This is a genomic window from Anaerosinus sp. (assembly GCF_965318445.1).
In genome coordinates this window covers 173015-288357 of record NZ_CBDNNH010000002.1, presented here as the reverse complement: position 1 = coordinate 288357, position 115343 = coordinate 173015, and the positions used below count along the sequence as shown (strand labels likewise).

112 protein-coding genes, 3 tRNA genes, 1 other RNA gene, 1 CRISPR repeat array and 3 riboswitches (1 of these 120 cut by a window edge) are annotated in these 115343 nt (G+C 35.7%); of the genes, 8 read left to right on the top strand and 108 right to left on the bottom strand.

The features are described 5' to 3' along the window. Positions 1–11: 11 nt before the first annotated feature. The 11 genes from flgB to folP form a co-directional block, all read right to left on the bottom strand. The gene (gene flgB / locus ACWZFG_RS01705; RefSeq protein WP_147668004.1) at positions 12–425 is read right to left on the bottom strand and encodes a flagellar basal body rod protein FlgB; all 414 of its coding nucleotides are present in this window, start codon (positions 423–425) and stop codon (positions 12–14) included. 242 nt (positions 426–667) lie between these two features. Beyond that, positions 668–1444, bottom strand: a complete 777-nt coding sequence (gene codY / locus ACWZFG_RS01700; protein ID WP_147668002.1) for a GTP-sensing pleiotropic transcriptional regulator CodY — start codon at positions 1442–1444, stop codon at positions 668–670. A gap of 117 nt (positions 1445–1561) precedes the next feature. Then, a complete protein-coding gene (gene hslU, locus ACWZFG_RS01695) occupies positions 1562–2947 on the bottom strand; it encodes an ATP-dependent protease ATPase subunit HslU (RefSeq protein ID WP_147668000.1) in 1386 nt (461 codons plus the stop codon). A gap of 11 nt (positions 2948–2958) precedes the next feature. Further along, positions 2959–3492, bottom strand: a complete 534-nt coding sequence (hslV, locus tag ACWZFG_RS01690) for an ATP-dependent protease subunit HslV (RefSeq protein WP_177505368.1) — start codon at positions 3490–3492, stop codon at positions 2959–2961. 20 nt (positions 3493–3512) lie between these two features. Further along, positions 3513–4823, bottom strand: coding sequence for a methylenetetrahydrofolate--tRNA-(uracil(54)-C(5))-methyltransferase (FADH(2)-oxidizing) TrmFO (gene trmFO / locus ACWZFG_RS01685; RefSeq protein WP_177505367.1), 1311 nt, complete (start codon positions 4821–4823; stop codon positions 3513–3515). Beyond that, positions 4823–7057: a type I DNA topoisomerase gene (gene topA / locus ACWZFG_RS01680; RefSeq protein ID WP_177505366.1), complete on the bottom strand. Its 2235-nt coding sequence runs from the start codon at positions 7055–7057 to the stop codon at positions 4823–4825. The genes trmFO and topA overlap by 1 nt, the downstream gene beginning before the upstream one ends. Beyond that, complete coding sequence (gene dprA, locus ACWZFG_RS01675) at positions 7054–8148, bottom strand: DNA-processing protein DprA (RefSeq protein ID WP_455576945.1); 1095 nt, start codon at positions 8146–8148, stop codon at positions 7054–7056. Before dprA ends, topA begins: the two co-directional genes overlap by 4 nt. Positions 8149–8247: 99 nt before the next feature. Next, entirely contained in the window at positions 8248–9360 is a 1113-nt protein-coding gene (locus tag ACWZFG_RS01670; RefSeq protein WP_177505364.1) for an MGDG synthase family glycosyltransferase, read from the bottom strand. Between the two features lie 38 nt (positions 9361–9398). Beyond that, a complete protein-coding gene (gene folK, locus ACWZFG_RS01665) occupies positions 9399–9878 on the bottom strand; it encodes a 2-amino-4-hydroxy-6-hydroxymethyldihydropteridine diphosphokinase (protein WP_177505363.1) in 480 nt (159 codons plus the stop codon). Next, entirely contained in the window at positions 9875–10243 is a 369-nt protein-coding gene (folB, locus tag ACWZFG_RS01660) for a dihydroneopterin aldolase (RefSeq protein WP_147667986.1), read from the bottom strand. Before folB ends, folK begins: the two co-directional genes overlap by 4 nt. Then, on the bottom strand, positions 10236–11444 hold the full coding sequence (gene folP, locus ACWZFG_RS01655; protein ID WP_147667984.1) for a dihydropteroate synthase: 1209 nt from the start codon (positions 11442–11444) through the stop codon (positions 10236–10238). Before folP ends, folB begins: the two co-directional genes overlap by 8 nt. A gap of 138 nt (positions 11445–11582) precedes the next feature. Between folP and ACWZFG_RS01650 the strand changes: the two genes are divergently transcribed. Continuing rightward, entirely contained in the window at positions 11583–12635 is a 1053-nt protein-coding gene (locus ACWZFG_RS01650) for a nicotinate phosphoribosyltransferase (RefSeq protein WP_147667982.1), read from the top strand. A 46-nt stretch (positions 12636–12681) separates the two neighbouring features. On the opposite strand, the gene ligA is transcribed toward ACWZFG_RS01650, so the two are convergent. The 3 genes from ligA to ACWZFG_RS01635 form a co-directional block, all read right to left on the bottom strand. Continuing rightward, positions 12682–14700: an NAD-dependent DNA ligase LigA gene (gene ligA / locus ACWZFG_RS01645; protein WP_455576944.1), complete on the bottom strand. Its 2019-nt coding sequence runs from the start codon at positions 14698–14700 to the stop codon at positions 12682–12684. 22 nt (positions 14701–14722) lie between these two features. Next, positions 14723–16945 (bottom strand): DNA helicase PcrA, encoded by a 2223-nt coding sequence (gene pcrA, locus ACWZFG_RS01640; protein WP_147667978.1) that lies wholly within the window; start codon positions 16943–16945, stop codon positions 14723–14725. A 136-nt stretch (positions 16946–17081) separates the two neighbouring features. Continuing rightward, positions 17082–18722 carry a putative manganese-dependent inorganic diphosphatase gene (locus ACWZFG_RS01635; RefSeq protein WP_455576943.1) on the bottom strand — a complete coding sequence of 547 codons (1641 nt, stop codon included), beginning with the start codon at positions 18720–18722 and terminating at the stop codon, positions 17082–17084. A gap of 288 nt (positions 18723–19010) precedes the next feature. Between ACWZFG_RS01635 and ACWZFG_RS01630 the strand changes: the two genes are divergently transcribed. Next, complete coding sequence (locus tag ACWZFG_RS01630; RefSeq protein WP_177505360.1) at positions 19011–19802, top strand: tRNA 2-thiocytidine biosynthesis protein TtcA; 792 nt, start codon at positions 19011–19013, stop codon at positions 19800–19802. A 25-nt stretch (positions 19803–19827) separates the two neighbouring features. On the opposite strand, the gene ACWZFG_RS01625 is transcribed toward ACWZFG_RS01630, so the two are convergent. The 12 genes from ACWZFG_RS01625 to hisG all read right to left on the bottom strand — a co-directional run bounded on the left by ACWZFG_RS01625 (position 19828) and on the right by hisG (position 30647). Next, positions 19828–21120, bottom strand: a complete 1293-nt coding sequence (locus ACWZFG_RS01625) for a divergent polysaccharide deacetylase family protein (protein ID WP_455576942.1) — start codon at positions 21118–21120, stop codon at positions 19828–19830. A gap of 191 nt (positions 21121–21311) precedes the next feature. Beyond that, positions 21312–21488 (bottom strand): hypothetical protein, encoded by a 177-nt coding sequence (locus ACWZFG_RS01620; RefSeq protein WP_177505358.1) that lies wholly within the window; start codon positions 21486–21488, stop codon positions 21312–21314. A 6-nt stretch (positions 21489–21494) separates the two neighbouring features. Next, a complete protein-coding gene (locus ACWZFG_RS01615; RefSeq protein WP_418627283.1) occupies positions 21495–23225 on the bottom strand; it encodes a phosphoethanolamine transferase in 1731 nt (576 codons plus the stop codon). Between the two features lie 210 nt (positions 23226–23435). Next, positions 23436–24170, bottom strand: coding sequence for a SagB/ThcOx family dehydrogenase (locus ACWZFG_RS01610; protein ID WP_455576941.1), 735 nt, complete (start codon positions 24168–24170; stop codon positions 23436–23438). Position 24171: 1 nt separating this feature from the next. Then, positions 24172–24861, bottom strand: a complete 690-nt coding sequence (hisIE, locus tag ACWZFG_RS01605) for a bifunctional phosphoribosyl-AMP cyclohydrolase/phosphoribosyl-ATP diphosphatase HisIE (protein WP_177505434.1) — start codon at positions 24859–24861, stop codon at positions 24172–24174. After that, positions 24855–25613 carry an imidazole glycerol phosphate synthase subunit HisF gene (gene hisF, locus ACWZFG_RS01600; protein ID WP_455576940.1) on the bottom strand — a complete coding sequence of 253 codons (759 nt, stop codon included), beginning with the start codon at positions 25611–25613 and terminating at the stop codon, positions 24855–24857. The genes hisIE and hisF overlap by 7 nt, the downstream gene beginning before the upstream one ends. A gap of 4 nt (positions 25614–25617) precedes the next feature. Then, complete coding sequence (hisA, locus tag ACWZFG_RS01595; RefSeq protein ID WP_177505355.1) at positions 25618–26346, bottom strand: 1-(5-phosphoribosyl)-5-[(5-phosphoribosylamino)methylideneamino]imidazole-4-carboxamide isomerase; 729 nt, start codon at positions 26344–26346, stop codon at positions 25618–25620. 19 nt (positions 26347–26365) lie between these two features. Beyond that, positions 26366–26977: an imidazole glycerol phosphate synthase subunit HisH gene (hisH, locus tag ACWZFG_RS01590; protein ID WP_455576939.1), complete on the bottom strand. Its 612-nt coding sequence runs from the start codon at positions 26975–26977 to the stop codon at positions 26366–26368. Between the two features lie 20 nt (positions 26978–26997). Continuing rightward, positions 26998–27585, bottom strand: coding sequence for an imidazoleglycerol-phosphate dehydratase HisB (hisB, locus tag ACWZFG_RS01585; RefSeq protein ID WP_177505353.1), 588 nt, complete (start codon positions 27583–27585; stop codon positions 26998–27000). Positions 27586–27589: 4 nt separating this feature from the next. Continuing rightward, positions 27590–28642: a histidinol-phosphate transaminase gene (gene hisC, locus ACWZFG_RS01580; RefSeq protein ID WP_177505352.1), complete on the bottom strand. Its 1053-nt coding sequence runs from the start codon at positions 28640–28642 to the stop codon at positions 27590–27592. Positions 28643–28647: 5 nt separating this feature from the next. Then, positions 28648–29985: a histidinol dehydrogenase gene (gene hisD / locus ACWZFG_RS01575; RefSeq protein WP_147667955.1), complete on the bottom strand. Its 1338-nt coding sequence runs from the start codon at positions 29983–29985 to the stop codon at positions 28648–28650. Further along, positions 29982–30647 (bottom strand): ATP phosphoribosyltransferase, encoded by a 666-nt coding sequence (gene hisG / locus ACWZFG_RS01570; protein ID WP_455576938.1) that lies wholly within the window; start codon positions 30645–30647, stop codon positions 29982–29984. The genes hisD and hisG overlap by 4 nt, the downstream gene beginning before the upstream one ends. Before the next feature lie 182 nt (positions 30648–30829). Between hisG and ACWZFG_RS01565 the strand changes: the two genes are divergently transcribed. Further along, on the top strand, positions 30830–31783 hold the full coding sequence (locus tag ACWZFG_RS01565; RefSeq protein ID WP_418627276.1) for a D-2-hydroxyacid dehydrogenase: 954 nt from the start codon (positions 30830–30832) through the stop codon (positions 31781–31783). Here the strand turns inward: ACWZFG_RS01565 and ACWZFG_RS01560 are convergent. The 29 genes from ACWZFG_RS01560 to ACWZFG_RS01420 form a co-directional block, all read right to left on the bottom strand. Continuing rightward, the gene (locus ACWZFG_RS01560; RefSeq protein WP_177505349.1) at positions 31780–32304 is read right to left on the bottom strand and encodes an HD domain-containing protein; all 525 of its coding nucleotides are present in this window, start codon (positions 32302–32304) and stop codon (positions 31780–31782) included. The two genes, ACWZFG_RS01565 and ACWZFG_RS01560, sit on opposite strands and share 4 nt — an antisense overlap. A 1-nt stretch (position 32305) precedes the next feature. Then, positions 32306–33490, bottom strand: coding sequence for an ATP phosphoribosyltransferase regulatory subunit (gene hisZ / locus ACWZFG_RS01555; protein ID WP_177505348.1), 1185 nt, complete (start codon positions 33488–33490; stop codon positions 32306–32308). Positions 33491–33508: 18 nt separating this feature from the next. Further along, positions 33509–33814, bottom strand: coding sequence for a YerC/YecD family TrpR-related protein (locus tag ACWZFG_RS01550; RefSeq protein ID WP_177505347.1), 306 nt, complete (start codon positions 33812–33814; stop codon positions 33509–33511). Positions 33815–34067: 253 nt separating this feature from the next. Continuing rightward, positions 34068–35582: a CRISPR direct-repeat array (repeat unit 30 nt; unit sequence GTTTCAATTCCTTATAGGTAATCTAATAAC). A 253-nt stretch (positions 35583–35835) separates the two neighbouring features. Then, on the bottom strand, positions 35836–36855 hold the full coding sequence (locus ACWZFG_RS01545; RefSeq protein WP_177504264.1) for an efflux RND transporter periplasmic adaptor subunit: 1020 nt from the start codon (positions 36853–36855) through the stop codon (positions 35836–35838). A 45-nt stretch (positions 36856–36900) separates the two neighbouring features. Beyond that, a complete protein-coding gene (locus ACWZFG_RS01540) occupies positions 36901–37524 on the bottom strand; it encodes a TetR family transcriptional regulator (protein WP_177504262.1) in 624 nt (207 codons plus the stop codon). A gap of 24 nt (positions 37525–37548) precedes the next feature. After that, positions 37549–38484: a dipeptidase gene (locus ACWZFG_RS01535; protein ID WP_455576937.1), complete on the bottom strand. Its 936-nt coding sequence runs from the start codon at positions 38482–38484 to the stop codon at positions 37549–37551. Between the two features lie 138 nt (positions 38485–38622). Continuing rightward, positions 38623–41547 (bottom strand): insulinase family protein, encoded by a 2925-nt coding sequence (locus ACWZFG_RS01530; protein WP_455576936.1) that lies wholly within the window; start codon positions 41545–41547, stop codon positions 38623–38625. 297 nt (positions 41548–41844) lie between these two features. Beyond that, positions 41845–42357 (bottom strand): DUF456 domain-containing protein, encoded by a 513-nt coding sequence (locus tag ACWZFG_RS01525; protein ID WP_177504256.1) that lies wholly within the window; start codon positions 42355–42357, stop codon positions 41845–41847. Between the two features lie 117 nt (positions 42358–42474). Next, a complete protein-coding gene (gene purD / locus ACWZFG_RS01520) occupies positions 42475–43752 on the bottom strand; it encodes a phosphoribosylamine--glycine ligase (protein ID WP_455576935.1) in 1278 nt (425 codons plus the stop codon). Positions 43753–43844: 92 nt separating this feature from the next. Beyond that, on the bottom strand, positions 43845–45383 hold the full coding sequence (purH, locus tag ACWZFG_RS01515) for a bifunctional phosphoribosylaminoimidazolecarboxamide formyltransferase/IMP cyclohydrolase (protein WP_177504252.1): 1539 nt from the start codon (positions 45381–45383) through the stop codon (positions 43845–43847). Positions 45384–45401: 18 nt separating this feature from the next. Further along, the gene (gene purN, locus ACWZFG_RS01510; protein ID WP_147667931.1) at positions 45402–46016 is read right to left on the bottom strand and encodes a phosphoribosylglycinamide formyltransferase; all 615 of its coding nucleotides are present in this window, start codon (positions 46014–46016) and stop codon (positions 45402–45404) included. Further along, on the bottom strand, positions 46009–47076 hold the full coding sequence (gene purM, locus ACWZFG_RS01505) for a phosphoribosylformylglycinamidine cyclo-ligase (protein WP_147667929.1): 1068 nt from the start codon (positions 47074–47076) through the stop codon (positions 46009–46011). The genes purN and purM overlap by 8 nt, the downstream gene beginning before the upstream one ends. A gap of 31 nt (positions 47077–47107) precedes the next feature. After that, positions 47108–48535, bottom strand: coding sequence for an amidophosphoribosyltransferase (gene purF / locus ACWZFG_RS01500; protein WP_177504248.1), 1428 nt, complete (start codon positions 48533–48535; stop codon positions 47108–47110). Next, positions 48532–49242 (bottom strand): phosphoribosylaminoimidazolesuccinocarboxamide synthase, encoded by a 711-nt coding sequence (gene purC, locus ACWZFG_RS01495; RefSeq protein ID WP_177504246.1) that lies wholly within the window; start codon positions 49240–49242, stop codon positions 48532–48534. The genes purF and purC overlap by 4 nt, the downstream gene beginning before the upstream one ends. A gap of 232 nt (positions 49243–49474) precedes the next feature. Next, the gene (gene purE / locus ACWZFG_RS01490; RefSeq protein WP_418627008.1) at positions 49475–49963 is read right to left on the bottom strand and encodes a 5-(carboxyamino)imidazole ribonucleotide mutase; all 489 of its coding nucleotides are present in this window, start codon (positions 49961–49963) and stop codon (positions 49475–49477) included. A 595-nt stretch (positions 49964–50558) separates the two neighbouring features. Continuing rightward, complete coding sequence (locus ACWZFG_RS01485; RefSeq protein WP_177504242.1) at positions 50559–50885, bottom strand: hypothetical protein; 327 nt, start codon at positions 50883–50885, stop codon at positions 50559–50561. A gap of 173 nt (positions 50886–51058) precedes the next feature. Beyond that, positions 51059–51580, bottom strand: a complete 522-nt coding sequence (locus ACWZFG_RS01480; protein WP_177504275.1) for a GNAT family N-acetyltransferase — start codon at positions 51578–51580, stop codon at positions 51059–51061. A 1007-nt stretch (positions 51581–52587) separates the two neighbouring features. Further along, on the bottom strand, positions 52588–52716 hold the full coding sequence (locus ACWZFG_RS01475) for a dihydropteroate synthase (protein ID WP_455576960.1): 129 nt from the start codon (positions 52714–52716) through the stop codon (positions 52588–52590). Between the two features lie 112 nt (positions 52717–52828). Further along, complete coding sequence (locus ACWZFG_RS01470) at positions 52829–53413, bottom strand: nitroreductase (RefSeq protein WP_177504238.1); 585 nt, start codon at positions 53411–53413, stop codon at positions 52829–52831. Positions 53414–53494: 81 nt separating this feature from the next. Continuing rightward, complete coding sequence (locus ACWZFG_RS01465) at positions 53495–53635, bottom strand: hypothetical protein (protein ID WP_177504236.1); 141 nt, start codon at positions 53633–53635, stop codon at positions 53495–53497. 337 nt (positions 53636–53972) lie between these two features. After that, the gene (locus ACWZFG_RS01460) at positions 53973–54173 is read right to left on the bottom strand and encodes a hypothetical protein (RefSeq protein WP_455576934.1); all 201 of its coding nucleotides are present in this window, start codon (positions 54171–54173) and stop codon (positions 53973–53975) included. Between the two features lie 486 nt (positions 54174–54659). Then, positions 54660–56201, bottom strand: a complete 1542-nt coding sequence (guaA, locus tag ACWZFG_RS01455) for a glutamine-hydrolyzing GMP synthase (protein WP_455576933.1) — start codon at positions 56199–56201, stop codon at positions 54660–54662. Positions 56202–56251: 50 nt separating this feature from the next. Beyond that, the gene (locus ACWZFG_RS01450) at positions 56252–57076 is read right to left on the bottom strand and encodes an MTAP family purine nucleoside phosphorylase (protein ID WP_177504234.1); all 825 of its coding nucleotides are present in this window, start codon (positions 57074–57076) and stop codon (positions 56252–56254) included. A gap of 10 nt (positions 57077–57086) precedes the next feature. Beyond that, positions 57087–58115, bottom strand: coding sequence for a cyclic dehypoxanthinyl futalosine synthase (gene mqnC / locus ACWZFG_RS01445; RefSeq protein ID WP_147667799.1), 1029 nt, complete (start codon positions 58113–58115; stop codon positions 57087–57089). After that, positions 58112–58951 carry a menaquinone biosynthetic enzyme MqnA/MqnD family protein gene (locus ACWZFG_RS01440; RefSeq protein ID WP_177504232.1) on the bottom strand — a complete coding sequence of 280 codons (840 nt, stop codon included), beginning with the start codon at positions 58949–58951 and terminating at the stop codon, positions 58112–58114. The genes mqnC and ACWZFG_RS01440 overlap by 4 nt, the downstream gene beginning before the upstream one ends. Before the next feature lie 13 nt (positions 58952–58964). Next, the gene (gene mqnE, locus ACWZFG_RS01435; protein WP_418627018.1) at positions 58965–60038 is read right to left on the bottom strand and encodes an aminofutalosine synthase MqnE; all 1074 of its coding nucleotides are present in this window, start codon (positions 60036–60038) and stop codon (positions 58965–58967) included. 129 nt (positions 60039–60167) lie between these two features. Beyond that, a complete protein-coding gene (gene pdaB, locus ACWZFG_RS01430; protein ID WP_147667797.1) occupies positions 60168–60911 on the bottom strand; it encodes a polysaccharide deacetylase family sporulation protein PdaB in 744 nt (247 codons plus the stop codon). 67 nt (positions 60912–60978) lie between these two features. Then, positions 60979–62751: a hypothetical protein gene (locus ACWZFG_RS01425; protein ID WP_455576932.1), complete on the bottom strand. Its 1773-nt coding sequence runs from the start codon at positions 62749–62751 to the stop codon at positions 60979–60981. A gap of 76 nt (positions 62752–62827) precedes the next feature. Then, positions 62828–63715, bottom strand: coding sequence for a LysR family transcriptional regulator (locus ACWZFG_RS01420; protein WP_455576931.1), 888 nt, complete (start codon positions 63713–63715; stop codon positions 62828–62830). Between the two features lie 102 nt (positions 63716–63817). Between ACWZFG_RS01420 and ACWZFG_RS01415 the strand changes: the two genes are divergently transcribed. Continuing rightward, a complete protein-coding gene (locus ACWZFG_RS01415; protein ID WP_455576930.1) occupies positions 63818–64798 on the top strand; it encodes a YeiH family protein in 981 nt (326 codons plus the stop codon). 63 nt (positions 64799–64861) lie between these two features. On the opposite strand, the gene ACWZFG_RS01410 is transcribed toward ACWZFG_RS01415, so the two are convergent. From ACWZFG_RS01410 to motA, 24 genes are all read right to left on the bottom strand, one after another. Continuing rightward, entirely contained in the window at positions 64862–65404 is a 543-nt protein-coding gene (locus tag ACWZFG_RS01410) for a PilW family protein (RefSeq protein ID WP_455576929.1), read from the bottom strand. A 17-nt stretch (positions 65405–65421) separates the two neighbouring features. Continuing rightward, positions 65422–65838 carry a type IV pilus modification PilV family protein gene (locus tag ACWZFG_RS01405; protein WP_418627014.1) on the bottom strand — a complete coding sequence of 139 codons (417 nt, stop codon included), beginning with the start codon at positions 65836–65838 and terminating at the stop codon, positions 65422–65424. A gap of 439 nt (positions 65839–66277) precedes the next feature. Then, positions 66278–67921: a chaperonin GroEL gene (groL, locus tag ACWZFG_RS01400; RefSeq protein WP_177504220.1), complete on the bottom strand. Its 1644-nt coding sequence runs from the start codon at positions 67919–67921 to the stop codon at positions 66278–66280. Positions 67922–67967: 46 nt separating this feature from the next. After that, positions 67968–68252, bottom strand: coding sequence for a co-chaperone GroES (gene groES / locus ACWZFG_RS01395; RefSeq protein ID WP_147667790.1), 285 nt, complete (start codon positions 68250–68252; stop codon positions 67968–67970). A gap of 365 nt (positions 68253–68617) precedes the next feature. Further along, positions 68618–69202 (bottom strand): ANTAR domain-containing response regulator, encoded by a 585-nt coding sequence (locus ACWZFG_RS01390; protein WP_147667789.1) that lies wholly within the window; start codon positions 69200–69202, stop codon positions 68618–68620. Then, positions 69203–70627, bottom strand: coding sequence for a histidine kinase N-terminal domain-containing protein (locus tag ACWZFG_RS01385; RefSeq protein WP_455576928.1), 1425 nt, complete (start codon positions 70625–70627; stop codon positions 69203–69205). A 145-nt stretch (positions 70628–70772) separates the two neighbouring features. Beyond that, the gene (gene tsaD, locus ACWZFG_RS01380; RefSeq protein WP_147668217.1) at positions 70773–71807 is read right to left on the bottom strand and encodes a tRNA (adenosine(37)-N6)-threonylcarbamoyltransferase complex transferase subunit TsaD; all 1035 of its coding nucleotides are present in this window, start codon (positions 71805–71807) and stop codon (positions 70773–70775) included. Between the two features lie 113 nt (positions 71808–71920). Beyond that, a complete protein-coding gene (gene rimI / locus ACWZFG_RS01375; protein ID WP_147667788.1) occupies positions 71921–72370 on the bottom strand; it encodes a ribosomal protein S18-alanine N-acetyltransferase in 450 nt (149 codons plus the stop codon). Then, positions 72367–73074 carry a tRNA (adenosine(37)-N6)-threonylcarbamoyltransferase complex dimerization subunit type 1 TsaB gene (gene tsaB / locus ACWZFG_RS01370; protein ID WP_177504218.1) on the bottom strand — a complete coding sequence of 236 codons (708 nt, stop codon included), beginning with the start codon at positions 73072–73074 and terminating at the stop codon, positions 72367–72369. The genes rimI and tsaB overlap by 4 nt, the downstream gene beginning before the upstream one ends. Continuing rightward, entirely contained in the window at positions 73062–73535 is a 474-nt protein-coding gene (tsaE, locus tag ACWZFG_RS01365) for a tRNA (adenosine(37)-N6)-threonylcarbamoyltransferase complex ATPase subunit type 1 TsaE (RefSeq protein WP_177504216.1), read from the bottom strand. The genes tsaB and tsaE overlap by 13 nt, the downstream gene beginning before the upstream one ends. Before the next feature lie 16 nt (positions 73536–73551). After that, on the bottom strand, positions 73552–74541 hold the full coding sequence (thiL, locus tag ACWZFG_RS01360; protein ID WP_177504214.1) for a thiamine-phosphate kinase: 990 nt from the start codon (positions 74539–74541) through the stop codon (positions 73552–73554). Positions 74542–74679: 138 nt separating this feature from the next. Continuing rightward, positions 74680–75984: a phosphomethylpyrimidine synthase ThiC gene (gene thiC / locus ACWZFG_RS01355; protein ID WP_177504212.1), complete on the bottom strand. Its 1305-nt coding sequence runs from the start codon at positions 75982–75984 to the stop codon at positions 74680–74682. A gap of 68 nt (positions 75985–76052) precedes the next feature. Continuing rightward, positions 76053–76153: riboswitch (TPP riboswitch) on the bottom strand. Positions 76154–76208: 55 nt separating this feature from the next. Next, on the bottom strand, positions 76209–76778 hold the full coding sequence (locus tag ACWZFG_RS01350; protein WP_177504211.1) for a GerMN domain-containing protein: 570 nt from the start codon (positions 76776–76778) through the stop codon (positions 76209–76211). After that, positions 76775–77824 carry an N-acetylmuramoyl-L-alanine amidase family protein gene (locus tag ACWZFG_RS01345; RefSeq protein WP_455576927.1) on the bottom strand — a complete coding sequence of 350 codons (1050 nt, stop codon included), beginning with the start codon at positions 77822–77824 and terminating at the stop codon, positions 76775–76777. The genes ACWZFG_RS01350 and ACWZFG_RS01345 overlap by 4 nt, the downstream gene beginning before the upstream one ends. Positions 77825–77909: 85 nt before the next feature. Then, positions 77910–78089 (bottom strand): hypothetical protein, encoded by a 180-nt coding sequence (locus ACWZFG_RS01340; RefSeq protein WP_177504207.1) that lies wholly within the window; start codon positions 78087–78089, stop codon positions 77910–77912. A gap of 48 nt (positions 78090–78137) precedes the next feature. Beyond that, positions 78138–78377, bottom strand: a complete 240-nt coding sequence (locus ACWZFG_RS01335; protein WP_177504205.1) for a hypothetical protein — start codon at positions 78375–78377, stop codon at positions 78138–78140. Between the two features lie 139 nt (positions 78378–78516). Beyond that, positions 78517–78735, bottom strand: coding sequence for a DUF3006 domain-containing protein (locus tag ACWZFG_RS01330; RefSeq protein ID WP_177504203.1), 219 nt, complete (start codon positions 78733–78735; stop codon positions 78517–78519). Then, entirely contained in the window at positions 78732–79610 is an 879-nt protein-coding gene (locus tag ACWZFG_RS01325; protein ID WP_418626759.1) for a ComEC/Rec2 family competence protein, read from the bottom strand. The genes ACWZFG_RS01330 and ACWZFG_RS01325 overlap by 4 nt, the downstream gene beginning before the upstream one ends. 45 nt (positions 79611–79655) lie before the next feature. Continuing rightward, entirely contained in the window at positions 79656–80006 is a 351-nt protein-coding gene (locus tag ACWZFG_RS01320; protein WP_147667777.1) for a type II toxin-antitoxin system PemK/MazF family toxin, read from the bottom strand. A 2-nt stretch (positions 80007–80008) separates the two neighbouring features. Further along, entirely contained in the window at positions 80009–80281 is a 273-nt protein-coding gene (locus ACWZFG_RS01315; RefSeq protein ID WP_177504199.1) for a CopG family ribbon-helix-helix protein, read from the bottom strand. Positions 80282–80380: 99 nt separating this feature from the next. Further along, positions 80381–81931 (bottom strand): NAD(P)H-hydrate dehydratase, encoded by a 1551-nt coding sequence (locus tag ACWZFG_RS01310; RefSeq protein ID WP_455576926.1) that lies wholly within the window; start codon positions 81929–81931, stop codon positions 80381–80383. Position 81932: 1 nt separating this feature from the next. Beyond that, complete coding sequence (gene acpS, locus ACWZFG_RS01305) at positions 81933–82307, bottom strand: holo-ACP synthase (RefSeq protein ID WP_177504195.1); 375 nt, start codon at positions 82305–82307, stop codon at positions 81933–81935. A gap of 61 nt (positions 82308–82368) precedes the next feature. After that, positions 82369–83133, bottom strand: coding sequence for a flagellar motor protein MotB (locus ACWZFG_RS01300; RefSeq protein ID WP_177504193.1), 765 nt, complete (start codon positions 83131–83133; stop codon positions 82369–82371). A 31-nt stretch (positions 83134–83164) separates the two neighbouring features. Continuing rightward, positions 83165–83947, bottom strand: a complete 783-nt coding sequence (gene motA, locus ACWZFG_RS01295; protein ID WP_177504191.1) for a flagellar motor stator protein MotA — start codon at positions 83945–83947, stop codon at positions 83165–83167. 538 nt (positions 83948–84485) lie between these two features. On the opposite strand from motA, the gene ACWZFG_RS01290 reads away from it, so the two are divergent. After that, positions 84486–85355: a LysR family transcriptional regulator gene (locus tag ACWZFG_RS01290; protein ID WP_147667772.1), complete on the top strand. Its 870-nt coding sequence runs from the start codon at positions 84486–84488 to the stop codon at positions 85353–85355. 111 nt (positions 85356–85466) lie between these two features. Here the strand turns inward: ACWZFG_RS01290 and ACWZFG_RS01285 are convergent, their stop codons facing one another. Continuing rightward, a complete protein-coding gene (locus ACWZFG_RS01285) occupies positions 85467–86903 on the bottom strand; it encodes a glycosyl hydrolase family 18 protein (RefSeq protein ID WP_418626761.1) in 1437 nt (478 codons plus the stop codon). 295 nt (positions 86904–87198) lie between these two features. On the opposite strand from ACWZFG_RS01285, the gene ACWZFG_RS01280 reads away from it, so the two are divergent. Next, positions 87199–88428 carry an LL-diaminopimelate aminotransferase gene (locus ACWZFG_RS01280; protein WP_177504189.1) on the top strand — a complete coding sequence of 410 codons (1230 nt, stop codon included), beginning with the start codon at positions 87199–87201 and terminating at the stop codon, positions 88426–88428. Positions 88429–88512: 84 nt separating this feature from the next. Beyond that, positions 88513–89748, top strand: a complete 1236-nt coding sequence (locus ACWZFG_RS01275; RefSeq protein WP_455576925.1) for an ATP-binding protein — start codon at positions 88513–88515, stop codon at positions 89746–89748. Positions 89749–89855: 107 nt separating this feature from the next. Here ACWZFG_RS01275 and ACWZFG_RS01270 read toward each other — a convergent pair whose 3' ends face one another. The 13 genes from ACWZFG_RS01270 to ACWZFG_RS01210 all read right to left on the bottom strand — a co-directional run bounded on the left by ACWZFG_RS01270 (position 89856) and on the right by ACWZFG_RS01210 (position 104249). After that, positions 89856–90740: a DMT family transporter gene (locus tag ACWZFG_RS01270; protein WP_455576924.1), complete on the bottom strand. Its 885-nt coding sequence runs from the start codon at positions 90738–90740 to the stop codon at positions 89856–89858. A 167-nt stretch (positions 90741–90907) separates the two neighbouring features. After that, positions 90908–92350: an Asp-tRNA(Asn)/Glu-tRNA(Gln) amidotransferase subunit GatB gene (gatB, locus tag ACWZFG_RS01265; RefSeq protein WP_177504185.1), complete on the bottom strand. Its 1443-nt coding sequence runs from the start codon at positions 92348–92350 to the stop codon at positions 90908–90910. Then, positions 92350–93780 (bottom strand): Asp-tRNA(Asn)/Glu-tRNA(Gln) amidotransferase subunit GatA, encoded by a 1431-nt coding sequence (gene gatA, locus ACWZFG_RS01260; protein WP_418626769.1) that lies wholly within the window; start codon positions 93778–93780, stop codon positions 92350–92352. The genes gatB and gatA overlap by 1 nt, the downstream gene beginning before the upstream one ends. A gap of 51 nt (positions 93781–93831) precedes the next feature. After that, positions 93832–94122, bottom strand: a complete 291-nt coding sequence (gatC, locus tag ACWZFG_RS01255; protein ID WP_147667768.1) for an Asp-tRNA(Asn)/Glu-tRNA(Gln) amidotransferase subunit GatC — start codon at positions 94120–94122, stop codon at positions 93832–93834. A gap of 360 nt (positions 94123–94482) precedes the next feature. Then, positions 94483–95367 (bottom strand): 4-hydroxy-tetrahydrodipicolinate synthase, encoded by an 885-nt coding sequence (dapA, locus tag ACWZFG_RS01250; RefSeq protein ID WP_177504181.1) that lies wholly within the window; start codon positions 95365–95367, stop codon positions 94483–94485. Positions 95368–95562: 195 nt separating this feature from the next. Then, complete coding sequence (locus tag ACWZFG_RS01245; RefSeq protein ID WP_147667766.1) at positions 95563–95826, bottom strand: metal-sensing transcriptional repressor; 264 nt, start codon at positions 95824–95826, stop codon at positions 95563–95565. A gap of 25 nt (positions 95827–95851) precedes the next feature. Further along, positions 95852–98389: a heavy metal translocating P-type ATPase gene (locus ACWZFG_RS01240; protein ID WP_455576923.1), complete on the bottom strand. Its 2538-nt coding sequence runs from the start codon at positions 98387–98389 to the stop codon at positions 95852–95854. A 312-nt stretch (positions 98390–98701) separates the two neighbouring features. Next, on the bottom strand, positions 98702–99403 hold the full coding sequence (gene sigK / locus ACWZFG_RS01235) for an RNA polymerase sporulation sigma factor SigK (RefSeq protein WP_177504176.1): 702 nt from the start codon (positions 99401–99403) through the stop codon (positions 98702–98704). A 270-nt stretch (positions 99404–99673) separates the two neighbouring features. Further along, positions 99674–100294 carry a C40 family peptidase gene (locus tag ACWZFG_RS01230; protein ID WP_418626980.1) on the bottom strand — a complete coding sequence of 207 codons (621 nt, stop codon included), beginning with the start codon at positions 100292–100294 and terminating at the stop codon, positions 99674–99676. A gap of 46 nt (positions 100295–100340) precedes the next feature. Further along, positions 100341–100489: riboswitch (cyclic di-AMP (ydaO/yuaA leader) on the bottom strand. A 49-nt stretch (positions 100490–100538) separates the two neighbouring features. After that, positions 100539–101501: a glycosyltransferase family 2 protein gene (locus ACWZFG_RS01225; RefSeq protein ID WP_177504172.1), complete on the bottom strand. Its 963-nt coding sequence runs from the start codon at positions 101499–101501 to the stop codon at positions 100539–100541. A 269-nt stretch (positions 101502–101770) separates the two neighbouring features. After that, positions 101771–102529, bottom strand: coding sequence for an amino acid ABC transporter ATP-binding protein (locus tag ACWZFG_RS01220; protein ID WP_455576922.1), 759 nt, complete (start codon positions 102527–102529; stop codon positions 101771–101773). Between the two features lies 1 nt (position 102530). After that, entirely contained in the window at positions 102531–103334 is an 804-nt protein-coding gene (locus ACWZFG_RS01215; protein WP_147667760.1) for an amino acid ABC transporter permease, read from the bottom strand. 72 nt (positions 103335–103406) lie between these two features. Beyond that, positions 103407–104249, bottom strand: coding sequence for a transporter substrate-binding domain-containing protein (locus ACWZFG_RS01210; protein WP_147667759.1), 843 nt, complete (start codon positions 104247–104249; stop codon positions 103407–103409). 339 nt (positions 104250–104588) lie between these two features. On the opposite strand from ACWZFG_RS01210, the gene ACWZFG_RS01205 reads away from it, so the two are divergent. Then, on the top strand, positions 104589–105155 hold the full coding sequence (locus ACWZFG_RS01205) for a nitroreductase family protein (RefSeq protein WP_177504170.1): 567 nt from the start codon (positions 104589–104591) through the stop codon (positions 105153–105155). 92 nt (positions 105156–105247) lie between these two features. On the opposite strand, the gene ACWZFG_RS01200 is transcribed toward ACWZFG_RS01205, so the two are convergent. The 15 genes from ACWZFG_RS01200 to rpoD form a co-directional block, all read right to left on the bottom strand. Further along, positions 105248–106042: an ABC transporter ATP-binding protein gene (locus ACWZFG_RS01200; protein WP_455576921.1), complete on the bottom strand. Its 795-nt coding sequence runs from the start codon at positions 106040–106042 to the stop codon at positions 105248–105250. Positions 106043–106049: 7 nt separating this feature from the next. Next, positions 106050–106925 carry an ABC transporter permease gene (locus tag ACWZFG_RS01195; RefSeq protein ID WP_455576959.1) on the bottom strand — a complete coding sequence of 292 codons (876 nt, stop codon included), beginning with the start codon at positions 106923–106925 and terminating at the stop codon, positions 106050–106052. Positions 106926–107007: 82 nt separating this feature from the next. Next, on the bottom strand, positions 107008–108009 hold the full coding sequence (locus ACWZFG_RS01190; RefSeq protein ID WP_177504166.1) for an ABC transporter substrate-binding protein: 1002 nt from the start codon (positions 108007–108009) through the stop codon (positions 107008–107010). 158 nt (positions 108010–108167) lie between these two features. After that, positions 108168–108522, bottom strand: an RNA gene (gene rnpB / locus ACWZFG_RS01185) — RNase P RNA component class A. 73 nt (positions 108523–108595) lie between these two features. Further along, on the bottom strand, positions 108596–109252 hold the full coding sequence (gene thiE, locus ACWZFG_RS01180) for a thiamine phosphate synthase (protein ID WP_177504163.1): 657 nt from the start codon (positions 109250–109252) through the stop codon (positions 108596–108598). Positions 109253–109363: 111 nt separating this feature from the next. Further along, complete coding sequence (gene thiF, locus ACWZFG_RS01175; protein WP_177504160.1) at positions 109364–109966, bottom strand: sulfur carrier protein ThiS adenylyltransferase ThiF; 603 nt, start codon at positions 109964–109966, stop codon at positions 109364–109366. Further along, the gene (gene thiH, locus ACWZFG_RS01170) at positions 109966–111066 is read right to left on the bottom strand and encodes a 2-iminoacetate synthase ThiH (protein WP_177504158.1); all 1101 of its coding nucleotides are present in this window, start codon (positions 111064–111066) and stop codon (positions 109966–109968) included. Before thiH ends, thiF begins: the two co-directional genes overlap by 1 nt. An 8-nt stretch (positions 111067–111074) precedes the next feature. Then, a complete protein-coding gene (locus ACWZFG_RS01165; protein WP_177504156.1) occupies positions 111075–111848 on the bottom strand; it encodes a thiazole synthase in 774 nt (257 codons plus the stop codon). Position 111849: 1 nt separating this feature from the next. After that, complete coding sequence (gene thiS / locus ACWZFG_RS01160; RefSeq protein WP_177504154.1) at positions 111850–112050, bottom strand: sulfur carrier protein ThiS; 201 nt, start codon at positions 112048–112050, stop codon at positions 111850–111852. A 181-nt stretch (positions 112051–112231) separates the two neighbouring features. After that, positions 112232–112339, bottom strand: a riboswitch (TPP riboswitch). Between the two features lie 57 nt (positions 112340–112396). Next, complete coding sequence (locus ACWZFG_RS01155; protein ID WP_177504152.1) at positions 112397–113515, bottom strand: Nif3-like dinuclear metal center hexameric protein; 1119 nt, start codon at positions 113513–113515, stop codon at positions 112397–112399. Beyond that, positions 113506–114195, bottom strand: a complete 690-nt coding sequence (locus tag ACWZFG_RS01150) for a tRNA (adenine(22)-N(1))-methyltransferase (protein WP_177504150.1) — start codon at positions 114193–114195, stop codon at positions 113506–113508. Before ACWZFG_RS01150 ends, ACWZFG_RS01155 begins: the two co-directional genes overlap by 10 nt. Positions 114196–114265: 70 nt before the next feature. After that, positions 114266–114341 (bottom strand) — tRNA-Val (locus ACWZFG_RS01145). A 36-nt stretch (positions 114342–114377) separates the two neighbouring features. Then, positions 114378–114452: transfer RNA gene (locus ACWZFG_RS01140), tRNA-Ile, on the bottom strand. A 7-nt stretch (positions 114453–114459) separates the two neighbouring features. Then, a tRNA-Asn gene (locus tag ACWZFG_RS01135) sits at positions 114460–114535 on the bottom strand. Between the two features lie 87 nt (positions 114536–114622). After that, positions 114623–115343: the 3' portion of an RNA polymerase sigma factor RpoD gene (rpoD, locus tag ACWZFG_RS01130; protein ID WP_147667748.1), read on the bottom strand. 407 nt of this gene lie beyond the right edge of the window; only the last 721 of its 1128 coding nucleotides appear in the window; the start codon falls outside the window, past its right edge — the gene reads right to left on this strand; the stop codon is at positions 114623–114625.

Below are 115343 nucleotides of genomic sequence, written 5' to 3'. Positions count from 1 at the left end.
TTGTCTTTATCTTATTTTTGACCTGAGGCAATTGACTTCATTGTATTGAAGTAACTTCCGATTTGTCTAGCCACAGCATTATAATAAATATTATTTTTTGCAAGTCCAGCCATTTCTTCATCAATGTCAACATTATTTCCATCAGTCCGCATTGTCGTATTATTTATTGTTCTAATTTCAGGAGATACTCCGCCGCTTTTCGATAGAGGCAGATGTTTAGCATTTGTTTTTGTTAACGCTAATTTATTTGTATCTGGTTGCAATTCTTTCGCTAACAACTCTTCGAAATCGACAACACTTTTTTTAAAATGAGGCGTATTTACATTTGCAATATTATTACTTATCACTTTATGTCTTAACTCCGCCGCGCCTAAGGCTCCACTTAAAGAGTTTACCATCGACGACCCAACAATTTGTTCTAACATTTTATCCCTCCATATCATAAAATGAAGCAATCCATTGCAATTCACATATCATATATTTCTACATTATTTTTCATTTCTACGACTATGTTTCTACACTTTTCTATAAAATTCCTTCGAAAAACAATTAAAATATTTATCCAAAAGTAGAAGATAGTCGAATTGTCCTAAGATTGTCCTAAAACTACCAAAATCCCGTGCTGTAAACAGTACGAGATTTTATATTTGGGAATTGCATTTACCTTTCAATTTTTCAATTTTTCAATTTCTTCTAACAAGTACTCATTTAGCACTTTTATATAAGTACCTTTCATTCCCAATGACTTTGATTCAATAACACCGGCACTTTCAAATTTTCGTAAAGCATTGACAATAACTGAACGGGTAATTCCTACTCTATCCGCTATCTTGCTAGCAACTAGAAGTCCTTCATCTCCATCAAGTTCACCTAGAATGTTGATTGCAGCTTCAACTTCCGAATAAGAAAGCGTTGCCAAAGCAATCTGTACTGTGGCCTTTTTTCTTGCTTCACTTTCAATCTTTTGTGTACGGTCTCTAAGCATTTCCATTCCAACAACAGTTGCCCCATACTCAGCTAAAACTAAATCTTCATCTGTAAACTCTTCGTCAAATTTAGCAATGATCAATGTTCCTATTCGTTCACCAACGCCATAAATCGGTACAATTGTAGTGTTCTTTCCATGGAAAATGCATTCAGTGTCTTGACTAAATGCACAAATTCCACTTTTTAATTTCAAATTAGATGAAGTTTCTTCTATATTTAAAAGCCAATTTACATAATGTTTTGGGAACGCACCTTGCATAACAACTTTATCAATCATTAACTCACATTCAAAATCATCAATAAAAGCATGTCCAAAGATTTCTCCAATTTTACTTACAATATATATATTAGCACCGATTACACTACTAAGAACTTTAGATATTTCGCTATATTCCACATTTTCCGATTTTTGTAATAATTTATTAATTTTGCGCGTACGTTCCAATAATGAAGTCACAAAACAGCCTTCCTTTCCAAAAAAAAAATATATAATATGGCGCAATCCTACACCATATTATATATTTTAACACGATAATTAAAATAATTGTACTAAAATAATAAAATTTCTTTATTATTATAAAATAAAGTGACTTAAGTCTTGATTTACAACAATATGTGATAATTTTGATTGTACATAAGCACGATTTATTTCTATATCTTTTATTTCTAAATCAGGTGCTTCAAAAGCTAAATCTTCTAACAATTTTTCCAAAATCGTATGAAGACGTCTCGCTCCAATATTTTCTGTCTGCTCATTTACATCACATGCAATCTGCGCCAATTCATCAATAGCATCTTCAGTAAATTCAATTTTTACGCCCTCAGTTGCCAATAACGAACGATATTGCTTTAACAATGCATTTGCAGGTTCAGTAAGAATTTGTTTAAAGTTCTCTTTTGACAAGTTCGTTAACTCTACACGAATTGGAAAACGCCCTTGTAATTCGGGGATTAAATCCGAAGGTTTAGATACATGAAACGCACCCGCAGCAATAAAAAGTATATGATCGGTTTTTATTGGTCCATATTTTGTAACCACCGTAGATCCTTCTACGATTGGAAGAATGTCTCTTTGAACTCCTTCACGAGAAACATCCGGGCCTGAAGAATTACTTCTTCCTGCAACTTTATCGATTTCATCTAAAAATATAATACCGCTATCTTCTGCTAATTTTGTCCCCGCAGAAATCACTTCATCCATGTCAATAAGCTTCTGTGCTTCTTCTTGAGTAAAAATCTTTCTCGCATTCGCGACTGTGACCTTACGTTTTTTTGGTTTCTTTGGCAGTATATTGCTAATCATATCTTGAATGTTATTTCCCATTTCCTCAATACCAGATCCAGCAAACATCCCAACCATAGGACCACCATTATCTTCTACCGTAATTTCAATCAATTCTTCTTCCATTTCACCAGAGGCTAATCTTTTTCTAAACCAATCTTTTCCCGCTTGATATTGTGGTTTTTCCTCCGCTTCTGCCTCTGGCTGTTCAACCGTTTTTGCACTAAATAAAGCCTCTAATGGATTTCGCATTTCTTTCTTCTGTGTTGGAATAAAATAATCAACAATTCTTTCTTCCGCTAAAGATTTCGCACGATCATTTACTTCTAACATCCTTTCTTGCTTCACCATTCGAATTGCGGTTTCCGCCAAATCGCGAATCATTGATTCAACATCTCGTCCTACATACCCAACTTCTGTGAACTTAGTTGCTTCAACTTTTACAAAAGGAGCATGTACAAGCTTAGCAAGTCTTCTGGCGATTTCTGTTTTACCAACACCAGTTGATCCGATCATTAATATATTTTTAGGAATAATTTCATCTTTCAAATCTTCCGATAATTGTTTGCTACGCCAACGATTTCTAAGTGCAATAGCTACGGATTTCTTCGCCTGTGCTTGACCAATAATATATTTATCTAATTCTTGAACTATTTGTTTAGGTGTTTGCTCGTTCAAAATACTCCCTCCTATTCTAACTCTTCCACAGTAATATGGTGATTTGTAAACACACAAATATCAGCCGCTATTTCTAAAGCCTCACGTGCTATTTCAGACGCTGTTAGCTCAGAATGTTTTACCATCCCCCGTGCGGCCGCAAGCGCATAAGCCCCACCTGAACCAATTGCTGTTACACCATCATCTGGTTCTATTACTTCACCATTTCCTGATAAGATAAACATTTTTTCACTATCTAATACGATAAGCAAAGCTTCTAATTTTCTGAGTACACGATCTGTACGCCAGTCTTTAGCAAGCTCCACAGCTGCGCGCATCAAATTCCCATTAAATTCTTCTAATTTAGTCTCAAACTTAGAAAACAAAGTAAAAGCATCTGCTACTGAACCAGCAAACCCAGCTAAAACTTTACCATGATACAATCTTCTTACTTTTTTTGCATTATGCTTCATTACTGTATTGCCGCCAAATGTTACTTGACCATCTCCAGCAATTGCAGTTTTTCCTTTATGTTTAACCGCTACAATCGTTGTTGCATGAAACATATTTTCGCCCCCAGTACGATTTATTCTAAACTATCTTTAAATTTCTGCAAACTTGCTAATGCCCGCATTGCAATTGTACGATTTTTTTCCTTTTTATCACGAATTCTTTCACCCAGCGGTGGTAACAATCCAAAATTCACATTCATCGGTTGAAATTTTTTACTTTCCGCCTGTGTAATATAATGGCATAATGCGCCATGTGCTGTATCCTCTGGGAAAACAACTGGTTCCTTTTCTTCCACCAAACGCGCCGCATTAATTCCTGCTATCAAACCACCTGATGCTGACTCAATATATCCTTCGACCCCTGTCATCTGTCCAGCAAAGAAAATTTTTGCGTTAGATTTTAATTGTAAGGTAGGACTTAACACCATTGGAGAATTAATAAACGTATTACGATGCATTACACCATACCGCACAAACTCCGCTGTATCCAAACCCGGAATCAACCCAAATACTCTTTTTTGCTCTGGCCATTTTAAATGAGTTTGAAATCCAACGATATTATATAAACTTGCTGCATAATTATCCTGCCTTAGCTGCACTACGGCATAAGGTTTTTCGCCTGTTACTGGATGCTCTAACCCAACTGGTTTCAACGGGCCATAACGAAGCGTATCTATGCCGCGACTTGCCATCTCTTCAACAGGCATACATCCTTCAAAAAAAATCGCTTTTTCAAAATCTTTCGTCGCTGTTCTTTCAGCATTGACAAGCTCATTCCAAAAAAGCTCATATTCTTCTTTATTCATTGGACAATTGATATAGTCCGCATCACCTTTTCCATATCTAGAGGCTTTATAAGCTCTATCCATATTCAAAGATTCATAAACAACAATCGGTGCAGCTGCATCATAAAAATACAAGTATTCTTGCCCTGTTAATTTAGCAATTTCTTTTGACAGCAAATCGGAAGTAAGCGGACCACTAGCAATAATCATTGGAGAATCCGTTTCAATTATCTGTTTTACTTCCTCATTTATTATATTGATACGCGGATGGTTTATGATCTTTTCTGTAATATATTTACTAAAACCTTCACGATCAACAGCCAAAGCACCACCAGCAGGCACTCTGTTGGCATCAGCAGCTTCCATGATTAAAGAATCCATTTGACGCATTTCTTCTTTTAGCAAACCCACTGCATTTTCGAGACCTGCCCCACGTAAAGAATTGCTACAAACCAATTCAGCAAAATTCTCCGTATGATGTGCTGGAGTAGAAACCTTAGGTCTCATTTCATATAAATCTACATCTATGCCTCTTTGTGCAATCTGCCAAGCAGCCTCACTGCCAGCTAGACCCGCACCAATTATAATTACCTTCGCCACTACTTTTCCTCCGCTTTCTTACGCGATGTCTTTTTCGTTGACTTTTTCTGCGTCGTCTTTGTTTTTCCTGATTTTTTTGAATTATCTAAGGCTACATCTGCATTTTCTTTTTTCTCAGCTTGTTCTTGCGTTTTCTTTTTATTTTTTTCTAGCTCTTTATTAATCGGATGATCTATTCTTGATGTACACTCTTCATTACTACAATAAGTAATAAATCGACCATTTTTATAATTGTGCTTTAACATAAAAGCACCACAAACTTCACAGTTTTCTTTTAACGGCATATCCCAGCTAACAAAGTCGCATTCCGGATAGTTTTTACACCCATAAAAATGCTTTCCGCGTTTACTACGCCGTTCAACAATTGCCCCTCCACATTTTGTACAAATAACCCCTGTATCTTTTAATAAAGGTTTTGTATTTCTACACTCAGGAAAACCAGGACATGCTAAAAATTTTCCATACCGTCCTTGCTTTACAACCATCATTCTGCCACAATGCTCACATGGAATGTCTGAAATTTCCTCTGGAAGTTCGACATGCCCAATTGCTTCTTCAGCATGCTCAAGCGTTTTCGCAAATGGCTCATAAAATTCTTCTAACAATTGATTTTTATCAATTTTTCCTTCTGCAATCTCATCTAACTGATTTTCTAACCCTGCAGTAAATTCCGCATCAACAATTGTTTCAAAATACTCTTTCAGCATATCTACAACGACAAAACCAAGTTCTGTCGGTTCAAACTTCTTATCTACGCGGACAACATAGCCTCTTCCTAAAATTGTTTCAATAATAGGTGAATAAGTACTAGGTCTACCAATTCCTTTTTCCTCAAGCGTTTTTACTAAAGATGCCTCATTATAGCGCGGAGGTGGCTCAGTAAAGTGCTGTTTAGGTAAAACCTTTTGCAATTTTATTACTTGATCTATCGCTAACTCTGGCAAAGTAACATCTTTATCTTGCTCTTTCGATTCTATATATACCGCTCTAAAACCCGGAAATTTTAGCTGTGATCCTGTTGCTTTTAGACCATATTTTCCTGCTGAAATTTGAATTGTTAATGTATCGTAAATCGCTGGTGCCATTTGACTGGCAACAAAACGCTCCCAAATTAAGCGATACAATTTGTATTGATCTTTTGATAGGTATTTTTCAATGCTATCCGGCGTATAGATTATACTTGTCGGACGAATTGCTTCATGCGCATCCTGTGATTTCTTTGTAGAATATACAGGGGGTTTTTCTGGCAAGTATTCTGCACTAAATTCTGCATTCACATAATCTCGTACCTCTTGCTGTGCGAGATCAGATACGCGTGTAGAATCCGTACGCATATAAGTAATCAAACCCACTGGCCCTTTGCGCCCCAGCTCTAACCCTTCATAAAGTTGTTGCGCTAACATCATCGTTTTTCTTGATGTAAAACCAAGTTTTCGTGATGCATCTTGCTGTAAACTACTCGTAATAAAGGGTGGCAATGCTTTTCGTTGTCTTTGGCGCTTCTTTACTTCCTTTACAACGAATGTTTGCTTTTCTAAATCATCGCAAATCTCAGTTGCTACCTTTTCATTATTTACCGCCAACTTTTCTCCGTCAATGGTAATTAATTCCGCATCAAACATCGGGCTTTTTACTTTTTCACGTAGTTTCGTATCAATTGTCCAATACTCTTCAGAAATAAAACTTTGGATTTCTTTTTCTCGATCACAAATCAATTTTACCGTTACAGACTGAACCCTACCAGCGCTCAATCCTTTACGAACTTTTCTCCACAACAAAGGACTCAATTTATATCCGACAATTCTATCTAACATTCTCCGTGCCTGTTGTGCATCGACTCGATCTATATTAATCGGTCGTGGTGACTTTACAGCGTTTTGAATCGCAGGTTTTGTTATCTCATTAAATACAATACGGCACTTTTCATCTTCGTCAACATTTAAAATATGCGCTAAATGCCATGCAATAGCTTCCCCTTCACGGTCTGGGTCAGATGCAAGAAATACTTTATCAGCGCTTTTCGCTGCACTTTTCAGCGATTTGATTAGATCTCCTTTACCTCGAATATTAATATACTTAGGACTAAAATTATTTTCAACATCTATCCCAAATTGACTTTTTGGCAAGTCACGTAAATGCCCCATTGAAGCTTTAACAACATAATTTTTTCCTAAATATTTTTCAATTGTCTTTGCTTTTGCCGGAGATTCTACAACCACTAATACTTTACTCACAAAACGCCCTCCTCAACGGTCCGAACATAACAATGCGGCGCACATTCTTTTACTAAGCCGCGCAACTCTAATTGCAATATCACGAAAGCAATATGCGAAGCACTACTTCGTGTTCTTAAAATAATGTCTTCTATCGTTAAAGGCCTATCCTCGCTAAGCGTTTGATAAACCAATTTTTCCTCTTCGGACAATTGCAATACATCTTCTTTTTTTAATCTATATTGTATCGTATACTCATTTAAAATATCTTTCGCATCTTCAATTAATTTTGCACCCTGTTTAATTAAAGTATGACAACCACCACTTAAAGGTGAAAAAACACTTCCTGGAACAGCAAAAACATCACGCCCTTCGCTTAAAGCGAATTCCGCTGTAATCAAAGACCCGCTTTTTACAGCTGCTTCAACCACTACAACCCCATTAGATAGTCCACTAATAATTCGGTTACGAGCCGGAAAATTTTTTGCCAGTGGTGCTGTCCCTGGTGCAAATTCTGATACAATTGCACCACCTTTATCTACAATCTCACAAAATAGACTGCGATTTTCTGCTGGATAAACAATATCTACTCCACATCCTAATACCGCAATCGTTTTTCCTTTAGCATCTAAAGCACCTCGATGTGATGCTGTATCAATCCCTCGTGCCGCCCCACTAATTATAGTAACGCCTGCTTTTGCTAAATCTTTCGCTAAACTTTCAGCAACATTTTTCCCATAAGGTGACGCTTTTCGTGCACCAACAATCGCAATATTGTTCTCATTACAAGTAAAATTGCCTCGATAATATAAGAGCATAGGTGGATGAAAAATTTCTTTTAACTGACTTGGATAGGATTCTTCAAAATAACTACATAATTTAATCTCTTGTTTTTCCCATTTTTCCGCTAAACCTTCGACAACGTCCAGTTTTTTCCTCTGAGAAAATAAACATTCACAGTCTGATTGAGTAAGACATTTGCTTGCTACAATATCACTATTGTCCGTCTGCCAAACATTTTTCGCACTGCCAAAGTACTCAATTAAACTCCGTAATTTAGCATTACCAATTCCCGGAGTCATTTGTAATGCTGCTAAAAAAATCTTTTCCAATATCTACACCGCCCATATAGAATCTAAAAAGTACGAAGTATAGAATATGGGTAATTATAGCACATAGGAATATTATAATACAACGAAACCAATAAAAAACTATGAAAAATTCTGAAAAATACACTCTATGATATGTTTTGCTGCATTCGGCTTTGCTATAGCCTGGGAATTTTCCCGCAGTTCTTTTAATCTCGCAGCATTATTTGCCAACAAAAATTTAATAAAACTACTTATTTTATTAATATCTTTTATAATATATCCAACCTCTGCAGTTTCAATAAATTTCGCATTATAATTTTCTTGCCCTGGGAAAGGGCGATAGATTAACATTGGAAGGCCTTTACATAAAGCTTCTGCAATTGTAACTCCCCCAGCTTTTGTAATCATTAAATCAGAAATAGACATAAACTGGTGAATAGATTGAACAAACTTAAACGTTTTAATATCATGGCAACTTGATTTGACGCATTGCAGCTTATTATACAAGATATTATTATTGCCCGCAACAGCAATCACTTGTAACGGAATATCAATCATTTCAAATTCCCTCAAAATTTTTTCCATTGGCAAAAGTCCAGCGCCGCCCCCCATAATCAAAATTGTCGGTTTATCCTCCACAAAATTTAAATCCTTGTAAATCTTCTTTTTCTCTACCTGTTCAAGAAAAGATTGCCTAACTGGAATTCCTGTAGTATATACTTTTTCCATCGAAAAATTATCAAATACTTTATTTGAAACTAATCCTTCATGTGCAATAAAAAACAAATCAGTATTTTGATTAAAACATAACCGATGTACAGCAAAATCCGTAATCACCGTGGCGCTCATTAACTCTATATACTTCTCTTCTTTTAAATAACTGACAAATCCTGCTGGTATCGCATGTGTAGCAATAATGCAGTCCGGTGAATAATCACGAATATAATGTAGTAATTTTTTTGAAAATACTTGATTCAACAATTTTTTTCCATACAATGCCCACTTATTATCATTCCCCCAAGCATATGCTTGATCATACACTTGAGGGAATGATTTTAAACTATATAAATATAAACCCAAAAGAAAATTTTTACAAATCTCAGGAATAAAAGTAAGTACATCATATTCAACAATATAAATATCATCTAAATCATTTAAGCTTTCATGAATTGCTTGTGCCGCTTTTACATGACCAGCCCCAATAGAAGCACTCAAAATCATGATTCGTTTCATATTGCGTACGCTCTCCTTAATCTACTTTTAAGAATATTCTATCCAAAATAGAGCGTAACATTACTACTATCTGGGCACTGCATTAGCAAATTTTTCACAGTCATTCCATCTGAAACTATAAAATCTCCTGCAATCTCTGCCATGGGTACTAAAACAAATTTTCGCAAAGCAAAAAAGGGATGGGGTAGTGTCAACCGTTCTGTATGCATTGCTTCATTATTATATGAAAGCAAATCAATATCAATAACTCTTGGCCCCCAACGCAATTCTCTCGTCCTCCCCATTCGACTTTCAATTGTTAAGCAAACATCTAATAATTCTTCCGGAAAAAGCTTCGTTTCAACTACTATCACTGCATTTAAAAAATCATCCTGCTCTTTTACTCCATATGGTTCAGTTTCATAAATTGATGAAATTTTCCTTACTATAATATCATTATGCTGATTTAATAATTCAATTGCTCGCATAAGATTTTGCTTACGATTTCCTATATTCGATCCAAGACCTAAAAAAATCATTCTGCTTTGCGATCCCGAATTGATTCTACTTGAACAAAATTTATCGGTCCTGCAATAGGTACCCCATATTTACGGACTCTGACAACTGCCTTTGCTACAACTGGACAGGCTTCTAAAATTTTATCTGCCATATGCATAGTTAACGCTTCTAATAATTGAAAACGCTTATTTTCTGCAATATCTTTCACCAATTGATATACATGGATGTAATCAACACCTTTTGTTAAATCATCCGTCTGAGCAGCTGTAATATCATTACAGTACATTTCTATATCATAGTAAAATTTTTGTCCTTGCTCCCGCTCATATTCATATACCCCGTGGAATCCATAAAACATTACATTGTCAATTAAAATCTTATTCATCTCTGCCACTCCTCATCATTGCATCTAACATTTTTAAAGTTCGTTTTACTTCCTTTACATCATGCACTCGATGAATTTGCACCCCTTTTTGTCTTCCTAATGCAGCTGTAGCAATGGTCCCTTCTACACGTTCCTCTACTGGCAAATCCAAAACTTCACCAATAAACCGTTTACGCGAGGTTGCAAGAAGGACTGGGCAATCCATCAGCTGTAGATCTTCTAAGTGATTCATCACATACATATTCTGTTGAAAATTTTTTGCAAACCCAATTCCCGGATCAATAATAATATTTTCTTTCTTTAAGCCATTTTCTAATCCAATTGCGATACTTCTTTCAAAAAAACTTCGCATATGATACATAATACCATCTGGATATTGCATATCAACATGATTATGCATAACAACAACTGGCACATTATACTTTGCAGCAACTTGCGCCATCTTTTCATCTTGTTGCAATCCCCAAATATCATTAATCATGTGCGCTCCACATTTTAAAGCAGCTTCAGCAACATTCGCCTTATATGTATCAACTGAAATTGGAACTTTACAATAGGGATTTATATATTCTAATATTGGCAATAATCTTTCTAATTCCTCTTTTTCCGTAACTTTTTCCGCGCCTCCATATGGTCGTGTAGATTCCGCCCCAATATCAATAATATCAGCCCCCGCCTCTTGCAAAGCGATTACTCTTTCCTTTGCACTTTCTTTTCGATTAAATCTTCCACCATCAGAAAAAGAATCCGGCGTTACATTCAAAATCCCCATAACTAAACTATTTGTATCATTAATTTCTAAAGCGCGATCTGACCATTGATAATTCCGATAAGGTAAAGCTTTGCTTTTCATTAAAATATTCTCAATTTGCTGCGCAAGTTTTGCTAATCCCCAAGGTTGAACTTTTAGCTGTGCTAAAGCAACTTTATATTGTTTTAATGTTGCAAAAATGATTACATCTGTATATTCTGCACTAAGATCAACCGTTTTACGTGAGACAGCAACATCTCCTCCTTTTCCTAAAAAAGTTTGCTTCAATATATTTGCTGCTTTTGTTCTAATTTTTTTAATTTTTATTACTTTAAATACGCTCTTTGGACACAATATATGTAATCCCATTTCATCGCAGTTAATTTTTTTTAATTCTTCCCATGATTGTGCTTCATTCTTAAAATCAAGAATCGTAATATCTGTTTCCATTTCAGTCCTCCTATTGATTACAAATGCGATTTTATTGTATCATAATTAAAACTACTTAAATAGAAGTTTTCTTTCTTTTAAACTAAATATTCTCTTAGCAAAATATATTATTAAAAATCTAACCTGGAGGAACTCATAATGAAAACTAGACATAATCCAAATACATTCATATTTCCTGTAGAACAAATAAAATCTGGGTATTACAGTGATGTGTACTTTCTACGTACACAAGAAATTTTAAATGCTGCTCAATATCATCCACGTATAATGATGCAAATTTTTCAACGCGACCATGCAATTCTCTGTGGAATTGATGAAGCAATTGCATTAATTAAGCAATGTGCATACCATCCTGACACAATTAAAATTCATGCGTTACACGACGGTGATGAAATTGCGCCTTGGGAAACAATCATGACAATTGAAGGCGATTTAGCTGATTTCTCTCATCTAGAAACTCTTTATTTGGGAATTCTTGCGCGCCAAACAAAAATTGCAACAAATGCACGAAAAGTTGTTAAAGCTGCAAATGGTAAACCTGTACTTTTCTTCCCATCACGCTTTGATCATTACACAGTACAAGAATCTGACGGATATGCAGCCAAAATTGGGGGTATGCAAGGAATTTCTACACCAGCAAATGCAAAAACATGGGCGATTGAAGCTGCCGGGACAATCCCACACGCTTTAATCGCTGCATATCAAGGCGATACAGTAGCTGCGACGAAAGCATTTGATCATTACATCGATCCTTCAATCCGTCGTGTTGCTCTCGTCGATTTTAACAATGACTGCGTTGGTACAAGTCTAGCCGTAGCAAAAACACTAGGCGACCGATTATATGCAGTAAGACTTGATACATCAGATAAGATGGTAGATAAGTCAATTCATGAACAAATGGGAAGTTTCCCTCCTACTGGCGTAAATCCACAATTGGTTCACAATGTCCGCAATGCTTTGGATAACGAAGGATTTGACCATGTAAAAATTATGGTCTCTGGTGGATTTAACGAAGCGCGCATAAAACAATTTGAAAAAGAAAATGTTCCCGTAGATGTATATGCGGTAGGAAGCAGTATTTTTAAAACGAATGTTGATTTTACGGCTGACGTTGTTATGGTCGATGGAAAGCCTTGCTCAAAAGTAGGTCGGAACTACAATCCAAATCCACGTTTAGAAATCGTTAAGTAAATTGCAAAAGGGTGCATGAACATAAAAGTTCATGCACCCTTTTGCTTTAATTTTCTTCTACCATTTTCATAAATGCAGCTTCGTCAATAATCGCGATTCCTAAATTCGCCGCCTTGTCGAGCTTGCTTCCCGCTTCTGTTCCGGCAAGAACGTAATTCGTTTTTTTACTTACCGAACCAGAGACCTTGCCTCCCCTATTTTCAATCATCTCAGCTGCTTCTTTTCTCGTTAAAGTCGGCAACGTTCCTGTTAAAACAAAAGTTACCCCAGCAAAATTCTGCGCCACTCTATGTTCAACTGTTTCAGCGGTCATTATTACGCCTCTACTTTTGAGTTTTTCAATTAATTCAATGTGTTTGAGTTGATTGAAGTAAGTTACTACGCTTTGCGCAATTTTCTCACCGATATCTTCAAGCAAAATAAGTTCGTCTACTGTTGCCCTTTGCAATGAAACAACATCGCCAAATTTTCTGGCTAAAGTTGCTGCTGCTTTTACACCGACAAACCGAATTCCAAGTCCAAATAAAACACGAGATAACCCCGCTTTTTTACTTATCTCAATTGACTGAAGTAATTTCGCCGCTGATTTTTCGCCCATTCGCTCTAAATTGACCAATTGTTCTCGCGTCAATTGATATAAGTCTGCAACATCTTCAATTAAATGAGATTCTAATAAATTGCTGACAACCGCAGGCCCTAGCCCTTCAATATTCATTGCATCTCTCGATACAAAATGAATAATTTTTTCCCGGATTAATGCTGGACAATTTTCATTTGTACACCGATAAGCGGCTTCATCTTCCACACGTTTTGCTTCGCTTCCACAAACCGGGCATAAATGCGGCATAACGAAAGGGACTTCTTTACCTGTACGCTTTTCAGTTAAAACGGTAAGAACCTCTGGAATAATTTCTCCCGCTTTATGAATTAACACCGTATCACCAATACGAATATCTTTTTCTTTGATATAGTCCTCATTATGCAAAGTAGCTCGACTAACTGTAGAGCCTGATAGTAATACTGGCGTTAAATCTGCCGTAGGCGTTAACACCCCTGTACGTCCAATACTAATAACGATATCTTCAACAACAGTTACTGCCTGTTCTGGTGGAAATTTATATGCAATTGCCCAACGTGGATCTTTTGCTGTTGCTCCAAGCAGCTCCTGTGCAGCTAGATCATTAACCTTCATTACCATTCCATCAATCGCAAATGGTAAATCGTTGCGTTTATCAGACCAGCTTTGACAATATTGTGCAGCTTCATCAATATCACTGGTGACTTTATACATCCGATTAATTTTAAAACCCCAAGCTTCAAGACATTTTAGCATCATCTCATGAGTAGAAATTTCAATGCCTTCATGCGCTCCTATTCCGTATAAAATCGAATCTAATGACCTTTTAGCTGCTTCTTTAGGATCAAGCTGTCTTAATGAACCAGCTGCTGCATTCCGCGGATTTGCAAATAAAGGTTCGTCATTTTCTTCCCGCTGCTCATTTAACCGAATAAACGATTCTTTGGGCATATATACTTCACCGCGCACCTCTAAAAATTGCGGAATTTCTACCTTATCTTGATGAAGTTCCAGTGGTATTGAACGAATCGTTTTAATATTTGCAGTTACATCTTCACCAGTAACTCCATCTCCCCGCGTAGCCGCACGTACCAACTTGCCATTTTCATAAACAAGATTAATTGCCAATCCATCAATCTTATGCTCAATGACGTATTCAATTGCTTGTGTAGTATCTAATCCATTTTGCACCCGTTTATGAAAGTTCAATAATTCCATTTCTGAAAAAACGTTTCCTAAACTACGCATTGGCGTAAAGTGCGTGATTTTTTGAAACCCTTCAGCCGGCTGCATACCAACACGCTGCGTTGGTGAATTTTCAGTAACTAAATCCGGATACTTTTCCTCTAATTCCTTAAGTTGTTTAAACATCATATCATACGTATAATCATCAATTTCAGGAGCATCTAATACATGATATCGGTGCATATGATAATTAATTTTTTCTCTCAAACTGGTAATTTCTTTTTTTGCCTGCTCGCGGTTCATTTTGCCACCTCTACTGCTTTACTTATACTTTCGTAATCGGTGCATATTTCTGCATTAAAGCTTTAATTCCCTGCTCTGGAAATGCGATTTGGAGTTCAACTTCTTCCCCTGATCCTTTTACTGCAACCACAGTGCCAATTCCCCATTTTCCATGTTTTGCTTTATCGCCAGCACGCCATGCTACATTCGTATCAGGCTTAATCACATCTGCCCTTTGCACTGGTGTCGTCGCTGTTTGCATCTGGTTCGTTGGACGGAAGCTGCTGCTAAATCCAATTTGATTATTGCTCGCATTGGTAAAGCCATAATTATTTGCCCGTACAACCAGCCTATCTAAATATTCATCCGGAATTTCGTTTAAAAATCTAGATTGTGGATACGATAATGTCTTTCCATAAATTGTCCGCATTTTGGCATTCGTTAAATACAATTTACGTCTGGCTCTCGTAATCCCCACATAACAAATCCGCCGCTCTTCTTCAATTTCACTTTCATTCATTAACGTTCTCGCATGTGGAAATAACCCTTCTTCCATCCCCGCAATAAATGCAATTGGGAATTCCAGACCTTTTGCGGAGTGAAGCGTCATTAACGTCACGCGATCATCTTCTAAATCGGCATTATCAATATCTGATACCAGCGCAACTTGGCTTAAGAAATTTTCCAAATTGTCCACTTCACCACTTTTAGCAAAATCTTTTGCCACACTTAACAGCTCTTTCAAATTTTCAATTCTCGTTTGATTCTCCACTTTATCTTCCGCTTCAAGCTCGGCAAGATAGCCGGATTCTTTCATCACATGATCAATTAAATTCATCACCGACATATTATTTTGATACGCCATCATTTTAAAAACAAATTCTGCAAACAATTCTAACGGTCGTTTTACACGTGCCGTAATTCCCGGTACCATATCTGGATTTGATACAACATCAAACAACGATAATTGATTTGCATTGGCATATTCATTCAATTTGCCAATCGTCGCATCCCCAAGCCCACGTTTTGGCACATTGATGATTCGCATCAAACTTACGGTATCATTGGGATTAAAAATCACTCTTAAATAAGCAAGAATATCTTTGATTTCCTTGCGATCATAGAATTTTAACCCACCAACCATCGTATAAGGAATCCCCGCGCGCATAAAGCCTTCTTCTAAAACACGCGACTGTGAATTCGTACGATATAATACGGCAATATCTCCATAAGATGTATTAAAAATCGTTTTTTGTTTTACTATTGTATTGGCGATAAATTGCACTTCATCACGTTCATCATTTGCTAAATAACATGTAATCTTTTCACCGGTTTGATTTTCCGTCCAAAGTTCTTTAGGCTTACGGTCGATATTGTTTTCAATGACCGCATTTGCAGCTGCCAAAATGTTTTTCGTCGAACGATAATTTTGCTCTAATTTTATGGTCAAAGCATCAGGATAATCATTTTCAAAATCCATAATATTACGAATGTCAGCACCACGCCAGCCATATATACTCTGATCAGCATCACCAACAACACATAAATTACGATATTTTGCCGCTAATAATTTAGCTAGTAAATATTGTGCCGCATTCGTATCCTGATACTCGTCAATTAAAATATATTTAAACCGAACTTGATAATTCTGCAAAATTTCTTCATGCTCTTGCAGTAAAGTTACCGTTACCATTAATAAATCATCAAAGTCCAATGCATTATTTGCCTTTAATTTTTTCTGATATAACGCATATACTTCCGCGACCTTTTTCGTAAAGAAGGTATCCGCCGAGCGCTCAAATTCACGCGCACCCGTTAAAGCATTCTTGGCGTTAGAAATCACACCTTGGACGCTATTCGGTGCATATTGTTTGTCATCTAAATTTAGCTCTTTTAAACAATTCTTTATTAAAGTTAAGGAATCGCTGGAATCATAAATTGTAAAATTCTTTTTATAGCCATCTAAAACTTCAATTTCACGTCTTAAAAATTTTGCACAAAAGGAATGAAATGTGTTAAGCCAAACATCTTTCGCTTTATTTCCGATCATTCTATCTACGCGTTCACGCATTTCAGCTGCCGCTTTATTGGTAAACGTAATTGCTAAAATATTATAAGGGGCAATCCCTTGTTCTAATAAATTTGCAATTCGGCAAGTTAGCACCTTCGTCTTGCCGGAACCAGCTCCAGCCATGATAAGTAACGGCCCTTTCGTTTGTTTTACCGCCTCGGTCTGTGCTGGGTTTAATCCTTCAAATATATCCATCTTTTCCTCCATCTTTACTTTCGCTAAATCATGAATCTCCACTATATTCTTATGTATAAAGAATATAGTAACCTCTGAAAACTGATGACTCAGTCTCCAGAGGTTAATTTACGTCTCTATATTTGCGTAACTTATTTTACATATCTTTTTTAGATGCTTCAACCATCGGTGGAATAATTTGTTTTTTACGAGACATTACGCCCGGTAAATAAATCAAATTACCACTTGCATCTTGATGGAATGCTTCACCTATAATCGTTTTTGGATTACCTGTAAACAGTAGATGTGTTCCTTCATCAATAATATCAGTTACCATGAGCAAACTCATATTATACCCTTCAGATTCACAAATACTGTTCATGCAAGCAATCAATTCATCTTTTAATGCCAATACTTCTTCTGTATCCATAACCGAAATTTGGCTGACTATCATACGATAATCACCAATTTGGAATTCCTTCAAATCATTTTTTGCGATTTCCATCGGTGTCATATCTCCAATACCTGAGCCCGCTTTTAATAATGCCATACCGTGCTCATTAAGATCAACCCCCGCAATTTTTGCTAACTTTTCAGCAGTTTCTTTATCATAAGGTGTGCATGTTGGAGATTTAAATAACACTGTATCGGAAATAATCGCCGATAACAATAAGCCAGCAATATCCGCCGGAATTTCTATATCACGATGCCAATGCATATTAGCTACAATTGTAGCAGTACAACCAACCGGTTCTTGACGCGTAAAAATAGGATCACTTGTTTGAATCCCACCTAAACGATGATGATCAATAATTTCAAGAATTTTAGCTTCTTCAATTCCTTCAACAGCCTGACTCCGTTCATTGTGATCAACTAAAATTACTTTCTCGCGTTCTGGAATGGATAACCGATCACGACTTACAATACCAATTAATTTTTCATTTTCTACTACTGGATAATTTCTAAATTGTGTCGCTTGCATCGTTCCTTTGATATCACTAAGCATATCCGTCGGTTTAAATGTCGTTACATTTTTTTGCATAATCATACTTACAGGAATACATTGATTTACCAATCTAGCACAAGTATATGTATCATATGGAGAAGATACAACTAATAAATTTTTCTCTTCTGCAAGCTCAAGTACATTGGCTGGAATTTCACCATCACCAGTAACAATTAAACAAGAAATATCCTGCTGAGCAACAATATACATCGCTTCTTTTCGATCGCCAATCAATACTACATCGCCTGATTTAATGAATTTATGAACAGTCTCACGGCTTCCAGCTCCAATACGCACATTGCCTTTTACCGTTTGACTCATATCGCCTTGATTAATTATTTCCCCATCAACAACCTCAACGATTGCCTTTAATGATACATTAGCTTCTGCTAAGTTTTGCATGCTCAACTCATTAAAATAACGTTTCGCTAAGTCACTCACTGTAACTATCCCGCATAAATGATTATGAGAATCAACAACTGGTACTGATTTCATATCATGTTTACGCAGAACTTCACCTAGTCTTCGTAAATTATCCGTTTCTTTAACTACAATATTACAAGCCAAAGTAACATCCTTTACCCTTGGATATAAATCAGTAATTAATTTCGGCGTTTCCATTTTAAATGCTTCTAATACATATTTCGTTTCTGCATTAATTTTTCCCGCTCTTGCCGGTAAAACATTCTCACCTAATTTTTGTTTCAAATGTGCATAACCAATTGCCGAACAAATTGAATCGGTATCTGGATTACGATGTCCAATCGTATAAGTTGGTTTTGTTGATTTCATAAGATTAACCCCCATTATCTTTATCTATAATAAATTGAATTCATTATACAAAAAACCTGCTTACCTGCCCGCATAGTTTTCATTATATATTATTATACGACATTTTACCTATTCTAGAAAAGTACCCTCCTATTTTTTCTTTTTAAACGAGATATTATAGTATTCCCTAATATTCTCATATTTCTACTTTTGTATTTAGCGAAAATAGAAATATTTATAATCATTCTTTTATTTTTATTGATTTACGCTATAATAAAGAGAATATAAAAGGTTTAATTGAGGTGTAAAATGAATATTCAACTCCCCCAAATGTATTTTAGTAGAATTTTACGTGCGATTGTAGAATTTGATTTAATTGAAGAAAACGATAAAATATTAATCGGTTTATCAGGTGGTAAAGACAGCGTGTTTATGACCTATGCATTGGCTGTACTCCGTGAACGATTAAACAAAAATTTTTCTTTAGCTGCCATCACGATTGATCCTATGTTTACTGATAAATTTGAAACTAACCGTCTCGAAAAATTTTGCACAGATTTAAAAATTCCATTTTTTACGCAGCAAGTAGATATCGCCGGCATTATTAAAGAACAAAATGGTAAAGATCCTTGTTTTACCTGCGCTTTTTTTCGACGTGGAGCAGTAAATCGTTATGCTAAAGAAAAAGGCTATAATAAAGTAGCCTACGCACATCACAATGATGATGCCGTAGAAACTTTTTTCATGAGTTTACTTTGTTCAGGGCAATTAAAAACTTTTTTACCCAAAACTTATTTAGATCGCAAAGATTTGACGGTTATTCGCCCTCTTGTCTATTTTCGTGAATCAGAATTAAAAGATAGCGTTCACATTCACGGATTTACGCCAATAGAAAGTCCATGCCCGCTAAATGGAAAAACAAAACGTCAAGAAATTAAAGAACTCATTGCTACTCTTGGCAAAAATAACCCAATGCTTTATTCTCATCTTGCGGCTGGCATGCGTGAAAGTGCAATCGTCGAGTTATGGCCTCCACAAAAAAATCGTTATGAAATGAAAGATATCTATAACAAATTTATCTATGGAGAAAACAAAAACTGAGCTGAATTTCAGCTCAGTTTTTTTCTTACTGTAAAAGTTCAGTTACAAATACAAATTCAACACCTTTTGCTTCAAGCTCTGGAATGATTTCTTTTATTGCTTTTGCTGTATTCATTCTCGCATGCCCAATTGCAATCGCATCACCATTGCGCAAAGCCATATCGCCAGCAGTTCTTAATTGCATTTTAATCGCATTAACATCACTATCATTATCAATAAATAGTTCATTTTGAGCCGTTGGTACACCGAGTTTACGTGCGGTACTATATGCAACAGAACTACCACTCGTATGACTGTCAATAAAAAATAATCCTTTTCCCTCCATCTCATTCATTACGGTTTGCATAACCCTGTTATCTGCTGTCGCCTTAGATCCTTGATGATTATTTACTCCGGATATATTAGGGACAGCCTCTGTTAACTGGTTAATCACCGCTCTAATTTCATTCTCGCTCATGTCAGTATGAATTGTTATCGCTTCTTCTTTTGCCGCACTACTCATAGCTTCCATTGGTAAATGTAAAATAAGTATCCTGCCATCCTGCTTTCCATATTTCATTGCATCCATACTATATGGATGATTTGGTAAAATTGCAAAAGTAAGAGGTCGATGAATTCCACGATAAGCTTGAATCGGTTCCTTTGTATAACCAAAATCATCAATAATTAAAGCAAGTTTTCCCTCTCCTGGCGTAGTTTTTCTTTCCTTAACTTTCTCGACAGTCGCAATATTTTCATTTGACTTTTGTATGACAAAAATTTTAGTTGCAATAATCGTTACATCATCATTATCTTCTAATTTATCTTTTACGCCAATATCATAACGCATCACAGACTGACCATTATATTTGTCAGGTTCTATAGTTAAAATATCAGCCCCAATCTTTCCAAGGCGTTTTTTTAACAATTGCTCAAAATCATTGATTTTGCTTATCTCCAGCGAAATTGGAATCTCACTGCAGGTCCATTTAATTGATCCCTCAACCGATTTTCTTGATACCATTTTGCTTAAATTCTTTACATCAAGAATCGTAGCTCCATTTTCAGTTATCACATCATCAACAACTTGATTCACTTGCTTCGTTTTATCTGTAAAATCAGCAATTGCTGCTGAACCTGTTTTCTCAACAATATAATTAGGCACTGATTTTATATGGTCATCTTTTTTGTCATCGTTAACAAAGTAAAAATATCCGCAAGCCAGTGCAATCGCTAAACTTATCATAAAAAATGAACGAAAAATAGTCCTCGAATGGCTTTGTTTTACTTTTGACTTTGTATTAGTTTTTTTATTCTTTCCTGTTCCATTTGTCGCCATATAAAATCACCTACTTTTCCTGATATGAACCCGGCTGTTTCAGTGGGAGTTAAAGTCCTACTGAAATCAGACACATAATCCAGGGACTTACGGTATCTTTACTTTCGTCTAGAAGGGAATATTATAGCCCCCGTTAGCCATCGGATAAAAATACTGGAATGTTCATTATTTTAAACATTCCAGCATTTTTTCTATTTTCCTGCTAAAGCTTCATCCACAACTCGCTTAACTCTCGCTTCACTTATCTTTCTCATACAATAAACAAGGCTGTTTTTGCGATAATGTGCATTGATGCAGGCACAACACTTTCCATGATTTTCACAATTCACGTGTGGACACGTACAATTTTCCACATTACATTTTTCCAATATAATCTACCCTCTATTCTGTATTACATCAGATTCTTTAGCAGCACCATTTTTTATTTCCTTATCATAATCACGTTCATTAAAAATACGTTTTCTTGTTATATCAAAATTTTCATTAATAATGCTGCGTCCAGAATTATAATCAGGAGTTTTTATGTCCATAAGATCTAAAAACGTATGAATCATATCATCTGTCATATATGGATTGTCTGTTGAATTCATAATATGCTGCATCTTCTCTGGATAATTCTTTTTAAACTCTTCTGAACCCCATATCATCATCGGAATTTCTATCATGTGACGATTTGGATTTTCTTCAATATGTCCAGTGAAATTTTGCTCATCATACACAGCTTCGCCATGATCTGAAACATATAAAACAACGGTTTCTCTATCCCTAAATTTATTAATAATTTCATTGACGACAAAATCATTATAATAAACAGCATTATCATATTGGGCAATAATCGTTTTCTTTTCATCATTGACATCAAGATGAATATCATCTTTGGAAAATTTAGAAAAAGCATAAGGAAAACGATTATAATAAAGTCCATGTGCTCCCATAAGATGAATCACAAAAAAATTCTTTTCCCCCGGTTCTAGCAATGCGCGATCTATTAATGGAAATAGCTCCCCATCTACAATCCCATAATCTTCTCTGGATTCACGAATCCTTGTAAACTCATGCTTTGTACTATGTTGCGCAAAAATCTGAGCAACATTGCCCCAAATTCCAGAACTCTCTTGATTTGATAACCAAAAAGTCTTATAACCTGCTGCATTTGCAATATCAATCAAATTATTATATTTATACCACTCTTTATCCGATTCATAATTACAAAACGTAAATAATTTACTTAATACGGCAATCGTCGTTGAATGTGGACTAATAACATCAGTAAAGACTTGTAATTCTTGATTATCGCGCATTCTTTGAAAATTAGGCGTATTCGGCAAATAATAGCCATATACACCCATATGATTTCTATTCGTCGACTCTCCTAAAATTAAAACAACATTTTTAACTTTAGATTTATTTTCCCTTAACTCAATATTGGCGTTTAGCTTTCCTGATAAATCATCATACGCTTCTATATTTTTCAAAGCCACTTTTGCTGAAGCATATGCACGCTGAAAAGGAATAAACTGATGATCTATAAAGAATTCACCATAACAATAAAACATCCGTACCATATAAAAAAGACCTATAACAAAAACGCCCACTGCAAATTTGTTGAAATGAGGTTGACTACGCACGCCATCAATCAGCCTGCGCTTTCTCACAAAATAAAAAAATATTAATGATAATACGACATAGGCAACTTCTTTTACACCAACATACATATCTAAAAATTCTAAAGCTTCACGAAAATTTGTCTCAAATAATGAATTAATAATTCCTGTGCCAATTAAAGACTGATAATTATACATCGTAAAAAATTCAACACCAAAAATAATAGATGAAATAAATAAAACAAGTCCCTTTACCGTTTCTTTTAGCCAGGTCTTTTTGCAAAGCAGCTTAATCATTCCCGCTACAATAAAGACAGCAAAAAACAAACTAAATCCATAACAAAATAAAAGATCTATTTTATCTTCATTAATCAGTGACCAGGCCATTGTCGTAAAGTTGAGCAAAAATAAAGTAATAATAAATCCTAGACAATCCCGAAAAATACATTGCACTTTTTCACCAAAACTTAAAAGTTTCATCTTTAAAACTTTTTTATTCAACACATTCACCCACCACTATATTTTACAAAATAATTCAATCATTTTATTATGATAGACTATAAATAAACTTTAGGCAATATAAAGTTTGCATTTTTTTTTGGAATATCTTAGATTTAAAAATTCTCTTAAACTATTTATACGGTATGAAAATTTCTTATATACCTTTTCTTTGTCTATAAAACAAAAAAGCAAGCTTTTTGCTTGCTTTTTTCATTTCCCGATACACGCGCCATAAATTGCAAATTGTTTTTCGCCATCTACACCAAGTACTTTATTCAATTCTTCATCATTAAAAGCTGCGATTGCGCAAGCGCCAAAATTTAACGTATTCGCTGCTAAATATATATTTTGACAAACATGTCCAGCATCTAAATGTAAATAACGATACCCACGATCACCATAGCGCCATGTCATGCGTTCAGCAACAGCCGTCCAGATAAAAGTTACCGAACTTGATAAAATCATTTTTTGATTCAAAAATGCTTGCGTAATTTCCTGGGCAATTGTGTCTGATATATTAACCTCAATTAACACATGTTCTAAAGCAAGAAAACGATATAGTCCCGCTGGAATGCCTTCGACATGATTAATTAAAACATAGGTTTCAAATGCATGTCTCGCACCAGCTGATGGAACATTTCTCAGTGTCCCCGTTTCTGGCATTGCCATTTTTACCCCTTGTGAGCACCACAAGAGATAAGATAAATCATGCAATGTAAGCATCGTATTGTGATATTGTCTTACACTTGTTCTAAGTTCAATCAGCTCTAAGAAATTGACTTCTTTTTCGGCTAGCATATCAGGCTCGGGTAATTTCACCATTTTTGCATTCGTCTGATATGGCAATTCAAATGCTGGCATTGGCAAGCCTTGTTTTTGTCCACTCGGGTTTAGATTTGCATACGTCGTTGCTTGCATAAATTGAGTTCCAACTGATTTTTCCATATTACTCTGGTCTTTGGAAACGATGATAGTTTCCACCCTTTCTGCGTTTTTCTAGTTCTGCTAGCAATTCACTTGGTGTAATCTCATGAAAAGCCAGTAATACTAAACAATGATACCAAAGATCAGACATTTCGTAAAGAATTTCATCTTTATCCATATTTTTAGATCCAATAATTGTTTCTCCAGCCTCTTCTACAACTTTCTTTACTATTTTATCTTGCCCTTTTTCAAATAAGTAACTTGTATAGGAACCTTCGGCTGGACTCATTTTACGTTCATTAATTACATGGTATAAATCATGTAAAATCGTCGCTGCACTATTACCATATACTTGTGCCTCATCAAAGATTTTTTCAGCAATATCCTTCGTTTTTATTAGACTGCGTCCGCTAAAACAAGAATATGTACCAGTATGACAAGCAACCCCAGTTTGTTGTACTTTAATTAATAAACTATCGCCATCACAGTCATAGCAAATATCTTTTACTTGCTGCACATTGCCCGAAGTTTCCCCTTTTTGCCAGAGCGTTTGACGACTGCGACTATAGAACCAGGTTACGCCTGTTTCAATCGTTTTTTGCAACGATTCTTGATTCATATAGGCAAGCATTAAAACTTCACCATTTTCATCTTGTACAATTGCTGGAACCAAACCAGCTTCATTAAATTTAACTTTCTCTAAATTCACAATCTAACCTCCACACCACGCGATTTCAAATATTCTTTCACTCGCCTTACGGTGAATGTTCCATAATGAAATACCGAAGCTGCCAAAACCGCATCGGCTTTTCCCTCCGTCAAAACATCATAAAAATGCGCCATTTCTCCTGCACCACCAGAAGCAATAACCGGAACATTCACCGCTTCTGATACGGCTCGCGTCAATGGAATATCATACCCATTCTTCGTCCCATCACAATCCATACTCGTTAAAAGAATTTCACCTGCACCTAAATCAACCGCTTTTTTTACCCATTCTAAACAATCAAGCCCAGTCGGCGTTCTACCACCATTGATAAAAACTTCCCAACTATTTTCGCCATTTCTTCTCGCATCAACGGCAAGAACAATACATTGACGACCAAACTTTTCTGCTCCCTCAGCAATAAGCTGTGGATTTTTTATTGCTGCAGTATTTAAAGATACTTTATCCGCCCCGACTTTTAACATCCGGCGAATATCTTCTTTAGTCCGTATACCGCCACCAACGGTAAAAGGAATAAAAACTTGAGATGCACAAGCTGAAACAACATCCACCATCGTATTCCGCTCTTCATGTGACGCTGTGATATCCAGTAGAACAAGTTCATCGGCAATTTCTTTATCATATACCGATGACAATTCTACAGGATCTCCCGCATCACGCAACCCAACAAAATTTGTTCCTTTTACAACACGACCACCTTTTACATCAAGACAAGGAATAATTCGTTTTGTATACATTGCATTACTCCCCTTCTGCAACTTTTAACGCTTCTCTTAAATCAAGCGAATCCGTATAAATTGCCTTACCGACAATAACGCCTTCAACGCCTGAACCTTCCACTGCTTTGACAGCTTTAATATCCTCAATTGAGCTTACGCCACCCGAAGCAATTACAGCAATATTGCTTAGTTTTGCTAAACGTGCTGTTGCTTTTACATTTACCCCGCTTAGCATTCCATCACGTGAAATATCTGTATAAATAATCCGTTTGACGCCAACTTCAGCCATCTGCTTTGCAAGTGCATCTGCCTCAACGCCGCCTGATACACCCCACCCTTCAACAGCAACAATGTCGTCACGTGCATCAATTCCGACAATGATTCGATCGCCATATTTTTTGCAAGCTTCTCTTACTAAATTTGGATTTTTTACTGCTACAGAACCTAATATCACTCGAGAAACACCTAATGATAAAAGTTCCTCAATATTTTCTAAAGTGCGAATCCCGCCGCCGAGCTGTACTGGAATATCTACATTCTTTACAATCGCTTCAATTGCCGATAAATTCACTGATTTTCCAGCCAAAGCCCCATCTAAATCCACAACGTGTAAAAATTCAGCACCCAACGATGCCCATTTTTTTGCCATTTCTTCTGGATTGTCACCAAAAATTGTTTCTTTATCAAATCGCCCTTCTGTTAAGCGAACACATTTGCCATTGCGAATATCAATCGCTGGAAATACAATCATGCCAACACTTCCTTACTTTCTATACTGCTTTGTTTTTTACAAAACTCTCAAGTATTTTTAAGCCAACACTACTAGATTTTTCTGGATGAAACTGCATTGCCTGCACATTGCCTCTGCCGACGGCAGCCGTCAATTCACTTCCATATTCCGTAACCGCAGTGATAATGGATGCGTCTTCTGGCACGGCATGAAAACTATGGACAAAATACACATATGGATTTTCCGGCAACCCCTTTAATAGTGGCGTAGCATTCCTTAGCGACAAACTATTCCATCCCATATGAGGAACTTTTAAGTTAGGAGCAACAATTTGTCTGATTGCTCCCTTAAATATCCCAAGCCCAGCAACGCCAGGCGATTCCTCACTACGCTCAAATAAAAGTTGAAGTCCCAAACATATTCCTAAAAAAGGTTTACCAGATGCAGCTGCCTCTTGAATAACCGGAATCAATTCGGCTTTTTTTAACGTCTCCATACAATCGCCAAATGCACCGACACCTGGTAAAACAACTTTATCTGCTCGTCTTATTTTTTCTATATCATTTGTAACGATGGCATCTGCGCCAAGCTTTACAAAAGCTTTTTCCACACTAAACAAATTGCCCCGTCCATAATCAATAATCGCAATCATAGCGCATCCTCCTAATTCGCTTACAGCATCCCTTTTGTCGACATCACACCTTGAATCCGTGCATCTTTCGTTACAGCCTCACACAAGGCTTTGCCAAGCGCTTTAAAAATAGCTTCCACGATATGATGCGAATTTTTACCATGCAATACTTTAACATGTAAAGTAATTCCTGCTTGCATCGCAAATGCACGTAAAAACTCTTCCGTAAGTTCGGTATCATAATTGCCAATCATCGGTGTTAATGGCTGCGCCACATCATAGACTAAAAATGCTCTGCCACTAAGGTCAAGTGACACCATGGCAAGCGCTTCATCCATTGGCACAAAAGCAGTTCCATAGCGCTTAATTCCAGCCTTACTGCCAACGGCTTTTAACACCGCTTGCCCCAGCGCAATGCCCACATCTTCAACGGTATGATGTCCATCCACCACTAAATCCCCTTGAGAAAAAATCTCCATGTCAAACAAACCATGCTTCGTAAACAAATCTAACATATGATCAAAAAAGCCAATCCCAGTCGAAACCTTCGCAAATCCATTACCATCTAAATTACATTTCACTTGAATATCTGTTTCCCCAGTTTTTCTACTAATATCTGCAATTCGCATTTTGTCAGCTCCTTTCAACAAAAGCTTTTACAGCACTTAACCACTGGTCATTTTCTTCTCTCGTACCAATTGTAATGCGCAAACAATTCTCTAGCCCTGGCGCATTGCCAAAACTGCGCACACCAATTTTTAAACTTTCCAAATATTCATTTAACGCTACAGCGTTTTCATAATGAATTAAAATAAAATTCGTTTCTGAAGGATATACCGTAATCCCTTTTATTTTTTTCAATGCTTCAAACATCCGTTTGCGTTCAGCAACATACATTTGAATTCTCGGTACAAATTCATCGCGCATTTGATATACAATGGCTGCTGCAGCCAAGCTCAACACATTCACATGATAAGGCATACAAGCTTTACCAATCATATGAATGATATCTTTACCCGCTAACATATAACCAACGCGCGCTGCTGCCATGCCATAAGCCTTCGAAAATGTTCTCGCAACAATTAAATTTGGGTATTTTTCAATGAGACTTGCTGCAGATATTCCATAAAACTCTACATAAGCCTCATCTACCGCTAACGGACAATCAATATTTTTTGCAATATATTCTATGTCTGCTAAAGGGATAATTGTTCCCGTTGGATTATTTGGCGTACAAACTACTGCAAGCTTAGCATCGCACTCTTGTACTGCTTGAATAAATTTTTTTACATCCAATGTATAATCTGCTTCTAACGGAACAACTTTAGCTTCCGATTCACTTAGTTTTGCATAGATATTGTACATAGAGAAAGAGGGCATAGGAAAAACGATAGAACGCTTTGGACCGCCAAAAGCAAAAAATAATTTTTCTAAAATTTCACTTGATCCATTTGCAACTAGTACATTCTCTTCATTTAGACGAAAATTTCTGGCAATTAAATCCTTTAAATCATCCATTTCAGTATCAGGATAACGATTAAACGCCACTCTTCCCAAACGAGCTATTACTCGTTCCTCTACCAATGGCGGTAAATTTAGATTGCTTTCATTTGCATTAAGTTTTATCTTCCAATCCTTTTCAGATACATCATACGTTGGTAATGATTCTAATCCTTGTCTATACATTTTTTCTAACCTCTCATTCTAATTGCATTGGCATGCGCTTCTAATCCTTCAGCCTCTGCCAATCGAATAATATCATCCTTTACCTCAGCTAAAGCTGGGGCTGTATAAGAAATAATGCTTGTTCGTTTCATAAAAGTTTCTACATTTAGCACCGAGTAAAATCGCGCTGTTCCACCAGTCGGTAATACATGATTAGGACCGGCAAAATAATCACCTAAAGGCTCTGGTGAATATGCACCTAGAAAAACAGCCCCTGCATGACGAACATAGGGAAGCAATGTAAATGGTTCACGTGTTAAAATCTCTAAATGCTCTGGTGCCGATAGATTGGCAAGTTCCATCGCCTGCATTAAATCATCGGCTACAATAAGTAACCCATTTTTCTCAATTGATGCAGCAGCAATTTCCTGCCTAGGCAATGCAGTCAACTGAGTTTTTACCTCAGTCTCTACTTTTTCTGCTAAATCTATGCTATTCGTAATGACAATACTAGATGCAAGTACGTCATGTTCAGCCTGACTAAGCATATCAGCCGCTATATAAGCTGGATCTGCTGATTCATCGGCAATGATTAAAATTTCACTTGGACCAGCTAGCATATCAATATCACAATGTCCATATACGGCTTTTTTCGCAAGTGTAACAAAAATATTTCCTGGGCCTGTAATCTTATCGACCCGAGGAACCGTTTCTGTACCGAAAGCAAAAGCTGCAATTGCCTGCGCACCACCAATCTTAAATACACGGTCAACACCTGCTTCACGAGCGGCAACAAGCACATACGGATTTACTTTTCCATCTTTTGCTGGCGGTACTGCCATAATAATTTCTTTTACACCAGCAACAGATGCTGGTACTGCATTCATAATTACAGAAGATGGATAAGATGCTGTACCCCCAGGTACATAAATTCCCACACGATCTAAAGGGATACAAGATTGCCCAAGCATTGACCCATGTTCCCGATAAGTAATCCAAGATCTTGGTTTCTGTTCCACGTGATAAGAACGAACGTTATCAATTGCTTTTCGAATAGAAGCTAAAATTTTAGAGTCAACTAAGGACTCAGCTTCCATAAATTCAGCTTCACTGACTTCCAAATTTTCCGCACTAAATTCTACACCATCAATTAACTTAGTAAAATCAATAACCGCTTTATCGCCATCTTCACGAATGCCCTTGACAATTTTATCGACAATCTGTGCCGCAGTTAAATCTTCACCAAACAAGGTTTTATTTTTTTCACGAATTCGATCACTCAATACAACCTGATCAAAGGCTGGTTTAGATAAGATTTTTTTAAGTTCTTCAATTCCCACCTCTTGCGTACTTATCGTTCTCATTTCTTTTCACCACTTTCAACAATTGCCCTTAAATCTTCTACCATCTGATTAATCCGGTCAAATTTCATTTTAAAGCTTACTCTGTTGGCAATAAACCTTGCCGTTGCATTCGTAATTTGGGCAATTTCAATCAAATTATTTTCTTTTAATGTACGACCTGTTTCTACGATATCTACAATGATTTCTGCCAATCCCACCATAGGGCCTAACTCAATGGAACCATTTAATTTAATAAATTCCATTTGAATACCTTTACCATTAAAAAAGTTTTCAGCCACTCGCGGAAACTTTGTAGCTACTCGCATATGCGCGTAATCACTTAATTTTTCTTGTAATAAAGCTTCTGGAACAGCGACCATCAAACGGCATAATCCATATTTTAAGTCAAGAAGTTCATAAACATCTTTATTTTCTTCCAATAAAATATCCTTCCCAATAATTCCAATATCAGCTGCACCATATTCCACATAAGTTGGGAGATCTACAGTTTTTGTAATAATAAATTTTATCTTTTTTTCTTCATTTGTAATTACTAGTTTACGTGATTTTTCACTTAGCCCTTCTGCTGCATAGCCAATTTTAGCCAAAATTTCTGCAGAAGGTGTAAATAATTTACCTTTTGGTAACGCTATTGTTAGATATTCCATATCATTTGAAGTCATGTTATCCTCCTAAGGAATAGAGTCCTTTAGTTATTTAAAGTAATAATATATTACCATATTAGCATCATTTGGTAGATTCGTCAATATTAAATGTAGGGATTTTTAATCCGATGTCGAATAGATATCAATGAGGAAATCGTCGTTTTGACGGTAAAACATTAAATAATCATAAGGAGATTATTATGATACCTTCACTTAATATACTTGTGCTAAATCGGTTAAGCGAAAAGGAACTTACAAGTATTCAAGATACCGTTCCGAATGCTAATATCACTTTATGCAAGCCAGAAAATGCACCTGATTATATTGAAAACACAGATATTCTTGTTACCTGGGGACATCTTAGTATTCTCAACCTTCTACCAAAGGCACCACGACTTAAATGGATTCATGCCTTAAGTGCTGGCGTAGACGAACTTTTAATCCCCGATTTAATTGAATCTGACATCATACTAACAAACTCGCGTGGAATCCATGGGATTCCTATGGCTGAACACGTTATGGCGATGATTTTAACCCTTTCACGTCAAATACCAGAATCACTAAAAAATCAACAAAATAAATTGTGGCAACGAACACGTCCTGATGAAATTTATGATAAAACAATTGGAATTATTGGTCTTGGCAGTATCGGTCGAGAAATTGCAAAACGTTCAAAAGCAATGGGAATGAAAGTTATTGCTACCAAACGTACACAAACAACTGAGATTTTTGTCAACAAACTGTATTCTCCTGAGCAATTAGACATTGTATTATCAGCTTCTGATTTCGTTGTAGTCACTTTGCCTCTGACAGATAAAACACGCAATCTATTTGTACTAGATAAATTTAAATCAATGAAAAAAACAGCTTATTTTATTAATGTAGCCCGTGGCTCTATTGTCCATCAGCCAGATTTGGTTACAGCATTAAAAGAAGGATATATTAAAGGTGCAGCTCTCGATGTAGTAGATATTGAACCACTTTCTTCCGATTCACCACTTTGGGAAATGGAAAACGTTTTAATCACACCACACGTTGCTGCTATGTCACCGTATTATTTAGAACGTGCAATAAAATTATTTATTGAAAATCTAACAAAATATATGCATAGTACGGATATGCTTAATGTTATTGATAAAGCCAAGGGCTATTAATTCAATGCATCAGCTTTTCTTAACAAACGAAGCTCTGGCGCATCATTTGCTGCTGGAGCTTCGTGATGTTTTCCAACAATTTCAGCAATTTCGTTATCACCAATTTGAATAAGTTTTTCTGCACTATACTGTGCATGATGATAATAAATATAAAAGGCATGACGAAGATTGCTTACCTTATCGCCACGCCCCAATTTGCCCCATCTTTTCGCCCAATTGCTTAAAAACCTATCTGCCAGTACTGTAATAACTTTATCTGTCGTACTGATATCTCCAGCTTTTTTTCCTACATCATGAAGCAGTGTACATTTAATTAACTTATCTATATTAATATTTTTTTCAACTTCAGCCATTTTCAATGCCGTGTAAGTAACATTTAGTGCATGACGTTGCTCTGGAATCGACATGGCAAAAAACAAGCTCTGTTCGCTTTTTATTAAATGCTTTTTTATAAATAGGCGATCTGCATCATTAATTTTTGCCACTACTGCTATGAAAAATTGACGAATACGTTGTAACATTTTAATCTATATAAATGAGCTGATTATAATTTTTAGCATGCTGATATGATTCAGCATCTTTTTTTGTTTGTGCTTGCAGCCCAATTTCAACCAATTTATCTTCGCCACGTAACTCTTTTGCCTTTTTAATTGCTTCGATTACTTTACCTTCGCCCCATCCTATGTAAATATCTTTATTTTTTGCCGAAATAGAAAGACCTTGTCTTTCTAAAGCTAACATAATTCTCTCTATTCCTAATGCAAATCCTGTCGCGGGGCAGGCAGTCCCAAAATCAGATAACATATTATCATAACGTCCGCCGCCACATAAAGGAAAACCAAGACCTGGCGTATATGCTTCAAATACCATTCCCGTATAATAATTAAAATCACGAATCACACCTAAATCAAAGTTTACATACTCCGCAACACCGTAAGAATCTAAAAGATTATAAATTTCATTTAGGTTATCTAATGCTCTTTTACTTTGTTCATTACAAATCATATGGTAAACGCTCTTGAGCATATCTATTTTCCCATGCAATAAAGGTATTTTTTTCAATATTTCTTTCGCATTTTTACCCAGTTCACTTTTATCAAGCATATCACCAAGTTCAACCAGATTACGTGTTACCATAGCATGTTTTATTTCTTGTTGCTGCTTTGCAGATAATTTAAACTGCTTCATCACACCATTAATAAATTCAACTTGCCCTAAACTAATTTGAAAATTTTCTAGACCAGCTTGACGAAGTGATTCAATTGCAAGTGCAATCACCTCAGCATCCGCAGTTGCCGCTGTCATCCCCATTAGTTCCACACCAGCTTGATAAAATTCACATTGTCTTCCTGTTTGCGCTTGCTCATAACGATAAACATTTGTAATGTAAGATAATTTAAGTGGAAACTCCACCTCTGCTAAACGACTTGCTGCAACTCTCGCAATTGGTGTCGTCATTTCATGACGCAAAGCTAATGTCCGATTATTTTTATCAAAAAATTTAAACATATGGGGCTCAACTTCACTGCCATTCCCAATAGTTAACGTATCTAAATACTCAATTGTCGGTGTAACAACTTCATCATAACCCCATTGATCAAATACCTCCGCAAGCGAATCCTCAATTTCTCTCTTACAAGCTGCTTCGCCTGGCAAAAAATCTCTAGTTCCATAAGGAATCTGCAAAACGAATTCATTTTTACTCATCATCTTCTCCCCTAACCACTATTTCTTTTTCTGCTCATCTAATCTCTCTAAAATAGATTTATATCCATCCGCGCCATAATTTAAACAACGTTTTACCCTGCTAATCGTTGCTGTACTTGCACCAGTTCGGTCAACAATATCATCATAAGTATGACCATCTCTAAGCATACGTGCAACTTCTAGCCGCTGCGCCAGAGCTTTTATTTCACTAATTGTACAAATATCCTCAAAAAATTGATAACACTCTTCCGTATCTTTCAATAACAAAACTGCTTTACATAATTGATCTGTTAATTCATCCTTTAATTTAGGATTTGCCGACATAAAAACACCCCTTAGCATAATACTTTAAAAACTCTTTTCTTATAGCATTTTCTCTCTTTACTACTTTTATTCTTTATCTTGTGAAAACATTATGATTTATTATAACAGATAAATTCCATAAATTCCACATAAAAAACTTATTACAAATTAAAGTGTAACAAGTTTTTTTATTTCCCCTCTGAAAGGCAGAAGAACACTCCAAGTAACTTGCGGCCCTTGATTACAGGACGCCTCCTTCAAATAAACTTAGTTTGTAATCATTCCTTATAGGTAAGCTAGTAACCCAATACCATTTTCCCAAAGCTCACCTTCTGAACAGTCATTTTAATTCCTTATAGGTAATCTAATAACACAAGCAATTACTATGCGGTACACACAGAGAAGAATCAGTTTCAATTCCTTATAGGTAATCTAATAACTTTGTATTCATCATCGACTGTTTCTTCGCAGTTTCCATGTTTCAATTCCTTATAGGTAATCTAATAACTCCGAATACAGTCGACAAATGGGTGAGGTATTAGCACTGTTTCAATTCCTTATAGGTAATCTAATAACTTTTCTAAACGATTTTTAAAATCTAATTCTTTTTTCTTGTTTCAATTCCTTATAGGTAATCTAATAACGCCAGCACCACCCAAAAAGAAAGGACGAGTCAGCAGAGGTTTCAATTCCTTATAGGTAATCTAATAACCTGCATATGTAGGTGTATGGAAAGCGAAAGCCTAACTTGTTTCAATTCCTTATAGGTAATCTAATAACGAAAGCTAATAAAAGTGGCGTCAAAGGCGTTACATGGGAGTTTCAATTCCTTATAGGTAATCTAATAACCTGGCAGTCCGTTTACGTGAATTATTTCAGTCTTGGTTTCAATTCCTTATAGGTAATCTAATAACATATTTAATTTTGCGGCAAATGTATTTATACCAAAGTTTCAATTCCTTATAGGTAATCTAATAACTGAGCCAAAACGGCGTAAACCGCCCGACCCAACGAGTGTTTCAATTCCTTATAGGTAATCTAATAACTTCATCTCCCCACCAACTTTCGCTTGCGATATCACCGGTTTCAATTCCTTATAGGTAATCTAATAACTACATAAAAGCAGGTTGGAAACTCGATGGGTTCACAGGTTTCAATTCCTTATAGGTAATCTAATAACAATATTGGTACAATCACAATTCAATCCGCCGCCCTGTTTCAATTCCTTATAGGTAATCTAATAACAGGGAGACAGGCTTTTCATTGACAACAAAGAGCTATATGGTTTCAATTCCTTATAGGTAATCTAATAACCGTCACGCCCATTTCTTCTTGGCTTTCATCACATGGCAGTTTCAATTCCTTATAGGTAATCTAATAACTTCATACAGGAGAAAATAGATTTGCCCTCATAACACAGTTTCAATTCCTTATAGGTAATCTAATAACCATAAGGTGTTTTATCTTCTTGGGTTCGCTTTTCTAAGTTTCAATTCCTTATAGGTAATCTAATAACGGGAGGTGCAACTAATGTACCTCCTTTTCCGTTACCAGTTTCAATTCCTTATTGGTAATCTAATAACGTATTACTATATATGAATTATTGTTCATACGTCGAAATGGTTTCAATTCCTTATAGGTAATCTAATAACTTGAAGTTTCTCAGCTCGACCAAGAAGTTGACCCTTGGGGTTTCAATTCCTTATAGGTAATCTAATAACAAAGAAGGCAATTTACCTGCTGTATTTCATAGGCGCAAGTTTCAATTCCTTATAGGTAATCTAATAACCCTAATTATACCTTAAAATAGTAAAAAATCCACTAATATTTATACAAGTACTTAACTTTATTGACATTTTCTTTTGAAAACCCATAAATTTTTCATCAAAAAGTCGTCGACCTCTAGATGTTTTTACGCTATCTGTGGTCGACGACTTTTGTTTTGCATATTTTTTAAATTTTTATTCATAAAAATATAAATTAAAAGAGACCTTTTTTATATGATGAAAATTGAATATTAAATTTAATTCTACTAAATTTTTTTATAATGTAATTTTTAAATTTACATGCATTCCTGGTTTAAATACCGTATCTCCATCCGTTGGAACAGAAATCTTTAATATCGCCACATTATCATCAACCTGTTCTAAAGCTTCATCGCCTATAATATCAAAGACCGTTCCTTTAAAAATTAGCCTTGGATATTCTGTTATTGAATAACTTGAGAAATTGCCTAACCCCACTTTATAAACATCATTTCGATTAATTTTAGCTTCTACCCAAACATCAGCGATATCGCTTACAGTAAATAAATTCTGCCCTGCTTGAACCTTTGTATCTATTGTAAAACTATTTAAATTTACCATTCCACTCACTGGCGCAGTAATAACAGCAGATTGCTGAGCAGATTTACTTTGCTCATACGCTAATTTAGCCTGGTCAATCTGTAATTGAGCAATACGCAATAGCTCTTGCTTATTTGCAACCTGATTCACTACTGCTGCAGAATTTACTCTAGGTGTATTTGCAGCAGTAAAATTATCTAAAGCTGCCTGATAAGCAGCTTGCGCTGCATTATTTTGCACAGCACTAATCGCTCCCATCGCAAATAGCTTTTCCATCTTGTCCTTATTTTCCGCTGCCCTATCTAAATTTTTCTGTGCTGATTCTACAGCTATTTGATCTACTGCTGTATTATTCTGCTCAGTCGGCGTAATCACATCCGGTGTCGAAAGTATATTATTATAGCGAAGTTTTGCATTTTCTAAATTATTTTCTAATTCTTTTATTTGCTCTGGCGAAATTTCGACTTGCAAAATTGCAATTGTCTGGCCAGCTTCCACCATAGCTCCATCTTCTACTAAAATATCTTGTACCGTACCTGATACCTTACTCATGATATTTACGTTTTTTCCTTGAATTTGCGCATCAGAGATAACAAGATAAGCATCATTTTTTTGCCAGCAATATATGATTGAACTCATTCCAAGTACAAGAAATAAGATACAAATCAAACAATATTTTATTATTTTATATACTTTCTCGGTAATATCGATTTCCAAAAAAATGCCCCCTGCAAAATCATTTACAAGGCTATATTATAGCACTTATTTATTTGCGATACCAAATAAAAATACTCGAGCAATATTTTCTGCGGTTTGGTCAAAGTCATCACCAATTAACTTTTGAAACACAATCGCAAGAATTGCGCTTAATAAACCATAGGCAGCTTGTTTAGAACTTGCTACGATAAGAACGCCTTGTTCAATTCCCTCTTTTATCACAGTTTCTAAGGTTTCTAAAGGTTCTTCAAAATTTCTCCGACATTTTTTTTGCTGTTCTTCACTAAACCCTGGATAGCCCACTTCCCCAAAACAACGAACTTCATGCATAAACACACGCCATAAATCTGCATGTTTATCATAAAAAGATAAAAACTCACGCGTCATTAATCGTATTTTCTCTAATGGCGGAATATTATCCTTCTTAATATTAGAAATATGATGACGAAAAGGGGCACTTCTTTCCTCTATTAAAGTATAGAATAAATTTTCTTTATTAATAAAATAATTATATACCGTCCCTTTGCCAGTATCCGCCAACTTTATAATTTCATCTACTGTTGCACGATGAAATCCTTTACGTGAAAATACAATGTAAGCTGCATCTAAAATATGCTGACGTTTATTTTTTGGATCGCTTAAATCAATCTGATCTTTAATTTTGTCCATATTACCACTCCCATCCCTTTGTTCCTAAACTAGACAATCTCTAATTACCCTTAAACAATTTAACTTAGAAACTTTTTCAATATCATCATTTTTAAAACCTTGACTTTTCAAAGCTCCAAATAATTTGTCAATTTGACCAATGTTTTCAACTTCCAAAATTGCATGAATCCCATCAAAATCAGTCCCCAAGGCCAATACATCACTGCCACCAATTTGATAAATATGCTTCATATGCCGTATCATATCTTCCACATAACTATAACTTGAAACAGACAAAAGATTATTCGAAAAATTAATCCCGATAATGCCACCCTTTTCCGCTAATACGCGTATCATATCATCCGTCAAATTGCGACTATGATACACCATCGCCCGGCTATTAGAATGTGAGGCAACAAATGGCTTACAGCTGATTTTGGCAACATCATAAAATCCTTGATCGGACAAGTGTGACACGTCGACAATCATCCCCAAGCGATTCATCTCACAAACAACTGATTTTCCAAAAGAAGTTAAGCCTTTATTTTGATATGTAAAATTAAAATTTGGATACCCAATTTCATTGGCATAATTCCAGGTCAAAGTAATTAAACGAACCCCCTGCTGATAAAATCTATTCAAATTCGTTAAATCACCTTTTAGCACTGCGCCTTCTTCAATTGTTAAAAAAGCAGATATTTTCTTATTCTTATCATTTTCTAAATACTCATAGAAATTGTGAGCAATTTCTATGCAGTCTTTATTTAAGGCTAATTCTTGATAAAATTTACGAATTAAATTATTGCAATATAAAAAAGAATCTTCAATTACTGCTGTATCAACAAACATAGCAAAAAACTGAGCAGTACTATGTCCCTGTTTCAACTTTTCTATATCTACCTGAAGCGAGTTTTTTTTTAAAGAACCACATTCAGGATTATTATATAAAGCAGAAATTGTATCACAATGTAAATCAATCAAACAATTCCCTCCAAACGACTCATTTTACATTATATCATCTTTTTTCGACTTGTTAACTTCTTATTTTTGGATTTACAATAAAAAATTCAAAAAAAAAGATTGCACGCATTATTGTAAATACGGCAATCTTTTTTTTGATTAATTAAATACTTGTTTTAAGCTATTAAATATCTCTTTATTTTCTTTTATCTTTTCTTCCCCACCTAGTACACAAAGATAATTCTCTTTCATACATGCATCAATTAAGTTAGCTAGACTTCTAATATCCTCTTGCTTTGTTGCCAGTACTTGGTCTCGTTCTCTTTGTATATCTGCTTGTGTAATATGTCGAATATGACATTCAGCTGCAACTTCACCCTTCATTTGCGGCGTAAGCGGTGTATCAAGCGTACTCATTGATCCGATGATGTATTTTGTCATTTCACGTTCATCTACAGTAAAGTTACGCATATAATTTGCAGTTTCATTATATACATCAATGGTTTCCGCTAGATTTGGATCTCGATAAGAACCAAAAACCATATTCCCCGTACGTCTAAATTGCGTAAACGCGCCATAAGCTCCACCTTGTACACGGATACGATTCCATAGGTAATCATAACGTAAAATTGTCTCTAAAACACGTAGGCTTCCACTAAATGCAAAACCTAAGCGATTAAAATTCGCACCTTTTGCTACATATTGAATTTTACTTGACGTCATTAAACCTTCATTCAATTTATCAATTGTAAATTCATATTCTTGCTTTGTAAATTTTATGTCATGTAAAACATTTAAAAATTTGGGGTACTCTTTTGCAAAAATATCATAATCGCTTTTATCTAAAGTAATGCTTGTAACCATTTCATTTTTATTAAAGAGCATCGGCATAATTTTCGCAAAATTTTCTTGAATAACAGCATACCGCGATTCAAAATTCTTATTTAAGTCTACGATAAACTCATAAAAGCTTAACAAGCCTTGCTCATTATACCGACTTGCCGGTGAAAAATAGGATAAAACGCGACCTGCAACCACTTGTTGCGCATTTCTAAGCAAATACATTTCGAGTGAGGATTTTAATTGTGCGATCAATTCTTTTACACGTTTTTTATCATCAAATTTACTCTTTGTTAAAACCTCAGACAGAAGTTTCATTAGATTTGGAAGTTTTTTCACCAAAGCTTTTGCCTTAACCTTAAATTTCGGATAATAAACCTCTGCACTATGACTTTCCGTAAATGCAATCACATCATACGCAATGCCGCCCGTACTGCTATTTACCTCATTTGCCAGTGAACTATATTCATAATTTTCCGTTGATACTTTGCCTAACAGCTCTGCCAATAAATAAGCATATAAAACTAAATCTTGCGGCAAAGTCGCTGCATCAAAATATAAATTCAAATAGGCAATTTTATTTGTGGAAATTGGATGGAATAACACTTGTGTATTTAAAATGTTTTTTTCTTCTAAAATCAGTTGTTCAGATTTTGGCTCAATATCTTGTAGTTTTAATAATGGAATTGTCGCTAAAGCATCTGGTGTATCAGGGGTTTCTTGGCGAAGCTGTAATTTTTTCGTCATTTCTATATAGTTTTCAATTTCTGTTTCCGATAACTTTGCTTTATGTGCAGCTAATTCTGTTCTGATTTCTTTGGCACGCAATTCGCCTAACCCTTGTTTTGGCTTTAATACTACTAACGTCATATGTGAATTATTAAGAAATCTTGTTTCAATTAATTTTTCAAAATAACGATTATCCAGCGCACTCTTAATGTGTTCCAAAGGCTTTTCATACGAAATCCCTAATAATGGACTGGCATCATAAAGCCAACTATCCATACATTTAATATTGTAAATTAACCCTTTTGGACTTTGCCCAAAATCAGCTTCACGTAATTTAAATTCTAATAAATTAATCGATGCTTCAATTAACTCTCGATCAATTCCCTCACGGACTAACTTTTCTAATGTTTCTTTTGTCACCCGTTTAAACGCTTCTACTTGATCAACATCAGAACCACTAACAATAATGCTAAAGGATGGCTGTAAGATGCTATCTGCAAATGAGCTCAATACATCTTTCCCGATGTTTGCGTCAATTAAAGCTTTCTTCAATGGTGCTGATTGCGTTCTCAATAAGAAATGCTCAAGGATTTGCAATGCCATCATTGTTTCCGTTTCTTCTGCTTTTCCAACAATACAATTTAAACTTAAAAACGTTTTCTCCCGAATATCTTCATTTGCCGAAGCTGGATAATAACTTTCTACATACTTTGGCTCACTAAACAGTTTTTGTTCTTCGATGGTTGAATCAATCGATTTCGCTTCAAAAGCACTTAAATATTCTTTATCTAAAAACGATAATTTTTCTACTATATCCATCTTTCCATACAAATAAATATAACTATTGGATGGGTGATAATATTTTTGATGAAAAGCTAAAAAACCTTCTAAGGTAAGTTCTGGAATTACATCTGGATCTCCTCCAGACTCATATCCATACGTGGTATCAGGAAATAAAGAAGCGAGAATTTCCTTGTCCAAAATAGCCTCTGGAGAAGAAAAAGCCCCTTTCATTTCATTGTATACAACACCTTTATATCTCAATTCGGAATCTTTCGATTCCGCTTCATAATGCCAGCCTTCCTGCATAAAAACTTCTGGACAATCATACATTACAGGATAAAACACCGCATCAAGATAAACATCCATCAGATTTTGAAAATCTTTATCATTGCGACTTGCGACCGGATACATCGTTTTATCTGAAAACGTCATTGCATTTAAATACGTATTTAATGACCCCTTAACAAGCTCTACAAATGGTTCTTTCATTGGAAACTTCCGCGAACCACATAATACAGAATGTTCTACAATATGGGGTACACCTGTACTGTCATTCGGTGGCGTCCGAAACGTAATCGAAAAAACTTTATTGTCATCTTCATTTTCCATAAATAATAATTTTGCGCCGCTTTTTTTATGGATAAACTGATAAGCTGTTGAGCCTATTTCTTTAACCTCTGCTATTTCTTTTAATTCAAAACCACTATACTCTTGACCAACTATAAGTGACATCAATATCCTCCTTATTCTAAATCTAGAATCTTAGTTCTAAATTATACATCTATTTTGTAAATTTACATCTGACTAAAAATTTTTATAAAGTAGACTTGATTCAGAAACTTAGCTTCTCGCCTGTGGGTATATCTCTCACCTATAGAAGGCGAGCGTCTTATAAGCGAGAACCAAAACATTTGATTTTGTGTGAATCGCTTATTTCGTCAGATGAGTAGATTAGTCATCTGATAAATAAGTTTTTAATAGTATATACTTTTTTTCTCTTCCTATGATATTTCTCAGCTAACAACTTAGTTACCATGCTAAATTAAATAATAAATAAATAATCGTAACTAACGCAATGGTGAATTTTATAATCACACCAAGTATCTGTCCTTTTATTACACTCGTTGCCACACGAATTGCATGTTCTTTATCATTAGTTAGTTGATACTCAACAAACCAACTTACTGTAAATCCACCGGCTAAGGCGCCAATAATTGAGCCAATAATAGGAGTAAAAGCCGTGCCTATAAGTCCTCCAATAACTGTTCCAATTACAGCAAATATAACAGCACGTTTTGATGCTTTCTCTCTGCTTGCCCAAACTGCACCTGTAAATGTTTCAAATACTTCACCTAATATAATAGCACCCAATACAATGCCTAAATCCATAAGAGAAAGATGGACAAAGTGATCATAAAAGCCATAGGCAAGTGCAGTAAGAAAAATAACAATATTCCCGGGCATACCGATGATCGTTAATCCTAAACTCGCCAGCAGCATAATAATTAAACCAATATTCACTAATAATAAACCAACATCCATATACATACTCCTTCCTGCATTCTTTTATTCGTCAATCTATGACATTATACCTTTTTCAATCAAAAAAATCATGGGTAGTATTATTGATATACTTTCCCATGATTTAAAAAATACTCTTTATTTTAAACGAGCAATTGCACGATATGCAATATCCTTACGATAGTGTACTTTTGCAAAATTAATTTTGCTAGCTGCTTTATAGGCTTTATCTACAGCCTCTTTAATATTATCCGCTTTAGCTGTAACGCCTAATACGCGTCCGCCATTGGTTACAATTCCAGCCTCCGTTTTTGCCGTACCTGCATGGAATACCACCGCCCCATCAGCCTCTGCTTTATCCATGCCAGTGATTACATCACCTTTTTTATAATTCGCCGGATAACCACCTGCTGCCATAACTACACAAACAGTCGCTTTTTCTTCCCATTTCACTTCAGTTTTAGCTAAATTCCCCTCAATACACGCTAGCATAATTTGTGCTAAATCACCATCCAATAATGGCAATACAACTTGTGTTTCCGGATCACCAAAGCGTGCATTGAACTCAATAACTTTCGGACCGTCTGCTGTAATCATAAGCCCTGCATATAAACAACCGCAGTATTTCCGGCCTTCTTGCTGCATTGCTTTTACGGTTGGTTCAAGAATTTCTTTTTGTACTTGCTTGAGTAAATCTTGCGTTAATACTGGAGCTGGTGCATAAGTTCCCATCCCACCAGTATTTGGACCTTCATCATTATCAAATGCACGTTTATGATCTTGTGAAGAAATCATTGGAATAATCGTTTTGCCATCCGTAAATGCAAGTAGGGAAGCTTCTTCACCAACCAAGCATTCTTCAATAACTACCCGACTTCCAGCATCACCAAAAGTATGATCGCACATAATGCTATCCACAGCTTCTAAAGCCTCTTGTAGTGTCGCTGCTACAATTACACCTTTGCCTGCCGCTAAGCCATCGGCCTTAATAACAATTGGTGCCCCCTGCGCTTTTACATATTCACGCGCTTTTTGAGCATCAGTAAATACTTCAAATTTAGCTGTAGGAATTTCGTATTTTTTCATTAACCATTTAGAAAAAGCTTTTGATCCTTCAATTTCAGCTGCTGCTTTTGTTGGGCCAAAAGCTTTTAATCCCGCTTCTTCAAAAGCATCTACCAAACCGTTTGCCAATGGCAATTCTGGTCCTACAACAGTTAGGTCAATTTTATGTTCTTTTGCGAATTTCACCAAGGAAATATTATCAGAAATAGAAATATTACTTATACATTCAGCAAGGCTTTCCATCCCAGGATTGCCCGGAATCGCATACATTTTCTCCACACCTTGACTTTGAGAAAGTTTCCAAGCTAACGTATGTTCGCGACCACCGCCGCCAATGACTAATATACGCACACAATCACTCCTATATAGATAAGTCGCACGAAAACTCATCCTTGCGAAAAAGTAAGTGCGACTTTATCTTAAAATATTGAAAATCAATTCAATTAATGTTTAAAATGTCTTCTACCAGTGAAAATCATTGTAATCCCATGTTCATTCGCTGCATCAATAGATTCTTGGTCACGAATTGATCCGCCAGTTTGAATAACTAATGTGATACCAGCTTTTGCAGCCGTATCCACAGAATCTCTAAACGGTAAGAATGCATCAGAAGCAAGTACAGCACCTTTTGCTTTTTCACCAGCTTGTTCAAGTGCAATTGCTGCTGAACCTACACGATTCATTTGACCTGCACCAACACCATACGTTTGGTCATTGCCAGCAACAACAATCGCATTAGATTTTACATGCTTTACAATTTTCCAAGCAAACATTGCTTGACGCCATTCTTCTTCTGTTGGTTGACGCTTAGAAACGACTTGCATTTCTTCGCGTTTTGCCTCAAGCGTATCTGCATCTTGAAGTAACATTCCACCAGCCACTTTTTTCATATCCATACGAGAACCGCCAAGTTCAGGAAGCGGTAATGTTAATAGACGAATATTTTTCTTCGCTGTTAAAATTTCAAGCGATTCTTCATCAAAGGCAGGAGCAATCACAACCTCAATAAAAATTTCACTGATTTGCTGTGCAGTTGCTTTATCTACTGTACGATTTAATGCCACAATACCACCAAAAGCAGATAACGGATCTGCTTCATATGCTTTTGTGTAAGCTTCAGAAATTGTTGCACCAATTCCTGCACCGCAAGGATTTGTATGTTTAATAATCGCTACTGCTGGATCTTTAAATTCAGCTACAATATTATAAGCTGATTCTATATCAACAATATTATTGAAAGAAAGTTCTTTTCCGTGCAATTGTTTCGCATTCGCAACCCCGATTGGACTATGTGCTTCACGATAGAAAGCAGCATTTTGATGTGGATTTTCACCATAACGTAAATCTTGAACTTTTTCTAACGTCATATGTACTGTATTAGGGAAATTGCCTTCGCCTAACTCTTTAGCTAAGTATTGATTAATACAAGCATCATACTCAGCGGTATGCCCAAAAGCTTCTTTTGCAAGAGACATACGAAGTCCATCAGTAATACCAGCATCACTTGTAAGTTCAGCTGCAATCTCATCGTAACGTGCAGGATTTACAACCACAGTTACATATTTGAAATTTTTTGCTGCCGCACGAATCATCGCAGGCCCACCAATATCAATATTTTCAATTGCTTCTGCAAGTTCAACCCCTGGTTTGGCAATTGTTTGACGGAATGGATAAAGATTTACAACAACCATATCAATGCCTGTAATATTATGTTTTTTCATCGCTTCCACATGCTCTGCATTATCACGAATTGCAAGTATACCACCATGAATATATGGATTTAAAGTTTTTACACGACCATCCATAATCTCAGGAAACCCAGTCACTTCACTTACATAAGTTACAGGAATACCTGCTTCTTTTAAAGTTTTCATTGTACCGCCAGTAGAAATAATATCTACCCCAGCAGCATGAAGCTTTTTCGCAAATTCAATAACACCAGTTTTATCAGAAACACTGATTAAGGCACGTTTAATTTTCATGCTTTTCCCACCTATTCTCTATTCTTTAATCATTACACGTCTACCGTTTATTTCAAGTTTATCTTCCAAATACAATGCAATTGCTTTTGGATATAATACATGTTCCACTTTGAGTACACGAGCAGCCAGAGTTTCCTCGGTATCATCATCAAGCACTGGAACAGACTCCTGCAAAATAATCGGACCACTGTCCATTCCTTCATCTACAAAATGAATTGTACAGCCAGAAACTTTCGCACCGTATTCTAAAACGCTGCGATGTGCATGTGCACCAGGGAAAGCCGGTAATAAAGAAGGATGAATATTCATGATTTTATTTTTAAAAGCATTTACAAAATACGGACTTAAAATACGCATAAATCCAGCTAAAATAACTAAATCCACACGATGTTTTTCAAGTTCTTCTACCAATGCTTTTTCAAATTCTTCTTTCGTATCATAAAGCTTACGATCTACACAAACCGCAGGTATTCCTAATTCAGCTACGCGTTTTAAAGCATTTGCTTCTGGTTTATCACTAATCACAACTGCAATTTCTGCCTTAATTCTACCAATATCAATTGCATCAATGATCGATTGCAAATTACTGCCGCGACCAGAGGCTAAAACGCCTAATACTGCAGTATTAGTCATTAAAAACCCCACCTTTTATCACAACTTCTTGCTTACCTTCGACAACTTTACCAATCACATAAGCAGTTTCATTATTTGCTGCTAAATGCGCTTGAATTTTTTCAACTTCATTTGCTGGAACAACTAAAGCCATACCAATCCCCATATTAAAAGTACGGTACATTTCCGTCCAAGCAACGTTGCCCCACTCTTGCAATTTATCGAAAACAGCTGGTCTTTCCCAAGATGTAGAATCTACTTCTACTCCACAATTTTCCGGTAAAACCCGTGGAATATTATCATAGAATCCACCACCAGTAATATGCACCATACCATGAATCGTGAATTTTTCTGTTAAAGGCATACAAACTTTTGGATATAAACGTGTCGGTGTTAATAATTCTTCACCAATCGTCTTACCGAATTCTTCAATATATTCATCGCCTTTAAACCCTTTTACATCAAAACAAATTTTTCTTACAAGTGAGTAACCATTAGAATGTACACCAGTTGATGGTAATCCGATTAAAATATCACCTGGCTTAATATTTGCACCTGTAATAATCTTTGCCTTATCCACGATACCAACAGCAAAACCAGCAATATCATATTCACCATCTGGATAAAAACCTGCCATCTCAGCAGTTTCTCCACCAATTAACGCACACCCAGATTCTTTACAAGCACCAGCAACACCACTTACAATTGCTGCAACTTTTTCTGGCTCAAGTTTGCCCACAGCTAAATAATCAAGGAAAAATAAAGGTTCTGCACCTTGCACTAAAATATCATTCACACACATTGCAACTGCATCTTGACCAATTGTATCATGTTTGTCCAGCATAAAAGCCAAACGTAATTTCGTCCCCACACCATCTGTACCAGAGACGAGAACTGGTTCTTTATATTTTCCGCTATTTAAAGCGAATAATCCACCAAAACCACCTAAATCACCTAATACCTCAGGACGATAAGTAGATTTTACATGTTTTTTCATCAATGTTACAGCATGATTGCCGGCGTCAATATCAACACCAGCATCACGATAAGTTAATTGTTGAGATTTATTTTCAGTAGTCATCGAACTCCCCCAATTCAGAGCTTAATTATTTTTACTTTTTCTTTTCAAAAACGTATTTATCTGCACCAATTGTATCTTCTTTAGGTTTTTCACCAGGATATGCACTATTAAAGCAAGCATAACACATATCTTCACAGCTTACTGCTTTTAGCGACTCTTTTAATCCTTCAATAGATAAGAAATGTAAAGAATCTGCCCCAATATATTGACGAATTTCTTCTACTGTTTTTGTAGCTGCAATCAATTCTTTACGTGCAGAAGTGTCAATTCCATAATAACATGGATAACCGATTGGAGGCGAACTTACACACATATGAACAGCTGTAGCACCAGCTGCCTTGAGCATGCGAACAATTTTTCCGCTCGTCGTACCGCGCACAATAGAATCGTCAACCATAATTACAGATTTACCATTTACTACTGATTTAATTGCATTTAATTTAAGTCTGACACTTGTATCACGTTTTTGTTGACTAGGTTGAATAAAAGTACGCCCAATATAGCGATTTTTCATTAAACCTTCTTTAAATGGAATTCCAGATTCATAAGCAAAGCCAGTTGCCGCCGTAGTACCAGAATCAGGTACAGAAATAACAATATCTGCTTTAAAACCACTTTCTCTTGCTAATATACGACCCATTTCAAATCTTGCATCATGAACACTCTGTCCATCAATCACACTATCTGGACGAGCAAAGTAAATATATTCAAATACGCATGCTGCCTTTTTATCAGCTGTTGCAAAATGATATGACTTAAGCCCTTTATCGTTGATCACAACCATTTCACCTGGTTCTACATCTCGAACAAATTCAGCTCCAACTGTATCAAGTGCACAAGACTCGGAAGATAGCACCCATGAATCTCCCATTTTCCCGATACAAAGCGGTCTGAACCCTTGCGGATCACGTGCACCAATTAACTTTTCTTCTGTCATAATCGTTAAGCAATATGCACCTTTAATTTTCACTAAACTTTCCATAATTTTTTCTTCAACTGATTCCTTGCGAGATCTCGCAATTAAATTCACAAAAACCTCACTGTCAATTGAAGTTTGGAAAACTGTACCTTGCTCTTCTAATTCACGTCTAATTTCTGCTGCATTTGTTAAGTTACCATTATGAGCCAAACTAATTTTACCACCAGAATAATTTACCATTAACGGTTGAGTATTAGCTAGAAGGCTGGAGCCAGTCGTCGAATAACGAACATGACCAATGGCAATATATTGATTGTCCATATGTGGTACTTGATGGCGGAAAACTTCATTTACCAATCCCATTCCACGTGTTACATCCATCCAAGAACCATCAGTGATAGCAATCCCGGCACTTTCCTGTCCACGATGCTGAAGCGCATAAAGTCCCCAATACGTATTAAGTGCTACATCCTCAGTTCGCGAATAAATGCCAAAAACACCACATTCTTCTTTTAGCTTGTCCAGTTCTAAATCTATCATCTAACCTCTCCTGTTAATCTGTGTAATACTTCTTTATAGGCATCCTCAACATTGCCCATATCACGACGAAATCTATCTTTATCCAATTTTTCTTTTGTTACTGTATCCCAGAAACGACAAGTATCTGGAGAAATTTCATCCCCTAACAATACTTGACCCTTGTATAAACCAAATTCAAGTTTGAAATCAATCAATTCAATATTTTTTGTTGCTAAATATTTTGTTAAAATTTCATTTACTTTTAAAGCAATGCTTTCTACTTCAGCAACTTGAGTTTCCGTTGCTAAGCCGATTGCTTTTATATGATAATCATTAACTAATGGATCACCAAGTTCATCATTTTTATAATATAATTCAACAACAGGGCAAGACATTTTTGTGCCTTCTTCTAAACCTAAACGCTTCGCAAGGCTTCCTGCTGCAATGTTTCTTACTACAACTTCAAGAGGTAAAATTTTCAAGGATTTTACTAACATCTCACGATCGCTTGGCATACTTACAAAATGGTTATCAACACCATTTTCTTTTAATAATTTAAAGAAAAATGATGCGATTTTATTATTCATAATCCCTTTATCTGCTATCGTACCTTTTTTTGCTCCATTACCAGCAGTTGCATCATCTCTATAATATACTAATACTTCATCAGGATTTTCCGTTGCATAAATTTGCTTTGCTTTACCTTCATATAATGGTTTTTTTCCCATTGCTTATAGCCTCCAAATTTCATAATTTTTTACCAAATAACTACCCCGCCCATCTGACAAAATAAGCGATTCACACAAAATCAAAGATTTTTGTTCTCTGCTTATAAGACTCCTAACTTCTATAAGTAGGAGTTATACCCACAGGGCACAGGTGAGCGGCTAATTTCCTGAATAAGGTCGACTAAGATTCAGCTGGAGTAAACACTCCACCTGAATCAAATCTTACTTTATATTATAAACTTGCTGCAACCTTCGCTGCTTTCTTCTCAACTTCTTCTGCCATTTGCTTGCGATGTGCAATTAGTCTTTCCTGTAAACTAGGATTGCTTACAGCCAAAATTTGCGCCGCAAAAATTGCTGCATTTTTTGCCCCATTCACAGCCATACTTGCAACTGGAATTCCAGATGGCATTTGAACTGTACTAAGTAATGCATCCATACCATTTAAAGGAGTTGCATTAATTGGAACTCCAATTACAGGAAGTGTTGTAAGACTTGCAATCACACCACCTAAATGAGCTGCCGCGCCTGCTGCCGAAATAAACACACCAATCCCTTTTTCAGGTGCTGAAGTAACAAAATCATGTACTCTTGCTGGTGTACGATGTGCAGATGCAACAACGACTTCACATTCAATACCAAAATCCTTTAGTAAATCTGCCGCCGGTTTTAATATTGGCCAATCAGAGTCACTCCCCATAACAATAGCTACTTTTTTCATGAATTAACCACCTTTCCTAACATACGCGAATTATCGTAGTTTATTCATTTGGTTCAATTCTGTTTGCGAATAAACTTCACTAGCTTAAAATTATCTATATTAACCATATAAAAATATATGGGCTCTGATTATTTGCATGTAATGCAAATAATCCACAGGGCAATCGTTCCCCAATTCAGCTTATCGCCTATATCGTAAATTCATTCGACTCCGACCAATTGAGCCGGAGTCGATAATATTTTATGGTTTTATCAACAAAAATTGTCAAAAATTATCATACAACTAAAATGACAAGTACATATATACCAATTAAAAACTTATACTACTATTTACGCCACTCTGTTTATAATAACAGATTATTTTTAAGACTGTCAACGGAATTTGCAGTATTTTGTTTGTATTCGTCATAAAAGGCATTTATAAAAAATATTCTTTACCGTAAAGACTGTTTATTTTTAAATTACTTATTTTCCATACAAAAAGAGCTGTCATAGCGAATCTTTACATACCTATTTTTATGTAGCTCCAAAAGGTTCGCCAGACAGCCATTATTTATTTTTTACAAAGCTTATAAAATTACAATCATTAATGGAATTTACAAAGAGCTTCCTATAGCAATTCCAACAAGCAGAGCGGCAATTCTATCCATTTCATTCTGATGCCGCTTTTCTTCTTCATGCTTTCTTTTTTCCCATTCGTGTCTAGATTCTCCCGGATGACGTTTCATTTCTTTTTCATGACGCTCTTTTTCTTTTTTCATCTCTTTATCATAGTGAGCTTTATCTCGATGTTTGTCATGATGACTAACTCGTTGTGGCGGTCTATCATCTCTAGGAGAAGCCTCTAAAACAGCACTCGTAAATCCAATTTGCAACACTCCGACCATTGCTATAGCAACAAATCCTTTAGTTAACTTATTCATTTAAATTCCACCTTTCCTAATTTGTCTTTATCTTATCAAGGAAAGATTTGAAAACTTTCGGAAAATCCTTTGGGAACTCTTTGAATAAAAAAGATTCGAATAAAAATCCAAAATGATAAAAAATTCTAAGATACAAAAATATTAGATTTACTGACTAAATACAATAAGCGAATTCACTTCTTATTAAGCAATGCATAACATTCATTATCTAATACTCTCCCATTATATAATTCCTCACATTGACTCAAACATCCCTCATATTTAAATCCACATTTTTTCAATATTCTTTTAGAGCGTTCATTTTCAGGATAACAATAAGCCGAGATTAAATCTAAATCCATTTGACTAAATCCATATTTTATCGTTTCCATTACCGCCTCCGTCATTATCCCCTGCCCCCAATATGGTTCTGCTAAAGAATATCCTAACATATACGCCTTGTGATTTTGCCGTTTTGGATCTAACATTACTCCTACTATCCCAATTAACTTCTTGTTACTCTTTAAAATGATTCCGAAAATACCGTCTTGATTTATAAATATCATTTTCATGATTTCTATCGTTTCTTCAATATTTCCATGTGGCTTCCATCCCGCATTTGAACCAACATGAGGATTCTTGCTGTATTCAAAAATATCCCCTGCATCCTCCATAGTAATTGGACGCAAAAGTAAACGCTCCGTTTCAATTTGCATTTTCACAATACCTCATCCTCTTTATCCATATGTTTTATTAAATAATTGAATTGATAGTATAAAATATTTGTGTTATGATAATCATATAAAAGGTGCTACCGATAAAACGGTTAGCTCCCATGAATTTACGATTAGATTAACCGCAAAGTTTCTGAGGCTGGGCGGTTAATCTTTTTTTATGGTAAAAACCAAGATGATGAAAAGTAACAATGTTAAATTTACATCATTCATGGCATCACCCCCATTCCTCCGTATGTAACGGAATACAAATGGGAACTAACCGCCTACGTTTAGTAGCACCTGTTAGAATTGTACCATATTTTTCATATAGCAACAATAAACAGTTAAATCATGTAATAAACATTTTATAAAATTAAAATAGTACGTTTTTAGTACGCCTAAAAAAACACGAACCCTTATAATTTTAAAGGATTCGTGTTTTTCATGTCGTGAGTCACTGCCATTTATTCTCCAAAAGGCATTTTCCTGTATTCTCCCTGGCTTTTCCAGAAATTCCCGTCACTCCATGGTGACCGCCTTTTTTAGTAAGCAGAATATTCCCGAAATTTCAGTATTTACGCAGTTTGAGGATAGTTTGAAAAACAAAAAAATGGCCCTGCATAAGCTTCGAAAAGCTTTAATGCAAGGTCATTTTTTCTATGTCTCACTGGCTAAGCCATTTTGCCCTTTGGAGGATAAATGGCAGTGCCCCACGACCTAGTATCCTCGACCTTGTTACAATTATTATAGCTACCACCCTTCAAATTACAAGAGAGATAAACAGAATACCTCATCATCCCTGTACGTTGGCTGCTTTTCCATGATAAAAAATCAAGGGATCTCCTTAGTATGACTTTCTTTGTGAATTCGCTTTGAGTTAATATCTTTGCATTTCTTTTAATACGGTTGCTTTCAGAACGTTTAATTATCCCTAGTAAATTAGGACTAGCCGCGACTTCACTGACAAATCGACATCTGTCTTTCCATGGTTGGAAATAACATCTTCACTATTTTCCTCTAATATCGATTATATCAACCCCTGTCCTATAATTTCTTTTGCATGGAACAGCTCTATCTAAGCTATTATATTTTCCTCCATCAGCAAGAGAATCTGATGTAACGTTAATAATTCCCATCATGTGATTTCTTACCAATTTTAAAATCTTTTTGCCCGATTCCTTTATCCTAATGGGAACTAACAAATCCTGGATCATATATATATGAACAATCTAAATCTTATTCTATTGCTTATTTTATAATAGTCACATTTGGTTCTTTTCTAGGCACCAATTTCCCCGAGTCATTTTCACTATAACCTAATGCGACAGAACCACATACCATATAATCATCTGGAACGCCATAACCTGATAAGAGCTTTCTTATATCCGGAATATCACCAAACCATGTAAGCTGGTTAATCCAACATGAACTCAAACCCAAAGAATGGGCTGCCAACATCATATTTTCAATAGCCACGGAACAATCGGCCATTGCATTCGGATATTCCCTTGCATTAGACACAAGAATCAGGGTAGGTGCATGATAATAGAAACTATAGCCAGCATTCTTTGCTGCATTCTTTCCTGCTACAATGGACCGATATGTTTTTTCATTTACTTCAATATTTTTATATGTCTCTTTTACTTGGTCGTTAAGTTCAGCTAATCTATCGTTATTTTGCAACACAGTAAAAATCCAAGATTGCGAATTTCCTCCGGACGGTGCATGGATTGCGGCTTGAATAATGTCCTTTAAATCCTCATCTTTGACCTGATCCTTTTTATAAGTTCTTATGCTTTTTCTTGTTAACATATTTTGTATGACTTCGTTCATAACATTTCATCCCTTTCAACAAATATAATTAGCCATTGATAGCAAGTTATTCGAGCTTTGAGCATGCATAAATACCAAAAGTTATTTTCCATTCGCTAATGAACCATATACATAAATCGCAGCTGAATTCACATTACCATTTCCCGAATATCGGGGGTACCCAGGATAGACCTGAAACGGCAGTGCACGTCCCTTTGTTTGCCGTTTTAAATTGTTCATCATTTAAAGTCCCTCATACGGATCATTAAGAGCTGCAAAAGGCGTTGCTCTCATCATTAAACTATCAAAAAACTCTTTTCTTAATGGCATATACTTATAAAAGTATTTCATCACAAACCTACTTCCTTTCATCAACTAAAATTTATTGTTTATATCACAACCAAAAGCACAATAAAATTATTATTCATTATTTCAAAACCGCCCGTAAATAAGCGGTTTTGCTTATTTTACCATCAAATTGACTTTTCCACAAACAAAGCATAAAAAGGAAAGATAAAATACTTCAACAACTTACAATGCTTTCAATACGTTCACCATTCTTGTACAATCATTGACTAATTTACAGCAGGTGTATTATCTGTTCAGCAAGCTCACTATCTGCATAATCAGGGATATACGGCAGACAATGGTTCTCTGAGCCATCACTTGCTTGCAAAACATCCGCATAGACATACTGGATCGCATCGTATGTCCTGCATACCTCATTGCACTTGGCAATGACACGTTTTTCACAACGTCCTTTAAAATTTTTCTTCCTCACCTTGCAAAACCTCCATATTAGGAACGCTCTGCTGCTTGACTCCATCTTCCCAAAAGCGCTTTCCAAAAATGAAAATGGGCGGTTTTTAGAGGAATTGGAGATTCGGTTTTTGGGAAATAGGACATCATGAATATACTTTCCCGCCCCGTATTACGGGCGTTTCAAGCCAACTTTCATGAAAATCACAGCGATATGCTTTTTCCCAAAAAGCATAAAAGAAAATATCACCATGTCGCGGGGCACTGCCGTTTATTCTGTAAAGGGCATTTTCCTGTATTCTCTCTGGCTTTGCCAGATATGCCCGTCACTCCATGGTGAACGCTCTTTTTCGCAAGCAGAAATTCCTTTATTTACGCGGGTTGAGGATAAAAAAAGACCCTGCATAAGCTTCAAAAAGCTTTAATGCAAGGTCTTTTTGTCTATGTCGGCGGGTTAGCCATTTTTGCCCTTTTCAGAATAAACGGCAGTGCCCCGAGACAATTCTGTTTACTCCCACTCAATTGTGGATGGTGGTTTACTTGTTATATCATAAACAATTCTATTTACACCTTTTACTTCGTTAACGATACGGCGGGAAATTTTATCTAATACTTCGTATGGGATATGTGCCCAATCGGAAGTCATCCCATCGGAACTGGTTACTGCTCTTAGTGCTACTGTGTGACAGTAAGTTCTTTCATCACCCATAACACCTACGGAACGAATATTGGGCAAGCAAGCAAAGTATTGCCATATCTTACCTTCTAGACCTGCTTTTGCAACTTCATCTCTAAAGATCGCATCTGCTTCGCGCGTGATAAATAGTTTTTCTTCCGTAATTTCACCAAGTACGCGAATTGCAAGACCTGGACCTGGGAATGGTTGACGCCATACTAAATGATGTGGAATTCCTAATTCTTCACCAACCGCACGAACTTCATCTTTAAACAATTCACGAAGTGGTTCAATCAATTCTAGATCCATATCTTCTGGCAAGCCACCTACGTTATGATGACTTTTAATTGTCGCAGAGGTTTTTGTTCCACTTTCAACAACGTCTGGATAAATTGTACCTTGTACTAGGAAATCAATTTTGCCAAGTTTATTGGATTCTTCTTCAAATACACGAATGAATTCTTCACCAATAATTTTACGTTTACGCTCTGGATCAGATACACCGGCAAGTTTCCCAAGGAAGCGATCTTTTGCATCGACACGAATTAAGTTCATATCGAATTGTTCTCTAAAAATTGCCTCTACTTGATCACCCTCATCTTTTCTAAGTAAGCCATGATCAACGAACACACAAGTTAATTGTTTACCAACAGCCTTATGTACAAGCACTGCTGCAACTGAGGAATCAACACCACCGGATAAAGCACATAAAACTTTTTTATCGCCAACGATTTTTTTAATTTCAGCGATTTTACTCTCAGCAAAAGAAGACATATTCCAATCTGCTTCTAATTCACAAACATCAAATAAGAAATTCGCCAACATTTTTTTGCCATATGGTGTATGTTCAACTTCTGGATGGAATTGTACACCATATAATTTTTTTGTTTTATTTGCCATTGCTGCAATTGGACATTGTTTCGTAGTTGCAACAACTTTGAAGCCTGCTGGTGCTTTAGAAACAAAATCTGTATGACTCATCCAGCATTCGTTATCGGCATCAATTCCTTCAAATAACTTGCATGCTCCATCTAAAGCAATTGCAGTTTTTCCGTATTCTCTAATATCTGGGCTTTCTACTACTCCGCCCAATGTATATGCCATAAATTGGTGTCCATAACAAATTCCAAGTACAGGAATTCCTAGTTCAAAAACTTGTGAATCTGCTTTTGGTGTATCATCTCCATACACGCTATTAGGTCCACCTGTAAAAATAATACCACGTGGATTTTTCGCTTTAATTTTTTCAATACTATAATCATAAGGCACTATTTCACAATAAACGCCACATTCTCTTACACGTCTGGCAATCAATTGATTATATTGACCACCGAAATCTAATATTAATATCATTTCATGATGCTTACTTTCCAAAATTTCTTTCCTCCTCGATTTTGGTAATGACGACAATATACCACAAGATTCTACTTATTGTAAATACCTTTTAATAGTGTTTCTTTGCGAAGATCTTTACATTCACATTTTCCTTCACTTTGTGTATCACGAATTGTATCTAAAATAATACGGCTAATCATTGGAGCATCATCGTAAAAAATATTTTCCAAAATTTCATGCGACCAAGATTTTACTAACCCTTCACCATAATTTACAACAAAATATATTCCTGCATAACATGCACCAATTTCCCTTGCTAAATACACTTCTGGGCAAATACTTTGTCCAACAATATCAGCATGTCCTTTTAACATTGCAATTTCTGCTGGGCTTTCAAAATGTCTGCCTTCAGTTACTGCATAAGTTCCACGGGTAAAAATTCTGCCTTTATATTCAGCTCTCGTTTTTTCAATCAACGTTTGACGCAGTTCATGGCAAAGCGCATCACGCATAATCAGTAAATACTTACCTTCCAAGCCCACGCCTTTACGCTCTGACATATCAAGATAATCATCTGGAATTAAAAAATCACGCGGATCTAATAGTGGATTAATTGTCCCAACTCCACCTTCTGAGATAATTCGTTTTACTCCAGCTTCCCGAAACACCCAAAAGATTTGTCTGGACGCATCCGCTCGGCTCACTTCACTACGCCAACCATGCATTCTACAAGTTAAAACTTTTTTCTTACCTACCGAAAATAAACGAAAAACCGGACTTGTCCCATATGGCGTATCAAAAACGAGTTCATCTTCTAATATCGTTACATCATCAGCTTTTGCACCCAATGGAAAATCGCTAGACAATGTACCTGATCCTCCGATTACGGCAAATTCTACATTTGGTATACTCATTCTTTTCCCTCTATTCAAATTTTCTTATTATATTATACTGAGTATCACGTTGAGCGGCAACCTTTCCAGCGTCACGAATTATATTTACCATCTTATCAATTGACATTTGATAAGAAGTTCCTGCGGCTCTGACTACATTTTCTTCTAACATAATACTACCTAAATCATCTGCCCCAAAAGCTAACGTAAGTTGTCCAATATTTTGCCCTTGCGTTACCCACGAACCTTGAATATGTTTAATATTATCTAAATAAATTCTCGTTACAGCCAACGTCTTTAAATAATCCCAGGCAGTAACTTTTTTCCCGCCAAGTTCAGTATTCCCGGGTTGGAATGTCCATGTAATAAATGCCCGGAAACCGCCCGTACGCTTTTGCAATTGACGAACCTTTTCCATATGTTCAATCCTTTGCTCTAGCGTCTCTCCCATACCGATTACCATCGTTGCGGTACTCTCAAGACCAATGCCATGCGCAATTTCCATGACTTCTAGCCACTCACCAGCTGATATTTTCTTTGGACTGACACGCTGCCTAACTTCATCGACTAAAATTTCAGCACCGCCTCCCGGAAGTGAATCTAATCCGGCTTTTTTTAATTCTTTAAGCGTATCTAAAATAGATAAATTGGCTTTCTTCGCCATATGAATGACCTCTGCTGGCGAAAAAGAATGGATAGTAATCCGATACTTCTTTTTTATTAAATTCAGCATATCGAGATAATATTGAAAATCCAAATCAGGGTGTAACCCCCCCTGAATCATAACTTGTGTTCCCCCTGCTGAAATCGTTTCATCAATCTTTTTAAGAATGACATCATTCGATAATAAATACTGCCCCTTTTCCCCTTTACGACGATAAAATGCACAAAACTTGCATTCACTTACACATACATTGCTATAGTTGATATTTCTATCAACTATAAAAGTTACTGTATTATCCGGATGTAAGCTACGACGTACTTCGTCTGCCTGCTTGCCAAGTGCGAGTACATCGCCATTACATAACAAATCTAAACCTTCTTTTGGCGACAAACTCATCGAATCACCTCTGCCAGTTCTATTTTCGGTACATGGTCAATCAAATTCATCTCATGTGCCATCTCATAAAAAATCAACAACGCACGTTGATGTTCCTGGGAAAAACCCCATTTTATCACTTCTAAATATTCATCTAATTGCGCAAATGAAAATGGTTTATGATTTAAAATCATTTCAATTGCTTGCTTTTTCTTTTGATAACCATTCGCAAATCCCTTTGTTACTCTATCAAAAACGAGCTGTAATAAATCAGCATGGCTTTTGGCAAAATTCCGATTGATAATCCATACTGCATATACCATTCTAAGTCCGGTGAGTTTTTTCCACTCCATACCGATATCATAATAATAAAGACCTTCTTGATGATTGTGATTTGCATATAATGCATCATCACCGATTAATAAAGTTGCAGTTGCATCCTCGGGAATAATCCGATTCATATCAATAATACGAATATAATAATTTGGTCTTGCACCATATGCTTTATTTAAAACTATTTTCAATAAGCAGTGAGAAGTTGCCGATTTTGCCGTTAAAATAATTTTGTCATTCGTTAACTCTTCAATTGGTTTTTTCGAGACTAAAATAATACTCTGCACGTTGCCATCTGCGCTAATTGCCACATCTGGCATAATCAAAAACTTTTCACTATTTCGTGCATAAACAATAGAAGATACAGGGCTGACATCCAGCCTGTTATTGACAATATCATTATTTAGCACTGTCGGTACTGCCGAAGTAATATTTAGTCCTTTTCCAAACCCTTCTTTTTCAAAGCTATATGTTAATGGCAAACAATTAATAAAATTAATATGCCCTAATTTTGCTTTTCCCATGGTTCTTCCCTCACTAAAATTTTTCTACTGGTTGATAAAATGTATCACGTTCTACAGGAATATATCCCGTTTCACTCACCAATTGAATAATTTCTTGTTTTGTAATTCCTTTATTTGTTTTTGCTCCTGCTGCATGGATAATCTTTTCTTCTTCGACCGTTCCATCCAAATCATCTACCCCAAAGGCTAGTGATAACTGTGCAATTGGCATCGTAAGCATCATCCAAAAAGCTTTTATATGGTCAAAATTATCTAAAATCAATCGTGTTAACGCAATCATTTTTAAATCTTCCCAAGAACTGACACGCTTAAGGTCTGAAAATCCTGTATTTGCCGGATGAAAAGGGAACGCGACAAAAGCTTGAAAGCCACCTGTTTCATCTTGAATATCACGCAAGGTGAACAGATGGCGGATTCTCTGCTCAATCGTTTCTTTATGACCGTAAAGCATCGTTGCATTTGTCAATATACCTAGGCGATGTGCCGTTTTTATCGTTTCAATCCATTCTTTTGTCGTTGCTTTATTCGGACAAATCTCTTTTCTTATTTCATCATCTAAAATTTCAGCACCACCGCCAGGTAATGAATCCAGCCCAGCTTCTTTTAATGTTTTTAGCACATCTTCAATACTTCGTTTGGATATCTTTGAAAAATGGACAATTTCAACCGGGGTAAACGCTTTTAAATGTACCTGAGGCGCAATGCGTTTTACCGCTCTTACAATAGTTAAATAGTAATCAAAATCTTTCTCCGGATGAAGTGCACTTACCATATGAAACTCACTTAAATCAGGAGTTTTCGCCATCGTGCTTTGCACAATTCTCTCCACTTCCTCTTGGCTCATTACATACGCTCTTTTTTCTTCAGCTGTACACGCAAATGCACATAATGGACATCCAGATACACATATATTCGTCAAATTAATATGACGGTTAACATTATAATACACATTTTTGCCGCTCTTTTTTTCTTTGATTGCTCGCGCCCAATTTGCTAAATTAAGCAAATTTTCTTCCTTATATAGCTGCACTGCGTCAGAAAAATCTAGTCGAATACCCTCTGCCGCTTTTCGGGCAGGCGTCATCATATCTATCACAAAAATCGCCACCTTTAGCATAATTTATACTGCTATCTATATTCGCACTACATAACTTTATAAAATTCGTTTAGCTCTGGCTAAAATCCTGCTAAAGGTTTTTTATTCTTTATTCAGCTATCAGTGGCGCTTCAATCCACCCTCAGCGTAGTTTTGTAAAAGTTCCCCCACTGTTACAATTTGATATCCCTCTGCTTTAATCTTTTCTAGTAAAATTGGTAAAGCTTCTGCTGTTTGCTGTGGCGTATCAGAGGCATGCATTAAAATAATACCACCTGGTTTTAAGCGCTTTACTACACGATCAATAACTACATCTCTCCCGGGATTTTTCCAATCTAAAGAATCAATATTCCAAATAATCGTTTTGTAGCCTAAACTATCAATGACGGATAATGCTTCTTTGCTATAGCTTCCATTCGGAGGTCTAACTAAAGACACTGATTCGACCCCTGTTGCTTCCTTAATTTCCGCTTCGGCTTTTTCAATATCATTCTTTACCCAATCTGCTGTTCGGTCTCCATAGTTTTCATGCTTATGCCCATGACTAGCAATTTCGTGACCGTCAGTAGCTATCTGCTTTGCAACCTCTGGATATTTAAGCGCCCATGGCCCCATGATAAAAAATGTAGCTTTTACATCATTTGCTCTTAGTGTTTCCAAAATCGAAGGAGTAAATTTATTTCCCCAGGAATGATCAAATGTCAATGCAACCACTTTTTGTTCCGTATTGGTTCCTGCAATTGCAATTGGTCCAGTGTTTACAAGATTTGCTACTTGAACATAAGCGGTACTAAAGATAAATAAACCAATAAGTCCATAAACAAACTGCTTCTGCCCAATTAATTTTTTTAAATTGATTACCATAAAAAAACCTCCCTGCATAAAACTTATTACTAAACCTATGCAAGAAGATTTCTTTATAAAACTTAAATTATTTCCATTCCTTTATAATAACTTCATTCTCTCCAGCAACACCAGATGACAAATAGTTTGCCAATGTTTTTATTATTCCACCTTTACGATAGTCCTCATTAATCATAAGCACATTCCAATTATTTATTTCCATAAAACCATTACTATATATAGCAGCTAGATTCATATTACCATAACTGCTAACTATATTCTGATTACCAACAACCAATGTATTTTTAGCATAAATTCCCCCTGATAAATTAATCAGATTTTCAGCTTTTATAATCGCATCATTCCGTGAATCCTTGACACTGTCAGTAATCTCAAATTTATTATATCCCTGTATAACAAGTTGGTTTCCACTGTAAATTTGCGTAACAACCGGATAGGCAATATTTCGATATGCATTGACTTTTACATCTCCTCGCAGCTCCATACTATCTCCACTTTGAATTCGGCAATCACTAGCATTTACAAGACAAGCGTTTTGAAAACTTAAATGTTGATTACTATAAATTTCAGCTTCTGTCTGATAGCTCGGATTCTTTTGTAAATATTGTTCTAAACCGCGATTAATCCCAACGTCCCCATTAAAAGACAAACGATTTTTTGCATGCAAAACAATTTTATTTCCATTAATATTCCGTCCATTTGTAATATCAATTTCCTTAGCATAGACTCGAACAGAACTATTATTCATATCATAAGTCTCAGCAGTAAAAAAATCTGGATTAATTCCATTACTAGAATCGGTAAATTTAAATTTTCCTCCTGCTGATATAAAAACATCATCACCTTTTAACGCTGCTCTACTTGTTAAAATCACATCACCTGTAGCATAAATTCTAAGTTTCTTTGCTTTAATATAGGAATCATCTGTAAGTATAAGATTTCCATCTACTACTAAAGTCAATTCGTGATTTTGACCATTAATGGAAGATTGATTATTCATGTTAAAACCACTTTGCCCATTTATATAAAGATTGGTATTTCCAGATAAAACAGCATTCATATTGTATAAATTCTGCGCATTCGATGTTTTATAATTACCTGATAAAGAAATATCTCCAAACAAATTAACATTATCACCTTTTATTTTAGGTGCTTCCGTATACCCTGTACTTTCCCAACTTGGAATTCCAGGGATATTAACAGTAAGTTTAGGCATTTCCTTAATCGTGTTATATTTTCCCGTAGCATTATTATAAATATATATATCGCCAACGATTCTAGTATATCCAGATAACGTATAATTTGTATTTGCTACGATATCACCATAAACCATAGATCCAGCAGCACCTGTTAGTATGACGTGTCCATTTCCATACAACGTATACTTACTAAAAACTTCATCAGCTGAATTATCATCATTTTTTATAACGACAAGGATTGCCACTTTTTCCGACTTACTCTCAGTTCCAAATGTCGACTCAACAATCCCTCTAGACTCTATTTTGTATGTATATTGGTTTCCAGAAATACCTTGTCTATGTATTTGTACCTCATATCTAACACCATCAGTCAAATAATTTTTAGCATTTTTTTTCAACCAAATATTTTCTTCATTTGACCATGAATCTATATCAGGTTTATTTTTCAATTCATTCATTGCTCTTTTAATCCCTGATTCTGCAGCGTACATAGCTTGGATTTGATCTTTATTACTGATATTCGCTCTTGCTGATTGAGAAATCATGGGTACTATACCAGCTAAGACAATACCAACTAATGCCACAATCATAGCAGCAGTCAACGTTGTAACGCCTTTTTCCATTTTTAAGTTTGCAAACAACGATCTCATCCTCCTTTCCCCTAACCCAATATATTTAAATGACTTCTACTATATTATATCTAAAAATCCAAGAAACTCATTCACTCATTTTTTTGCAAATTTCCATAATATTTTTAATTCCTTGAGATAAATATTTATTCTTATGATACACGATATGAAACTTCCGTTTAAAATTAATATTTTTCATCTTAAACTCAGAAAGTTCTCCGCTTTTAATTTCATTACGAACAGCACATCTAGAAATTACACTTATACCTAATCCCGCCAAAACCGCTTTTTTTATTGTATCTGCATTATTATAAACACCTACAATGTTACATTTTATTTCTTTGCTTTCCATAACTTGATCAAATAAGTTTCGCGTCCCGCTTCCTTCCTCTCTTACAAAGAAATTCATCTTTTCTATATCAGCTATTTCAATCTTATCTTTTTTCATCAATTCTAAATCAGGAGATGCAATAAAAACCAGCTCGTCATCCAAAAATGCATCAGCAATCAAATATTCTGATTTTATTTTCCCTTCTACTAAAGCGATATCGAGTTTATCACTTAGTACCATTTTTTCTAAAACTCTCGTATTATGAATTTCGGATTTTATTTGATATTCTGGATATTCTATATGTAGTTTTTTTATTAAATCTATTAATACACATTCACCAATTGTAACACTTGCACCAATTCTTATCATATACTGCTTGCCAAACTTTTGCATAGCATTTTCAATCTCTGTACTTAAATTAACAAAATGCCGTGCATAAGTTAATAAATTATTTCCGGCATCCGTAATAAATAAATTCCTGCCTAATCTCTCAAACAAACGAACCTTATAATGATCTTCAATTTCATGAATGGCTTGGCTAACAGATGGCTGAGTCATATGTAATTTTTCTGCTGTTTTAGTCATACTAAGTTCATCGCAAACACAAATAAAAATTTGTAAATGTCTTAAAGTCAAAGCAAACACCACTTTCTATATGTAAATACCTATCGTTTTTATATAATTATATTATTGTACATATGCAACTACAAGTGATAGACTACAGTTATTCAAAGGAGATGATTTAACATGAATATCAGCTTATTAAAAGGCATTGGATTCACACTTATTTTTGCAATTCCTGCTTGGTTTTTAGGCAACCAATTCCCAATCATTGGCGGCCCCGTGTTTGGGATTTTATTAGGAATAATCGCTGCATCATTTAAGCGACCTGAATCAGTTGAACCAGGCATTAAATTTACAGGGAAAAAAATCTTACAATGGTCAATTATTTTACTTGGATTTGAAATGAATTTATATAATGTTTTTGCCGTTGGAGCACAGTCTTTATCCGTAATGATTTTCACCTTGCTTACTGCATTTATCACCGCTTATATCTTCGGTAAACTATTGAAACTAGACGGCAATACAACAACTTTAATCGGTGTTGGTACTGCAATTTGCGGTGGCTCCGCCATCGCTGCAACAGCACCAGTTATCGGCGCAAAAGAAAAAGAAGTTGCTTTTTCCATATCAACAATTTTTCTTTTTAATATTTTAGCTGTTTTTATCTTTCCATTCTTTGGTCATCTATTTAACTTTACAGATGCTGGTTTTGGCATGTGGGCTGGAACAGCAATTAATGATACCTCTTCAGTTGTTGCTGCTGGGTATTCTTATAGCCAAGCTGCTGGCGATTATGCTACCATCGTTAAATTGACAAGAGCGCTAATGATTGTGCCAATTACAATCACTCTCGCAATTTTTATTTCTCGTAAAAACGCCAAATCAGGTGACTTTAGCATTGCAAGAGTTTTTCCTTGGTTTATCCTCTGGTTCGTAGTAGCATCAATTGTAAATACTACTGGATTTTTACCCGGGGAAGTAAGTAAATTTTTAGGGAACACCGGTAAATTTTTCATCATCTTAGCAATGAGTGCAATCGGATTAAATACTAATATTCGTCAACTATTAGGCAATGGCATACGACCGATTATCCTCGGTCTCGTTTGCTGGATTGCCGTTGCTATAGTTTCACTTATCGTTCAATATAGTATCGGTCTAATTTAACAATAAGAAATTCGTGGCATCGTATCTTAAATTACGATGCCACGTTTTTTATACAGGATCTAATTAACGTGTAGAAATCTGTGCTTCTAAGTGAACCGCAGCTGCCTCAGTTGTATTTTTCTTTTCCACATCTTTCAACAACACATGTACTTCGATTAAACTTCTATCCGAATTGGTAGAAATATTTTGAAACCGCAACGAATTCTTTGCTAAATCTTCACTTGCGATTACCCGATGGATTGCAAGCAGTTGCTTTGTTTCTCCATGCTGCCATACAATAGCATCTCCCTCAATAAAAATCCGATTTAAAACGTCCCTAACCTCCCCTTTCTCATTTTTTTCCTCCGTATAGTATTCCAAAAAATCGGTTGCTTCCTCATCTTTTATTGGCTGTACAATTTCTTTGCTTTTTTGAACTTCATGTTGAATTAACTTCATCACCGCATTAGCATCTTGCATATTGCTATTTTGTGTAAAGGTATATTCCTGACTGGTCATTAAACTTCTAAATACATTGGTAATTCCAGCAAAAATAATTACCATAATCGCAATCCCAATCATTACTTCGATAAGCGAAAAACCCCTTTGCACATTCTTTTTTTTCATCGCCTATTTTCTCCTTATTATCGCCGTATTTCAAAATAACTCACCATCGATAGGATTGAGTCTGTTTTTGCAATTGGTGCACGCCATTGTACCTTCACTTCGCACTGATAAATATTTTCCGCTTTTTCTAAAGATGGCTTCGTCCATATAGTAGAAACTTTATATTTTACCCCATCAATTTCTCTTTCAACTTCTTCATTAAGTAAATCATTACTATGTAAGCTTTGTTCTAGATTTGTTAGCTTTTCAAGTTCACTTTGCGCTAACAAAGCTGCTTGACTATAGGTTTTCGCATGAACAGTGGAAGAAGTCGATTGTTGATAAGTGATTAATAACGCTATCAAAGCAACGGATAATATAATCATTGCAATTAACGAATCAATATAAATCCATCCACCCTGATTTAGCTTTAAATAAAAAATTTTTTTTTGCATTAGCATCACCTTACTAAATATAATATAGAAGACCAATTGATTTTATCTAAAAATTCTTTTAAACTTTACATACAGTAGAATTAAATCATATCAATCCGAGGTTTTATTCATGAATACAATTTTAAATTTTATCATTGCAATCGTTTGGCTTCTTTCTTATTGTATCAAAAAAATTATTTATCTACCATTTTATATTTACAAATTATTATTCGATAATAAAAATAATAGTTAATTTCATTTTCTCTAATCCAAAATAAAAAGAGGAGCTTTTTAGCTCCTCTTTTATTATTCGTTTAGCAGTCGTGGATGCTCGCAACCGTGGAATTGCGAACACTGCTCTTCATTATTTTATTACACATGTAGTGACCTTATTGAGTTCGTGGAAATTTGTAAATTATAATTTTACAAATTACTCAAGCTGAGAATGTGTAAGCAAAGCTTACATCATTCCCATGCCACCACCCATGCCGCCCATGCCAGCCATAGCAGCAGCGGCAGAAGCACCATTATCTTTTTCTGGTTTATCAGCAACTAAAGTTTCTGTAGTAAGAACCATAGCAGCGATACTAGCAGCATTTTGAAGTGCTGAACGAGTTACTTTCGCTGGATCTACGATACCAGCAGCAATCATATCGATATATTCTTCAGTTAAAGCATTGAATCCAATGCCTTTACCAGATTTTTTCACGTTTTCAACGACAACAGAGCCTTCAAGACCTGCATTGTTTGCAATCTGGCGAACAGGTTCTTCAATTGCACGTTTTACAATTAATACACCAGTTTTTACATCACCAGTTACTTCAATTGTGTCAAGTACAGGAAGAATATCGATAAATGTAGTACCACCACCAGCTACAATACCTTCTTCAACTGCAGCACGAGTTGCATTTAATGCATCTTCAATACGAAGTTTCTTTTCTTTTAATTCTACTTCGGTAGCTGCACCAACTTCGATAACAGCTACACCACCAGCTAATTTAGCAAGACGTTCTTGAAGTTTTTCTCTATCAAAATCAGAAGTAGTATCTTGAATTTGAACCTTGATTTGTTCTACGCGCGCTTTGATTTGACTAGCATCACCAGCACCATCAACCACAGTAGTTTCTTCTTTATTCGCACGTACTTGACGAGCGCGCCCTAAATCTTCAAGTTCTACGCTGTCTAATTTACGTCCTAATTCTTCTGTAATTACACTTGCACCAGTTAAAATAGCTAAATCTTCAAGCATAGCTTTACGACGATCACCGAAGCCAGGTGCTTTCACTGCTAAAGCTTTAAATGTACCACGAAGTTTGTTTACAACTAATGTTGCAAGAGCTTCGCCTTCAACATCCTCAGCAATAATTACTAATTCTTTACCTTGTTGTACAACTTTTTCAAGTACAGGTAAAATATCAGCAATTGCAGAAATTTTACGATCTGTAATTAAGATATATGGATCATTGAATACAGCTTCCATTTTATCAGTATCTGTTACCATGTATGGAGAAATATATCCACGATCAAATTGCATACCTTCTACTACGGAAAGGCTAGTGCCCATACCTTTGGACTCTTCAACAGTGATAACACCGTCTTTACCCACTTTTTCCATAGCTTCAGCGATTAATTTACCAGTTTCATCATCGGCAGCTGAAATAGAAGCAACTTGAGCAATCGCATCTTTACCTTCTACTTTATGTGCATTGTTTTTGATTTCACCAACTAATGCAGTTACTGCTTTTTCGATACCTTTTCTGATAATCATCGGATTAGCACCGGCAGCAACATTACGCATACCCTCATGAATCATTGCTTGTGCAAGTAAAGTTGCAGTTGTTGTACCATCACCAGCAACATCATTTGTTTTTGTTGCAACTTCTTTCACTAATTGTGCACCCATGTTTTCAAATGGGTCTTCTAATTCGATATCACGAGCAATCGTAACACCATCATTTGTAATTGTTGGAGCACCAAACTTTTTGTCCAGTACAACGTTACGACCTTTAGGTCCTAAAGTTACTTTTACCGCATTGGCTAAAGCATCTACACCTTTTTCCAATGCACGGCGAGCTTCTTCATCAAACAAAATTTGTTTTGCCATTATGTATTTGCCTCCTATAAATATTTAAATAGTAAATGAAAAGAAATTATTCAACAATAGCTAAAATGTCTCTTTCGCTAACGATTAAATAATCTTGTCCTTGTGCTTTCACTTCTGTTCCAGCATATTTAGAGAAGATAACTTTATCGCCAACTTTAACATCTAATGCTACACGTTGACCATTATCTAATACTTTACCAGTACCAACAGCTAATACTTTACCTTCTTGTGGTTTTTCTTTTGCACTATCAGGCAATACGATACCACTTGCAGTTTTCATATCTCCTGCTACAACTTCGATAACAACTCTGTCGCCTAATGGCTTAATCATGTTGGTTTGCCTCCCTTTATTTTAATAAAATTATTATTATTTTGTTAGCACTCTTTATATGTGAGTGCTAATTACATAATTCATAATATATAATTCATTGCCAAAAATCAATAGCAATAAACAAAATTTTAGACTTTTTATAAAAAAATTTTTTTCAAAAAGTAATAAAAATCTATTATTCTTTTAGAATTTCTCCATTTTACTTCCTCATGCTAATTTTTACCCCAAATCCCCAATAGAATAGAACCCATACTAAAATTATATGATACTTTCCCCTTATTTATACATATAAAAATTACAATGGAATTATTTCAGCACATTTATTTTTAAAAAGTTCCATCTCCAATTTTTCATTAAGAATAAAACTATCTATTTTTTTTCAAAACTGAATCTATAATTGATTTTGCTACTTCCTTAATCGTTTTTCTTTTCGCCATACTATATTGCTGAATTCTTCTATATGCCTCACTTTCATTAATTCCATACGCATCCATTAGTATGCCTTTTGCACGGTCAAGCAGCTTTCGCATCTCTAAAGAGTTTTTAACATCATCTAATTCTTGCTCTAATTGAGCAATTTCACGAAATCTTGAAATTGCGATCTCCATCGCCGGAAAAAGATTACTTTCTTTTACTGGTTTCACTAGATATGCTAAAACACCCGAATCTTTGGCACGATCAACAATTTCTTTTTGGCTAAAAGCCGTAAGTAAGAGTACGGGTGCAAGTTTTTCATTTGCGATCGTTTTCGCCGCCGTAATTCCATCCATCTCTGGCATTTTTATATCCATAATAATTAAATCCGGTTTATATTTACGAGTAAGATCAATCGCTTTTATCCCGTCTGTAGCCTCTCCAATAACCTCATGCCCAGCTTCCTCAAGAATTTCTTTTAAATCCATGCGAATAATAGATTCATTATCGGCAATTACAATTCGTAAACTCTCCATTTACCTGCCTCCTCCCATTTTTCTTGGAATATTTATGCGCGCATGTGTTCCTTTATCACTGTAAAGTTCAAATGTCCCACCTAAGTCATCTTCAATTAATGTGCGGACAATTTGCAGTCCTAAACTTTTTGATGCATGTTTTTGAAAGGCTTCTGGCAATCCTGTCCCATTATCATATAAGTCAATAAGATAATTATCGCTTTCTCTGACAATATTAAGTCCAATAACACCTTCATTACAACCAATAAATCCATGCTCAATAGAGTTCTGTATAAGTTCATTCATTACCAGCGCTAAACTACTAGCATGTTCAGATGGTAAAATAATCGTTTCCCCTTTAAATTTTGTTTCGAGCTTAAAGTCCGGTTCGAGCATATTCTGCATAACTAAATCAAGAATATTTTTTGCTACTTCAACTACATCAATAATTTCAGCATCTTGCTGAGATAGAAATTCATGGACAACAGAAATGCTCAAAATACGATTCACACTTTCTTTCAAGGCAGCCTTTACTTCCGGTGAATTTGTCCTTCTTGATTGCAATCTCAATAAACTAGCTATCGTTTGCAAATTGTTTTTTACACGATGGTGAATTTCTTGAATAACCGCAGATTTTATAATTAATTCTTTTTCTTTCTTTTTTAATTCCGTAACATCAGAAACAATAATAACTGTCCTAAATAATCTCTGATTTTCATAAATTGGTATACTTCTTTGAATTAAAACTAAGTTCCCAATTTCTAATTCCTTTTCATGCGGTCTTTGAACAAGTGTCGTTTCTTTTTTTATATGCATCGTAATTTCGCGATCAAACATATGATGCCCTACCATTTCACCTACACCAAGGACTTTATAGATACTTCTTGCTGCGGTATTAGCAAATGTAATCTTACTATGCTTATCTGTAATGACAATTCCATCACTCGCCGACAAAGAACGGTATAATTCATAATCTATCGGAAAACTTGCATTTGATATAATTGCATAAGCAGTTTCCAATAAGTAACTATATCCTTTAATTTTTAAATCTTTCCAATTTGTCTCAAAACTTACACATGCAATAATCTTTCCATAATAATCATAAATCGGGTAGGTATACATATCCATCATAAGACCCCAAGCCCATTCACGTTTTCCTTGCAGTGTTTCACCAGTAGACAACGTATGCCAAACTAATGGCTCCTCAGCAATTCTTACCTGAGATTCAAGTTTATTATTAGCGCGATATTGACTAAAATTCGTATTAGGTTTGATTTGAGAAATAATTAATAGTTTCTTTACTTCCGACGATTTTACATAAACAGTAAGCTGTGCATGGGCAATATCTGCAACAATCGGATATACACTATGTAGTTTATCTAAAATATCCATTTGCACAACTGATAATGTCGTCATCATATGGCACATATCTATAATAGAGCTCACAGATATCACTCCAATAAATAATATTTAAAATTATTTTATTCAATGAAAAAAAATCAAATCCTCTGGGATTGATTAGTAATTTAAAGTAGCTTGATCTATGACTGAACAAAATATCATATCTTGAACTTAAAAAGTAAAGTGCAGGTTATCCCGCCTGCACTTTACTCGTTAGTTTCAAACTAGGTACAGCATTCAAATATAAATCCGAATACTCTTTTAATCTACTTTGATAATATGCTCTACAGCCAATCATTGCCGCATTATCCGTACAAAGAATAGGTGTAGGGTAACAAAACTCTATATTAGTCTTTTCACATTCATTATTTAATCGTTCTCTAAGTGCACTATTGGCTGCAACGCCACCAGCTAACACTAGCGTATTCACACCAACACTTTTTACCGCCTGCAACGCCTTATGAACAAGCACCTCAATAACAGCGCGTTGAAAACTTGCTGCAACATCGGCTTGATTGATTTCTTCTCCTTTTTGTTTTGCACTGTTCAGATAATTTAATACCGCTGATTTTAACCCACTAAAACTAAATTCAAAGTTCCCTTTTTCGTGTAAGGCTTGCGGAAAATCAATCGCTTCCGGGTTCCCCGCTTTTGCCAATCGATCAATTTGTGGACCGCCCGGATATGGCAATCCCATAACTCTCGCTACTTTATCGAAAGCTTCACCTGCTGCATCATCACGTGTCTGCCCAATTAGCTCAAAATCATTATAGTCTTTAACATGAACAAGCGAAGTATGTCCTCCAGATACAACAAGTGCCACAAAAGGAGGCTTTAATTCCGGATGTGCAAGAAAGTTAGCAAAAATATGTCCTTCTAAATGATTTACCCCAATTAAAGGTACGTCTAATATATACGATAAAGATTTTGCAGCTGCAACCCCGACCAATAAAGCTCCGACTAATCCAGGTCCATAGGTAACTCCGATATGATTAATGTCTTCAAGTTTAACATTTGCTTCCTTCAAACAAGCATCAACAACAGGAATTACATTTTCAATATGTTTTCTTGATGCAATTTCAGGTACGACTCCGCCAAACTTTTGATGCACAGGTACTTGAGATGAAATAATATTCGCTAAAATTTCACGTCCGTTTACTAATACTGCCGCGGATGTTTCATCACAACTTGTTTCAATTGCTAAAGTTAAACATCTTTCTTCTATACTCAAAACTAAACCTCCATTTATTTATGCTAGATTAGTAACACTTTATCCCTAATAATCATACGCTATATTACCAATCACCCTATATGAGCCGCTTCGTCGGCTCACTTTTTTTATCCTATATCATTAAGCCACATGATAATGGCATTTTCTTTTGTATCTTCATAGTAATTCTTTCTTATTCCAGCTGCTTCAAAGCCAAGCTTTTGATACATTGCCTGAGCTGGGAAATTCGATTCGCGCACTTCTAAGGTCATACTACATATTCCCTTATGTTTTAGGATATCAATCATATGCCTTAGTAGCTTTTGCCCAATCCCCAAACGACGATACTGAGGTAAAACCGCTACATTTGTAACATGTGCTTCGTCAAAGATAAGCCATGTTCCCATATAAGCAATTGGCTTATCTTCTGCTACTGCAACTATGTATAAAGCACGCTCATTTTCCATCTCATCACAAAAAGATTGTCTTGACCACGGATGTGAAAAAGATGTAGTTTCAATTTCAAAAACAGCATCGATATCATCGACGATCATTTTACGAAAAACAACTTCACTCATTCTTTTACTCCGTTTCGCTTTTCCCATAAAACTTCTGCTTCTGACCGTCTAATATAAAGTGGCTCTAAACTCATTACATCATCTGCTTTTCCATTTTGCAGCAAATCCCATCCGAGCATCGCTACATTAGCAGCACGAGGCATCGCCATATGCGGCATTGCCATAATAATATTTCCACCTACTGCTTGAATTTCTTCTGCTTTTTGTGCAGCCTTCTCACCTAAGAAAACAACAGGTTTATCTAATCTCTGTCCAGCTTCTAACACTTCAGTAAAACTTTTCACCGTAGGTTCATAAACTTGACAAAGTTTACCTTCTTTCCATTGGTAAAGAGATATATATATATTGCCTTTTTGTGCATCTAACATAGGTGCAATATAAACATCTCCGACTGGATAATGATACGCTAAAGCAGCTAATGTAGATACACCGATAATTGGAATATTAAGTGCATAAGCAATACTTTTTGCCGTTGCTAAACCAATTCTAAGTCCAGTAAAAGAACCTGGGCCAATACTAATTGCAACTGCCTCTAAATCACTCTTTTTTAAATTAGTCATATCTAAAATTTGTTTTATATGCGGCATTAAAACTTCCGAGTGCGTTAACTTCGTCTGTAATGTCAATTCCGCTAATAGTTTTTTTTCAGTAGCAACAGCAACACCAGAAACTAAAGTTGCTGTATCAATTGCTAAAATTGGCAATTTTGTTTCAACTCCTCATAAATCTGTCGATACGATTCACCCTTTAATTGAATCGTGATTAAACGTTCATCTATATTTTCAGTACGTGTAATTTCAAACCAAAGATATTCCTCAGGAAGTTCTTCAGGAAATTTATCCGGCCATTCAATAATGACAATAGAATCCTCTAATGTCGTATATTCATAAAATCCAATATCATATAATTCTTCAGCACTCTCTAGCCGATACAAATCAAAATGATATATCGCCCTACGACCGTGATAAACATTCATCAGAGAAAAGGTTGGGCTTGTTACTTCCTCTTCTACTTGAAAGCCTTTTGCTATCCCTTGAACAAATAAAGTCTTGCCAGCACCTAAATCTCCTTTTAAGCATAAGACTACACCATTTTTCAATAAGTCTGCCAGCCCTTTTGCAAAGGCAAAAGTTTCTTCCGGCGAATTCGTCTTTATCTTTATCATATTAACACCTCATAAGTTATCTAAAATGATTATAACCCTTCGGCTCTAAATTCACAAATTTTCCGTTATACTCTTTTAAAAATACATTACCTGTCCCCTGCTTTACTTCACCAACAACTTTAATATTGCAATTGCTTAATTCTTTTTGCAATAATATATACTTTTCTTTTGAAATCGTAAAGAGTAATTGATAATCTTCACCGCCAAACAAAGCATATTCTAAAGGGGTTTTTCGAAAAAAATTGGCTCTTTGAAGAAGTTCAGTGCTAAATGGAACTTTACCTGCATCTAGCATGACATCCACACTACTTGCCAAGGCAATTTCTTTTGCTTCACTTGCTAGTCCATCACTAATATCATTCATACTGCTTGCATACTTTGCAATTATTCTTCCTAATTCAACTTGTGGGAAAGGCATTAAATGCGCCTTAATCAGTGGTTCAGCAAAATCAAAATGATCTTTTTTATTTAGCAAAATATCTAATCCCGCGGCAGAATCTCCTAGAGTCCCTGTAACTACAATAAAATCTCCAGGCTTTGCACCATTTCTTTTTTGCAATTTTTCCGGCTCAACTTCCCCCAAAACCGTTACATTAATGACAATTTTATCATGCGTTGAAACAGTATCCCCACCGACAATGTTCACACAAAAAGATTGCGCAATATTCTTCATTCCCCGATATAATTCTTTTACAAAATCTACATTTATTTTTTTCGGTAAAGCAATAGAAAGAACAACATGTTTAGGTATCCCCCCCATCGCCGCAATATCACTTAAATTTACCGCCAATGATTTATAGCCTAATTGAAATGGAGAAGTAAAGGATAAATCAAAATGGACACCTTCTACCAACATATCAGCACTAACCAATTGCAGCATATTGTGGGTTGGTATTAAAACAGCGGCATCATCACCAATGCCAACTGCTACGCTTTTAGGCTCTACGATACAATTTTCTTTGATTAAATCTATTAATCCAAACTCTCCACACTCTTTTATATCCATTGAGCTTCCCTCATCGTAAAATTATTTTCAACTATTTTAAATTTTAACATAGATTCATTCATTCGCAAGTTACTTTTGCAAAAGAAAAGACACCTTAGCTTATGTAAGGTGTCCATACACTCTATCGTTTATGCGAAATCAGTCACACAAATCCATCGGTTTATTTAAATATTCACCAACAATTTTCATCGCACAATAATCGCCACACATTGAGCAGGCTTCTGTATTTGGCATATTTCGCGCATTGCGATATCTCTCTGCTTTTTTAGGGTCAATGGCAAGTTTTAATTGTTCCTGCCAATCCAAAGCTTTACGTGCCTTGGCCATTTTTAAGTCCCAGTCTTTTGCACCAGGAATTCCTTTAACGATATCCGCTGCATGCGCAGCAATTCTTGAAGCAATAACACCCTCATGAACATCTTCTATGGTCGGCAATGCTAAATGTTCAGCTGGTGTAACATAACATAAAAAGTCTGCACCATTCGCCGCGGCTAAAGTACCACCGATAGCTGAAGTAATATGATCATATCCTGGAGCAACATCAGTCACAAGAGGTCCTAATACATAAAAAGGCGCACCTTTACAAAGTTGCTTTTGTAATTTCATATTGGCAGCAATTTGATCAAATGGGACGTGTCCCGGGCCTTCAACCAAAACTTGTACACCTTTTGCCCACGCACGGTCAACCAATTCGCCAAGAATAATCAACTCTTGGATTTGCGCTCTGTCTGTAGCATCAGCTAAGCACCCTGGACGAAGACCGTCCCCAAGACTAATCGTTACATCATATTGCCGACAAATATCTAAAATATCATCATATCTTTCATATAATGGATTTTCTTTTTGATTATGTAACATCCATCCTGTGATAAATGAGCCCCCGCGACTAACAACGTCCGCAATTCTGCCTTGCTTACGCATTCTTTGAATAACTTCACGCGTTACTCCGCAATGGATCGTCATAAAATCTGCGCCATCTTTTGCTTGTACAGCAATTGCATGTAATAAATCATCTGCTGTCATATCAACTACCGCACCGTGTTTTCTTATTGCATCTACAGTCGCTTGATAAATTGGTACCGTACCAACCATAACCGTAGATTTTTCAATAATAGCACGTCTGGACATATCAATATTATCTCCTGTGCTTAAGTCCATAACTGCATCAGCTCCAGCATCAATCGCCGCTTGAAGCTTAATTAATTCTGGTTCAATATCTGGATAAGCACTAGACGTCCCAATATTGGCATTTACTTTTGTCGATAAGCCTTTACCTACGCCACGAGGAATCAGGGACGTATGATTTACATTTGCACAAATCGTAATTGTCCCTTCTGCTACACGTTCTCTAATCAGATTAACGTCCATCTTCTCTTGCTTTGCTACAATTTCCATCGCTTCTGTAATTTTTCCTTGGCGAGCTAATTCTAATTGTGTTGCCACTTTAATACCTCCAAATAAAAAAATAAAGCCATTTAACGCATAACAATGTTAAATGGCCTTTCAATATTAAAAGCTACTTACCACTTTCCTACGCTGGTCTTAACCATACAGGTTCCAAGGGTCAGTCATTGTAAATGACCTCTCAGCAAAAGCCCCCCTAGTGGATTTCATATAATTTTTATATATTCATTCTATCAAAATCGAAAAGAAATGTATACCCCCAATTAAAGTACATCCGTTATTCTTTTAAATGGCTTACTTGTATCTAAATGTCCAGTAATCGTTTCCATCGTTGAACCATTTAAAAGAATTTGTACTTGTTTCACCTCTGGAAACTCGGTCAAAGTATCAACAATAGATGCGACTAAGATAATCTCCGCTCCCGACCCTCCATTAAAATTTCTAACAATAGCATCATTAAAATCAACGTACGCAATTCCATCGGCAACTTTTACTGACCTTAAAATCGTAGCCTTCGGAATAAGCGATACAGAATGTTCATGTACAGTTCCTTTTATTAATTCCTGAATAACAGCTGTATATTTGTCTTCACTGCTAATCTCTCTTTCCTCTGCTATAAGTTTGGTTGCGTCTTCATTCGAAAAATAAATTTTTACTTTTACTTTATTTTCATTCGTCCCCGTGTCATTTTCTGCATTTTCAGCTGCCGCAACATTAGTAGGAACCTCTTTCTCATTTGTAACAGATCCTTTTGAGTCTGATGTACAACCAGCGATCAAAACCAGCATCAAAACGCCTACTAAAGCACATAAAATTTTTATTTGCTTAATCATAAATAATTACTCCCTTTCCCTGACATCTCATAAAAGAATTTACTTAATCCTACACTAATGCCTCCTGCCAATTTTGTCTGAAAATCATCAGAGTTTAGCAATTCCTCTTCATCAGGATTTGATAAAAAACCTAGTTCAACCAATGCAGCCGGAACAGTAGAGTTTTTCAACACATAAAAATTTGCGGTCAAAGCGCCTCTATCCATCCTTTGTCCAGAATCAATTAACGAGCGCTGCAAATTCTCTGCTAATATCTTATCATAAATTGTTTTATTATAATAATAAGTCTCTGTTCCATTCGCCTTCGAATTCACAAAAGAATTCGAATGTATACTTAAAAAAGCATCCGCATGATAACGTCGGCTAAAATCCGCTCTTGCATCTAATTCTTGTTTATCGGTGGCATTAGGGCCATATACATCACGATCATTTAAGCGTGTCATAATGACCTCAGCACCCGCATGAGTTAATATATCTCTTACTTTTAATGCAACCGCAAAATTTACATCCTTTTCTTTTACTCCCGTAACACCTACCGCTCCAGAATCACTGCCACCATGTCCCGGATCAATAATAATTGATTTTCCCGCAACACCATTGACATTAAAATTATATGATTTTTCCCCAAGAATATCAATTACTACACGAAATGGTTTACGAGCTTTACGATCTTTAGGCAACGTATAAATTTTATAATTAATATTATCTGCTTTTACAGGAAGTGTCAAACTCACCGTTGCTGTATCTTTATTCTCTTGATTAAATTTAGCAATTTTCACTAAATCACTTTGAATGGCTAATGGTTTCTTTAACCTTCCTAATTTTGTATTAGGAAACTCTATGATTAAATCTGTTGCATACGAACTTTTTGTTTTCACTTCATAATCATCTATTTCTGAATTTAAACCAATTTCAATTCTTAAAATTTGTGGTGAATTATTATTTGCTGCAATTACTTCATATTGAAACGATTCAAATCTATGAGATTTAATACTCGCAGCAAATACAATTTGTGGCAATAATAAGCATAAACATAAGACAATCATCCATTTATATTTCAAAAAATCACCCTTTTTCACTTATCCAGTTATTCATTAATCCATAACTTTTGATATTTATCTACTTCTTTTGTTAGGTGATTAATAAACTTCCACATAATCTTTTCATTACTACTAACCAATTTTTTAGGTTCAAAATTGGAATTCTTACTACAACTACATCTCCTTCCACAACTTCTACTCGGATACAGCTTTCTTCATCACCATTAACCGCATTATAATTAATAATCCCTTTTTTACCTATAATCCCCAAACTACTCGTCCATCCGTTACTTGCCTTGCGGCTAACCTCTACATTTCCTTACATAAAAATGTATAGACATTTTTGCATCATACCTTTGGATAAAGTAACATCATTTTCCAAATAATATTTACCTTTTGCATTCTCCAATAAAGCATCGATTTCTATTCTACTCATATCTTTAAATAAGTCAACTTCTTTTACTAAACTTATCATACCATCCATTGTTGCAATGACTACTTCTTGATTATATGCCATATATGTTTTTTTATATCCCGGTAAATCAGGTCCAACCGGCAATAAATTAAGTAATCTTCCCCAATAGCGAAAAGCAGGTTCACGATCTTGCTTTTCTCGTATTTTTAAATATTCGCTAAATGAAAATTTTAAAAATTAAACGATAAATAATAGTAAGCTGTGCACTAGGCACAGCTTACTATTATTTATTCTGCTTTTTTAGTTTTTCTAATAATTCTTTCGCTTCTTTTCTTGCTGCATTCGTTGCCTCTTTGTCCGTTGCTATATTAATCCGTAAATAATCTCCTTCATCAACGTCCCTCGGCAAATATTTCTTGGGAAATATTACACTCTTTTCTTCATCCTCAAATAATAAAATAGCTTTATCATTTTCAAAACGATCTATGACTACAGATATCATTGTGCTTTCTCCTTTACAACATTATATCCATGCCCATCTGACGTAATTGTAACCGTCCCATCGAAATCGGTACGATAAATTTTAAAATTCAACTTTTTATATTTATTTAATGTCGTTTCATGTGGATGTTTATAATCATTTCCCGTACCAACTGATATTAGTACACATTCCGGAGAAATAGCTTTTAAATAAGCATTATTAGAAGATGTTTTGCTACCATGATGTGGACTTTTTAATATTGTACTTTTCAATTCATCCTTATATTTATTCAATAACTCTTTTTCAATAGCAGATTCGCTGTCACCTGTAAATAAAATTGAAAAATCTCCATACTTTAGCTTTCCTACAATTGAGTTATTGTTTAAATCTTCTTCCATATCAATCATCCTTTTAGTCGGGCTATAAACAATAAACTTAATTCCGTCTCCAAAGTCTAAATGCTCACCTGCAAGCAACTGTTTATAGGGAATCTTACTATCAGTTACTTTTTTTATGTACTTACGATATGTTGATGTCGTCGTGATTTGACCATTATCATAAACACTCTTTACATCAAAATTCATTAACACCCCCATTGCACCACCTAAATGATCTGCATGTGGATGCGTAATAATAAGTTTATCAATTTTTGTTATGCCCTCAGCTTTTAATTTATTTACTAATAAATCTCGAGCATCAATATCGCCTGTGTCCAGTAAAATAACTTGCTGCGATGTTTTAATCAAAAAAGCATCACCTTGCCCTACATCCAACATTTTCACAGTCAAATTAGAGCTACTGGGCACATTTCCACTCGTACTTTTTATAGAACATCCACTGCTAAAAACAACTAAAAAAACTAATCCAATCGCTATTAAATTTCGTAAAACCTTCATTAAATTTTTTATCCTCACATAACCTGAAAACAGTATTTCACTAAATTACAATTGAACTAATCCAACACTAATTCTAATTGCATCATCAACATTTGTCATATACTCTTCTGACAAATGAGTAATCTTCTCTTTTAATCTACGTTTATCTATCGTGCGAAGTTGCTCTAATAAAACAACTGAATCTTTCTCTAATCTGCATTCTTTTGCCATTAACTCAATATGGGTAGGAAGTTTTCCTTTGCTTATTTGAGAAGTAATTGCCGCAACGATAACCGTTGGACTATATTTATTGCCAACATCATTTTGAATGACAAGAACAGGTCTGAGTCCCCCCTGCTCTGAACCCACTACAGGGCTCAGATTGGCATAATACACATCTCCTCGTTTAACCACCATCGCTATTCACGCTCCACTAACAAGCTCGGCACATCAACAATGTCAGCATCAGCATAAAGACCTTCTTCAGCTAAAGTCAAATTAATTGCTGCCATTTCTTGATATCCCTTTCTCATATTATCTCTTATCGCCTTACGTTTACGTTCTTCAATATAAGAGCACATAGCATCACGCACAAATTGGCTGCGGCTAAGTTTTTCCATGGCTGCGATACCATCAACTTCCTTTAATAGGCTATTAGGAATACTAATCATAATCCGTTTCAATTCTGCCACACTTACACCTCCGCAGTCCCAAATAAAAGTATACACATAGTATAATTTTTTTATATCAAAAAGTCAATTTTTTTACATCACTTTTTAACATGTAAAATTTTACTCTTGAATACCATACCTAGCCGATGGAATCGCTTGCACAATATCACTGGCTATTAAGCCAATCATCCCTGCACTTGCAGCAATATCCCCAGCCATACTATGTAGATACACTCCACAAACAGCCGAATCGAAGTTTGAATTATTATGTTGCGCAGCCAATGCACCAATTATGCCAGCAAGAACATCACCACTGCCAGCCGTCGCCATACCTGCATTACCTCTTGTATTAATATATACATTACCATCTGGATATGCAACTACTGTTCTAGAATCTTTTAAGACAATTATGCTTTGGAAAAGTTCTGCCGTCTCACGTGCAGTCGAAATTAAATTATTCTTAATCTCATCGGTGCTTTTGTTAATCAAACGTGCCATTTCACCTAAATGAGGTGTTAAAATCGGCATTCTACTCTTTTCCTCTAATACATTAGTATTTTTACTTAATGCATATAATGCGTCCGCATCTATCACAAGCTGTTTATCCGTTTGTTCAATAAATTTTTGTATGATTTGAACAGTCGATGGATTACGACCAAGTCCAGGTCCAATAACGACAACGTCATTTTTATTCGCTAAATCCATTAAAGTCTTCAAAGATTCTTCATAAATCAACTCTTCATTCTCTTCCGGCAAGGTTTTTATGATAACTTCTGTTAATTTACTTGATAAAATATCATGTACACTTTCACTAACTGCTAAAGTTACCAATCCTGCACCAGCTCTCAAGGAGGCCATAGATGCTAATGCAGCTGCTCCCGTCATTCCTTTAGATCCAGCAATTACTAAAACTCTACCACATAGCCCCTTATGAACGTCGCCATTCCTTTCTGGAAGTTGACTCCTTACAATACTATTCGTAATAATTGTCTGTTTTATACCTTCATCCTGCAACAAACTGTAAGGGAATCCAATATTTTTTATAAATATCTCACCCGTGTAGTCAGCACCAGGATAAAAAATAAGCCCTATTTTCAATAATCCAAAAGTAACTGTTGCTGTCGCACAAATTGCAATTGTATCAATCTGTCCAGTGCTTGCATCAACACCACTAGGAATATCAATTGCAATAATTGGCTTTCCTGAAAAGTTTATAGTTTCAATTAAATTTTTCATAGATTCTTGCAACGGAGCCCTGAAACCAGTTCCCAATAAAGCGTCTATCACACAGTCAGAAAAAGCTAAAGCTACTTTTACTTTATCCCAATCCCGCTCACTTTTTATAGGCACAATATCAATATTCATATTCTGCAAAATATTTAAATTAACTTTTGCAGAATGCTGAATTGACTCCATCTCTCCTAAAATAAAAACTTTTACTTTTGCGCCTTGGTAAAACATCTGCCTTGCGACAACAAAACCATCTCCACCATTATTTCCTTTGCCAGCGAAAATACAAACTTTTTTTCCTTCTAAGGATGTCAGTATCGTTTTTGCTACATTCGTTACCTCAATTCCAGCATTTTCCATTAAGATTACTTCTGGAATTCCGTACTTTTGTATTGCACCTTTATCAATTTCTTGCATTTTTTCTGCTGTAACGACTTTCATCTTAATCCCCCTCAAAAACAGTATGAGCAACCGCATATAAATGCGCATGACTTAATGATAAATGAATCTTTTGAATTTCTTTTTCTTTTGCCAATCTGGCAAAAAAACCCGATAAATAAACTTTCGGTGCACCTAATTCATCATTTAATATCTCTATCTCCAATAAAATTCCACCAATTAGACCTGTACCAAACGCCTTTAATACAGCTTCTTTGCCCGCAAATCTTGCTGCATAAGAAGCTGCTTTTTGCGCACCTCGTCCCTCACAATAGGCAATCTCTTTTGGAGTGAACACCCTTTTTAAGAAATTTTCCTTAGTTATTGCTTTTTTTACCCTTTCAATTTCTATGATGTCAATGCCAATTCCAATAACCATTTTTCCCTCCATATTAAAAAATCGACCTTAAAGTAAGGTCGATTCTATGATATCTATAGTATTACCAATTTGTTGTTGGAATACGATCTTGATATGTACGCATAATCAAAATTTCCACACGACGATTTTGTGCTCTGCCTTCTTCTGTATCATTCGGAGCAACCGGACGATATTCGGCATTCCCTGTAGTACTAAATCTAGCTGGATCTAGTTTATTATTTTGCGCTAAAATAAATTTCATAAAATTCAATGACCGTTCTACACTTAAATCCCAATTAGAAGGAAACTTTGATGTTGCAATTGGAACATTATCTGTATGACCAGATATTACTACTTTTTGTGGAATCGTTGCTAACAAATCAGCCACAGGCTTTCCAATGGCCTGTGATTGTGGCAATAAATCCGCACTTCCGGATGGAAATAACGCTTTCTCCTTAATGCGAATTAATAAACCATCTTCACTTAATGCGGTAGTTAAAGAGTCTTCCCAGCCACCCTCTTTAATATACCGATCTAACTGTTGTTGTGTTTCAAGTAACTGAGTACTTTCTTGCAAGTAAGCTAAATTATTTGCTGAATCAGTCGTCGGCATTTGCGTTGATTGATAATCAGATTGTCCTGCTTTATCAAAAAAAGATGGTCCACCTGTCTGAAACGCCGCTGCAAAAGCTTGCGCCATCTCTTGCATTTTTTTCTGATCTGTTTGAGAGACTGCAAATAATACAATAAATAACGCCAATAATAACGTCAATATGTCCGCATATGGAATTAACCAAGCTTCACTTGGATGTTCATCATGGGCAGGTTGTCTTTTTCTTCTAGCCATGCATATCCCCCTTTTCCCTTACCTCTCATGATTAATCCCTATCTTTATCTTTTAAAAATGCACGCTCGGATTGAGGGATAAATACCATCAATTTTGCTTCAATTGCCGTAGGTGAATCACCAGCTTGTAATGACAACACCCCTTCAATAATCATTCGTTTTTCTGCAACCTCTAATTTCGATAACATTTTTAATTTATTTGCTAACGGATGCCAGATTACATATCCAGTATAAATCCCTAACATCGTAGCAACAAACGCTGCTGCAATAGAATGCCCAAGTTTCTCAATATCATTTAAACTCCCCAAGGCTGCAATAAGACCAACAACTGCTCCTAAAACCCCAAGAGTCGGTGCGTATGTACCAGCTTGTGTAAAAATCGCCATACCTTCTTGATGACGCGACTCCATTACCTCTAATTCCGCTTCTAAAACATCACCAACAAATTCTGGATCCATACCATCGATAACCATATTTAACCCCGATTTAAAGAAAGGATCTTCAATTTGATCAACTCGATTTTCTAATGCTAAAATTCCTTCTCTACGTGCAACTTGAGATAACTCTACAAACAATCGTAATAAGTCTGCCTTTGCTCGTAATGGCGGCGCCTTAAATGTCTTTTTAAACAACACAGGCAAATTCTTTAACTGCGTCATTGTAAATGCCGTGAATAGACAAGCCCCGGTTCCGCCAATGATAATTAAAAACGCTGCTGGATTATTGAGTGCCGTAATCGGAGCGCCTTTAAGAACCATCCCAACAAAAACCGCAATTATCCCTAAAATTACCCCTATAAGTGTCGACTTTTCCAAAATAAATGCCTCCCTTTAAACAACCGATACTTGAATTTTAACATTTATTATACATTCTTGTCTATGTTACTATCTTAAAAATAGGAAATTCAACCTACCCTAAAAAACAATGTAATATAGTAGTAAATATACGCGATTTTAAATAATTATCCTGCAAAAAAAAGATATTATCAAATAAAATTGTAAAATCCTAATCAATAATAAATATATCAGAATATATATCAATATTTCTCCAGTTAATAATATATAAATAAAATTTTATATATTTTATTTATATATTCCATCCTATAAGTTAAAAATATGATATAATTACTCTAGATAATCATTATTTATTTGATTTTCTCTTTTTCTTTAGAAAGAAAAATACTTCTATGCTAAGCTCTCTAAGTGATCCGATTTGACTTATAGAATCTATGATTTTACATGTAAAATCACGATTTAATAAAGTACAAATCTGAAATTCACTTTTGCATAAATCTTTTTTTCTTTAGATGACGATGTCCGTCATCAAATAAAATTTATTTTTGGGAGAATGAATATGGAATTACGACAATTAGAGTATTTTCAAATGGCCAGCCGACTAAAAAATATCACTCGCGCTGCAGAGAGGCTTCGTGTATCACAACCTAATATTACAGTTGCAATAAAAAAATTAGAAGCAGAACTTGGTATTCAATTATTTGATCGAAGTCAAAAGCAGCTTTCTCTTACCCCTGAAGGTACAGTCTTTTTAAATCGAATTGAAATGGCACTTAGAAACATAGAGGATGCAGTTCTCGAAGTCAACGATTATAAACAATTACAAAAAGGTACAATTAAAATAGGAATTCCTGCCATGATGGGTGCATACTTATTTCCCAAAATATTTTCTAACTTCCAAAAAGAGCATTCACATCTTGATATTTACCTTTATGAAGAAGGTTCCATTGCTATACGCGAGCAATTAGAAAGAGATGAACTTGACTTCGGCATTGTCATTTTAACTGATGCATCATCCAACCTTCAGCTTCTTCCTATGAGTAAAAATCAAATTTTAGCTTGTGTTCCTCCTGCTCATCCTCTTGCAAATCAAAAAAGTTTATCAATGAGCCAGTTAGAAGATTGCGATTTAATTATGCTAAAAGAAGGATCTTATATCCGTCAACTAGTAACAAAAGAATTTAAAAAAGACAATACAAAGCCTAAGACTGTTTTGGAATCTAATCAAATTGAAACAATAAAAGGGCTTGTTGCAAGTAATGTTGGAATTGCTTTTCTTTTAGATGTAATCGTTAAGGATGATCCTACGGTGAAAGCAATTCCCTTTGCTGAACCTCTTTATGTAGATTTAGGGCTTACTTGGAAAAAGGATCGTTATATTTCACGTGCCGCACAATCTTTTATTGACTTTTGCAAGAAAAATTTATAAACAAACAATTAAAAAAAAGATTGATTTCACTAAAAGAATATTTGCAATTTGATAATTCTTTAGTCATCGGATAAATATAAAAATCCCAGCTATAAAGCTGGGATTTTATATTTATTGTTTAAACAATGTCTCGTTTACAGTTTTCCATATTTCTGGTTTTTCAAATCCTTTACGCCAGCCTGCAACACCTGCTAACTTATATTGATGGACAAGATCCAATTTCATCTGAATAGATCGTTCATCTTCTACCCATACACGATATTTTGCATTATTGGCGGTGAATTCAAAATAATTTTGTCCTTTATCAGCGAGCCAATTCAATTTCACTTTATGTTTTTTTATCAATTCCTCTGATTGCATCATGCTTAAAGTCTTTGCTTCAACTTTTGTTTTTCCTGATTGATTTGTTTCTTTCCACTCCCGCATATATAAAGGAATACCTAAAATAAGCTTATCTGCCGGAACTTCTTTCAATGTATTTTCAACACCTTGTTCTACCCAGCCGATGGATGCTACTGATCCACTAACAGGACTTGTACGCCAATGCTCATCATATGCCATTAACATCACATAATCAACAGACTTACTATAAGCTTTACGGTCATACGATAAAGACCATTGCGAAACGTTTGAAGGAACAGTAACATCAATGGAAACAATAACATTTAATTCATGTAATGCATCAGAAATCTCTTGTACAAAGACAGAAACTGCTTCTCTATCCTCTTCATAAATATTTTCAAAATCAAGGTTAATCCCATCTAAATTATATAAAGCAACGTAAAGTAATAATTGCTTAATTACATTTTTTCTTGCATTCGGATTATGTACAATACTTTTCGTTAAATCTGGATCGAAACTATTTGTAATTAAAGGCCAAACACTGTATCCCTTTTCCTTTGCCGCTTTCACATATGCAATATCTGCTTGATTTTTCACAAGCCCCCATTGATTGTCAATACTAAACCAACATGGTGAAACCACATTTACCCCTTGAATTTTATCTATTTTCGCAAAATTATTTTCATCTTCAAAGGTAGGCTGCCAGACTAAGCTTATCTTTTCATTTCTACTTACTTTTTTATTTGATATAGACAAATTCGCTGGATTGAAAAAAGTATACTTTTTTAAAGTAATTATTACTTTTTTTTCTTTATCATTTACTAATAATTCAGATCCAAATAGCTTATCCATTCCATAAATATTAACGTAGGGTTTATTTGAAATTACTTTTGTCGGCAAATTTATTTCAAAGCCCTTAAAAAGTAAATCATCTGCTTTATTTGCATTTAATCTAATCTTCGGCATAGAAAACTGCCCATGTAATTGTCTAGAACCCTCCTCGTATGTCATTTGATAAATATTTTTTTGCAAAAAGCTCACAGGCACAAATACTTCATTTTCATCAACATAAGCAAGATCATCTGCAGTAAAAATAAAGTCATCATGTATGAGTTCAATTTGCATTGTCTTTGGATTTGCTAATGCCGATATTGTTCCTATACAAATCAATAAAGTTGTTAATACTAAAATAAAATATTTTTTCACCTAAAAACCTCTTTTCTATTTAGCCAATACTAGAATTATTATATTCGATTCAAATCTAAAATCCCCTTTTTATCCGAAGACTAACTCCCCAATGAAATAAGCTATTCATCAAAAAGCAAAGTGTTTGACTATTATCATTCGACAATATTCTTCTTATTTTAAACGCACCATAACGAAAGTGATAACTTTTTGCATAATATCTATTATAATTTGTTAACTTACTGTATAATAAATTATTAGTTAAGACTTAAAATGAATCTACTTAACTAATATTGTAATAGGAGGGCTCATATATATGGCTTTAATTAATGAAAATTACCTAAAATTACCTGGTAGCTATTTATTTGCCGAAATAGCACGCCGTGTAAGTACATTCAAAGCAGAAAATCCATCTGCAGATATTATCCGTTTAGGTATTGGTGATGTAACACAACCACTTGCCCCTGCTTCAATCAAAGCGATGCATGATGCTGTTGATGAAATGGCAAACCAAGCAACATTCCGCGGCTATGGTCCCGAACAAGGGTACGATTTTCTTATTGAAAAAATTATCGAAACAAACTACAAATCCCTTGGCGTTGAGATGGATGAAGTATTTGTCAGTGACGGATCTAAAAGTGATGTTGGAAATATTCAAGAAGTCTTCGGTGTGAACAATACAGTTGCAATTACAGACCCAGTTTATCCTGTATATTTGGATACCAATGTAATGGCTGGCAGAACGGGGACTCTACAAAATAATGGAACCTTTGAAAAAGTTGTATATCTACCATGCAACGCTGAAAACAATTTTACTCCAACCCTGCCAACAAATAAAGTAGATATGATTTATTTATGCTGCCCAAACAACCCAACAGGAACAACATTATCTAAAAAAGAATTAAAAAAATGGGTAGATTATGCAAAATCAAATGATTCTATCATCCTCTTCGATGCAGCTTATGCCGCTTATATTACTGAAGCCGATGTGCCCCGTTCTATTTATGAAATTGAAGGTTCAAGAGATGTAGCTATCGAGTTTCGTTCGTTTTCAAAAACAGCTGGTTTTACTGGTACACGTTGCGCTTATACTGTTGTTCCAAAAACAGTAATGGGAAAAGATTCAGAAGGGAAAGAGCACTCACTTAACCAATTATGGAATCGTCGTCATACGACTAAATTTAATGGAACGCCTTACATTGTCCAACGTGGTGCAGCTGCAATTTATACACCAGAAGGACAAGCTCAAATTAAGGCAACAGTCGATTACTATATGACAAACGCTAAAATCATTCGTGAAGGTCTTATTACGGCAGGATTACAAGCCTTTGGTGGCGTAAATGCCCCTTATATTTGGCTAAAAACTCCAGAAGGCATTGATTCCTGGGGATTCTTTGATAAACTGTTAAAAGAAGTGCATATTGTGGGAACACCTGGAGCTGGATTTGGTCCATCTGGTGAAGGCTACTTCCGTTTAACTGCTTTTGGAAATAGAGAAAATACAGAAAAAGCAATTGAACGCATCAAAACAAAATTAATCCTATAATAAAAAGAGAATGAAAGAGACGAAATCACCGTGAAGGCGGTTGGTTTCGTCTTTTATTTAAAGTCCATAGGAGGGAAAGCTGTCATGTCTATAATTCCAAATATACAAAATTTAATTGTTTGCCGTTCCTTATTAGAAGATGGAATTATAAAAAAATTTATCACACTTCTTAAAGAAAATAATCATTCTGACTTAAAAAATGCGCTTATTTACGAGCTAATTGATAAAGCTGAATCATTAAATCTTTCGGGTAATCTTTTAAGTAGTTATATCGTTTACTTAATGGCACAAGGGAAAAACATCGCTGCTGTCATGACAGAAAAATCACAAGGTACCATTGGCAGCAGCCTTTATCGTGCTTTTATCAATGATATGGAAATCATTTATCCCCTTTTAAAGGCAAGCCCAAGTACCTACTTTGATACCTCTTTACTTGATGATTATCAATCTACCTTAAAATGCAATAACTTATCAATTATCGATTTACAAGATAAAGTAAAGACCGCAACAAGCCCAAAAATTTTAGCAGATACCTTTATTGATTATTATCGTACATATGGCTTTGGTGATATTGCTAACTTTCGTGCATTCCGTTGGAATGATACGAAAAAATTAATTGGAATAAGACATTTTGATAAAATGTCTATTGATGAGATTATCGGTTATGAATATCAAAAATCAGTTTTACTCGCAAACACAGAAGCGTTTCTCAGCGGTAAACCTGCAAATAATGCGTTATTAGTAGGTGCAAGAGGAACAGGAAAATCCTCATCTGTAAAAGCTTTAGCAAACAGATATTTTTCTCATGGACTAAGATTAGTCGAAATTACGAAAAATCAATTGGTTAGCTTACCGCAGATCATGGAGACGCTTCGTCAGAGCAGCAGAAAAAAGTTTATTATTTTTCTCGATGATTTATCCTTTGAGGCTTTCGAGGTTGAGTACAAATATTTGAAATCTAATATCGAAGGTGGAGTAGAGTCCAAGCCAGATAATGTATTAATCTATGCAACTTCTAATCGTCGTCATTTAATCAAAGAAACATGGAAAGATCGAGGTGCTGAAAACGATGATATCCATCGTGCAGATACAGTAAATGAAACAATTTCTCTATCTGACCGCTTTGGAATTACCATTAGTTATCTATCTCCAAATCAAGAAGAGTATTTAGATATTGTTTTAGGTTTAGCAAAAAAGTACAATCTGAATATATCTGCTGAAGAACTCAGGGCTGGTGCAATTGCTTGGGAAGTCTCCCATTCCGGACGTTCCGGTCGCACAGCACAACAATATATCAATCATTTATTGGGAAAAAATTAAACAAAAAGAAACCAGATAATCTTAAATACAAGATCATCTGGTTTCTTTACTTCTTCATAGTTAAATATTCGAATAAAATTATAAATCCATTTGAACCCAAACTTACTTTATTTTCTTTTTAACGTAATTAATAGTACGCTCGCGAAAATGAAAAGTGATCCTATCCAAAACCAAATCGTAAGTGGTTCATGCAAAATTAACCACCCTAAAAAAGTTCCTACTAAAGGTTGAAAGAAAAAGAATAAACCACTTGTCGCGCAGTCCATCATCTGTATCCCTTTATTCCATAGAATAAAAGCCCCAGCTGTTGATACTGCACCTAAATACAGAATTCCGCCACCAATCATCGGTTCCTGTAATCGATTCCACGAAATTTGCTGAAAATCAGCAATTACAAATGGTGTTAATAAAGTAACCGCTACCCAAATTGCATAGTTTGTAATCAAATATATCGAATATTTTGAAGGTACTAACTTTATTAGGATTGACATTAAAGCCCACGTTAGTGCAGCAATAAAAAGAAATATGCCACCTAATTGATGTGACAAATCTACGCGATCAATACCAACAATCAGAAAAACACCTAATGTTGCTAAAACAACTGAGACTACTTTTCGTTTCGTTAATTTTTCTTTTAGTAAAGCCTTTGCAAAAATCAACATAAACGCGGGTGTAGCAGACGTTACAATGGCTCCAGTCTGCGCAGAAGAAAAAAGTGTTCCATATTCTTGCGTAACAATCGAAATTGTATTTCCAATCAGACCAATAAGAAAAATCCATTTCCAATCTCGTTTGTCAATTCGCCATTTCTTTTTTGTAATTATCCCCCAAATAAATAATACAACACCTGCCACTAAATAACGGAGCCAAACTAATTCAATTGGTGGAATTACAGATACTACTATTTTTACAACGACGAACATTCCTCCCCAAATACTTGCCGCTAAAGTTAAATAAATTGAACCTAACCATTTATTTTTCATACTAAACATGTTTCCTCTCCATATTTAAAATGCAACATCAAATGGAGAGCATTCCTTTCCATTTGATTTAGAAAGACATGTTTGGTACATCATTTTCAATTAAGGGTACAATTCTCATCTTTTCTCCTCCCTCTCAAGGAAAAATTAGAACAGAGCAAAAACTCTGTTCTAATTTTTTATGCATCTAATTTTTTCTTAAGTAATTCGTTTACCATTCCTGGATTTGCTTTACCTTTACTTTGTTTCATTACTTGTCCAACCAAAGCACCGATAGCTTTGCCATTGCCGCCCTTATAATCATCTACAGCTTTTTGATTTGCTGCAAGTACAGCATCAACAATCGCTTCAATTTCTTTTGTATCCGTGATTTGCACTAAGCCTTTTTCTTTTACGATAACTTCAGCTTGTTTACCGGTTTTCCACATTTCTTCGAACACGGTTTTTGCAATTTTACTGGAAATTGTACCTTTGCTGATTAAATTAACAAGTTCAGCTAAATTTGCAGCAGTTACAGGGCTTTCCGTGATGGATTTTCCTTCTGCATTTAGATTTTTCGCTAAATCCCCCATCATCCAATTTGCAACTAATTTTGCATCAGCTTTATCTTTTACTGCTTCATCAAAATATTCAGCCATCTGGCGTGTAGCCGTTAAAACACCTGCATCATAAGCAGAAAGTCCGCAATCTTCCATCATGCGTTTGCGACGAGCGTCAGGAAGCTCAGGAAGAAGTTTAGCAATTGATTCAATTTGTTCATCCGTTGTAATAATCGGAACTAAATCAGGCTCAGGTAAATAGCGATAATCATGCGCAGCTTCTTTTGTCCGCATAGAAACAGTCATACCTTTTGCATCATCCCATGTGCGAGTTTCTTGCACAATATGACCGCCATCATCTAAGATTTCCGCTTGGCGTTCAATTTCATATTCTAAAGCGCTTTGAATCATCTTAAAGGAATTTAAGTTTTTCATCTCCGCCTTTGTGCCAAGTTCTTTTACACCGACTTTGCGTAAAGATACGTTTACGTCAGCTCTTAAATTACCTTCTTCCATTTTACAATGAGATACATCAATATATTCTAAAATAGATTTAATCTTTTCCATATAAGCTCTAGCTTCTTCTGGTGTTGACATGTCTGGCTCAGAGACAATTTCAATTAGAGGTACACCTGTACGGTTATAATCTACACATGCAGAATCAGAATCATTGATCGTTGTTCCCGAATGTACTAATTTTCCTGCATCTTCTTCCATATGAATTCTTGTGATCCCAATTCTTTTCGTTTTGCCATCGACTTCAATATCTAAATAGCCATGCTCCGCAATCGGTAAATCATATTGCGAAGTTTGAAAGTTTTTAGGTAGGTCAGGATAATAATAATTTTTCCTATCAAATTTACTAAAATTATTAATTTTACAATTTAAAGCCAGTCCTGCTTTAATGGCAAACTCTACGACCCGTTCATTAATTACTGGAAGTACACCTGGTAATCCTAAACAAACTGGGCAAACTTGTGTATTTTGTTCTGCGCCAAATTTTGTACTGCAACCGCAGAATATTTTTGTATTCGTTTTTAATTCACTATGGACTTCAAGCCCAATGACTGCTTCGTAGCTCATTATTCAGCCTCCCCCACTGGTGCAATACTCTTATGATATTCATTGTTTTGTTCAAAAGTATACGCAGCGCGAATCAATGTTTCTTCACCTAAAGGTTTACCGATAATCTGAAGTCCAATTGGCATACCAGAATTACTAAATCCACATGGAAGAGAAATTCCTGGCACTCCAGCTAAATTTACAGGAATTGTACAGATATCTTGCAGATACATTTTCATTGGATCACTAATCATATCTCCAATTTTATATGCAGGAGTTGGTGCTGTTGGCGTAATTAATACATCTACTTTTTCAAATGCTTTATCAAAGTCTTGTTTTACTAAAGTTCGAACTTTTAGTGCCTGTAAATAATAAGCATCATAATAACCTGCACTTAATGCATATGTACCAAGCATAATACGACGCTGTACTTCCTCACCAAATTTTTCACTACGAGTTTTCTTATACATATCTACAATATCAGTACCTTCTACTCTAGCACCATAACTAACACCGTCATAACGCGCAAGGTTTGAACTTGCTTCAGCTGGCGCAATTAAATAATAAGCGGATACTGCATACTTCGTATGTGGCATAGATACTTCAACAACTTCTGCCCCTAAATCTTCAAATTGCTTGATTGCCGCACGTACAGATTTTTCAACATCTTCGTCCATACCTTCAACAAAGTACTCTTTTGGTAAACCAATTTTTAAGCCTTTTACATCTTTTACAAGTGATTTCGTATAATCAGGAACTTCTGCATTGATAGAAGTAGAATCACGTTTGTCATAACCAGAAATAATATTCATCAAATGCGCACAGTCTGTTACATCGCGTGTCACAGGCCCAATTTGATCAAGTGAAGATGCAAACGCAACTAAACCATAGCGCGATACGCGTCCATAAGTTGGCTTCATGCCTACAACACCACAAAATGATGCCGGCTGACGGATAGATCCACCTGTATCTGATCCTAGTGCCCAAATCGCAGTTCCTGCGCTCACAGCAGCCGCTGAACCACCACTTGAACCTCCAGGTACACAGTCTATATTCCACGGATTATGCGTTGGATAGAACGCGGAATTTTCTGTTGAACCACCCATTGCAAACTCATCCATATTCGTTTTACCTAAAATTGTAGGATTTTGCGCCTGTAATTTTTCCATCACAGTTGCATCATATGGCGGCACAAAATTTTCTAACATTTTAGATGCACAAGTTGTTTTTGTGCCTTTTGTACAAATATTATCTTTAATCGCGCCAGGAATCCCTTCTAAAAATGAAATTTCTTCCCCGCGAGCAATTTTTTCATCCACTGCTTTCGCCTTTGCTAATGCAGTTTCTCTCGTTTGTGTTAAATATGCTTTTACCTTGCCTTCAACTTCATCCATACGAGCAAATAAACTATCTGCTAATTCTACTGCCGTAATTTCTTTATTCACTAGCATATCATGAAGCACGTGTGCTGGCTGATTGTATAACTTCACTCAATTTTCCTCCTAACCCTCTACAATTTTTGGCACTTTAAAGTAGCCATTTTCTTTTTCTGGTGCATTAGATAAAGCAAGTTCACGATCAAGGGAAGTATGTTCTTCGTCTTTACGGAATACATTTTTTAATGGAAGTACATGTGCTGTTGGTTGTACCCCTTTAGTATCAAGACTTGTAAGCACATCTGCATATTCTAAAAACGCATTTAAATGGCCAGTGTATTTCTCAACTTGTTCCTCAGGAATCTCAAGACGTGATAATAACGCCACGTTTTCTACATCATTACGCGTAATTTTCATTTTTTCACCATCCAGTTTTAGTCTATACAATTTAGTATAAAAATTTGATAAATTAGACTTTTCTCAAGTGGAGTTTTATTCCATCTGATGCAAGCCACCTTATCTAGAGACTTAGCCGTTTGTCTATGCCCTATAGTTACAGCTCTCACTTATAGAAAATGGGATACTTAAAGCGAATTAGTCTTTAGATTAACTAAATTGTCAAATAGTAATAATAACTTATATTATATCACGATATAGGGGTAGATAAGCAATACCTACGGTATTTTTTATCTACCCCTAAAAAATTTTTACAAAAGTTAATTTATCTTATATAAAATATTACTCATCTAATAATATTTTTTAGATTCTCTACAGACCTTATATCAATTTATGCGTAGAAAGTACTTCTTTTAATTTTGCAAGGTTTCCTTCTGCCATTTCACAAAGTGGCATCCGCAAATCGCCAACCTTGTATCCCATTAAACCTAATGCAGTTTTTACTGGAATAGGATTCACTTCAATAAAAAGTGTATTGATTAACGTTAATAATTTAATTTGTAACTCGGCACTTTCTTTTACTTTGCCATCAAAATAAAGCTGACAAATATCATGCGCTTCTTTTGGCATAACATTAGATAATACAGAAATAACGCCTATACCGCCAATAGATAAAATTGGTACAATCTGATCATCGTTACCAGAATAGATATGAAGATTATCACCACAAGCTTCTTTTATTTTAATAATTGCTGATAAATCTCCGCTCGCTTCCTTTACCGCTACAATTCGCGGATGTTTTGCAAGTTCAATATAAGTATCAAGCGCGATGTTTACTCCAGTACGTGAAGGTACATTATATAAAATAATCGGAATATTTGTATGATCCGCAATATAAGTGAAGTGTTTAATTAGTCCTTTTTGTGAACATTTATTATAATATGGTGTTACAAGAAGTAATCCATCTGCACCAACTTCCTGAGCATATTTCGATAATTGCATAGCATATGCAGTATCATTAGATCCAGTACCAGCGATTACAGGAATTCTTTTATTTACATGATTTACAGTAAATTTTATGGCCTCTTTATGTTCTTCATCGGTCATCGTTGCTGACTCACCCGTTGTTCCCGTAATAATGATAGCATCTGTTCCATTTTCAATGTTGAAATCAATTAACCGCGCAAGTTCATTAAAATTAATTCCAGTTTCATTAAAAGGAGTAATAATAGCTACCCCAGCACCTTTAAACATAATTTCTTTCAAACTTTCCGACCTCCCTAGAAATTACTCATTTAATTAACGAGCTTACCAGTACTTAATAATTCTCACTAATAAAAATATAAACAAAACCCTTACCATTATACCCTATATATACTAATAATGCCTCACTTATTTTAGCCTTTTTCTAAAAAAACACAGATGTATCGCTCCGCAATACATCTGCCCATAAAACTCACATTACTTCATCATTTTATCCATCATCACCAAAAACTCTTCAATCTTTTCTTCTTCTTTGTCTGTTTGAAAAGCTTGTTTTATACAATGCTCCATATGTGCTTTAACAATTTCTTTATTCACGGTATGGAGCAAAGCTCGTGTCGCTAACACCTGATTAGAAATATCGACACAATAACGATTTTCTTCAACCATTCGGATAATCCCATCCATTTGTCCACGTGCAGTTTTCAATAACCGCATAATTTTCTCTGCATCTGCCTGCATAATTGACTCCTCAAACCAAATCTGCTTATTTTTCTTGAATGTTTAAAACTTCATAATCGGCATCGACAATTGGTTCTGTCAATAATCGATCGTCAATAACCTTATCCATCATAACCGTCGCTGTCTTTTCTTCTAAATTCACTTCAACGTTTGTTACACCATCAATTTCTTTGAGAATTTTTTCAACTTTTCCTTGACAATGTTTGCACATCATTCCTTCAATTGTGATTACTTTTTTCATTTGTATCGCTCCTTTTTTTACACGTGGCTTTTCATTTTTCATATGATAAACAGAATTTTTTTCTGTTACCTGAAATTTAAATAATTTTAATCTAAGTGCGTTACTTACTACACATACAGAACTTAAGCTCATCGCAGCCGCTCCAAACATTGGATTTAACTTTAGCCCCCACAAAGTGAAAAATACACCCGCTGCAAGTGGAATTCCAATACAATTGTAGAAAAACGCCCAAAATAAATTTTGTTTAATATTTTTAATTACCGCTTTACTCAGCGCAATGGCATTCACTACATCAAGTAAATCATTTTTCATTAACACAATGTCTGCCGACTCTACGGCAATATCCGTCCCCGCACCAATTGCAATGCCAACGTCAGCACGTGTTAGTGCAGGTGCGTCATTGATTCCATCACCTACCATTGCGACAACTTTTCCTTCCGCTTGTAAATCTCGGATTACTTTTTCCTTATCTTGGGGCAAAACTTCAGCAATAACTTTTGGCACACCTACGATCGACTGAATCGCCTTTGCGGTGGATTGATTATCACCAGTCAGCATAATGACTTCAATTCCCGATTTAACTAAAGAATCAATTGCCATTTTACTATTTGGCTTTACTACATCTGCAACTGCAATAATCCCTAATAATGTATGATCATCAAAGAAATATAATGGCGTCTTGCCTTGTTTAGCAAATTTTTCGCCTTCTTTGGCAAAAGCATCTTGAAAAATACTTTTTTCTTTCAATAGCCGTAAATTTCCTCCATAAAAAAGTTTCCCTTTTATTTTTCCACTCACACCATACCCAGAAATTGCCGTGAAGTTTTCCACTGAGTTTATCGGCATTGCCCAGTCTTCAGCATACTCTAAAATTGCTCGAGCAAGTGGATGCTCTGAATTCTTCTCCAAACTAGCGGCTAACGTCAATAAATCTATTTTTGTCATGGAGCCAAAAGTAACAATATCTGTTATACTGGGCTTTCCTTCCGTAATTGTCCCCGTCTTATCAAGTACAACTGTACACACTTTATGCGCCAATTCAAGGCTTTCTGCTGATTTTATTAAAATTCCATTTTCCGCACCTTTTCCTGTACCAACCATAATTGCAACAGGAGTTGCAAGCCCTAAAGCACAAGGACAGGAAATAACGAGTACAGCAATCCCTATCGATAAGGCAAAAGTAATACTCTCACCAACTAAAATCCATATTGCTGCGGATAAAATAGCAATACCAATAACAACAGGTACAAAAATCCCGCTTACTTTATCAGCTAAACGTGCAATAGGCGCTTTGCTTGCACTCGCAGACTCAACCAATTGAATAATCTGTGCCAATGTTGTATCTTTTCCTACTTTTGTTGCTTTAAATTCAAATACACCAGATTTATTTAAAGTAGCTGCAATTACTAAGTCTCCAACATTCTTTTCAACAGGAAGGCTTTCTCCAGTAAGCATAGATTCATCGACAAATGAAGTTCCACTTGTTATTACTCCATCTACAGCAATACTTTGTCCAGGCTTTACAATCACAATATCACCGACAATAATTTCCTCTACAGATAAATCCACTTCTTTTCCATCCCGAATAACCGTTGCTTGCTTCGGTGTCAACTGCAATAGTTTTTCAATTGCCTCAGAGGTTTTGCGCTTTGATTTTGTCTCTAAATATTTTCCTAAAGTAATTAAAGTCAAAATCATCGCGGCAGATTCAAAGTATAAATCCCCCATATATTGTTTTACATATTCAAAATCTCCAATCCCCAGACCATGTCCAATTGCAAAAATTGCTCCAACTCCATAGATAAATGCTGCACCTGATCCAATAGCGATTAATGAGTCCATATTGGGGTGTCCACTTAGTAGCGATTTAAAACCAACAATATAGTATTTACGATTTACATAAAGAATTGGTAACGTTAATAAAAATTGTGAAAATGCATACGTAATTGCATTCTCAGTGCCATGAAATATCGCTGGAAATGGGTAAGTAAACATATGATGCATAGAAATATACATAAGTGGAATCATGAATAAAAAAGAAATTTTTAATCGAAACCACATTTGTTCTACTATATCTTTTTCTGTATTCTCATTTTTTGCTGACTTTTTTCCATCTGCTAGATTTGCTCCATACCCACTTTCTTTCACAGCCTGGCAAATCGCACCCGTTGTAATAACATTTTCATCAAATTCAACCTGCATTGTATTCGTTAATAAATTTACATTGACCGCTTTTACCCCTTCTAATCTACGTACTGTCTTCTCTATACTTGACGAACAGGCCGAACAAGACATGCCAATGACATTAAAAATTTTTTTCATCATATTCATCCTTTTTTACCTATAATTCTTATCTAGTAATATGCTCTCGTTTAAGTAATAATATAATACCCCCACGGGGTGGGGTATTATATCATTACTTAAACATAAAAAAGTTCATTTGTCAATAAACAAATGAACTTTTATCTTTGGAAAAAATTGTTTTATCTTGTTATGATAAAATAGACTTAATTCAAGTAGAGTTTTTTACTCCATCTGAATCCTAGCCGCATTTATCCAGACTCTTACCAAATATATCTTTCCTCCTAATGAGTCAGAACTCTAAAGTACGCTAATCATTAGGCGATATGTATTTTAGACTTTTTCATCATTATTTAACCGTTTCCCAATTCGTTCCACAGCTTTTTTTTCAATACGTGATACATAGCTACGTGATATTCCAAGCATTTTGGCAATATCACGCTGCGTTTTACGAACGCCATTTGGGATACCAAACCGTAAATTTAAAACCATCCGTTCGCGTTTCGTTAACAAATCCATTTGCTTTGCTAGTCGTTCATTTTCACATTTATTTTCTACCGTTTCTGCAACTACATCAGCTTCTGTTCCAAGAATATCAAGTAAAACTATTTCATTGCCCTCTTTATCTACTCCGATTGGATCATAAAGACTCACTTCACTACGAACCCGTCTGGTGCTACGCAAATGCATTAAAATCTCATTTTCTATACACCGCGCAGCATAGGTAGCTAAACGAATTTTTTTATTTAAGTCAAATGTGTTAATTGCTTTAATTAGGCCAATTGTACCAATTGAAATCAAATCATCTGAATCTTCCCCTGTATTATCAAATTTCTTAACGATATGCGCTACCAAGCGAAGATTACGCTCAATCAGAACATTCTTTGCACTTTCATCTCCTTGCCTTAACCGTTCTAACTCCTCTTGCTCTTCTTTTTCAGTCAATGGTAATGGAAATGTATTATTAGCAACATAAGCAACAAGTAAGCTTAAACCTTTTCCGAACAATGCAAATAGTGTTAATAAAAAAGACATTACCAATCCCCTCCGTTCAATCTGTGCTTTATTCTATGGAACAATTACAAAGATTGTGCCTTGAAAAGATTGGTAGTATTAAGTTTAATAAAAGGAGAGAATGACTATGTCATTTGGCGATTTAATTATTCTAGGATTAATCATAGCAATGTGTATTTATTCTATGTGGGAGAATTTACGTTCATATTAAAAAATAGGATTAGGCTGGCAAAGTCTAATCCTATTTTTATATAAATAAAAAAGAGGCGCAAAGCCTCTTTTATGTTCAATTTAAAGTACACGACGGGCACCAATGTAACAAGCACCCCAATATCCTGTTGTTAAATCATCAATTCTTACACCACTACTAGATGTAGAACTTATAAATTTTCCATCGCCTAAATAAATCCCTGAATGTGATGCACCATACGTGTATGTAGAAAAGAAAACTAAGTCTCCTGGCTGCAAATTATAAACTTGATAACCAGCAGTGTATTGTTCATCAGCAGCTCTCGGTAAGTAAACTCCACTATCTGCAAATACATAACGAACAAAACCTGAACAATCAAACCCACTTGGAGTTGTCCCCCCAAAAGAATAAGGAACTCCTATGTACTGTAAGGAATCTTGAATAATTCGACGAACTAAAGATGTAGAACCAGCACGACTGACTTCTGGAATTTCTCTTCCCATCAAAGCACGATAAGTAGCTGAACCAACTAAACCATCTGCCTCTAATCCGTAATTTGCTTGAAAGGATTTAACCGCAGCGGCTGTAGCCGGACCAAAATCTCCATCTACTGATACATGATAGCCCAAACTAACTAATTCTCTTTGAATCGCAGCCACTTCTTCGCCCCGATCTCCTGCACGGAATGCTGCAGCATTCACAACAGAAACTACGCTTACCATTAGCAACGACAAAACGAAAACACGAAACACTTTACTCAATAAGTCACTCTTCTCTCTCTACGCCTACGAGGTTAGCTGACGGATTTGGATAGAGATACCCATGATGTTTTAACCTATCCATATAGATAAAATAAAACAAAATTCACCCCTAAAATTGGGTCCCCCGCTCACTCAATGATTCGGCTTTTTTCTTGTTATTATAAACTTCTACAAAAAGGTAAAAATTCCTGCTAAATTTATAAAATCACTTCTTTTTTTCTTTATTTTTTTCGTTTATATCTAAAATATTCGGTTTTTCACGAACAAAATAAAGTGGACGCTGCTTTACCTCTTCAAAAATTCTCCCAACATATTCACCAATAATCCCCAATCCCATTAACTGAATGCCGCCTAAAAGCGATATACTTACCGATAATGTTGCCCATCCGGGTACAGCTTCATCAGTAAACCATTTGATGTACATTACATGACCAGTTAAAAGAATACTAAAAAGACCAAAGATAATCCCTAAATAGAAAGCAAACCTTAATGGCATTTTAGAGTATGCGGTAATTCCATCAAGAGCAAAATGTAGCATTTTATTTAAAGAAAATTTTGAAGTACCTGCAAAACGCTTCGGAGCAACAAATTCAAGCTGAATTTGCTTATAGCCAATAGCGCCTATCATCCCACGAATAAATCTCGCTCGTTCTTTATATAATTTAAAGCTTTCTACTACGCGTCGATCCATGAGCCTAAAATCAGAGCCACCCGGTTGAATTTTTACTTTCGATATCTTATTGATTAATTTATAATAAAGCGCTGACGTCTTATTTTTAAACCAAGATACACCTTCTGTTGTTTTTCGAATCGTTTGAACCACTTCATATCCGTCTTCCCATTTTTCAATTAATATGGGGATAAAGGTTGGTGGATGCTGCATATCTCCATCCATTGTAATTACTGCTTCCCCTTTGGCATGATCTAGTCCGCAAGTCAATGCAATCTGATGACCAAAGTTACGGACTAAATATAAAGGTTTAACTCGATCATCTCGCTGCGATAAATGATCCAGAATTAAAATACTGCTATCTTTTGACCCATCATCCACAAAAAGCAACTCAAAATTATACCCAAGCGGCTGCATTGTTTTACAGATTTCTTCATAAAAATGCTCGATATTTTCTTCCTCATTATAAACAGGAACAACAATTGATATTAATTTCATTTTTTCTCCCTAATTATTTCGCATTACTTATTTACAGTATATACAAAAATACTCGATATGCAGTACATATCGAGCATTTAATCGAAATAAAGTAGACTTGATTCAGGTGGAGTTTTCACTCCATCCGAATCTTAGCCGACCTTATCCAGAAGTTTAGCTGCTCGCCTATGCTCTGTATACTCCCACTTACAGAAGTTTGGAATCTTAGAAGCAGCTAAACCATCGGATAAATCTTTCTAATACAACTGTACTGCGAAATTCAAATTCATTTAATTTGCAGTAAAACGTGACAAAAATTCTTTCGTCCGTTCATTTTTAGGATGATTAAATAATTCTTCCGGAGATGCATCTTCAGCAATAATACCTTGATCCATAAAAACAACACGAGTAGATACATCACGTGCAAAAGCCATTTCATGCGTTACGATAATCATCGTAAGACCTTCTTGAGCTAAACTTCTCATTACACTGAGTACTTCTCCTACCATTTGAGGATCTAATGCCGAAGTCGGTTCATCAAATAACAATACTTTAGGTTCGATTGCCAAAGCTCTAGCAATTGCCACACGTTGCCGTTGTCCCCCTGATAATTGATGAGGCTTCGCATTGATATATTGTGCCATACCAACTTTATTTAGATATTTCATCGCATTCTGTTTAGCAGTTTCTTTATCTCGCCTTAAAACCTTAACCGGCCCAACCATACAATTTTCTAAAACTGTCATATTATTAAATAAATTAAACTGTTGAAAAACCATACCAACTTTTGTTCGATAAAGGGCAATATCCTTGCTTGTATCATCAATAATTTTTCCTTGGTAAACAATGTCCCCCGAGGTAGGAATCTCAAGCATATTAATACAACGAAGCAATGTGGATTTTCCTGAACCGGATGCACCAATAATACTAATTACATCACCCTGAAAAACTTGAAAATCAATATCCTTTAAAATTTCCCGTTCACCAAAAAATTTTACTAGATGTTTTACTTCTAATACCGGCATAGGATTTTTATTTTCTTCTGCCATCTTAATCCCTGCCTTTCTTTTTCGGTTGCATACCAAACGGCCCACAAGGATCAGCCATTGGATCATAAGACACTAATGCATAGTTATCTTCTCCGTCCATCCTATTTTCAAGCCAACGCAAAATTCGCGAAACCGTAAATGTTAAAATAAAATAAATTACACAAGTAATGAAGAATACTTCAAAATATTTATAATATACACCCGCTGCTGATTTAGACGCAAAATATAATTCTGTTACAGATATTACATTCAATACAGAGGTATCTTTAATATTAATAATTAAATTATTACCAATTTGCGGCATAATATTACGCAATGCTTGTGGCAAAACAACATTATACATCGTCTGAAAATGTGTCATACCAATTGCTTTGGCAGCTTCAGTCTGTCCTTCATCGACAGAGAAAATCCCCCCCCTTACGGTTTCGGCCATATATGCTCCTGTATTAATCGAAACAACTAAAAAACCTGCAAGTAGCGGTGACATATCTATATCAAATAAGCTCATTGACCCATAATAAAAGACCATTGCTTGTACAATCATTGGCGTACCGCGAAAAACTTCCACATAAGCAGATAAAATAAATTGTACACAATGATTTAACGTCCGAGTAATCACACCCGCACGCGGATTGATGGGAATCGTTTGAACAATCCCAACTAATAAACCAATAATACAGCCGACAAAAGTACCAACTAAAGCTAGCGCCATCGTTACCATCGCACCATTTGCCAACATTGCTCCATATTTATCTAAAAGAAATAATACCCATTCAAAAAATGTTACAGGCATTGATGTCGTCATACAAAGTTCCACCTTGACTATTTATTTACTGAAAAGAGGGACGGCAGCTGCCGTCCCATAACATAGGCAAAATTAATTTGCTAATGGTTGACTTTTAATTGCTTCTTCCATGATTTTATCACGGTCAGCATCAGTCATTTTATCTAATACACTGTTCATTTGTTTAACCAATTCTTCGTTACCTTTTTTCACTGCAATGCCGATTTCAACATCTTCTTTAGATGCTTCAAAACCTTTTGCATCTTTAAAGTCTAACATCACAAGTCCTGGATTCGCAAAAGCTGCTGCCATCGCTGTCGGACGGTCTAAAACAAGAACTTCAACTTTTCCAGATGTTAATGCCACAATCATACCTGGCACATTATCAATCGCTGGTTGAATTTTAGCTTCTGGAATTTGGCCAATTAAATCATACCAAATTGTATTTAACTGAGATGTAGCAACTGCACCTTTTAAATCGTTAATATCTTTTGCTTTTCCAAAAGGACCATCCACTTTTGTAAGTGCAACTACAGATGCATAATAATAAGGAGAAGTAAAATCAACACTTTCCTTACGTTTCGATGTGATACTCATCCCTGCAATTGCAGCATCAATCTTACCGGAAGCTACAGCAGGCGCTAAACCATCCCATTCAATTTTATGTATTTCAAGTTCAGCTCCCATGGATTCTGCCAGTTTCTTAGCAACAATAACATCATAACCATATGCATAAGCATCACTGCCAGCAATTTTCACAGCACCATTTGCATTATCTGTTTGTGTCCAGTTATAAGGAGCATAACCGCATTCCATACCAACTTTTAATACTTTTTTGTCTGCTTTTTGACTAGAACCACATCCAGCAAGTAAAGCTATACCTGCAAGCATCATGCAGCAAAGTACTAAACTAACAATCTTTTTGTAACTTTTCATTATTTCCAGCCTCTCCCCATCATTCAATTTTAATATCTCTATTCCACCAATAAAACAGCAAAAAGACGTCTCCCCTATCGTTTAGGAGTCGACATCTTTGTCGACTTTATTTCTTCATTTCTGAAATAAAGCATCCTTAAATCCCTTGTTTTTCATTGTATCAATTTCTATGTTTGCTTGTCAAGGTTTCTTACGGTTATCTATCTTTTTACATTTAAGGGAAAATACTGATTTTTTGTCTTTTACGTTTCTATGAAATTAAATAAAATTACCTTGAATAAAGTTTGACATTTTCACTATGTTTTGTAATAATCATTATAAAAAGAAAGGCGGACTATTATGATCTTACAAGAAGCAATTGAAAAACGCCGCTCCGTTCGCAAATATACAAATACTGCCGTAGAAAAAGAAAAAATTGAACACCTAATTCTTAATGCAAGTAAAGCCCCAAGTGCAATGAATTTACAGCCTTGGGCTTTCGCTGTAATTGAAAATACAGAGTTATTAGATAGATACTCAACAGAAATAAAAAAATCGCTTATTGAAAAAATGAATACCGAAAAAACAATCCTAGAAAAATATCGCTCACTTATGGAAAAAGAAACTTTTCATATTTTTCATCACGCACCAGCTTTAATTGTGATTTATGCAAAAAAGCCCTCTCTACATCCACATGAAGATTGTGCACTAGCAGCACAAAACTTAATGCTGACTGCTGCTGATTTAGAATTAGGAACTTGCTGGATTGGCTTTTCTATTTATCATTTTAACTCTAGTAAAATCAAAACAGAGTTAAATATTCCCGAAGAATACGAGGCAATTGCCCCTATTGTTATTGGATATCCACAAACCAATCATTTACCTATTCCCAAAAAAGATCCAGAAATTCTTTGTTGGAAGAGATAACTTAAGCCTTGATTCAACTAGATTTTTAAATTCATCTCAAATAGTCACCAAATAAAAATAGTGTCTCTGCAAAATGCAGAGACACTATTTTTTTAACTTAACAGCATTCTATCATTGGCAAACTCATTGCCACTTGCTTGTTCAAACATTTTTAGTAAATCGGCAATAGTAAGACTACTTTTTTCCTTACCAGAAACATCAATAATAATTTGTCCATTATGAAGCATGATTAAACGATTGCCAAAACTCAAGGCATCTTTCATATTATGCGTAATCATCAATGTTGTTAGATGATGTTTATTTACAATCTTACCTGTCAAATTTAATACCTTTTCGGCCGTCTTTGGATCAAGCGCGGCCGTATGCTCATCCAAAAGTAAAAGTTTAGGCTGATTCATTGTTGCCATCAACAAAGTAATTGCTTGCCGCTGCCCGCCCGATAATAACCCCACTTTTGTTGTCAAACGATTTTCTAAGCCAAGGTCTAGCTCCTTTAATAGGTCAACAAACCATGCTTGATCTGATTTCCTAGAACTCCAAGCAAGTCCTGGCGTCTTACCTCGTCTTGCTGCAATCGCAAGATTTTCTTCAATCATCATACCAGCAGCTGTTCCCATCATAGGATCTTGAAATACCCTGCCAATATATTTTGCCCGTTTATGCTCTGGCACTTTTGTGATATCGTCACCATCAATAACAATCTTACCTGAATCCACAAGAAAAGCTCCAGCAATAGAATTCATCAACGTTGATTTTCCAGCACCATTACCACCAATTACCGTAACAAAATCTCCTGCATTTAAATGAAGGTTTAAACCACATAAAGCTTTTTTTTCATTAATCGTTCCAGCATTAAAAGTCTTCGATATATTTTCAATTCTCAACATGGTTTACTTATACCTCCCTTTTTTTTGCAAATTTACTTTTAAATAACGGCATAGATAATGCAATAGCGACTAAAATTGCCGTAAATAATTTTAAATCATTTGGCGGCATTCCTAATTGCAATACAATCGCAATAACAATTCGATAAATAATCGAACCTAAAATAACGGAAATTAAACAATTTTTAAAACTTCTCGTCCCAAATAAAACTTCCCCAATAATAACAGAAGCTAGACCGATAACAATTGTACCAACTCCCATACCAACATCTGCAAATCCGTTGTTTTGTGCAACTAAAGCTCCAGAAACTGCAACTAAAGCATTGCTAAGCAAAAGTCCTAAGATAATTGTAAAATCCGTATTTACACCATTTGCCCGAATCATTTGCTGATTAAAACCAGTCGCACGAATCGCTGCGCCAATTTCCGTGCCAAAAAACCAATAAATTAATATTCCAAAAAAAACTGTGCTAATAATACCAATAGATAACACAGCATTAACATTTGACAAACCAAAATCTATCATATTTGTAAATACCGTATCCATCCGAAGCAAAGATACATTTGCTTTTCCCATAACACGCAAATTGATAGAGTAAAGCGCTATCATTGTTAGAATACCTGCTAGTAAAGCCGGTATTTTTAATTTTGTGTGTAAAACTCCTGTAATTATGCCCGCGAACATACCTGCAATAGCAGCAACAAATATAGCAACAAACGGGTCGCTGCCTTCAACAATCATTGCGGCTGCAACTGCAGCGCCTAAAGGGAAACTCCCTTCTACCGTTAAATCAGCTATATCTAAAACACGAAATGTAATATATACACCTAATGCCATAATTGACCATAGTAAACCTTGTGAAATCGTTGGAATCAATAAATCCAACATAAAAATCCCCCTCTATACTCCCATTATCTAAGAAAGAAAGGGCCTCCTTATTAAAAGGAAACCCTCTCCCCATACAAATTTATTTTACAATTTCCGCATCTTTTAAAAGATCTTCTGGAATTGTAATCCCCAATTTCTTGGCAACAGTTTCATTAATTGTTGTTTGCATTTCTTTTAGGGATTGAATTGGCATCGATTCTGGTTTAGCTTTACCTGATAAAATATCCGCTGCCATTTCACCTGTTTGGAATCCTAATTTATAATAATCTACACCTAAAGTAGCAAGTCCGCCCGCTTTAACATGATTTGCTTCACCACAAATTAATGGTATTTTAGCTTCATCTGTAACTCCGACCAAAGTAGGTATAGCTGAGGCCATAACATTATCTGTCGGAACATAAATAACATCTACTTTTCCCATTAAACTTTGTGCCGCTTGTTGGATATCATTTACAGTAGAAACCGTAGCTTCTTCAACGACTAACCCTTTAGACTCTGCATATTCTTTCATTACTCTTACTTGCATTTGTGAATTAACTTCACTAGAACAATAAATCGTTCCCACGCGTTTTGCATTCGGTAAAATTTTCATTAATAAATCCACTTGTTCTGCGATAGGATTCATGTCTGTAGTCCCTGTTACATTACCTTTTGGCTCTTTGTTAGTAACAACAAGTTTTGCCTCTTCATAATCGGTAACTGCAGTAGCTACAATAGGAATTGTCTTTGTTGCATTTGCAACAGACTGTGCTGCTGGCGTTGCAATTGCACAAACCAAATCCACATTATTATTTACAAAACGTTGGCTAATGTTTTGTAAGTTTGATTGATCTGCCTGTGCATTTTGTCTATCAAACTTAATATTCACATTTTCTTTGTAGCCTTTAGATGCTAACCCATCAATAAAACCTTTATTTGCTGCATCTAGCGCTGGGTGTTCAACCAATTGAACAATACCTACATTTACAACTTTCTGATTAGAAGCATCTTTTGGAGTTGATCCACAACCTGCAAAAGCTCCTATAGAAAGCACCATTGACATAGCAACCGCCAATGTTCTCAAGCCTTTTGCCTTCATCATAAATTCTTCCATCCTTCCATACTACAATGCTATTGCCTTACAATAGCAAAAATTCTACTTTAACAAGCATTCGACAAAATCAATAAATCTCCTGCCTTTTTATAAATAAAAAGGTTACTGAAACCTCTAGTTTCAGTAACCTTTAATTTCTCAGTAAAGTTATGAGTAATCAATAAGCCGAGTTTTGTTCCGCTCACGCGGTGATAATCATTTATCTAGATTGTCAGTTACCTGACAACTCAAGCGACACAACCCGGAAGGTTCCGCGGGCAACATCATCCCTTCCCTATTCGGTCTTGCTCCAAGTGGGGTTTACCAAAGCCAGTTAGTCACCTAACTGCTGGTGCGCTCTTACCGCACCTTTCCATCCTTACCTAACAAAGTTAGGCGGTTTAAATTTCTATAGCACTTTCCCTGAGGTCACCCTCGCTGGACGTTATCCAGCACTTTGCCCTGTGGAGCCCGGACTTTCCTCAAATACCATTCGGTACTCGCGATTATCTTTCATACTCACAACCATCAAGCAAGATATAATACTATCACGAAGCAAGAAGGCTGTCAATAACAAAAGTATATTTCCCACATATTACATTTCAATCTTCATTTGTTGAGATAATCTTTGTATTTTTTCAACGATGTTTTCAGCACCTACGATATCAGAAACAACAGCGATCGTTTTTGCACCTGCTTTGGCAACATTACAAATATTATGCTCTTTAATTCCACCAATCGCAACAAATGGCAACCGCGAATGCATTGCTGCATATTCGACATAAGTTAATCCAACTGCCGCGCAAACATCCGTTTTTGTTTGCGTTGCAAATACAGGTCCAACGCCAATATAATCGACAACACCACATTTTTCAGCTTCTTCTATCTGCTTAGAATTATGCGTAGAGAGTCCAAGAATCATATCTTTTCCAATCAGCTTCCGCACAATCTGCGGTGGAAAGTCTTCCTGCCCAACATGTACACCGTCAGCTTTCACTGCCAATGCTAAATCAATATAATCATTCACAACAAAAGTTACACCTGCTCGTTTTGTTATCTCGCGAATTGCCAAACATTCCTCATACATCGCTTTTGTTTTCTTCGTTTTTTCTCTATATTGGATAAATTTAATCCCAGCCTCTATACACGCAGCAACAACTTCTAAATTAGTTTTTCCTTTGGATAATTTTTCTGCTGTTAACGCATAGATTTTCGTCGTCAAAAAATTTTCAATCGCTATTTCTTTATTCATCATCTTATTAGCAAAATTTTAATCAAGTCATCAGATAAAATTTTGCATTTCCCCTTTTTTTCATTTTCTTCATCATATCATGTTTTCCAAAATTTATCCCGAGAAAACAAATTACTGTAAGACAATTCCTAGAACTAAATCAGCTTGCTTTGATGCTGTTAAAGTTACCACCGGCGCACATGGAGGATTATTTTCTATTGTACTTATCAAATCTCCGACAATATAAAGACGGTCATTGATTTTTTTCACCTTTATCCGATCGCTATTTCCCCAGCCTGCTAAACCTGAAGCAGCAACAATATATTTTCCTGCTTGTGCTAGTTCTTCAATGATCATTGCTTTTGTCTCTGGACAATCCACTGCTTCAATAACAATATCACAAGAAGAAAATATTTCTTTTATATTGTCCCTAGCTAATCTATCTTCTACTGCTTCAATTTGCACATTTGAATGGATCTGTGCCAAATTTTCTTTTAATGCAGCTACCTTTGACTGATTCACCTGAGAATAAACATAGTTTTGCCGGTTCAGATTGCTTACCTCAACCCGGTCAAAATCAACAATTGTAAAATGAATAAATCCACTACGCACGAGAAGCATCGCACAATTTGATCCCAATCCCCCAGCACCAGCAATACCAATTTTAGTTTGTTGGATCTTTTTTAAATCTTCTTTACAGAAATATTTTAATAGACCTTTCTCAAATTCAGTCATTATACAACCTGCCAATCTTTATAAATCGGTTGATACCCTTGGTTATACAGCATCTGAGCCATTTCAGCAACACTCCGATGATCAGAAATATCAAACTGGCTTGCTTCTTCTCCTTTGCTATGTCCGCCAACCGCCGTAGTTACCCCTCCCGACATCTTTGTCACACCAATTTTCGTTAAATGATTTCTCAATGTAAAGCTTTCTCTTGATGATAAAGTAATTCCACTGCGCGGCATAAACAAACGATAAGCTGCGATATATTGCACGATATTTTTATCACTTACTGTAACCCGTGGTGAAAATCCGCCCGTATGTGGGCGCATTCTTGGTGTAGAAACGGCAATTTCAACTTCACTATATTTACGCTGTAGGTAATCTGCATGGACTCCTGTCAAAAACGCTTCTTTTCGCCAATCATTCAAGCCGAGGAGTGCCCCGATATTTACTGTCCTTAATCCGGCTCTGCACGCTCTTTCCGGTGCATCAAGACGAAATTCATAATCGCGCTTTGGGCCTGCTAAATGAAGCTCTTTATAAATTTCTTTATCGTACACTTCTTGAAAAATGGTCATCCCATCTACACCATTTTTAACTGCGCGACAATAGTCATCTTCAGTCAAAGGATAGACCTCAATACTAATCCCAGTAAAGAATTTTTTTAAAGTATTTACTGCCTCTACTATGTAATCTACCGAGCTATGAATTGGTGATTCTCCTGTTAATACCAATACATGCTTTAAACCAGTTTTAGCAATCCATTCTCCTTCTTTCTCAATCTCTTTCATTGTAAGCTTCGTTCTTGTCAATTGGTTTTTACAGTTAAATCCACAATATACACATTGATTAATGCAATAATTTGCAATATACATCGGTGTAAAAAGCTGCATCGTTTTACCAAATTGCTGAATCGTCACTTCATTTGCACGTTGAGCAATTTCTTCTAAACATTCTTCAGCCTTAGGTGACAATAATGTTAAATAATCCATAACTGACAATTTGTTTTTGCTGATAATTGCTAAAATTTGCTTTTTCGTGGCTTGCGTAAAAAAACGTTGATAATCAAAAGCTTGATATTTTTCTAATTCATTCAAAAAATTCATTTCTCCACCTACTCATGTAAAAAGCCAGTTAAAGGTGATGACGCACTCGCACCAACCCCAATTACTCTGCCCAAACCAGCTAAATAAGCTTTTCGTCCACTTTCTACAGCTAATGCAAAAGCTTCTGCCATCAGCACAGGAGATGCTGCCGTAGCAATTGCTGTGTTTAACAAAACTGCTGCTGCTCCCATTTCCATCGCCTCTGCTGCATCAGAAGGCTTTCCTATTCCAGCATCTACGATAATTGGCAAATCAATTTCCTCAATTAAAATTCGAATCAACTCTTTCGTCTGTAAACCTCGATTACTGCCAATAGGAGATCCAAGCGGCATAACAGCAGCAGCACCTGCTTTTTTCAGCCGCTTTGCTGCCATTAAATCCGGACACATATAAGGAAGTACCGTAAAGCCTTCCGCTGCCAAAATCTCTGTTGCTTTGATCGTTTCCTCATTATCAGGCAATAGATAGCGATTGTCTGAAATAACTTCAATTTTAATCCAATCACCACAGCCAGAGGCTCTAGCTAAACGGGCAATTCTCACCGCTTCCTCTGCGTTTCTCGCTCCAGACGTATTTGGCATAACAATACAATCTTTAGGAATAAAATTCAATATATTTTCTTCTGGATAGTCCACATCAATTCTACGTACAGCAACAGTAACTACCTGCGCTTTAGCCGCCTGAATGGCTTCTGGCATCAGCTTATTTGAACCAAATTTTCCTGACCCAATAAATAATCTGTTCTTTACTTCCGTTTTGCCTATTTTTAAAATATCTTGCATATCAACCACCTCCTACAAATGTTACAATCTCTAAACGATCATGCGCTTTAATAATCACACGATTCCAATTCTTCGCTTGTATGATTTCACCATTACACTCAACGACAATTCGTTTTTCTGGCAAACCTTGCGTTTGAATTAACGTTTGAACCGTTATTTGACCTGCAACTTGCATCACTTTTCCATTTAACGTTATTTCCATTGACATCCACCCTTTCAAAGAGAACTAACGTATATATCGCTTGTAAAATAATCCTTGATTCGAGGGATATTTTTCTTTTATCTGAATTCCATTTATTGGAAAACAAGTAGAAAGGCATAAAAAACACGCCTTCCCGTATAGGTTAGGCGTATAAAATAAATACTGAAATAAATAAGCGTTTCATCACGTTTATCTCGCTTCCTACGCGGGCATTATCCCGATCAGGTAAAAAGGTCAGGTGCTTATAGTCCACTCTCAGCCCATAACATGAGCTCCCTTGCAATATATACAATTTTAAGTGTATCCACAATTAGAATTGTATTCCTTTTTTTTAAATTCGTCAATATTAAAATGCAATAAAAACATCTTGACTAAAATCATCAAAAACAACTTCTATGTCCCATTTTTGTTTTTCTTTTTCTGCTTGTAAATACTTAGCTACTACTTCTACTACGGGTATTTCTGTTGCAAAATGACCTGCATCAAGAATACAAATTCCAGCATCTAGTCCTCTTTGTGCATCGTGATATTTTAAATCGCCAGTCACAAATAAATCTGCGCCCGCATAGGCAGCTTTGCCAATAAATTCAGCGCCACTGCCACTACATATTGCAACCTTTTGAATCGTCGCATTCATATCACCAACAAAACGTACATGCTCAGCTTTTAGCGACGCCTTTGCTCTTTGGATAAAATCAAGAACTTTCAAGGGTTTTTCAAGCTTTCCAATTCTCCCTAGACCAAATGCTTCTCCTGATTGTTTTACCGAATATAAATCATAGGCAACCTCTTCATACGGATGTACTTTCATCATTGCTTTAACAACTCGAGGAGCAATTTTTTCCGGCATAATCGTTTCTAAGCGAACTTCTTTTACATATTCCAACTTCCCCTGTTTACCTATAAAAGGAGTTGTCCCTGGCAGAGGCATAAAAGTACCTTGTCCCTTTACCTGAAATGTACAATTACTATAATTTCCAATATGCCCAGCACCTGCTTTTACAATTGCCATTTGTACAACACTTACATAATCTTCCGGAATAAATACAACAAGTTTTACTAAAGCTTCCGAATCAGTGATTGACAGAGGTTTTGTATCTTTTAGTGATAATTTTTCTGCCAATACGTCATTTACTCCATGATTTGCAATATCTAAATTTGTATGCGCCGAAAAGATAACAATTTCATTTTTTATTATTTTTTCAATTAATCGTCCTTGTGGCAAATCCATCCGTAAGTTTTTCATTGCTTTAAAAATAAATGGATGATGAGAAATGATACAATCAACCTTTTGCTCTATTGAACGTTTAATAACAGCCTCACTTACATCCAAACATACCATAATCTTTTGAATGTCTCTACTTGGACTGCCAATCATAAGTCCAACATTATCCCAACTTTCCGCTAGATGACGTGGTGCAATTTTCTCCATTACATCCATCATTACTTGGCATTTTATAGACATTTTAATCGCTCCTCTAGTGATTTCACTTTATTTCGTTCAATTTTGTATTTCTCAGATTGTTTAGCATCTTCACTCTTTTCCATTGCCATTAAAATACGCTTACTTTGCATTAAAAGATTTTGTATGTGATTCTTTAATAAAGGATGTCGTTTCTTCCATAATATCGTACCGATATCACTAAGACTTTCATCTCTCCATGCATCTTGTCCTGGCTTTGCCAAAATTATTTCATATAATCTGCCTTCATCAATGACTAAATCTTCATCTTCAATACGCCATCCATTATTCCACAACCAATTTCTTAAACTACTTGTTGCATTTTGTGGCTGTAAAGCCATGCCTTTTACACTAGCTAAAACCTCTGGCTTTGCAGACAAAATTTCCACCATAGTAGTTCCACCCATACCAGCAATTGTTAAAAAAGTAGCTTCATTAGGTTTTAAAACACGAATGCCATCACCCAGTCTTACTTCTATTTTATCTTCTAGTAAATAGTTTTTCACTGCTTGTTTAGCAGCCTGATAAGGTCCCGTATGGACATCACAGGCAAAAGCTTTCGAAACGATGTTTTCTTCAACTAAATAAATCGGTAAATAAGCATGATCTGTTCCTATATCAGCAATAACGCAGTTTTTTTCCACAAAATTCGCAACTGCCATTAAACGATTTCCTAATTTCATCTTTCATCCCCCAAACGGTGATATACTAAAAAATGCAAAGCCCAAAAGCTTTGCATTATCAATTCAAACATGGTGGGCGATAACAGGATCGAACTGCTGACATCCTGCTTGTAAGGCAGGCGCTCTCCCAGCTGAGCTAATCGCCCATATAGAATTTTAACCGATACCATTTTCACTCAAAATGGTGGGCCCACCTGGGATCGAACCAGGGACCAACCGGTTATGAGCCGGTTGCTCTACCGCTGAGCTATAGGCCCAAAAAATTGGCTCCTTGAGTAGGACTCGAACCTACGACCGATCGGTTAACAGCCGATTGCTCTACCAACTGAGCTATCAAGGAATGTTGCCAACAAGAAATATTATACATAAACGAAAATATCTTGTCAAGCATCTAGCCATATACTTAGCAACTTTTTACTAAGTATATTTATTCTAAGAAATCTTTTAATTTCTTACTTCTACTTGGATGACGTAACTTTCTTAAAGCTTTCGCTTCAATCTGACGAATACGTTCACGAGTTACCCCAAAATTCTGCCCAACCTCTTCAAGTGTTCTAGCTCTTCCATCATCTAATCCAAAACGTAACCGAAGAACTTTTTCTTCCCTTGGCGTAAGAGTTTCTAGCACTTCTTCTAATTGTTCTTTTAGTAGCATAAAGGAAGCAGCTTCAGCCGGTGCTGGTGCATCTTGGTCCTCAATAAAGTCACCTAAATGAGAATCTTCTTCTTCGCCAATTGGCGTTTCTAATGAAACTGGTTCTTGAGCAATTTTCATGATTTCACGTACTCGCTCTACAGCTATTCCCATCTGTTTAGCAATTTCCTCAGGCAATGGTTCTCTACCAAGTTCCTGTAAAAGCTGACGCGATACACGAATTAATTTATTAATTGTTTCTACCATGTGTACAGGAATACGAATCGTTCTTGCCTGGTCAGCAATCGCGCGCGTAATTGCTTGACGAATCCACCATGTTGCATACGTACTAAATTTATATCCTTTATTATAATCAAATTTCTCAACGGCTTTAATTAAACCAAGATTTCCTTCTTGAATTAAATCCAAAAATAGCATTCCACGTCCAACATAACGTTTTGCGATACTTACTACTAGACGCAAATTTGCCTCTGCTAAACGTCGTTTTGCCTCC

Excerpts from the sequence above, each read along its gene's own strand:
- ligA (WP_455576944.1), bottom strand. The coding sequence starts at position 14,700 with ATGAACCGCGAGCAGGCAAAAAAAGAAATTACCAGTTTGAGAGAAAAA.
- hisA (WP_177505355.1), bottom strand. The coding sequence starts at position 26,346 with ATGATTGTATTTCCAGCGATTGATATTCGCAATGGCAAATGTGTTCGC.
- ACWZFG_RS01330 (WP_177504203.1), bottom strand. The coding sequence starts at position 78,735 with ATGATATCTGTAGTCATAGATCGTTTTGAAAATGATAAAGCTATTTTA.
- ACWZFG_RS01230 (WP_418626980.1), bottom strand. The coding sequence starts at position 100,294 with ATGGTAAGCGTAGTTTCTGTTGTGAATGCTGCAGCATTCCGTGCAGGA.
- hisB (WP_177505353.1), bottom strand. The coding sequence starts at position 27,585 with ATGCGAATTGCAGATATTAGTAGAAAAACTGGGGAAACAGATATTCAA.
- ACWZFG_RS01440 (WP_177504232.1), bottom strand. The coding sequence starts at position 58,951 with ATGGGAAAAGCAAAATTAGGGCATATTAATTTTATTAATTGTTTGCCA.
- ACWZFG_RS01450 (WP_177504234.1), bottom strand. The coding sequence starts at position 57,076 with ATGAGTATACCAAATGTAGAATTTGCCGTAATCGGAGGATCAGGTACA.
- ACWZFG_RS01280 (WP_177504189.1), top strand. The coding sequence starts at position 87,199 with ATGGCTTTAATTAATGAAAATTACCTAAAATTACCTGGTAGCTATTTA.
- ACWZFG_RS01345 (WP_455576927.1), bottom strand. The coding sequence starts at position 77,824 with ATGATTGTCTTATGTTTATGCTTATTATTGCCACAAATTGTATTTGCT.
- hslV (WP_177505368.1), bottom strand. The coding sequence starts at position 3,492 with ATGTTTCATGCAACAACGATTGTAGCGGTTAAACATAAAGGAAAAACT.
- purH (WP_177504252.1), bottom strand. The coding sequence starts at position 45,383 with ATGAAAATTAAACGTGCCTTAATCAGTGTTTCTGATAAAACTGGTGTT.
- ACWZFG_RS01475 (WP_455576960.1), bottom strand. The coding sequence starts at position 52,716 with ATGGGAATTATTAACGTTACATCAGATTCTCTTGCTGATGGAGGAAAA.
- hisC (WP_177505352.1), bottom strand. The coding sequence starts at position 28,642 with ATGTATAGACAAGGATTAGAATCATTACCAACGTATGATGTATCTGAA.
- ACWZFG_RS01290 (WP_147667772.1), top strand. The coding sequence starts at position 84,486 with ATGGAATTACGACAATTAGAGTATTTTCAAATGGCCAGCCGACTAAAA.
- mqnC (WP_147667799.1), bottom strand. The coding sequence starts at position 58,115 with ATGAGTTTGTCGCCAAAAGAAGGTTTAGATTTGTTATGTAATGGCGAT.
- ACWZFG_RS01165 (WP_177504156.1), bottom strand. The coding sequence starts at position 111,848 with ATGCAAGATATTTTAAAAATAGGCAAAACGGAAGTAAAGAACAGATTA.
- thiF (WP_177504160.1), bottom strand. The coding sequence starts at position 109,966 with ATGACTGAATTTGAGAAAGGTCTATTAAAATATTTCTGTAAAGAAGAT.
- flgB (WP_147668004.1), bottom strand. The coding sequence starts at position 425 with ATGTTAGAACAAATTGTTGGGTCGTCGATGGTAAACTCTTTAAGTGGA.
- purM (WP_147667929.1), bottom strand. The coding sequence starts at position 47,076 with ATGACTACTGAAAATAAATCTCAACAATTAACTTATCGTGATGCTGGT.
- ACWZFG_RS01275 (WP_455576925.1), top strand. The coding sequence starts at position 88,513 with ATGTCTATAATTCCAAATATACAAAATTTAATTGTTTGCCGTTCCTTA.
- ACWZFG_RS01390 (WP_147667789.1), bottom strand. The coding sequence starts at position 69,202 with ATGGAGAGTTTACGAATTGTAATTGCCGATAATGAATCTATTATTCGC.
- ACWZFG_RS01190 (WP_177504166.1), bottom strand. The coding sequence starts at position 108,009 with ATGATGAAGGCAAAAGGCTTGAGAACATTGGCGGTTGCTATGTCAATG.
- ACWZFG_RS01485 (WP_177504242.1), bottom strand. The coding sequence starts at position 50,885 with ATGAATAAGTTAACTAAAGGATTTGTTGCTATAGCAATGGTCGGAGTG.
- ACWZFG_RS01650 (WP_147667982.1), top strand. The coding sequence starts at position 11,583 with ATGAAAACTAGACATAATCCAAATACATTCATATTTCCTGTAGAACAA.
- ACWZFG_RS01470 (WP_177504238.1), bottom strand. The coding sequence starts at position 53,413 with ATGAACGAAGTCATACAAAATATGTTAACAAGAAAAAGCATAAGAACT.
- ACWZFG_RS01320 (WP_147667777.1), bottom strand. The coding sequence starts at position 80,006 with ATGGTGGTTAAACGAGGAGATGTGTATTATGCCAATCTGAGCCCTGTA.
- ACWZFG_RS01630 (WP_177505360.1), top strand. The coding sequence starts at position 19,011 with ATGAATATTCAACTCCCCCAAATGTATTTTAGTAGAATTTTACGTGCG.
- ACWZFG_RS01465 (WP_177504236.1), bottom strand. The coding sequence starts at position 53,635 with ATGATGAACAATTTAAAACGGCAAACAAAGGGACGTGCACTGCCGTTT.
- ACWZFG_RS01215 (WP_147667760.1), bottom strand. The coding sequence starts at position 103,334 with ATGACGACATCAATGCCTGTAACATTTTTTGAATGGGTATTATTTCTT.
- purC (WP_177504246.1), bottom strand. The coding sequence starts at position 49,242 with ATGGGAAAAAAACCATTATATGAAGGTAAAGCAAAGCAAATTTATGCA.
- tsaE (WP_177504216.1), bottom strand. The coding sequence starts at position 73,535 with ATGATAAAGATAAAGACGAATTCGCCGGAAGAAACTTTTGCCTTTGCA.
- ACWZFG_RS01540 (WP_177504262.1), bottom strand. The coding sequence starts at position 37,524 with ATGGACAAAATTAAAGATCAGATTGATTTAAGCGATCCAAAAAATAAA.
- ACWZFG_RS01150 (WP_177504150.1), bottom strand. The coding sequence starts at position 114,195 with ATGAAATTAGGAAATCGTTTAATGGCAGTTGCGAATTTTGTGGAAAAA.
- hisZ (WP_177505348.1), bottom strand. The coding sequence starts at position 33,490 with ATGAGTAAAAATGAATTCGTTTTGCAGATTCCTTATGGAACTAGAGAT.
- ACWZFG_RS01300 (WP_177504193.1), bottom strand. The coding sequence starts at position 83,133 with ATGGCTAGAAGAAAAAGACAACCTGCCCATGATGAACATCCAAGTGAA.
- purE (WP_418627008.1), bottom strand. The coding sequence starts at position 49,963 with ATGAAAAAAGTAGCTATTGTTATGGGGAGTGACTCTGATTGGCCAATA.
- hisH (WP_455576939.1), bottom strand. The coding sequence starts at position 26,977 with ATGATTGCGATTATTGATTATGGACGGGGCAATTTGTTTAGTGTGGAA.
- ACWZFG_RS01325 (WP_418626759.1), bottom strand. The coding sequence starts at position 79,610 with ATGAAGGTTTTACGAAATTTAATAGCGATTGGATTAGTTTTTTTAGTT.
- ACWZFG_RS01560 (WP_177505349.1), bottom strand. The coding sequence starts at position 32,304 with ATGTTACAACGTATTCGTCAATTTTTCATAGCAGTAGTGGCAAAAATT.
- pdaB (WP_147667797.1), bottom strand. The coding sequence starts at position 60,911 with ATGGTAATCAATTTAAAAAAATTAATTGGGCAGAAGCAGTTTGTTTAT.
- ACWZFG_RS01625 (WP_455576942.1), bottom strand. The coding sequence starts at position 21,120 with ATGGCGACAAATGGAACAGGAAAGAATAAAAAAACTAATACAAAGTCA.
- groL (WP_177504220.1), bottom strand. The coding sequence starts at position 67,921 with ATGGCAAAACAAATTTTGTTTGATGAAGAAGCTCGCCGTGCATTGGAA.
- ACWZFG_RS01525 (WP_177504256.1), bottom strand. The coding sequence starts at position 42,357 with ATGGATGTTGGTTTATTATTAGTGAATATTGGTTTAATTATTATGCTG.
- ACWZFG_RS01610 (WP_455576941.1), bottom strand. The coding sequence starts at position 24,170 with ATGGAAAAATCAGTTGGAACTCAATTTATGCAAGCAACGACGTATGCA.
- hisG (WP_455576938.1), bottom strand. The coding sequence starts at position 30,647 with ATGACTTCAAATGATATGGAATATCTAACAATAGCGTTACCAAAAGGT.
- ACWZFG_RS01410 (WP_455576929.1), bottom strand. The coding sequence starts at position 65,404 with ATGAAAAAAAAGAATGTGCAAAGGGGTTTTTCGCTTATCGAAGTAATG.
- thiL (WP_177504214.1), bottom strand. The coding sequence starts at position 74,541 with ATGGATATAAAAGAGTGTGGAGAGTTTGGATTAATAGATTTAATCAAA.
- sigK (WP_177504176.1), bottom strand. The coding sequence starts at position 99,403 with ATGTCTTTTTTATTAACACTATTTGCATTGTTCGGAAAAGGTTTAAGC.
- ACWZFG_RS01155 (WP_177504152.1), bottom strand. The coding sequence starts at position 113,515 with ATGTCTATAAAATGCCAAGTAATGATGGATGTAATGGAGAAAATTGCA.
- ACWZFG_RS01670 (WP_177505364.1), bottom strand. The coding sequence starts at position 9,360 with ATGAAACGAATCATGATTTTGAGTGCTTCTATTGGGGCTGGTCATGTA.
- ACWZFG_RS01550 (WP_177505347.1), bottom strand. The coding sequence starts at position 33,814 with ATGTCGGCAAATCCTAAATTAAAGGATGAATTAACAGATCAATTATGT.
- ACWZFG_RS01565 (WP_418627276.1), top strand. The coding sequence starts at position 30,830 with ATGATACCTTCACTTAATATACTTGTGCTAAATCGGTTAAGCGAAAAG.
- pcrA (WP_147667978.1), bottom strand. The coding sequence starts at position 16,945 with ATGGATATATTTGAAGGATTAAACCCAGCACAGACCGAGGCGGTAAAA.
- hisD (WP_147667955.1), bottom strand. The coding sequence starts at position 29,985 with ATGAGAACGATAAGTACGCAAGAGGTGGGAATTGAAGAACTTAAAAAA.
- ACWZFG_RS01225 (WP_177504172.1), bottom strand. The coding sequence starts at position 101,501 with ATGAAATTAATATCAATTGTTGTTCCTGTTTATAATGAGGAAGAAAAT.
- groES (WP_147667790.1), bottom strand. The coding sequence starts at position 68,252 with ATGATTAAGCCATTAGGCGACAGAGTTGTTATCGAAGTTGTAGCAGGA.
- ACWZFG_RS01350 (WP_177504211.1), bottom strand. The coding sequence starts at position 76,778 with ATGATTAAGCAAATAAAAATTTTATGTGCTTTAGTAGGCGTTTTGATG.
- folB (WP_147667986.1), bottom strand. The coding sequence starts at position 10,243 with ATGAATAAGATTTTAATTGACAATGTAATGTTTTATGGATTCCACGGG.
- ACWZFG_RS01270 (WP_455576924.1), bottom strand. The coding sequence starts at position 90,740 with ATGTTTAGTATGAAAAATAAATGGTTAGGTTCAATTTATTTAACTTTA.
- mqnE (WP_418627018.1), bottom strand. The coding sequence starts at position 60,038 with ATGATGACGCCTGCCCGAAAAGCGGCAGAGGGTATTCGACTAGATTTT.
- acpS (WP_177504195.1), bottom strand. The coding sequence starts at position 82,307 with ATGGTTATTGGAATTGGCATTGACATCATAGAAATTGAAAGGGTAAAA.
- ACWZFG_RS01405 (WP_418627014.1), bottom strand. The coding sequence starts at position 65,838 with ATGCAAAAAAAAATTTTTTATTTAAAGCTAAATCAGGGTGGATGGATT.
- gatA (WP_418626769.1), bottom strand. The coding sequence starts at position 93,780 with ATGCTAGTGAATAAAGAAATTACGGCAGTAGAATTAGCAGATAGTTTA.
- ACWZFG_RS01205 (WP_177504170.1), top strand. The coding sequence starts at position 104,589 with ATGATCTTACAAGAAGCAATTGAAAAACGCCGCTCCGTTCGCAAATAT.
- rimI (WP_147667788.1), bottom strand. The coding sequence starts at position 72,370 with ATGAGTGAAGTTGTTTTTCGTAAAATGATCGTCGATGATATCGATGCT.
- ACWZFG_RS01240 (WP_455576923.1), bottom strand. The coding sequence starts at position 98,389 with ATGAAAAAAATTTTTAATGTCATTGGCATGTCTTGTTCGGCCTGTTCG.
- folP (WP_147667984.1), bottom strand. The coding sequence starts at position 11,444 with ATGGAAACAGATATTACGATTCTTGATTTTAAGAATGAAGCACAATCA.
- ACWZFG_RS01310 (WP_455576926.1), bottom strand. The coding sequence starts at position 81,931 with ATGAAAGTCGTTACAGCAGAAAAAATGCAAGAAATTGATAAAGGTGCA.
- ACWZFG_RS01530 (WP_455576936.1), bottom strand. The coding sequence starts at position 41,547 with ATGTCACTTATAGTTGGTCAAGAGTATAGTGGTTTTGAATTAAAAGAA.
- thiH (WP_177504158.1), bottom strand. The coding sequence starts at position 111,066 with ATGAATTTTTTGAATGAATTAGAAAAATATCAAGCTTTTGATTATCAA.
- ACWZFG_RS01245 (WP_147667766.1), bottom strand. The coding sequence starts at position 95,826 with ATGCAGGCAGATGCAGAGAAAATTATGCGGTTATTGAAAACTGCACGT.
- ACWZFG_RS01635 (WP_455576943.1), bottom strand. The coding sequence starts at position 18,722 with ATGAAATCAACAAAACCAACTTATACGATTGGACATCGTAATCCAGAT.
- thiS (WP_177504154.1), bottom strand. The coding sequence starts at position 112,050 with ATGGAAATAACGTTAAATGGAAAAGTGATGCAAGTTGCAGGTCAAATA.
- purN (WP_147667931.1), bottom strand. The coding sequence starts at position 46,016 with ATGACTAATACTGCAGTATTAGGCGTTTTAGCCTCTGGTCGCGGCAGT.
- folK (WP_177505363.1), bottom strand. The coding sequence starts at position 9,878 with ATGATTTTTTTAGGTCTTGGATCGAATATAGGAAATCGTAAGCAAAAT.
- ACWZFG_RS01220 (WP_455576922.1), bottom strand. The coding sequence starts at position 102,529 with ATGGCAGAAGAAAATAAAAATCCTATGCCGGTATTAGAAGTAAAACAT.
- ACWZFG_RS01415 (WP_455576930.1), top strand. The coding sequence starts at position 63,818 with ATGAATATCAGCTTATTAAAAGGCATTGGATTCACACTTATTTTTGCA.
- ACWZFG_RS01210 (WP_147667759.1), bottom strand. The coding sequence starts at position 104,249 with ATGAAAAGTTACAAAAAGATTGTTAGTTTAGTACTTTGCTGCATGATG.
- ACWZFG_RS01200 (WP_455576921.1), bottom strand. The coding sequence starts at position 106,042 with ATGTTGAGAATTGAAAATATATCGAAGACTTTTAATGCTGGAACGATT.
- gatB (WP_177504185.1), bottom strand. The coding sequence starts at position 92,350 with ATGAGCTACGAAGCAGTCATTGGGCTTGAAGTCCATAGTGAATTAAAA.
- thiE (WP_177504163.1), bottom strand. The coding sequence starts at position 109,252 with ATGAATAAAGAAATAGCGATTGAAAATTTTTTGACGACGAAAATCTAT.
- ACWZFG_RS01480 (WP_177504275.1), bottom strand. The coding sequence starts at position 51,580 with ATGCAAATTGAAACGGAGCGTTTACTTTTGCGTCCAATTACTATGGAG.
- gatC (WP_147667768.1), bottom strand. The coding sequence starts at position 94,122 with ATGAAAATTACGCGTAATGATGTAGAAAACGTGGCGTTATTATCACGT.
- hisF (WP_455576940.1), bottom strand. The coding sequence starts at position 25,613 with ATGTATACAAAACGAATTATTCCTTGTCTTGATGTAAAAGGTGGTCGT.
- purF (WP_177504248.1), bottom strand. The coding sequence starts at position 48,535 with ATGATAGATTTAGAACTGGACAAGCTAAAAGAAGAATGTGGTGTTTTT.